The following is a 115,343-nucleotide window of genomic DNA, read 5'->3' as shown; positions in this document are numbered from 1 at the left end:
GAAACCATGTTGGGGCGAATCGCCAGCCCGGAAGATGTGGCAAATGTGGTGGCTTTTCTCTGTTCTGATTTTGCTCGTCACATTACCGGAGAAGTAATCAAGGTCGATGGAGGCCAGTACATCTAGCAAAGGAAGAATCATGGCAAGAGTGGGAGTGGTCGGGATCGGACACGGGGTTTTCGGGCGGCGCAGCGATGCTTCCGCTCAGGAACTCGCCTTTGAGGCCTTTCGTCTCGCCCTGGCTGACGCTGAGTTGGGAGTCGATGATATCGAAGCCTCGATGATTGCTGCGGTTCCCGAGTACCACAAACAGCGATCGATCGGGGGAGTGATCCAGGAATACCTCGGCCTGAACCCGAAGCCCACCTGCTTGCACGAGGTGGCTTGTGCTTCAGGGTCGGCGGCGATTCGAAGTGCCTGGATGTCGATTCAATCCGGCCTTCATGATCTTGTAGCGGTAATCGGCTGCCAGAAAATGACCGAGCTGGAAACCGCCGAGATTCTCGCGCTGATGGGTCGTGTCGGCGATGTGCAATGGGAATCCGTCTTCGGCAGCACCTTCCCGGGCTACTACGCTCTCTTTGCGCAAAGACATATGCACGAATTCGGGACAAGAAGCGAACAGCTTGCCCAGATTGCGGTGAAAAACCATCACTACGGATCGCTGAACGAGAAGGCTCTCTTCCGTAAGGAAATTACCGTGGAGAGAGCTCTGGCCAGTGAGCCGGTGGCTTCCCCGCTTCGGGTCTTCGACTGTTGTGCAAATGCCGATGGCGCAGCCTGCCTGATTCTGGCTTCAGAGAAAAAGGCAAAGGCAATCTCGAAAAAACCGGTCTGGCTGGACGGCATGGGTTGTGCCACCGACAGCATGTCGGTTCTCCGTCGGGAAAAACTCACCGGACTTCCCTCGGCCACCGAGGCTTCAAGACAGGCGCACGCGATGGCGGGCAGCACCCCTTCCCAGGTGCGGGTGGCGGAAGTGCACGACTGTTTTACGATCGCGGAACTCATGGCCTATGAGGATCTGGGCTTCTGCGAGAAGGGTGAGGGTGGTGCTTTCATTGAAGATCGCCAGAGCTGGATCGGCGGCTCCACTCCGGTCAACGTTGACGGAGGTCTCAAGGCCAAGGGTCATCCCATTGGAACCACGGGAGTCTCGATGGCTTGCGAGATCGTCAGCCAGCTTCGGGGGGAGAGCGGGGATCGCCAGGTTCCCGATGCAGATCTTGGACTCACGCACAATGTTGGCGGCATAGGACAGTACTGCTTCGTCAACCTCTTCAGGAGGGACTGATGTTTGAATGGTTCGGAAGAGTCAGCTTCTGCCCCCACACAAAGGTTGGCGGCTTTACCCGGCACTTGAGGGAGGGGCGCATCATGGCCTCTCGCTGCAAGAGCTGCGGACAGGAATCCTATCCTCCCCGGGCGGACTGCCCGGACTGCATGGGGGATGAGTTCGAGTACTTCGAGATCAGTGGAGAGGGAACTCTCCTGAGCTTTACTCGCATCGAAGCAGCCCCCGCCGGTTTTGAGAAGCTGGCTCCTTTTGTCATTGGAGTTGTGGAATTGAAAGAGGTAGGCCGGCTTCTGGCCTGCTTCGGGGAGAGTGTTTCTGAAGAGGAAATCCGGATCGGGATGAGCCTGCAAGTTGTCCCGCGTATTCTCGATGAAGTGGAAGAAATCCGGGTTTACTACAGCCTGGAAGAAGCCGGTAGTTCCTGGCAAAAGACAAACATGTACTGAGGGAAGGAAGAGAATGCTGAGCTGTGAAATCCGCGACCGCGTGGCCTATCTCGAGTTGGACCACCCTCCGGTGAACATTCTGAGCCAGTCCCTGATGGACAAGCTGGCCGACACTCTTGAAACGCTGGCAAGCGACGACTCGCTTGTGGCCCTATTGATTCGCGGAAAAGGGAAGGCTTTCAGCGCGGGTGCCGATATCGGGGAGCATGAACCGGAGCGGGCGGCAGGAATGATCTCTTCCTTTTCCCGCCTCTTTCGGAACCTTGATTCCCTCGAGATCCCTGTTCTGATGACGGTTCACGGGGCAGCCCTGGGCGCCGGATTCGAGTTGGCCATGATGGCCGACCTTCTTCTTGCCAGTGAATCAGCCACCTTCGGGCAGCCGGAGATCCGCCTTGGATTCTTTGCGCCCATCGGCGTAGTGGAGTTACCAGCTCTTGTGGGGCGGGCCAGGGCTATGGAAATCACCTGCTCGGGGAAGACCTACGCTGCGGAAGAACTTCGCGGGATGGGTTTTCCTCTTCGGGTGCTTGGCGAGTCAGAACTGGAAGAAGAGACAGAGAAGGTCTTGAAGGATTTCCGCAGGGCCAGCTCTCTTGTTATGCGCCTGAATGTTCGCACCCTCAAGAAACTTCGGGGAAGGCCTTTCAGGGAAAGCCTCGCCGAGGCGGAACGAGTGTTTCTGGAAGAACTGATGAGTGCGGAAGACCCGCGTGAAGGAATAGCCGCCTTCTATGAAAAGCGGCGACCGGAATGGAAGAACCGCTAAGAAAAGGAAAGCAATGAGAATCGTCGTAGTTGGCGCGGGAGCCCTGGGAGGGCTCGTGGGCGCACAAATGAGCGAGGCCGGGGAGGATATTACCCTTCTTGAGATCAATGAGTCCCGGGCCCGGCTCTTGGGCGGGGACGGTTTATATCTTTCGGAGGGCAACAAGGGCGAGCGTTGCATTCGCATGAAGGTGGTGACCTCTCTGGAGGGAGAAGCTCCCGCGGATCTGGTTTTTGTCGCCGTCAAGAGCTACCAGACGGAAGCGGCCGTTCGCGGAGCCCTTTCCGTAATCGGGCCGGACACCTATGTGCTTTCCATGCAAAACGGAATCGGCAACACCGAGAAGATGTCGGAGATCCTGAATCCGGAGCGCGTTCTCTGTGGCGTCACCTATCACAGTATCCAGCATGTTGGACCCAATCGCCTTCGCTACCGTGTGGGAATCAAGCCGATCCAGATTGCTCCTCACAAGGGTGACATCACTCCCGCCATCGAGAGGATCGGAGAGGTTTTCAACAATGCGGGACTGGACACCAATGTCGTGGAGAGAATCGACGATGTGATCTGGCAGAAACTGCTTCACAATGCGGTGGTAAATCCGGTTTCGGCACTTACGGGGCTTACCTGCCGCGAGATGCTCGACGATGAGGATCTTCAGGGGTTCATGAGGCAGCTCTGCATGGAAATCATTGAAGTGATGCGTGCCCGCGGGGTTCCCATTGTAGACGAGGAAGATCCCTACCGTCCGGTGATCGGTTCACAAAAGGCTTTGGGAAAGAATCGCCCTTCCATGTGGCAGGATCTTTCGCGGTCAAGCTGTACGGAAGTGGACGCAATCAACGGGGCCATCGTCGACGAAGCTCTCCGCCTGGGTTTGGATACGCCCCTGAACTTTGGTCTTGTGCGCTTTATCCATTCCCGTGAAAAGCAGAAGATTCTCCGGAAGCAGGAGATAGCCGCCACTCTGAAGGCCACGGCAGAAAAGACCGGCAAGCGAGTGGAGAAGCCGCTTCCTCGGGTTCATTTGCGTCCGACGCAGATGGCCCCGGAAGGGGGAATGCCTTCCGGTCGCCTTGGACTGGAGACCGCTCCCCGTCTGAAGGAACTTCTTCGGGGCTACTATCAGGACCTGCAGGCTGCGAGCAATGACCCGGATCGACTGGTCGCCTGTTCTTCGGGAACCGGGCCGGTGGAGATTCTTCGTGCTCTGGGAATGACTCCCTACTTTCCGGAAAACCATTCCGCCCTGATCGGCGCCAGCCGCCAGTCAGGAAGCTACATTCCCCATGCGCAGGCGGAGGGCTTCTCGCAGTTTGCCAGTTCCGCCATGACCTGTGACATCGGGGCCATGATGATTGGCGACAGTCCCCTGGTGAAGCTCTACGGAATCGCGGGGCCGCCAAAGCCGGACATCGTGGTTTACAACACGAACTACGGACACAGTCTGATCCGCTGGTTTGAATACTATGGCGGGCACTACAATGTGCCGGTCTTCGGCCTTCACCCGCCCGCAGCACTCGGGGATGTAGATTTCATTGATGTGGGGGCAGCGGCCCAGCAGATGACTCGTCTTGTGGGTCAACTTGAGCAGTCCACGGGCCGTCGTATGGACATGGATCGTCTGTCGGAAGTGGTGCACTGGTCTTCACAGGCTTCCAGACTGTGGGGTGAAATCCTTGACCTCGCAGAAAATGTCCCTTCTCCCCTGACCTATTTCGACACCCTGATCCATCTGGCTCCCATGGTCTTGATGCGCGGGACTCCCGAGGCCGTCGAGTACTATGAAATCCTCAAGGCGGAACTTGAAAACCGTGTTGCAGGGAATGTGGCGGCGGTTCCCGGGGAGAGGTTCCGCTTCTACTGGGAGGGCCCACCGGTCTGGTGTGCCCTGCGCCCCCTTTCCGAACTCTTCATGACTCACGGCGCTGTCATCGTCGGCTCTACCTATTGTGACATTTTCGCGCTCGACGGTTTTGATGCGAAGAACCCCCTGGAAAGTATGGCGAGAACCTATACGAGCATTTTTCCCAACCGGTCCAATGACTTCAAACAGGAGAAGCTCAGTTCAAGGCTTCGCCGTTACGGAGTGGATGCGGTAATCCATCACGAGGGCAGGACTTCGCCGGAACACAGCAATGTGCGTTACGGGCTTGCGAAGAGTCTTCAGCGGGCGACCGGAATCCCCTCCATTGTTCTGGAGGCAGACACACACGACCTTCGCCTCTTTTCCATGAACCGGGTGATGAGCAAGCTGGGGGAGTTTATCGAAATGCAGGGCGCACCCATTGCAAGTACGGAGGGACAGACCCATGAGTGATGTCTTGAAAGCCGTGGCAGGGCTGGATGTGGGGACGGAATGCGTAAAGTCGGTCATCCTGGGAGAAGACCGGCAGGTGCTCGGAAGAGCGGTTGTACAGACCCGGGGATATTTTCAGGAGAGAATCCGCGAGGTCTTCGACCTGGCTCTCGACGATGCAGGGCTTCAGGAGGAAGACCTGAGCCGGGTCTGTGCCACCGGCTTCGGTGCCAACCTGGTTCCTTCTGCGGAAATCTACTCCAGCGAGTCTACCTGCCACGCAAGGGCGGCCTCCCGCTATTTTCCCGGGGAAATGACAGTCGTCAACATCGGGGGTCACGAACCAAGAGTGATCAAGGTGAATGAGGAATCTCGCGCCGTCGAGATTTCCGCCCTGCGTCAATGCGGTGTGGGAATCGGCACCTTTCTGATGTATGCCGCCCGTCACCTGGATGTTCATCCCACCCAGTTACAGGAACTCGCCTCCAGTGCGGATTTGCACGCCCATGTGGGAAGCTACTGTTCGGTCTTTGCGGGCGCGGAGCTTCTCGAAAGATTGCGGGAAGGGGCCAGTCGCGAGGAAGTGGCCCTGGGCAGTATTCACTCGGTGGCAGAACGGGTGGCCGAGATGTCGAGCTTCGACACCAGGATTCGCGTGAGCGGAGGGGTCGCCGAGTATTTTCCCGGCGTGATGAAGTCCCTTTCCCTGATTACTGGACAGGAAGTGGAGGGGGTTCCGGAGCCGATTATGGCCGGCGCCCTGGGTGCTGCGCTGAAGGCATGGGAGGGAGAATTATGAGCATTGATGCAAGGGCCTGGTACATGGTGGCTCCCGGAGAGCCCTGCGAGGAAAGAGCCCTGAACCTTTCTTCCTGCCCGCCGGGAGAAGCGACCGTTCAGGTTGCGGGCTGCGGGGTCTGCCACACGGACATTTCCTTCCTCTACCACAATGTCCCCACGAGAGGGGAACTGCCCCTGGCCCTGGGCCACGAGATCAGCGGAACCGTGATTGAGGTGGGAGAAGGCGTTGACGAGAGCCTGCTACATCGCCCCGTTCTGATTCCGGCTGTCCTGCCCTGTGGAACCTGCGAACTCTGCCGTTCGGGTAGACGCAGGATCTGCCGAAACCAGGTGATGCCCGGCAATGACCGGCAGGGTGGTTTTGCGAGCCACATTCAGGTTCCCGCGCTCTATCTCTGCCCCGTGGAGGACGCGCTTCTCAAGAAGCACGAACTCTGGGAACTCTCCGTGGTGGCCGATGCGATTTCCACGCCCTTCCAGGCAGTCAAGAACTCCGGTCTGAAGGCGGGAGAACTGGCCATCGTCATTGGTGCCGGGGGGATCGGGATTCATGCCGTGCAGGTTGCTGCCGCCTGTGGCGCCCTTGTCATCGCCCTGGACATTGATGCGGACAAGCTGGAGACCGCTCTCGCTCACGGAGCGTCCGGGGGAATCGATGTTTCCGGGCTCTCTTCGAAGGAAATCCGGGCGGCGGTGAAGGAAAAGGCGAAAACACTCCATGCTCCTCCTTATTGCTGGAAGATTCTGGAAACCAGCGGCTCGGGGCCGGGGCAGGAGACCGCTCTCGCCCTACTGGGCTTCGGGGCCTGGCTCGGAATCGTCGGTTTTACCATGAAGAAACTGGAGTTCATGCCAAGCAAACTGATGGCCTTTGATGCCACCATTGAGGGGAATTGGGGCTCGGATCCGACGATCTATCCTGAAGTGCTGGAATGGCTTAGGGACGGCAGACTGAAAGTGTCTCCCTTTGTTGAGCGACACCCCCTGGAAGACCTGAACCCGGTGCTTCAGGCCGCCCGCGACGGAAAGCTGCAGAAGCGGGCGGTCATGACCCCCTGACAGAGCTTAGACCTTGCAATCGGGAGAGAAAACCCGGATAATTGATCGAACGTTCGTTCTATTCCATTGGAGAGGCCGTGCCTGACAAGATCGCTCGAGACTGCGAAGAACTCTTCCTCGATTTTGACTTCGATTATGTCCATAAATGGAAGGAAGCAGAAAAGGGGCGCAGGGTTATGGGCTATCTGCCCATCTATATCCCCCGCCCCCTGATTCATGGAGCGGGCTTTCTGCCGGTGGGCGTGATGGGCGGCGGCGACCGCGTGGAGATCATCAAGGGGGACGCCTATTTTCAATCCTACATCTGCCACCTTCCCCGCAGCTTTGTGGAACTGGCGATCGAAGGCAAGTTTGCTGATTTCGACGGCTTCCTCTTTCCCTCGATCTGCGATGTAATTCGCAACCTGTCGGGAATGTGGAAGATGCTCTTTCCCGATGTCTATGCGAAGTACCTGGATCTGCCGCAGAATTTCGACCCCTCATTGGGCGGTTCCTTTTACCGCCGCGAACTCGAGAAGCTCCTTCGGGATCTTGAGGAAATCAGCGGCAAGAAGGTGTCCAGCGAGGATCTCCTGAAGAGCATTCGTCTTTACAATCGCAACGCCGAAGCGATCGAGGAACTGGACCGTCTTCGCAGGGAAAAACCCTGGGAGTATCCGGCCTCGGAGGTTTATGCCGTTGTGAGAGCCGGCATGGTTCTGGAGGTTGGAGAACACACGGAGATGATCGGGCGTTACCGACGGGCCGTGGAAGAGGCTCATCGCCCCTTCAAGGACGGGAGCCGGGTCGTGGTGTCCGGGGCCTTTTGCGAACAACCTCCCCCGGACCTGATTCGCAGTCTGGAACTCGCCGGCTGCATGATCGTCGCGGACGATTTCCTTCTCGGGAGCCGATGGCACACCGGGCCTCTCCCGGAAGAGGGAGACCCGCTCGACATTCTCAGTGATGCCTATCTTTCCCTGAGTACCTACTCGAGCAGCCGCTATGACCCGCTCTGCGACAAGAGAGCGCACCTGATTCAGGAGGTTCGCAATTGTGGTGCCGATGGAGTCATCCACTGCGCGCCCAGTTTCTGCGATCCCTCACTTCTGGATCTTCCCCTGATTCAGGAAGCACTTGATAAGGCCAAAATCCCTTCGGCGCATTTCAAGTATGCGGAAAACACCGGCCAGTTTCAGGCGATTCGGGAACAGGCGGGCACCTTTGCCGATTCCCTGATGCTATGGAGTGAGAAATGAGCGAACACGCGGTTCAAAAAGAAGAGAGCATGGTCAAGCAAAAGACGATGATCGCTGACCATTTCGAGAAACTGTCCCGGGCCAGGGAAGAGAATCAAAAGGTGGTGTACACCTTTGTCCCCGGAAATCTGACAGAACTGATTCTGGCCTTCGATCTCTTGCCCGTGCACCCGGAGATCAACGCCCTTCAGTCAGGAATGAGGAAAGTTTCCGGCGACTATATTCGCGAAGCAGAACGCTTTGGCCACTCCGAAGATGTTTGCACCTATGTGAAGTGCGATGTGGGAATGCTGATGAAGGGCAACATCGGGCCCACGGGAAAACCTCTACCCGAGCCCGACCTGCTTCTCCTCTCCTACACGGGCTGTTTTACTTTCATGAAGTGGTTCGAAATCCTGAAGAGTCATTACGACTGTCCCGTGGTGATGATCCAGGTTCCCTATCAGGGAGACGGTCGAATTGAAGAGGACATGACGAATTACGTTGCCGACCAGATTCGCGATGAACTGGTTCCCGCGTTGGAAAAACTGTCCGGCAAAAAGCTCGACGAGGATCGTCTTTCAGAACTTCTCGAACGATCGTGCCTTGCGGAGGAAGATCTGGTTTGGAGCCTGGAGTCTGCGCGCCACAAGCCATCGCCGATCGACGCCTACTTCGGGGGCGTCTACTACATCGGGCCAATCTTTACGGCCTTTCGGGGGACGGAAGATTGCGTGGAGTACTACCGACTCCTTCGCGGAGAAATAGAGGGGCGCATCGCCGCCGGTCTCGGGCCGGTAACCCCGGAGGGTGTCCTTCAGGAAGAGAAGTACCGTGTGGTGGTCGAAGGCCCGCCCAACTGGACGAGTTTCCGCGAGTTCTGGAAGATGTTCTACGATGAAGGGGCGGTCGTGGTCGCTTCCACCTACACCAAGGTGGGTGGCACCTACGATCGCGGGTTCCGGCACGATCCTCTTCGCCCCATGGAGAGTCTTGCGGACTATTGTCTGGGCTGTTACACGAATCTGAATCTGCCGGACCGGGCGAAGATGCTGGCCGACTATGTGAATGACTACGAAGCCGACGGCTTTCTGATCAACTCGATCAAGAGTTGCAATTCTTTCTCCGCAGGCCAGCTTCTGATCCTGCGCGAAGTGGAAAACCTGTCAGGAAAACCCGGGGCCTTTATCGAATCCGACCTTGTGGACCCCCGCTACTTTTCGGGAGCCAACATCAAGAATCGCCTCGAAAGCTATTTTCAGATGATCGACCTGAAACGCCAGGAGAAGGTCTCGTGAAGTGTGCGATCGGCATTGACCTCGGATCCACCACCACCAAGGCGATCATCCTCAGTGAGGAAGGGCAGATTGTCGGCCGCGGATTAACAAACAGTCGCAGTGACTATACGGTTGCCGCTCGCATTGCCCAGGGAGAGGCCTACACCAATGCACGCTTCCAGTTGCTGGGCAGCGTACTTCACGCAGAGGCAGATTCGGGGACTTCCGGGTTCCTGAAGCGCCTGCACGCACGATTTCGTTTTGAGCAGATCCATGAACACTATCGCAGCCTGAGGGAACTCTGCCTGACGGAATTGTCTGAACGGGATCCCGGGGAAGAAGCCCGGGAAACTGCCGCAGAGATCTTCGCAAACATGGACCGAAAACTGGGCGAGCACATTGAGAGTTTCGGCGATGACGAAAGCCTCTTCTTCCGCGATGTTGCCGGGAGCCTGTACATGAGAGAAGCGGAAGAGGTTTGTCGAAAAAGGCATACCTCCTTCGACTCCTTTGTCGGTCTATACGACAAGGCCATTCTTCTTGTGGAGAATCAGCTTCTGGACCAGTCCTTTCGCGACTGCGCCGAAGCGGCCCTGTCGGCGGTAATTGAAGAGGGGCAGGACGAAGCATCGTTCAGTGAGGCCATCGCCGAGGTTTCCGAAGTCGAGTTTGATGTCCTGGCCACCATTGGAACCGGTTACGGACGACTGACTCTTCCCTTTGAGAAGGAACAGATATCCTCGGAAATCCTCTGCCATGGCCTTGGTGCGCACTTCATGTTCCCCGGAACCCGCACCGTGCTGGATATCGGGGGACAGGACATGAAGGCGATTCAGGTCGATGAAAACGGTATCGTGGATTCCTTTCAGATGAACGACCGTTGCGCCGCGGGAACGGGTCGTTATCTGGGTTACATCGCCGACGAGTTGAACCTCGGCCTGCACCAGCTCGGCCCCATGGCCTCCCAATCGAGCCGCCCCACGAAGATCTCCAGTACCTGCACGGTGTTCGCAGGAACCGAATTTCGGGAGAAGCTGGCTCTTGGCCACCGCAGGGAGGACATTCTGGCCGGCCTTCACCGTGCCATCATTCTTCGAGCCATGTCGCTATTGGCGCGTTCCGGCGGAATCCGGCAAGAGTTCACCTTCACCGGGGGCGTTGCCAAGAACGAGGCAGCGGTTGCCGAACTTCGGAAACTGGTTCACGAGAACTACGGAGAGGACATCGTCCTGAACATTCACAGCGACTCCATTTACACCGGAGCCGTGGGGGCCGCACTCTTTGCGCTACGGCAGTCCCGATCCAAAGGAGAGGCGGCATGAGCCTGACGGCGGGAATTGATGTCGGAACCAGTGCGGTAAAGGTGGCCCTTTTCCGCACGGACGGTGAGCCGAAGTCCCTGGCCCTTGAGGTCGAGAAGATCCGTCGCCGCGACATCAAGGATGTGGTGGATTCGGTCTTTTCAAGAAGCCTCAGGAGTGCCGGGCTTGAGCGGGAGGATCTGGACTACATTGCCACCACCGGCGACGGCGATCCCGTGGATTTCAAGACAGGACACTTCTATGGAATGACCACTCATGCACGAGGCGCACTTTATCTTCTGAACTGTTGCCGCTCCGTGCTGGATGCAGGAGCGCTGCACGGGCGAGTCATGAGAATTGACGAACACTCCCGGGTTCTCCAGTACGCGATGACGAGCCAGTGCGCTTCGGGAAGCGGGCAGTTTCTGGAGAACATCAGTCGCTATCTCGGAGTGGGAATCGATGAGGTGGGAACCCTGTCCTGCAAGGGAACACAGCCGGAACTGGTCAGTGGTATTTGTGCCGTTCTTGCAGAAACCGATGTGATCAACATGGTTTCCCGGGGAATCAGTACCGAGAACATTCTCAAGGGGATCCATATTTCCATGGCCAACCGTTTCGTGAAACTTCTTCGCCGCGTGGATGCGGAGTATCCGGTGGCCATCACCGGAGGGCTGGCCCGGGATACCGGTTTTACCCTGGCCCTTGAAGAGCGCCTAAAGGAAGAGGGAGTGGACGCGGAAATCCTCTGCCACCCGGACTCCATTTATGCTGGCGCAATCGGTGCCGCACTCTGGGGTGCATTTCGTCATGGCAAGCTCCAAAGCCGCGGGGTGGCTTCGACCTAGGCTTCCGGCTTGCCCAGCACTTCCTCGAAGAGTTCCTCGTCCATTGCGTGACCCTCTGCGAGCAACTGGCGATAACGCACGAAGTCAATCGTGTCGCGCCCGGTCAGTTTCTTCGTATTGAAGGCCGTAAAGCCAAGGAAAGCCTCCCCGGACATGTTGGCGGCCAGCCAGTGCCGGTTCGGTAACTTGCTCTGATCCCAGAAGAACTTCTTCTTGGCGCGGATCCCGTCAATGGACTTGATCAGGCACCCGGGAAAGAGGTTCGTGAAACGCCAGACGATGGAATTGACTTCGTCATCGAGCAGAGAGAGGTCGATTGTACCACTCTTGAGGAGCGCCTTGGCCTCTGCGGCCTCTTCGCCGCTTTTCATTTCCCCGAAAACCACTTCACCGCCATCGACATAGCGATCCGTAATCACCAGAGGATTTCGCAGGAACTCCCCGTCGACTTTCAGGGCCGGCAGGGCTTTTGTGATCAGGCCCTTCTGTTGCATCTTGTAGGAACTCCACATCTCGCAGGAAACGCAGTTCCAGATGGCATTTTCCGCCGTGAGCATCCAGGGGAGGAAATCCGTGGATCCGCCATCGGGGGCGGATCCATGTTTTGGTCCCGCCTGGCCGAAGATTGCAAGATCCGAAGACACCGTCAGGTCACAGGCCATGCCGATTTCCTGTCCCCCCGCAATTCTCATCCCGTTGACCCGGCAGATCGTGGGTTTCTTGCAGTTGAGAATGGCATCGACCATGGCATTAAAGAGATCCATGTAATCGCCATACTCGGCGGGGCGCTGGCTGTAGTATTCGGCGTACTCCTGTGTATTTCCGCCAGTGCAGAAGGCACGATCACCTACGGCCGTGAAAATCGCGGCCACAACGCTGCGATCCCGGGAAGCCTCCTGGAAGCCGGCGATGACTCCCTTGACCATCTCGCTTGTATAGGAATTGAACTGCCGGGGATTGTTCAGAATGATCCAGGCGGTGTACAGACCCTCTACAGCCTTTCCCTCAGAATCCAGCACCGGTCGTCGCTCGTAAATGGTGCATGGGGGCTCAGTCCCGTGGTGTTCTGCTCCGAAGAGAGCGTGACTTTTCAGTTCCTTGTCCCGTGGTAACCAGTCGAGTGACATCGGAGCCTCCTTGGATGCGTCGCAGTCTATCTTGAGAGAGGAGTCGAGTCAATCCTGTGCAAGCGCGGCGCCCTCCTCCCCTGCGGGATGCTTCTGCGGCGGGTAGCCCACGCCCTTTTCTTGAGGGCGCCAGGACTGCAAACATCAATATGACAGTGGTTTGCAGACTTGCCACGGGCCAAGGGAACTTCGCAATCATCGCGAGTGCCACGGACGGCAGATCCTCCTTGCCCCTTACCCTGAATGCCCTTAGGCTGTCCCGGTTCGCAAAATCAATCCTGGAGGTATCCATGAGCGGATTCCGACTCGTCCCCGCCTTGCCGGCAATGCTTCTTGCATCGTCAGCCCGGGCGCGGGAGGGTGTCGGCTGGGGTCTTCGTGACGAGAACCTGAACGCACTAATGCTCTTCCTTGTGTTCTCGACGGTGATTCTGGTCAGCATCCAAATGGCCCGAGGGGGAAGAAAACTCTACATCCGGCGCATTGCCGGACTAAATGCCGTGGAAGAGGCCATCGGTCGTGCTACCGAGCTTGGCAAGAAGGTGCTCTTTGTCCCCGGAATCGGTTCGGTGGGTGAGGTTCAGACCTTGTCCGCACTGGCGGTTCTCAAGCATGTGGCAAAGCACACGGCTGAATACGGAACTCCGCTGGAAGTGCCGAACAAGGATCCCCTGACCTACGCGGCTGCCCGCGAAACGGTCAAGGAAGCCTATCTGGAAGCCGGCCGCCCGGACCTCTTCAATGAAGAGGTGGTCAACTATGTGACCTACGACCAGTTTGCCTTTACGGCGGCGGTCACGGGCAAGATGGTGCGTGAAAAGCCGGCCGCGAACTTCCTGGTGGGTTCCTTCTTTGCCGAAAGTCTGCTTCTGGCGGAAGCCGGGCAGAGTACCGGCGCGATCCAGATTGCGGGAACCGCCGAAGTGGCACAGTTGCCCTTCTTTGTGACCACCTGCGACTACACCCTGATCGGCGAAGAACTCTACGCCGCCAGCGCCTATCTCTCCCGGGAGCCGGTGATCATGGGTTGCATCAAGGGGCAGGACATCGTGAAGAGCCTCTTGCTTGCATGGATCGTCATTGGAATCCTCTGGGCCACCTTTACAGGAAGCCCTCTCTTTCATGACCTTCTCCGGCCTATCGGGCGATAGGGGGGTGACGCATGCTGAAAAAGCAATTTCCGATTTTACTGACATTTCTGGCCGGGCTCCTTCCGATCCTGTCCTTCTTTTTCACCACACCCCAGGATGGCCTGAAAATCGCCACCGACACTCTGGAACAGTGGATGCTGATCATTGCCGGCTTTGCACTACTTCTGGGAATCGTGAATGTCTTCCAGATGAACCTGAAGAAGATCTCGAACAAGTCGAAAGGCTGGGTGAATGCCACCTGGCTTCTGCTGGCTCTGGTGGTGTCGGCGGTCTTTGGCCTGGCGGATGCTTTCAACGGCAGCATCTTCGGAATTGACGGAGAGGCGGGATATCGCTGGATTGTCGAGGCGATCTTTATGCCCCTGCAGGCAACGATGTTCAGTCTCCTGGCTTTCTATGTTGCATCGGCGGCCTTCCGCGCCTTCCGGGTTCGCAATGTGGATGCTGCCATTCTGTTGGGCGCCGCCATGATCATCATGCTCGGAGTGAATCCCCTCACCCAGGGAGGCCTTCCCTTCCTGAGCGACTGGACGAACTGGATCATGAACGTTCCCAACGCCGCCGCACAGCGAGGCATCATTATAGGAGCGGCCCTGGGCGCCGCCTCCATGGCGCTTCGCATTCTTCTCGGCATTGAACGCAGCCACCTTGGCCTGCAGAAAGGAGAGTAGCCATGCGTTTTCTTGAAAACATCATGAAGCTCGACCGTCGCTGGATCTACCTCCTGGTCGGGATAGCAGCCATTTTGCCGTTTCTCTTTCCCCTGAACCTTCCGGTTCGGGTTTCGGAAGCTTCCCAAAAGCTCTTCGACCGCGTGGAGTCGATGAATCCCGGCGAGGTGATTCTGGTCTCCTTTGACTACGGCCCTTCCACCGCACCGGAAAACGACCCCATGGCCGACGCCCTGATTCGCCATGCGCTTCAGAGGGACCTTCGCATTGTGGCCCTGGCTCTTTATCCGATTGGCGGGGTGAATGAGGGTCTCGAGGAATTGGAGCGTTGCGTGGGTCCTCTGGATCCGAAAAACGGGGTACTGGAAAGCGCCCACTTTCCTGGCAAGTTCTATGGAAAGGATTTTATCTATCTGGGCTACAAGGACGGTGGCCTGGCGACCATGAAGCAGATGAACGAGAACATCCACGAAGTCTTCCCTACGGACTACTATGGAACTCCGCTCGACGAGTACGAGCTGATGAGGGAAGTTCATGGCTATGGGGATCTGAACTTCGCCTTCAGCGTGGCAACGGGGATTATCGGCGAGTGGTGGGCGAATCTCGTAAACGCGCAGTTCGGGCTTCCCGTGGCGGTGGGTTGTACGGCGGTGAGTGCGCCCAAGTATTTTGCCTACTACCGGGCCGGACAGATGTTTGCCCTTCTCGGAGGTCTCAAGGGCGCCGCGGAATATGAAACCCTGGTGCGAGAGAATTACGAGAAGCTCGACAAGCTGACCACGGCCGAGGTTTTCTACGCAGGAAAAGGCTCCGATGTTCAGTCGGTGGTCTATACGATCATTACCATCTTCATTGTTCTGGGGAACATTGCCTTCCTCGCGGAACGCCGCAGAAAGGGAGGTGCATGATGGCTGGAATCCTTGAGATCTGGGTAGGTGCTTTCTGCACGCTGGCGATTTTCAGCTTCCTCTATAAGGACAACCCGGTTTTCCGTTTTGCGGAAAGCATTTTTGCGGGAGTCAGTCTTGGTTACTATGTGGGCCTGACTTTCGGACAGACCTTCATGCCGAACCTGATCCAGCCGCTCTTTGCGCCCGCAGAAGGGGTGTCGAGAAACTGGATCCTGCTGATTCCCATGTTTCTGGGGATCATTCTCTACACCCGCTACATCCCGAAGATTGCCTGGGTGAGCCGATTCGCCCTGGCGATCTATGTGGGCTACTACACGGGAATCGACTTTATGCAGAGACTACAGGGAGAGGTTCTCCCTCAGTCGGCAGACACGATCGTTTCTCTGGCCTCGGGCTGGGACATGGGGGTCATCGCCGGACTTTCCACTCTGGTAATGGTTATTGGAGTGATCTCGGTGCTCGTCTACTTCTTCTTCTCGGCCGAGCACAAGGGAGTGCTTGGCGGGGCCAGTCGACTGGGAATCTGGTTCCTGATGGTTTCCTTCGGTGCCGCCTTCGGCTACACGATCATGGGCCGGATTTCGATCCTGATTGGAAGGGTCGTCTTCCTTCTGGGAGAGTGGCTGAAAATCGGATGATGATGGCTTGAGCAAAAAGCCCCCTGCCTCATGGGCGGGGGGCTTTTCATTGGGGACATGCAATGGCAAAGAAACTTCTTCGGCTTCTGATTCTTCTCTTGCTGCTCGAATGTCTTTGGGTGGCGGCCACTGTCTGGCGGGAGGTCTTCTCCTGGCCCCGGGCAGATCTCCGCTCCCTCCCGGAGTTTACGGATGAACGCGCAAAAGAACTTCGACGCCACCTGAATGCCGCTCACCTGTCACTGGTTGCCGATATCCCCGATGTCCCGGACGAGGCGACCCTGGACTCCCTTCTCGCGTCCGGTGTTCTGAAAACCATCGACTCGGAGATCATCGGGCTTCGCAGGGTTTCCTATCCTTTTCTACGCCTTTCTGCGATTGCCGAGGCAGAGCGAATCGCAGAACGCTTTTCCCGGCGACTTGCCGACATCGGCATTTCCGACGGAAAGCTACTGGTCTCCTCCGCGCTTCGAACGAGTGGTTTTCAAAAGGAATTGCAAAAGGAAAATGTCAATGCCACCCGAAGAAGCACCCATACCACCGGTCTTGCCTTCGATTTGCACTACGAACGCTATGGGCCTGAAACGGCAAGCGGGGAGCCATGGCTACCCTGGAGAAAGTGGTTCTGGAACGAGGTGGAGCGCAGAAGGGCTCCCGGGAAGGCGAGAAAAATGAAGGGCCTGCTCGCCGAGATTCTGGCAGACGAGCAGGCCCGGGGTCGCGCTCTCGTGATTTACGAGCGGGAGCAACCGGTCTTTCATGTGACCGTTGCGCCCTAGGTCTTTGACCAGATCCCCATGACAAAGCCCACCGGGTCTTCGATCATGGCGTAGTAGCCGTACTCACCATCGTGAATGGCGGTCTTGCCCTGCCGGGTCTTTCCTCCGAATTCTCCGGCCCTTGCGCGACAGGTCTCGATGTCCTCGACCTGAATGTAGAGATTGACGGCACATTCCCCTATCGAGTCCTTCTTTTCAATTCCCCCGCCAACACTCTCTGTTTCAAAAACCGTGTAATTCTCATCCGAGGGGAAGAACTTCCAGGCGAAGAGGTCTCCGTAGAACTTGGAGCTTGCTTCCAGATCCGTGCTGGGGATCTCGAAATAACATAGCGTGTGGTTAGGATTCATGTTTCCTCCTTGAAAGAAAAAGGCCCGACCATTCGGCCGGGCCTTGATGCGATCATCGCAGGAGCACAAGGCTCTTCTGGTCCACCTTCCCGGCAGATTCAAGCCGGTAGAAGTACACTCCGCTCGACACAGAGTGACCCCGGGAGTCGCGACCATCCCAGAAGAGTTGATGCTCACCGGAAACAAACTGTCCCCGGGACAGGGTGCGAACCAGACGTCCCGAGAGGTCGAAGATCTGGAGTTCAGCGGGGCCTGACTGAGCCAGACTGAAGCGGAGGCTGGCCGGTCCTTCCGAGGGACGGAAGGGATTCGGCTGGCTCTGAAGCAGGTTCAGGGGCTGCTGCCAGTTGTTCTCCCCGGGCGCGGCCGTCAGGTTTTCCATCAGGACCTCGATTGCGAAGTCATCGACGCCGCCTTCCACCAGACCGCCATTGTTCAGGTCACAGGCGACAAAGCGGAATTGCACCTGGTCGGTCAGGGGATCGAGATAGCTGGAAATGTCCACCATGACCCGATTCCAGCTATTGGCGTTCCCGGTCTCCGTGTCCACGCGTTGCCAGTTGACACCGTCTCCCGTCAGATCCACGGCCCACTCGTCATCCGTGGAGAAACCGTCCTCTGCATACCAGCGCCAGTAGCTGGCGAAGGCCATGGAGTATTCGCTGAGGGAGAGAAGCGGGCTGTAGAGCGTTGTGCAGCCACCATCGACATCATTGTCTCCGGGCGCGCCACCCGCGCTTCCATTGTCCGTGACGAAGCAGTAAATGCCCGGCGCGGGTGTGTGGTCGTCGGAAGGAGCCATAGGTGCACCGTTATAGGTAGTTCCATTGGGGTCCGCCCATTCCCACTCACCGGAGCTCAGGCTACCGTCGGAGCTGACGCTCCAGCTTCCGGCCCCCGCCTCAAGGTCGTCGCTGAGAAGGGTGTTCGTGATGTAGAAGCTGTGATGCTCCACGGGAGCCGCCGGCGGGTCCACGCTCAAGAGACCGAGGCCGTCTTCTGCCTGGATGTAGTAATCCACCTGGGAGTAGATTGCCGCCCCGGGGATCTCGGCGGAGTAGGTCCCCGCGCCGCTCATGATCACTTCTGTCCAGCTTCCGTGGTTCACGCGATAGAAGAGGCTCACGGAGGACACCGTGCTGTAGTCCATTGCACTGGCACTCACGGTGTAAGGGCCGCTTGTGTCGTTGGTAAAACCAACCTGGGTCACATTGCTGATCGCAGGACCGGCATTGTCCTGAAGGTCAAAATCCACCACGGAGACTTCCCCGGACTCCAGGGTGACCATGCGGGATTCGTCGGAAAAACCGTTCAGACTGGCTCTGGCAATGTAGGTGTCGGCCCCCGCCATTCCGGAATAGAAACCGGCATCATCGGTCAACCAGGCGAAGGTGGTTTCCTCCAACTGAACGATCGCGCCGGGAAGCGGCACATCGCCCCAGCTTTCGTTGGTGACATACCCTTCAATCTCACCGAATCCGGACATGGAGTTCAGCACGGCCTCATAGGCATCCACCATTCCCCAACCGGAAGTGTTGTCCTCGCCGGCCGAATTCTGGTCGCGGGCAGTCTGCATGAGGATGAGCTTGACCGTATCCACATCCAGATTCGGGTTGGCACTACGCATCAGGGCCACCACGCCGGAGAGATGGGGTCCGGACATGGAGGTTCCACTCATGTAGGTGTAGCCGCCGCCGGGATAGGTGGAATAGACATCCACTCCGGGGCCAACGATTTCCGGCTTGATCTTCAGATCCGGAGTCACATTGCAGCCCGTGGGACCGCGGCTGGAAAAGGAGGCCATGTTGTAGGGGAAAGTGTTGTCATTGGTGGCGTCCACGGCGCCCACGGAGAAGGAACTGAACTCCGTGCTGGCGCGGTCGGCAGGGGAGCGAAGCGAAGTTCCACTCGGGCCCTCGTTTCCAGCGGACCAGACACTGACCACGCCCGCCGCTTCTGCAGCATCAATGGCCGCCCACCAGCGGCTGTCACAGTCCTGGTAGCCGCCGCCGAAGCCCTCGTTGATTCCCCAGGAGTTCTGCACAACATCGGGAACATCATCGGTCGTGCCGGGATCTCCGTCCGGATCAGCGAACCACTGGAAGGCCGCGATGACATCGTTGTCGAAAGCACTTCCCACACCCTGGTCGATGGCATTGCAGGCAATCCATTCCGCATCGGGAGCGCAGCCAACCGTGTCTGCTGCCGCCCCACACATGGTTCCCACTGTATGGGTTCCGTGTCCGTAACCGTCGCTCGGGAAAGCGCCGCCAGCTCCAATTACATCCAGCCAGCATTCACTGGCAGGGGCATGGGTTCCGCGGTAGCGGCTGGAAAGGGCCGGGTGATTTCCATCGACGCCAGTGTCGAGGCTGGCAATAAGCGCACCTTCGCCCGTGATTCCGAGGTTGTACCAGACTTCCGGTACGCGACAGGCCTCAATGCCCGGAGGGGTTCCGCGATGCGGCTGATCCGACTCCATGCCTGGTTCCACCGGAACAACGCTCACTGGGTCAATCAGATTGACCGTGAAGTTAGCCTCCACCCAGCTGACATCGGGCCGCGAAGCGATTTCACGGATCGCATCGGGACTTCCTTCAATCACCAGAAGATTGGCGATCCAGTAGCTCGTATATCCCAGAATCTCACCGCTACGATCGGGGCTATCGAGCCACTGCAGCAGACTTCTCTGGCTGGAAGAAGCATCCTGAAGCGCAATGATTACTTCCCGGTGTCTTCGAGCCATCGTGGCTCTTTCCCGCTTCAACTGCTCGTTCATCTCGGCTATGGGGGCCTGCTCCTCCATCATGACAATGACACTGAGGGTTTCATCGGCCGCAGTGGCATCCAGTTGGAGTTGCAGTCCGGGATGGAATTCTCCCGCCAGCGCCGGAACCATGAGCAGGGCGAGCAGAAGAATGGGGGTGAAAAAACTCCGGGCAAAGGTCATCAGGCTCTCCTTTGGGTGGGTAAGGGAGGGCGGCACCGGATTAACCCTGAAGATCGTTGGGGTTCAAGGGGATCCGTGGAGTGGTCTGCGCGCCCTTTCTCAGCCTTAAGTATAGCAGATTCAATAAGCTGAACTCAAAGCCTGAATGGGATTTCATGCCTGAAGGGGCGCCAGTTCCGCAAATGCGTGGACTTGGCCTTGAAATGCGTGGAGATTGGGCACCCGATAGCCGGACAGGAGAGCCTCTTCGATGGCTTCCCGAGGTCTTTTGGGGCGCAGTCCCGGGCTTTCCATCAGGAGAAAATCGGCAGGAGACCCGGGAGCCAGAACTCCGCAATCCCGGAAATCCAGGCTTCTTGCGCCAGCAAGAGTGGCCATGTGCAGAATCTCCTCCGGTTCCAGATCCGGGTGGGCGCGATAGGCCAGGGTGCAGGTTTCAGGCATGTTCAGGCTCGGGGAACTGGCCAGAGAGTCCGTTCCCAGGGCCACCGGGATTCCGCCATCGAGAAGTCGTCGAAGCGGATGGGGATCTTTGCCTTCGTGGAACCAGGCCACGGAGCCGGGACAGTAGACGACCGTGGCGCCTGCCTTGAGAAGGGCGGCATCGTCTTCTTCCCGGAGCCAGGTGCCGTGAACGAATTGAAGAGCCGAGTCGCCGGGTCGCTCTGCGAGCCAGGCCGCAAGGCTCCGGGGCTCTTCGGGATCCCAGGGTCGACCTACGCTCTTCCAGCCCAGTCTCTTTTGAAACTCGGCAAAGGGACCGCTTCCTTCCAGCATGTACTCTTCCTCAAAACAGGTCTCGGCTCCATGCGTGGAGAAGGGAAGTCCCCGGTCCAGACAGAACTCGTAGAGATCCCGATGCGTGGAGTAGGGCGCGTGGGCACTGTAGGCCGGGAAGAAGTCCGGGCCTTCCTCCAGTGGCCTGCGGGCCCGGGCTGCTTCGAGACCCCGCGGCCCCCAGCCGAGGAACTCCTGATAGGCTCTTACGCGAAGGGGTTGCTCGCAGCTTTGATGGGCGGCCTTGGCACCAGTTTCTCCCTCGACGCTGAGGATGTCCCCGATCGTGGTGCAGCCACCCCGGATGCACTCCCTGCGCCCTGCCCGAGTGGATAGCTCGAACTCCCGGTTTCCCCAGGTCTGTTTCGCGCGAAGCCCGGCAATCCATTCCGTGAAATCCCGGGACGGCGACTGCAGTCCCCGGAAGTAGCTCAGCTCCAGGTGCGCGTGAGCATTCACCAGGCCGGGGATCAGGCTTGCATCGGGAAACTCGAACACCCGATCCGCTTTCAGGGAGACACCCTCGGATGCGGGAGCAACTTCCAGAATGTGGCCATCGCGAAAGAGAAGTAGTCCATCCCGGATCGGAGGACCGCTGACGGGAAAAAGAAAGCCGGCTCGAATGAGACAGCTTTCCCCGGGTTCCGGTTTCAAGAGCAGGGACATTTCAAAGAGCCGGTGCCGCCACGGCACGAGGCGCAGCGCCCAGGTTTTCCAGCATTGCGGAGACGCTGGCACGAAGCGGCGCGAGATGGTCTTCCTGGCAGAGTCGGTGGAAGAGTCGAAGGCCTTCCAGGCGCGGAAGATCCAGTTCAAAGTGGATCCTTTCGCCGAGATAGTCCCTCACTTCCTGCAGGGGCAGTCCCATGGAAAGAGCGGCTTCTTCGCAGATCGTATCCATGGCCTTTTGTCCTGCAAGGAAGCTGTCCTGCAGAATCTCCTGAAGTTCCGGGTTCCCGGAACGCAGTGCCCAGACCGCGTAGACAAAGGGATGATGGAAGGTCTTCTGCCACCAGTCCCCGAGATCGACATCGAAAGGAAGCTCCCCCGCCTCGGCTTTCATGGCCGTATCTCCAATAAGAAGGCCCGCATCCACGGAATCCCCCGTGGGCCCCCGAAGAGGGTCTTCCGGATTCGGCTCGTAGATGTGGAAATCCGGGGTAACCTGATAGCTTCTTTCCAGAAGAAGGCGCAACATGGCCACGCTACTTCTGCTTCCCTGGTCCACATACACGGTGTTCAGTTCGGAGAGAGGTTTCTTCGAGAGAAGACGGATGCTGTCCGCCGGGCCTTCACTGGCAATGCAGAGTCCGGGCACAATCTCCTCGCCGACTCCCCGAAAAAGCTCCACGCTGGGAATCAGCGCCGCATCCAGTTCACCGTGGCGCAGCTTGTCCGCAAGAGCGCTGGGGCTGTCGTAGACGAGCGTATGCTCACCGCATTCCCCGGTCTCCAGCCCGCGGATCAGGGGCTTTGTGTTCAGAAAGGAAATTGCGCCGATTTTGAAACTTGCCATGGGAACCTCATCTCTCTGCCTTTGAACAGTAGGACAAGTGCTGAAACCACGCAATCATTCTTGAGTTCCCCGGGAAAATCAGTGAAGGAAAATATCCAGTGCCCCGCCGGCAAAAAGCACCAGTCCCACCAGGCTGTTCAGGCGAAAGAAGGCCAGATCAATGTGACTGAGATCTCCGCCGCGAACCAGGTGGTGTTCCTTTGCAAGAAGAAGGGCCGATAGCACCAGAGCCAGATAGAAGGGAAGGCCCATGTGATGGCGAATGCCAAAGAGCAAGAGGGCCAGCATCATCAGAAAGTGCAGTTGGCCGGCAATGCGAAGGGCCTGATAGTCGCCCAGAGTTTCGCTGAGAGAGCGCAGTCCCGCCCGCTTGTCAAAGTCCGTGTCCTGACAGGCGTAGATGATGTCGAATCCGGCGACCCAGAGCAGGACAGCGAGTGAGAGCCACCAGGGCGCTCCTCCGAATTCCCCATGAACCGCGATCCAGGCACCAATCGGTGCAATGGCCAGAGAAAGTCCCAACACAAAGTGGCTTCCCGGGAAGAAGCGTTTCGTGTGGGAGTAGAAGAGAACGATGAAGAGAGCCAGGGGGCTGAGCCAGCCGGCCAAGGGGTTCAGCGCAAAGGCGGCGACGACAAAGAGCGCAGCACTGGCCAGCACAAACCCTCCTACCCAACTGGGAGTCAGTAGACCAGCCGGGATGGCTCTCATGGCGGTGCGAGGGTTTTGGGCATCAAGATCCCTGTCTGCCAGGCGGTTGTAGGCCATGGCGGCGGATCGGGCGGCGACCATGCAGAGCAGAACCAGAAAGAGAATCCTCCAGCCAGGAAAACCGGGAGGCGTGGAGTTGCGGCTGGCCAACATCATTGCCAGCAGGGCAAAGGGGAGGGCGAAGAGCGTGTGCGCGAACTTGATCATCTCCAGCACGAGGGCAAGTTTGCGGAGAAAGACCCTCATTCTTCCCCCCAGCGAGGTGCGACACGGATGTCAATGTCCAGATGATCCAGAATCCTCTGGACCAGAAAATCCAGAAGGTCCCCGAGAGACTTCGGACGCTGGTAGAAACCCGGAGAAGCGGGGAGGATCACGGCGCCGGCGCGGCGCAGGCGGAGCATGTTTTCCAGATGAATGTCACTGAGCGGGGTTTCCCGGGTGACCAGAATCAGGGGCCGGTTTTCTTTCAGGCAGACATCGGCTGAGCGGGTGATCAGGGTGTCGCTGACCCCCGAGGCAATGCGCCCCAGGGTGCCAGTGGAGCAGGGAAGAACCAGCATGGGCAGCATTCGCCCGCTTCCGCTGGCCGCCGCCGCCTGAAAGTCCCGGGGTCCATGCCGTCGCAGAAGTGGCCCTCCGTCTATGGCCTCTCCCAGACAATGCCCTTCTGCCGGGGAAGCTCCGTAGATAGCAGACAGGGATTCGTCAAAGGAAGATCCGCTCTCGGCAAGGCAAAGCTCGTCCACCGTCTCGCTGAGCATGAGCTCCACGCCGATCCTGTGCTCGTGGAGACACTCCAGCAGGCGAAAGGCATAGGGAGTCGCAGAGGCTCCGGTCATCGCCAGGATGATGCGCTCTGCCACTATTCGCTCCTCACGGGTTTCCACGTTTCTTCCGCTTTGCTCAGCAGGGGATTGATCACGGCACTGCCTCCGAGCATGCGGTGTTTTTCCACGGAACGAAAGTTTTCAGGAACCCGGAGCGAGACATACTGAAGGAGTGCGGGCAGTTCGGGCGCCACGATCCGGATTATTGCATCACCGGGAAGCTCTGCCGTGCGACGAAGATGCAGCGTGTTGATGAGAAGCCCGTCGCCCTTCCTTGCAGGGACAATCGTCTGGGCCATTCCATCAAGAGCGTCGCCAATCGCAATTTTACTGTACTCGGGAAGTTCGTCCTTCAGAAGAAGCAATCCCTCGGGAAGCTCCACCCGGTATTCCAGGGCATTGATCGGGCCTTCCCCTCGCAAACTCCCGTTCCACATCACCAGGTAGACGGTGAGAGTGTCGGACTTGAGTTCGGAAAGGGTGCTGTCGGTTCCCCCCTCATCGAAGTAGGCACCGAGAACTACCTCCGCTTCTCCGTCTTCCCAGAGGGTGACGGCCGGATTGGCCAAAGCAAGCAGGGGGAGAAACAGAATCAGGCATGTCATCGTTCTCATGACTCTCTCCTGGAGATGCCCGCATCTTCCATGCGAGACAGGGTTTCTCGGGGAGCGCGCACATGGTAGAGCGCTCCATGTTCATCATAGCTCACATTCAGAACTTCGCTGTCCCGGTAAATCATCGAGGCCAGTTTTTCCTGTCCAACGGGAACACGAAGAACCGCATCCTCGTAGTTTTCCCGCCTTCGTTCCAGAATCGCGAAACGCAGTTCGTCGAGCCCCCGGTTTTCCAGGGCACTGACAACAATACTTCCCGGCCAGTGTCTTTCCGCCCAGCGTTCCATTCCTGTTTCCGCTTCGTCGGCCTTGTTGAAGACCCGTAGGGCAGAGGCGGGATCGACATCCATTTCCCCGAGCACCTCGTCGACGGCCTCAATCTGCCGGGACAAAACCGGGCTGGACAGATCGGCGACATGAAGAAGAAGGTCCGCTGTCTTCAGTTCGGACAGGGTAGCCTTGAAGCTCTCGATCAGGTGGTGTGGCAGTTTGCGGATAAAGCCGATCGTGTCCGTGAGCAGAACTTCGCTGTCCTCGTCAAGCTTCAGTCGGCGCGTTGTTGCGTCGAGGGTTGCAAAGAGTGCGTCTTCAATGAAAACATCACTCCCGGTCATCGCCCGCATGATGGTGCTTTTCCCGACATTCGTGTATCCCACAAGGGCCACCGTGAAGGAATTTTCCCGCCGACGCCCCGCCTTGGTTTCGCTGACCCGGTGCAGGTGTTCCAGTTCGTCGCGAAGCCGGGAGACTTTTTCGGACAAGCGCCGGCGATCCACTTCCAACTGGGTTTCTCCGGGCCCCCGGGAGCCGATTCCTCCGGCCTGCCGACCAAGGTGTTCCCACATCCGTCGCAGTCGGGGGCGAAGGTACTCCAACTGTGCCAGTTCCACCTGCAGGTGAGCCTGACGACTTCTCGCCCGCTTGGCGAAGATGTCGAGAATCAGTTCCGTGCGGTCGGCGACATTGATTCCGGTGAAGGTCTCGATGTTCCGGGCCTGGATGGGGCTGAGGTCGTGGTCGAAGAGAATGAGATTCACTTCCCTCTCTTCGCAAAGTTCCTTCAGTTCCTCCAGTTTACCCCGGCCAATAAAGGTGGAAACATCCGGGGCTCGCCGACTCTGGATCATGGAGCCCAGCACCTTGGCCCCTGCGGTAGAAGCCAGCATGGCCAGCTCCCGAAGATTGTCTTCTTCCTCTTCCCTCTCCTGACCACTCAGGACAGAGCCCACCAGAATGGCTCTCTCCCTGGAGGGATGGTTTCCGGGATAAAAAAAGTCGTCCTTGCTCATTTGCTGCGTGCCTTCCCGCGAAGAGGAACCTCGAGCCGGGTCGGGTAATTGGTCAGGTTTTCAAGTCCCGCATCCGTCACCAGGGCGACATCCTCAATGCGGATTCCCAGTTTCCGCTCCGGGTAATAAACCCCGGGTTCAATCGTGATGACCTCGCCGCTGACAAGTGGCTCATCTCCCCGGATAAAGGGATCTTCGTGAACCTCCAGGCCCAGGCCGTGCCCGAGTCCGTGACAGAAGCCCACCTGGGTTCCGGGATGGCTGTGAAGGGTCTCATAGCCCTTTTCTTCCAGGAAGTTTTGCACCCTGCGATGAAGCAGGCGGAAGGAAATCCCCGGTTCCCAGGCTTCAAAACCCAGAACCGCAGCCTGCCGGACATCCTCGTAGGCCTTTTTCTGTGCGGCACTCGCCTTGCCGGGGACAAAGGTGCGGGACATGTCGAAGTAATAGCCGCTTCGGGGGTCCTTCGGAAAGATATCGCAGACAATCGGAAGCCCGGTTTTGACCTTCCGGGAGTTGGTCCCGGAGTTGTGGGGAACGCCCCCTTCCTCGCCTTGGGCCACAATGCTGCCATAGATATTGACCAGGCCGCGTCGGGCCAGCGCCAAATTGACTTCCTGTTTCAAGTCACCGATTGTAAGCGCCTCGCCTCGTGCGGTATAGAGAGTCCGTCTGTGGGCATGGCAGCGGGAGATCGCCCTCTGAAGCGAATCAAAGGCTTCCCGGGTTCCCACTCCGGCCTCGCGGATCTTTTCGACCTCTTCCTCGCTCTTGACTCTGCGAGCCTCGCGAAGAAGCGGGACAGACTCGGAAACCAGAACACAGCCCTGTTTCTTGAGCTCTCGTTTCAGGGTTCCCAGCCAGGCCGTGTCTTCCAGTCCCGTTGCCCCGTAAAGAGCCACCCGCCCCTTTGCCCTCACCTTGCGAAGGAGCCAGGAAAGCAGGGCCACTTTCGGGTTTTTCGATTGTGCCAGCTTGCTTGCGGGGGTCTTCGAGCGGGGAATCCAGTCCAGTCCGCTCTCCTTTGCCCCATCTCGCTCCATGTCGCCAACAATGAGAAGCTTCTTGCCTCCCCGCTTCCAGACCAGCATGGCGGCTTCAAACTTGTGCCCGCCGCAAAGGTACCAGAAACCCGGATGCTCATCCGAATTGCCCGTGAGAAGCAGAACATCGACATTCCGTTCTTTCATTAGTGCGTCGATGCGACCTTGCATTGCCTTGTTCATAGAAACCTCGGGGATCAGGGTAGATAGGGTAAACTACCGCTCCGGGGACAGAAACTCAACGGTGGATTGACTTCACCCTCTCAATTCCTATACTACAGGCGTCTGTCCCATTCCGATCCCCCAAAACCGAAGATCGGTTATCAAGGAGGAAAGAGCGTGCCGAAGAAGACCCTTCTGGCCCTGACGGCGATATTACTGTTGCTGGCCTGCGGAGAAAAAGAGGGGCCCGTCAGCCCGGATACGACTGCCCCGCAGGTAGCGATCTCCAATCTCGTTAACAATAACATTCTGGGTACTTCGTTTCTGATTAAGGTGGATGCCACGGACAATGAAGGGGTGGAGCGGGTCTCCTTTTATGTAGACGAACTCAAGATCGGCGAAGACAACAGTGAGGAAGAGGGCTGGTCTTTTCTCTGGCATCTTGGCTACTGGGCCAATGAGCTTGATGCGGTAACCCTGAGCCTCAGTGTTGTGGCAGAAGATGCTTCCGGGAATAGCAAAACCTCCGGGAGTGTTCCCGTGATTCTGCTTCCCGATGCCTGCATCGCTCCCACTCCGAGCGGACCGACCGACGGCTACTTTGTCGACAACACCCGGGTGGCCTGTGACTGGGAACCGCTTCCCGACGCTCTGGTTTACCAGATTCAGATTGCCGACAGCGATGACTTCTCCAATATCCTGATCGACCTCAGTGTCCCGGAGTCCGAACTGCCCGCGGAGGGCTTGGCTGCGGAGTCCTTCTACTACTGGAGGGTGCGCGGACAGAATGTCCATGAACTCTGGAGCTCCTGGAGCAATTTCTGGAGTTTCATGCCCCGGGATATTCCCCTGCTTTCTCCCGACTCCCCGGAGTCTGTGCTGGAGAACATGGCACTGGGTATTGAGTGGAAGGTTCTTAGTGGCTATGAAGACAGCCTTCACGAGGACTTCCTCTTTATTCCCAATTTTGAGGACAAGGAAGAGGCTCGTGACCAAGGCAAGTATGGTTTCTTCAACGACTTTACCAAGACCCGTGCGAGCGATCTGGTCTTTACACTGAACGACGAGTCAGTGTCCACCGTCTTTGACTTCAGCTTTGATGCCGAAGCCCTGTCCCTTGATGAAGAAGCGGGAACGGCGGAACTCAGTCGTGTTGACTACACAATCACTGTGAACTGGGGAAGCAGCACCCAGGTGTATGTCGGCTGGGCCTCCGCGGACTTCCTTCGCGAAGACGGCAACTGGAGTATTCTGGAGTGGAGCGAAGCGGGAAGCGTCTACAACTTTGAGGACATCCGTTTCGGAATTCTCTGGCTGGAGCTTTCCAACTACTAGCTCAGGCTCCGATGTGTTTTTCGGCCGCGGCCAGCGCTCTTGCGTGAACTGCGGCCGCTTCTATTTCCAGGACTTCCGCTTTCCCGGCGATTTCCGAACAGAAGTCACGGTCGCTAATGTCGGCCAGATTGATCTTTACATTCAGGTGAGCGCCGCGCAGACCCGCATAAGCCATCAGCGCCCCCACGCCCGAGTCACTGGCACTGTTCACGTTTCCATGCTCAGCCGTGTATTCGCAGAAGCGAAGGGCCTCAAGACAGAGTTCCATGACCGATAGCGGAACCTGGGTTGCCCCCTTGGTGGCTTCCTGAATCGCTTCCTCGCGTGCGGCGATTTCTTCCTCCGACTTCCTGGGAAGCTTGAAGGCTGCCATCACCTGGTGGAAGGCGTCCGTGTCTTCGTCGACCTTCTTTTCCAGTGTCTCACGAAGCAGATCCGCTTCCTTGCAACGGTCGGCCATCGTGCCTTCCACGGCGGCGTACTTCTTGCCGCGGGTAAGACGGGACACCATGGCAGTCAGGCCAGCGGCCAGAGACCCGGCCAGCGCAGCGACACTTCCTCCGCCGGGGGCGGGGCTGCTCGAAGCGAGGACTTCATTGAACTCATTGGCTCCCAAACCCATCAAGGGTCCGGGAGGTGCAGGGGGAAGAGCCTTGGGAGAGACCGTTCCTTTTTCCAGCATGACCTCAATGACATTTTCTTCGAGGCGGAAAGGGTAGAGCTGGCCAAGGCCGAGATAGTCCACGGCCAGTTCCATCTGCTTCCACTCGCCTTCCGGAAGAGGTTTTCCAGTATCCTCGCAGTGAAAGTGGGCGGCCTCCAGGAGCGCTCTTTTGGGAACTACGCCCACAATCTCACTTCCGGTTACTTCAAGGCCTTCCTGTTTGGCCGCTTGCCGCTTCACTTCTTCAAAGGCTGTGTGCAGACTCACCTTGGTGAAGTCCAGGAGGTTCATGCTGACCTGGGCCGTGTTGGCGTCGTACATCATGCCGGCAGCCTGGGTGGTGGGAAGAGTGCCGGGAACCTTGATTGCAATTCCCTGCTCATCCCGCACGATTTCCCGGTTCTCGTCGCGCTTGGCGCGGCCGCTTTCACGAATATCGAGAGCAATGGTGTGAGCCTTGCGCTTGACCTTGGTGTTCAGGTTGATGTTGTAGGCAACGAGAAACTGTCGGGCGCCCGTGACGGTCACGCCGCTCTTCGGAAGAAAAACCTGTGGTCCATAGTCGGGCGCAAAGTCGGGGTCTTTCATTTTCTCTTCGAGTGCTTCGTATTGTCCCTTGCGGATATCGGGCATGCGCACCCGGTCGGGGCGTTGCGCACTTTTTGCATAAAGGTAGATGGGCAGGCCGAGTTCCTCGCCGAGACGCTTGCCCAGGCGGTGGCTCAGTTCCACGCAGTCTTCAAAGCTGGCGTTTTCCACGGGAATAAAGGGGACCACATCGGCCGCTCCCTGTCGGGGATGTTCCCCCGTCTGCCGACTCATGTCGATCAACTCCACGCCCTTCTTCACACACTGGAAGGCTGCTTCCAGCACCGCATCCGGTTCTCCGACCAAGGTGTAAACCGTTCGGTTGAAATCGGGCCCGGCATCAACATCCAGCAAGGTCGCTCCCTCGCAATCGCGAATGGACTGGGCGATTCCCTGGATGATACTGCGACTTCTTCCCTCACTGAAGTTGGGAACGCACTCGATGATCTTTCGGCTCATGGGTTCTCCTTTTCCTGCCCAGAAGTTCGGGCAGAATCCACAGAGGCGCAAGCCCCCGTTTCATTCAGGTCTTCCAGAATGCGATCCAGAACCCAGTGGACGGCTTTCGGGCTTCGCAAAAGGTTTGCACCCCAGTTCCAGTCCGGGTGGGTCAGGTCTTTCACCTCGGTTTCACAGGAAATGGAATCCCCGCAAAGGCTGCGAAAATGAAGGACTCTTTCGGTCGCGATAATTCCGTCATTGGGGGTTCCCTCCCACCATGCGCCGGCCAGTGGAGACCGGTAATGGTCGCCGGCCAGAACATGCCATTTCACGCGGGGGCTCGGGGGGTTCTTGCGGTTGAAGGAAGCGATTCCCGATGGCGTGCACCAGCCCTTCAGGTTCACTCCGTGGAGGACTCTCACCCCGCCACTGGGCGTTCCCAGCATGAAGACCTGTCTCACGGCATCCGGATGCAGGGTGACAAAGCGCCGGGCGGCCAGCCCTCCCATGCTGTGGGCGACCAGGTGCAGGTTCCGGTAGGGAATGTTTTGTGCGGCAAGAAAGCTCTCGATCTCTTCGATCACGCCATCCAGATTCTCGTCCAGGCTGCCCATAAAGCGATCCATTCCCGGAACGATATAAAACTCGCAATGCGGGGGTAGGCGAAGGGACGACTGCCGATAGTACTCCTGAAAGTCCCGGACAAGGCCGTTCCAGCCATGGAGAAAGAGAACCGTGTGGGTGTTTTCGGGGAGGCGATCGTTCTCAATGGGCGGCAGCCCCGAAGGCACTTGCTCTACGGGAGCACAGGAGAGGATTGCAAAAGTCATGAGCAAAGAGAGAACTGAAAACCGCATGTCCCCCTTGATAAACCCTGGGCGATGGCAAATCAAGAGGATCCTGTTCCTTTGGCTCTGTCGATTGCCCGGCCGCCCTGTGTTTTTTCGAACACTGGAGGAGCGCAAAGAAAGCTCTCTCCCTTTTGAGGCATCCTGTCCCCCCGGCAAGAAAAGAACCGTACTCACGGTCTTGCCCCGCCCCTGCAATCACAGGTAAACTTATGAGGACTATTGCCTTGACCGTTCCCTCAGCACCGAAAGAGAAGTGGAATGCGCCGACTTGCTGTACTGCTTTTGATTGTCCTCGGTCTGTCGGCCTGTGATTGCCCTGAGGCCCCGATCGTCTACCCTTGGGGAATTTGGTACCTGAGTACCGATGAGTCCCTTCTTCCCAGAATTGAATCCCTCGCCGAACTGGCCGATACTCTTGAGACCTATGGCCTTGCCCTGGAGAGGATCGAAGGGCTCGAATATCGCTTCGGCTTTCGCCCGAACCAGTACGACAGCCTGACCATTCCCACGACCAACTGGATCAACCGGATGTCGGCCAACAAGGCCGCCTATCTCCATGACATTCATGTCGAGGAACCCACGGCGGACAGCCTTCTTTTGCTCACCCATGCGGGGCTTCAGGACGACTCTCTTCAGATTGAACTTCTGCAAAGCCGCCAGGAGCTGGAGGACCTTCTTCAAATCGATGTGCGCAGTTTTTCCATTCCCAATGAAGCTCACGACATGAGAACCCTTCATGCCATCCGGAATGCGGGCTACCATGCCGCCCGCACCGGGAACGTGAATTACGAACCCTGGGGCGCCTTTCTTTTGGGAAGGCCGGACGATCCGATCTGGAACAATGAGGGCTGGGAGCATCTTTCCATCTTCGAGCTTTCCCGAAACCTGACGGCCAGCGAAATCCAGAGCCTGGCTCTCGACGAGGTGGATGACTGGCTGGCCGAATCCGGTCGCCTGGAACACTGGAAAGAGGAGAATCTCTGGGTTCACCTCTATACGCGTACGGATAACTCGGAATACACCTCCACCCAGATTCTGGACGGGGATCATCTGGCGGCGCTCATGGATGCGCTTCTTGCCGATGGCGATGTCTGGATCGCTTCCATGGGCGAGGTCAGTGAGTATGTGAGAAGCAATCATGTACCGATTCTTCCAGACAGTCTTCGCTGGGATGCGGTCAACTGGGGCGAGCAGCCCTGGAATGGAAAAGCCTGCGTCTTCACTTTTTCGACCGATGACGGCTACCGCTCAAACCACCTGGAGTACACCCCCAACATGGTTTCGCGGGGACTGAGCTACACCTGTTTCCTGAATCCCCGGCGCATTGGGGTTTCAGGCGACTACCTCAACACGGATGACATTCAGGCCATGGTGGAACAGGGGATTGAGATCGGCAGCAGGGGTTTGAATTACCGCTACCTGCTTCCCGATTCCGCGGGCTGGATCCATGATGCGAGCGGAAACGGGGACATGGGATTCGAGATTCGAAGCGAAGGCAGCGCCAAGGTCTTTCAACTCTTGCCACGGGAGCCGGAAGAATGAAGAAAGCCGCGCTGTTTCTTGTCCTCCTGTCTCTCTTTTCCTGTGTGGAGAGACCCCTTCCGGAAGTTCCCCTTCTTCTCGACTACTACCCCTCCAGTGCCCTCGACCGGATTCCCGTGAACATCAAGCCCTGGCTGCTCTTCAGCGAGCCTATGGATTCGTCCAGCGTCTGCTCCTCGATCACTCTGTCAGGGAGCTGGCAACTGGATTTCGAATGGGAGGATACGCGCCTTCGCATTCTTCCGCAGAATCCCCTGTCCTGGAATCTGGACTATGAGTTGAGCCTGTCAGGCGGGAGAAGCCGCGAAGGAGTTTCCCTGGAAGAAGAGTGGAGCCTCGATTTTCACACCAGTCGGGACTCGGTGTACTATGTCCTGCTTGGTGAGTGGTATCTCACAAAGCGTGACCACCTGAGTCCACGAATCGAGACACTCGCGGAGTTGCGCGACACTCTCATCGCCTATGGAGTGGCGATGGACACCCTGAGCGGCCACGCTTTTCGGCTGGGCTTCAATGGCGACGACTACGAGGACTGGATCGCCGAGAAGAGCGTGAACAGCGCCGGGTGTCTCCGCGAGGACAGCGTGGTTCTGGGCCTCGAGGCCGACACGCTCTTTACCCATGGAGGGCTGTCCCAGGATTCACTGGGTGTGGAGATTCTGGAAAACGCAGATCTCATTGAAAGCATCACCGGAGAGGAAGTCCAGGTGCTGGCCTTTCCCAACCATCATCACACACGGAACACCCTGCACTATCTGCGGGACCAGGGCTATCTGGCTGCGCGCAATGGCACGCCCGGTTATGAGCCATGGGCCTCTTTCCTGCTTTGGGACGAAGAGGATCGGGATGATCCCTGGATTCGGAGTTGGGAGAGGGTCTCGCTTTTCGAGATGCCCCTGACCTTCTTCTGCTCGACCATCCAGGCCATGGATCCTTCGGAAATCGCTGACTGGCTCCAGGAGGAAGAGCAACTTCCGCGCTGGAAAGAAAACCGAACATGGATCCAGTTCTACACTCACACGGACGACCCCGAGCAAACCGGAACCCCGATTCTGGACGCGGAGCATCTGGAGGCACTCATGGATGCCCTGATCGCTGACGGGGATGTCTGGATCGCCCCCCTGGGAGAGGTGGCCGAGTTTGTGCGCAGCACCCACATCCCGGAGGACGCAGAAGAGTTGATCTGGGTCTCCGATGACCCTTCGCCCCAGCCATGGGATGGCCACTCCTGCGCCTTTACTTTTTCAACCGACGACGGGTTTCGAGCGAACATCGAGCCCTATGCCCTGATCTTTTCCGAGCGGGGAATTGCCTATACCAGCTTCCTCAATGGCTCCAAGATTCTCGACGGGGACGCAGGCAGTGAAAAATACATGGGATCTGTCGAGGTTCAGGCTATGGTGGATCTGGGAATGGAACTGGGAAGCCACAGCCTGAACCACCGCTCCCTGATTCCCAATCTGGCTTCCAGTATTCGCGACCTGAACGGAGACACGGGGAAGAGCGTGTACATCTACATTGAGCCCTACCGCTATCGATACCGTCGGGTTCTTCAACTCTGGCAGGAAAAACCAACGAGCGTTCCATGAAACTGATCAGTTTTGGCCCCCGATACCGGGAGCGCCCCGGCCTGATGCTGGATGCCGGTATTCTGGATCTCTCTTCCGCCTTGCCGGGTTCTCCCCTGAGTTGGCGGGAGATTCTGGATGCCGGGAGGCTGGAAGAAGCGCTGGCGATCCTGCCTGACAAGCTTCTGGATCCCGGGGAGTTTCGTTTGGCGCCTCCCATTCCCGACCCCGGCAAGATCATATGCCTCGGCCTGAACTACCGGGATCACGCAGAAGAACAGAATCGACCGATTCCGGAAAAGCCACTGCTGTTTCCGAAGATGCCGAGCGCCCTGATTGGGCAAGGGGAAAGCGTGGAGCTTCCCGAGGATGAACCGGAAGTGGACTACGAGGTGGAACTGGCCTTTATCATTTCCAGACGCGCGCGCAGGGTTCGGGCTTCCGAGGCCGGACACTACATTCTGGGTTATACGATTCTCAACGATGTCACCGGCCGGAAGGCCCAGCGCACTGAACGCCAGTGGCTCCGCGCCAAGGGTTTTGAGACCTTTGCTCCCTGTGGGCCCTGGATCGTGACTCCCGAGGAGATTCCCGATCCCCACAATCTTGACCTGGAGTGCCGGGTCAATGGCGAGCTTCGTCAAAAGAGCAACACTTCGCAGTTGATCTTCCGAATCGACTATCTGGTCGAGTATCTTTCCCGCTCCATGACCCTGGAGCCCGGCGATATTGTCAGCACAGGAACTCCCGGCGGCGTGGGCGTCTTCCGAAACCCTCCGGTTTTCCTTCGCTCCGGCGATACCATGCGCCTTGAGATCGAGGGCATTGGAGTTCTGGAAAACCGGATCGCATAAAAATGGGAGGGCCCGAAGGACCTCCCATGCTTTCTAAGCCAAGAGTTCTATACTAGGGAGTTGTTCAGGGTTCATAAGCATCATCCGCGTGATCCTCGGGCTTCCATTTGTGCGCCGTGAGGGTATCGTGGAAAAGTGTGTTCGGCCGCAACTTTCTCGACCAGTAGAGGAAAGGTGTATCGAGGGCGGCAATCAGGATCTTCAGGATCCAGGTAAAGAGGATGGCCTCTCCGATGGGGAGGACCCCGGCAAAGGCAATGAAGTAGAAGACCCCCGTGTCAACGGCCTGACTGATCCAGGTGGAGCCATTGTTGCGGAGCCAGAGATGCCGGTCGCCGGTGAGTGAGCGAATTTTGTGGTAGAGCCAGACATCCAGATGCTGGGCGGTCAGGAAGGCCGCGAAGCTTCCCAGGACGATCCGTGGCAGAAAGCCGAAGAGTTCCGCCATGTGCGGGTGTGCCACATCGAAATCCAGCGGCGTGTAGCGAAGCATGACCTGGGTGGTGACCAGAAAGAAGAGTCCGCCGACGAATCCGATCCGCACGGCTCGCCTCGCCTCCTTTGCCCCCCAGTGTTCAGAGAGAAGGTCGGTTGCCAGATAGAGACTTGCATAGAGGACATTGCCACCGGTGGCCGCCAGCCCGAAGAGGCTTATCTGTTTTACGACGACCAGGTTCATCATGACCGTGGCCATGGCCATGTAGCTGACCAGCCAGACCCGCCCCAGGCGGAAGCAGGCGAGAACCAGAGCGAGCGTGCCCAGGGTCTGCAGGATGTAGATCAAACCGTTACTCATCCGGCTTCCTTTCTTTCAGCCATTGGAGGGCTCCCTCAAGATCCTCAAAGTCTCCCTCAATCTGCGCCTCATAGGCTTCCTTGAGCACTTTTCCCATTTCCAGTCCCGGAGTGAATCCCTGTTCCAGAAGATGGCGTCCCAGAAGGAGAGGTTCCGCAGCCTGTTCCTGCACCTTCAGGTCTTCTGCAATATCCAGCAACCATTTTCCTGCGGGAAAATCCAGCTCCAGAGCGTCCTCTGTACTTCGTCCGTAGTGATCCGCCCGTGCAATCTCCAGAAGCTCCTTGATATTGACCAGAAGGGCCAGTCGGCGGATCGCCCCCGGCCCGACTTTCTTGCGAGCCTGATAGAGTTGCATGGGACGAAGGTGAAGCAGGGTGAAGCGTTCCACGCTTTCAATCAGCTCCTTCGAATTGCAGATCCTCTCCATGAATTGCCGGGCCAGCGGGGCTCCGCTCTCGCAGTGCCCGGGGCTGACGATCCTTCCGTCTTCGCGGGGAAAGGTGGTGGATGGCTTGCCCAGGTCATGGCAGAGCGCCCCGAACATCAGGGCGAGATCATGGAAACGCTCACCATTTCGGGACTCCACGGCCGCGTCCACTGTCATGAGCGTGTGAACCCAGACATCACCTTCCGGGTGCCAGTGTGGGTCCTGGGGGCATCCGACCAGAGCGAGAAGCTCCGGGTGGTAGTCGAGGATGCCGGCCTCTTCTGCGACCCTCCATCCACGACTGGGCCGCTTGGACAAAAGCATCAGTTTTGCGAACTCTTCAAAAACGCGCTCGGGCGCGAGTTCCGAGAGATCCATCCTGCGGCAAAGCTCCAGAGTTTCCGGGACAGCCTCCATGTCGAAGCGAGCGGCAAACTGCATGAGCCGGTAGACGCGAAGGGGGTCTTCCTCAAAAGCGGGCCCCACATGGCGAAGGATTCCGGCCTTCAGGTCATCCTGCCCGCCGAAGTAGTCCCGGATTTCTCCGCTGAGAACATCGCGGAGCATGGCATTGATCGTGAAGTCCCGGCGCGAGCAGGCTTCCTCCTGGCTGATTCCGGGATCCAGATCCACGACAAATCCCCGATGCCCGCGACCTTCCCGGTTTTCCCGTCGGGGAAGGGAGAAGTCCACTTCCACGCCCTCCGCTGAACGGAACTTCAGGACACCAAAACTCCGTCCTACAGCATGAACCTTCCCGAACTTTTCCAGGCAGGTTTCCAGTTCATCCAGAGAGAGACCGTAAACCTCGATGTCAAAATCCAGAGGATCGCGACCCAGAAGCAGGTCTCGAACACAGCCGCCCGCAAACCAGGCTCTCCCGCCCAGTTCGGCAATGGACTCTGCGATTCGCTCGTGCATCAATGGGTCTCCAGCAGTTTCAGGCATTCCCCGATTCCCGCCTCCAGTTGCGCATCCCGGTTCTTTCGCGCCTCTTCCGGCACGGCCGGCACATAAATGTCCGGGTGAACTGGTCCGTTCTCCAGGTTTTCCCCGCTCAGTCGATACCAGCCGGTTCCCGGTACCCGGAAGGAAGTACCGTCAATCAGTGGCACATTGTGGGTTCCGATGACCGCACCAAAAGTAGGCATGCCGATGACCGTGCCCAGTTCAAGAGCCTTGAAGCCCATGGGAAAGATCTCACCGTCACTGTAGCTGCGCTCATTGATCAGGAGCACGATCGGGCCGTCCCAGCGGCGCATGGCATCGAAGGTGGGTTCGGTGTCATCACGGCCCCTGGAGTAGCCATAGGCTTTTCGGGAGAGGAAGGTCAGCACCTGATCGTGGATGTGACCACCGTTGTTGAAGCGGATGTCGAGAATCAGCCCCTCCTTGCCCCGGGCCTTGCTGTAGATGTCCTCAATGAAGCGGTTCCAGTTTCCGTCCCCCATAGCACTCATGTAGACATAAGCCAGTCTTCCCCCTGAGTGCTTGTCCACGAAGGCCCGGTTTCTCTTCACCCAGTCTTCGTGCATCAGGGAGCGCATCTTCCAGGTGGAAACCGGAGTTACGGTTACGATGCGGGACTTTCTCAAGGCGAGAGGTCGTGAGGAAACCCGGAGGTCGATTTCCTTGCCGGAAGTCCGGTTCAGATATTCCCAATGGCTCCCTTCTTCTCCGATGTCCCTTCCGTCGATGGACAGGATCACTTCCCCTTCCTCAATGCGACTGCCTTCCCGGTCGAGAGGGCCGTGGGGAATGATACGATCCACCAGAATCCCCGGGCCTTTCCAGGAATCGTCGGGCAGGAAACCGAGTTCTCCGCTTCGGTCCCTTCCCTCTCCGCTTCGGGGCCCTCCCCATGCACCCAGATGACTGGCGTTCAACTCGCCGATCATCTTGCGAAGAACATCGTTGAAGTCTTCGGTCATGACGGCCGCCGCGGCCATTGGCTCATACCTCTTCCGGATTTCCGGCCAGTTACGCCCATGAAAGTTCTCATCGTAGAAACCATCATCGAGAAGTCTCCAGGCCTCCCCGAATTTCTGGAGCCTCCGCATCCGCTCGTTCAGACTGAACTCCACGGAAAAGGAAAGAGGCTTCGGCTTTCCTCCCTCGGAGTCAAGTTCCTGGATCCTTCCTCCCGACAGATAGCGCAGGGTCTCGCTGTCTTCGCCCCAGAGAATGTGTGCGGGAGAGCTTCCTCCACTGCTCAGGCGTCGGAGATTGTCCCCATCCCAGTCAATGGCCCAGAGATCGGCACCTTCCACGCCCTCAATTCTCAGGGCATACTTTTCTCCATCGGGGCTGAGGTCATAATCCCAATACCAGCCCCGGGTGGTAGCGACAGTGACCGTGCGCTGCTGATAATCCTCTTCGTCAAAGTCCACAAGCACATCAGGAGTTTCCTCCAGATCCTCGAGGGCCTTCTTTTCCCGCTCCCTTTCCTTCTCGGACTTCTCGGCTTCCTCACGAGTGAGCCAGAGGTGTTTGATGTGATAAACTCCGTCGCGGCTTCGGCTGGCCCAGCTGAGACGCTTTCCGTCGGAACTCCAGAGCGGGTGAAAGTCATCGTTCGGGTGGCTGGACACATTCCAGCGTTTTCCCGAGTCCCGTTCAAGGACGAAGATGTCCTCATCCGCCCCGAGGGTCGTCACACTGTAGGCCACAAAGCGGGAATCAGGTGACCAGGAGCTGTGCAGCACGCCGCTGCGATCGTTCAGCAACTCCTCCCCGCTTCCATCGGGGTTCATGGTCCAGAGAAATCCCGTGTCCCTGCGGTAGAGGATCTTCTCGCCGTCGGGACTCAACTGGGGCTTTCTTTCGTTTTCCGGCGAATCGCTCAGGGCTTTCAGTTTCCGGTGGCGAGCCTTGCCGAGGCTCTTTTCCCCTTCCTCTGCACTCTCGACGAGAAAGAGGTCGTCGTTGCCATTTCGGTCGCTGACAAAGACCAGGGACTCATTGTCGAGCCAGAGAGGATCTTTTTCCCGGGCATCTGTTTCGCTAATGCGGATTGGCTCCAGGATCTCTCCGTCCTCCAGTTCCGCGACATAGAGTTCCCCTTCCACAATGAAGGCGATTTCCGTTTCTTCGGGGGAGAGGGCAAAGCCGGTGGCGCCGCTTCCCTTCTTGCTCCAGCGCTGTTCATTGCGTTTCAGGTCACCGGCCACCTGGATATTCAGTCGGCGGGTCTTGCCGCTCTCGACTTCCAGGGTCCAGAGTGTCCCTTCGCTTTCATAGCAGGCAAGACTGGCATCAGCACTGAGAGTGAGAAACTGCATGCCGTCTCCCTTGAGGGAGCTAAGGGCGTAGGGCTCGCCCCAGGCTGCCACGGATCCTTCTTCGAAGCGAAGTTCCTGCCGCCAGAGGTTCACCACTGCATCTTCCCTTTCACTCAGGAAGAACAGGGATTTCCCGTCTTCGCTCCAGTGGGGATGGTCGTCCTTGCCCTCCCAGGAGACGATGTGAAAGCTGGGGCCGCCATTGACCGCTCGTATCCAGAGGTCACGGCTCGCCCATCCGCGGTAGTTCTTTCTCCACCAGTTCGTGTACCCGCGTACATAGGCGATCCATTGCCCGTCGGGGCTGACCGCAGCATGAAAGGCCTCGTCTGCGATGACTTCCCCGGGACGGCCTCCTTCGGCGGAGATTTCCATCAGGTGGCTCCAGCGATTGCGGCGATTGCTGCTGAAGAGGAGCTTCTTGCCGTCGGCACTCCAGCCGCTGATTTCATCGCTTCCGCTGTGGTAGGTAAGCCTGCGGGGTTCCCGTGTCGCGAGATCCATGACGAAGATGTCCTCGTTCCCGTGGCGGCGGCTCACGAAGGCCAACTGCCTTCCATCGGGACTCCAGCAGGGATATGCGTCGTGGGCATCATGGGCACTCAGTCTTTCGGCAGAACCTCCTTCGCTTGGCACAATCCAGAGATCGCCTCGCCAGTCAAAGGCCACGAGACTTCCGTCCGGGCTGAGGTCGGGATGGCGGGGAAAGTCGGCCTCCATGGCAAACACCGTCGCAGCAAAAACCAGAAGTAGGCAAATAGAGCGGAACATATTCTCTCCAGAGGATGGGGACTCTGGCAGACTAGCCTTCCCTGCTAATGGAATCAAGAAGGACTCCTGTCTCCGTCATTGACTCTCTTCGGGCAAGCCCCTAAGCTCCCGGATCACGAAAGTCCCGGATCCGGAAAAGAGGAATCACCATGATCATCATCCTGAAGAAGGATGCGAGCAAAGAGCAGGCAGAGGAGCTTCTTGGGATCATCGAGAAGCACGGACTCAAGCCGCTCTACATGCCGGGAACCGAGCGTACCGTTTTGGGAGCTCTCGGAGATGAGCGGGTTCTGGGAACCCTGTCTCTGGAAGCCATTCCCTTTGTCGAGCGGGTTCTTCCCATTCTCAGCCCCTACAAGATTGCAAGCCGCGACCTGCAGGCCCACGACACGGTGGTCCAGGTGGGGGAGGTTCCGATCGGCCCGGGCTACTTTACCGTCATCGCCGGGCCCTGCGCCGTGGAGAGCGAGGAGCAGATTGTCGAATCGGCCCGCAAGGTGAAAGAGGGAGGAGCGCGCATTCTTCGGGGAGGAGCCTACAAGCCCCGCTCCAGCCCTTACACATTTCAGGGTCTGGAGGAAGAAGGACTGCGCCTTCTCGCCCTTGCTTCCCGGGAAACCGGCCTGCCCGTAGTGACCGAGATTATCGATGTTCACGACATTGAAATCGTTTCCCGCCACGCAGACATGCTGCAGGTCGGCGCACGCAACATGCAGAACTTCCGCCTGCTTCGGGAGCTGGGAAAGAGCGACAAGCCGGTTCTGCTGAAGCGGGGCATGAGTGCCAGCTACGAGGATTTCCTGATGAGCGCCGAGTATATTCTCAGCGAGGGAAACCCGAATGTGGTTCTCTGTGAGCGCGGGATCAAGACCTTTGTCACAGGAACCCGCAACACCCTGGACCTCAATGCCATTCCCTACCTGAAAGGGAAAACCCATCTGCCGATCATCGTCGATCCCAGTCATGGAACCGGAATCCGCGACCTGGTCGCTCCCATGTCCAAGGCTTCCCTGGCGGTGGGCGCTGACGGCCTGATTGTGGAAGTCCACCCGCAACCCGACCAGGCCCTGAGCGATGGCAAACAGTCACTCTTCCCCGATCAGTTCGGGCGATTGATGGAACAGCTTCACAGGTACGCGGAACTGGAGGGGCGGGTTTTCCCGTGAGTTTCGTCGAGCCCGGCAAGGCGCGGAGCCTGGTAAAAGTTCGCCCGGGAGCCATCGACCCCCTGCGGCTATTCAGCCACCTGTCCTCCGGCGGCAATCGTCCCCACTCCTTTCTTCTGGAGAGCGCAGAAGTGCATCAGGGAAATGCGGAGCGAAGCATTGCCTGCGCTGCCCCCTGTCTGAAAATCTCCGGCCGGGGTCTTCAATGGGAAATGGAGGCTTTTCACCGCACGGGCGGGAAGATCCTCAAGGCCCTGCCCTCCCGGCTGGGCTTCAGTGAAACTCTGGAACTGGAAGACGGGGAAAACGGACCTCTGCGACTTTCCGGGCGACTGCCCCGTCCGCGGGCGGGGCTGGAAGAGCGTGACCGTCTTCGGGAACCGGGACCCATGGATCTTCTTCGTTCCGTTCACGGGCTTCTGGAGGCAGATTCCCCGACCGGATTTCCCTCCGGCGGGCTCTTCGGAGCTTTCTCCTATGATTTCGTTTCCACCTTTGAGGAGCTTCCCGACGAGCAGGACGATCCTCATCCGGTGGATGACTACACTTTCTATTTCAGCAACCATCTCTTTCTGATCGACCATCTGAGGGATCGCAGTATTTTCGTGGCAACGGCTCTGGGTTTGGAAGACCCGGAAGAGGAGTACGCCGTGGCCCAGGAGCATTTGCGTCACTATGAACAGGCGGCCGAAGAGGCCGGGGACTTGCCGGCTCTGGAAGAAGCTCTGGAGCTTTTGCCAGAAGAAGTGCAGACGGATCTCGACGATGAGGCTTTTGCCGGGGAAGTTAGCCGACTCAAGGAACACATTCTCGCAGGAGATGTTTTCCAGATTGTTCCCAGTCGCAGTTTTGAGGCTCCTCTCCGGGAGGCGCCTCTTCAGGTTTACCGCCGCCTCCGCGAACTGAACCCCAGTCCCTACATGTTCTACTTCCGCTTTGAGGAATCGAGCCTGATCGGAGCCAGTCCGGAGACAGCCCTCCAGGTGGACCGAGAGAGGCGGGTCTGGATTCGACCCATTGCGGGAACGCGACCCCGCGGACTTCTGGAAGGTCGTCTGGACCGGGGTCTTGATGCCCGCTACGAAGCGGAACTGAAACTCGACGGCAAGGAACTGGCAGAACATGTCATGCTTGTGGATCTGGCCCGAAACGACATCGCCCGCGTGAGCCAGTCGGGAAGCCGTGCCGTGGAGCGTCTTTTCAGTGTCGAGAAATACAGCCATGTGCAGCATCTGGTCAGCGAGGTGTCCGGGGAACTGCGCGAGGGTCTGGATCCGCTTCATGCCTATCTGGCCACGATGAACATGGGAACCCTGACAGGGGCTCCCAAGGTGGAGGCCATGCGGCTTCTTCGCCAATGCGAGAAGACCCGCCGCGGATTTTACGGAGGAGCCGTGGGCTACTGGCTGCTCGATGGAGAATTCGATACGGCCATCGTCATTCGCTCCCTGCTTCTCTTCGGTGACCGTGCCCTGACCCGCGCGGGAGCCGGAGTGGTCTTCGACTCCATTCCCGAAAGGGAAGCGGAGGAAACCACGGCCAAGGCCCGGGCCCCGCTGGCGGCCCTGGGTCTGGGGAGGGGAAAATGAAAATCCTCTTTATCGACAACTTCGATTCCTTTTCCTGGAACCTTGTTGACGAGTTTGAAAAGCGCGATGCCGAAGTGCGGGTCTATCGTAATGACATCGGCATGGGGTCGCTGCGCGAAATTGTCAGTTCCTGGTCTCCCGACCTTCTCGTGATTTCTCCCGGTCCCTCCACTCCCTCGCGGGCGGGAATCTGTCTGGAAGCAGTCCGCGAGTGCTCCGGATCCATTCCGGTCTTTGGCGTTTGTCTGGGGCACCAGGTAATCGTGGAAGCCTTTGGAGGAGTTGTCGGTCGTGCGCCCCTGCCGGTTCACGGCAAGGCCAGCCTGATCGAACACGATGGCGAGGGTCTCTTTGAGGGAATGGAGAGTCCACTTTCCGTGGGCCGATATCACAGCCTGGTGGGAAGCGAGATTCCCGACTGTCTGGAAGTGAGCGCCCGCTTCGGCGATCTGGTCATGGCCTTGCGTCATCGGGAGCATTCGACCTGGGGCGTTCAATTTCATCCCGAAAGCATCCTCAGTCCCGGGGGCGGCCCGCTGATTGACCGGGTGCTGGAATTGGCGAAGCGATGAAAGAGATTCTGGAGAAACTCTATTGTGGCGAGACCCTCGACTTTGAGGAAAGTCGCCAGTTGATTTGTCACTTCATGAAGGGCGAGGAGCCGGATGCGGTGATCGCCGCCGCCCTTGTGGCCCTGAAGGTTCGGGGGGAGACGCCCGAAGAAATAGCAGGCGCGGCCCGCGCGCTTCAGGAGGCGGCCCTTCCGGTTCGGTCATCACAGCGTCCCTTGATAGACACCTGTGGAACCGGCGGCGACGGGTTTCACAGCATCAACCTCTCGACGGCCGCTGCCCTGGTTCTTGCCGCTTCCGGTCTTGCGGTGGCCAAGCATGGAAACCGTGCGGTTTCGAGCAAGTCGGGCAGCGCCGATGTTCTGGAGGCTTTGGGAGTCAAGCTGGACCTTGAGCCCGCTTCCAATGAGAGCCTGCTCGAAGAATGCGGCATCTGTTTTCTTTTTGCTCCCCGCTACCACCGTGCGATGAAGCATGTTATGCCTGCGCGACAGGCCTTGTCCAGCCGCACGCTTTTCAATCTCATCGGTCCCCTGAGCAATCCCGCCCGCCCGACGCATCAGATTCTGGGTGTCTATCGGGAGGATCTCATAAAGCCCATGGCACTCGCTTTGCGGGAACTGGGCCTGGAGCGGGCCTGCGTGGTTCACGGCTCGGGCATGGATGAACTGGCTCTGCACGGGCCTTCGAAACTACTCTGGCTTGAAGATGGCGCCTTCCGCGAAGAGGAACTCGATCCCCGGGAACTGGGGATTTCCCCGGCAGAACCGGAAGCCCTTCGCGGAGGAGATGCCGAAGAGAATGCCGGGATCCTGCGGGAGCTTCTTGCGGGTGACCGGAAAGGTCCGATGCAGGATGCCGTGGCGCTGAACGCGGCTGCGGGAATGATCCTGGCGGGTCTGTTTTCTTCCTGGGCGGAGGCTCTGGAAGGGGCCCGGGAGATTCTCGCCAGTGGACAGGCCCTGAAGACGCTGGAAGACTGGGCCACTGCGAGCGAGGCTCTGCCTTGAGCAGCGTTCTGGATCGGATCCTCGCCCGCAAGCGAGAAGAGGTGGCCGAAGGCCGTCGAAGCAGCGAGGGCTTTGGCGACTTGGAGCCTTCGGACCGGGATTTCCGGGCGGCTCTGGCCGCACCGGGGCGCCGTTTCATTCTGGAGGTCAAGAAGGCCAGTCCGTCCCGGGGGGCGATTCGCCCTGACCTGGTTCTCGAGGAACTTCTTGCTCTCTACGACCTCCACGCCGACTGCGTGAGCGTCCTGACCGATGAAGAGTTTTTCGGGGGAAGTCCCGGCGATTTGAAAGAGGCGCGTCGCCTTTGCCGTCGTCCCCTTCTTCGCAAGGACTTCATGGTGGATGTCTGGCAGATTGAGGAGTCGCGGCATCTTGGAGCCGATGCGGTTCTGCTGATCGCCGCCGCTCTCGGCGATGGTGAGTTGCGGGACTTCAGCGCACGCGCACGCGAACTGGAGATGGATGTTCTCTTCGAGGTTCACGATGAAGAGGAACTTCGCCGGGTGCTCGACTGCGGCGCCGATCTCGTCGGGATCAACAACCGGAACCTCGTGGATCTCTCCATCGACCTCCAGACGACTTCCCGCCTGCGCTCCCTTCTCCCCGACGATGTTCTCTGCGTTTCCGAGTCGGGGATCAATGAGCGAAAAGACCTGCAGTCCCTGCCCGCAGATGCCTTTCTCATCGGCTCCAGTATTCTAGCTTCGGAGGATCTGGACCGGAAGATCAAGGAACTGGTCTACGGCCCGGTGAAGGTCTGCGGCATTACACGCCGTGCGGATGCCCAGGCAGCGCTGGATCTCGGAGCCACCTGGCTGGGCTTTCTCTTTCACCCCCCCAGCCCGAGATCGGTGACGGTGGAGCAGGCCCGGGAAATCTGTCGTGCCTTGCCAGGGCGCAAGGTCGGGGTCTTTGTCGATCAGAACCCGGACGAGATTCTTTCCATTGTCCATCAATGTGACCTGCACGGGGTTCAGTTGCACGGGAACTATGACTCCGAAGCCGTTCGCTATCTGGAAACCCGTTTGCAGGGGGTCTTTCTCGTAGAGGTCTTCTCCGCGGAAAGCCTTGGCTCTTTCGAGGAATCTCGTGCAGACTACCAGCTGCTGGATGCCGCCCCGCAGGGTGAAGGCGGCCTGGGCGAGAGTTTCGACTGGGCCCGATTGCAGGGGCGGGATCTTTCGACGGTATTTCTTGCAGGCGGGATTCACCCCGCAAATGCGCTGGAAGCGCAGGCCACCGGGGTTTACGCACTGGATCTTTCCAGCGGCCTGGAGTCGGAGCCGGGGATCAAGGATCCCACAAGGCTCGCCGCCTTGTTTGACAAACTTCGAGCGGGACAAGAGGAGTCTTCATGAAAAGGGACGGTCGCTTCGGGCCCTACGGCGGATTCTATGTGCCGGAGATTCTCATGCCCGCTCTCGAGGAACTGGAAGAAGCTTGGCTGAGTGCCCGGCGCGATTCCGCATTCCGCAAGGAACTTCGCCTCCTGCTCGATCGCTATGCCGGGCGTCCCACACCGATCACCGCCTGCGACAACCTGAGCCGCAAGGTCGGCTGGCCCATCGTTCTCAAGCGGGAAGATCTTCTTCATGGCGGTGCGCACAAGACGAACCAGGTACTCGGGCAGGCGCTCCTGGCCCGTCGCATGGGGAAGAAACGCCTGATCGCAGAAACCGGGGCCGGACAGCACGGCGTGGCAACCGCCATGATGGGTGCGCTCTTTCAGATGAAGACCCGCATCTACATGGGCGCGGTCGATGTCGAGCGGCAGTCGCTCAATGTCTTTCGTATGCGCCTGATGGGTGCCGAGCTGATTCCCGTGGAAAATGGGAGTGCCACGCTGAAGGATGCCATCAATGAGGCCCTTCGCGACTGGGCCACGAATCTCGACGACACCCACTACCTTCTCGGAACCGCCGCCGGCCCGCACCCCTTTCCTTCCATGGTCGCAGACTTTCAGGATGTCATCGGACGGGAGGCGAAGCGGCAGTTCCGCAAGGACTATGGCAAGGATCCGAAGGCCGTGCTGGCCTGCGTTGGTGGGGGCAGCAATGCCATCGGTCTCTTTCGCGCCTTCCTCAATACAAAGTCGGAACTCTATGGCGTGGAGGCGGCGGGTCGAGGGCTGTCCAGCGGCGAGCACGGGGCAACGCTGGGCAAGGGTTGCCCCGGCATCCTCCATGGATCGAGGAGCTACCTGCTTCAGGATCGCCACGGACAGGTGAGAGAAACCCACAGCGTCAGCGCCGGGCTGGATTACCCGGGCGTGGGCCCGGAACACTCCTGGCTTCGCGACACAGGGCGGGTTCAGTATCACTCGGCGACGGACAGGGAAGCCCTGAAGGCCTTCCATCTTCTGAGCGAGTGCGAAGGCATTGTACCCGCTCTTGAAAGTGCTCACGCTCTGGCAGAAGCCCTGAGTCTTGCCCGTCGCTATCGTCGCGAGAATCGTCGGGGCGCTCCCATTCTGGTCGGACTGTCAGGCCGCGGCGACAAGGACATGGAAACAGCCCGCCTTCACTTTCCCGAACTGGAAGGGGAAAGTTGATGGACCCTTACGCTGCCACCTTCCGGGAACTTAGCAGAAAAAACGAGGGTGCCTTTGTACCCTTCACCGTACTCGGTGATCCGGACCCGGAGAGTAGCCTGGAAGTTCTGCGCGCCTTTGCCGAGGGGGGCGCAGACATGCTGGAGCTGGGGATTCCCTTTAGTGATCCTGTGGCCGATGGGCCGGTCATTCAGGCCGCAGACCTTCGCGCCCTCGAGACAGGATGCACGCCGGTTTCTGCCCTGAATATTGTGAAAGAATTTCGTCGTGACTATCCGGCGATTCCGGTGGGGCTCTTGATCTACGCGAACCTGGCCCACGAGCGAGGCCTGAGACGCTTCTACCGGGATGCGGCTTCTGCCGGGGTGGACAGCATTCTTGTAGCCGATGTTCCCCTGGAAGAATCTTCGCCCTTTGCCTGGGCAGCGGAACTGTCCGGGATTGCCGACATCAGGATGGTCACCCCTCTTTCCGGTGACGCTCGCATTGCCCGGATCTGTCGAGCGGGCGGACCTTTTCTTTATGTAGTGAGCCGCCGGGGAGTCACGGGGCGTGATTCCGCGCTGTCCTCATCAGCGGGCCCTCTGCTTCGAAAACTGAAGAAATCCGGAGGGCCGCCCAGCCTTCTGGGCTTTGGAATCGGAAAACCCTCCCAGGTGCGTGAAGCTCTCGCAGCAGGTGCAGACGGAGCCATCAGTGGTTCGGCCATGGTGGAAATCATTGCCCGCCATGCCCGGGGTCGCCCTTTGCGAAAGTCGGAACGCCGGGCCATGGCCGAAGAGTTACGCGAATTTACGGCGCAGATGAAACGAGCGACGAAGAAGCGATAAGGAGAGGAATGAGTCAGGAAAAAACCCCCTCAAGCCTGAGCCCCCTGGCCTACGAGCCGGGAGCCGGCGAGCGCTATGAGCCCGTGATCCCCGCAAGCCAGAGTCCCACCGAACTGACCTTGCGAGCAGTGATCATCGGGATCCTTCTCGGGGCGCTTTTCGGAGCGGCCAATGCCTATCTTGGCCTGAAGGTCGGACTGACCGTATCGGCCTCCATTCCTGCTGCCGTGATCGCCGCTTTTTTCTTTCGCGTGGCCAAGGGCAGCACACTGCTGGAAAGCAACATGGTGCAGACCGTCGGCTCTGCCGGTGAATCCGTGGCGGCCGGTGTGATCTTTACCATTCCCGCCTTCTTCCTCTGGATGCAGACCGATCCCTCCGCCGATCCCGGTCGCCTGAAGATCTTCATTCTGGCTCTCTTCGGGGGCCTGCTCGGGGTTCTCTTCATGATTCCGCTTCGGCGCTACCTCATCGTAAAAGAACACGGGCACCTGCCCTATCCCGAAGGCACGGCCTGCGCTGAAGTGCTGGTTTCCAACCAGAAGGGATCGAGCAAGGCGGCCCTGCTCTTTCAGGGTCTGGGTCTGGGCATGTTCTACCAGATCCTCATGCACGACAAACTCTTTGGCTTCTGGAAACAGGATCCTTCGCACAACATCCGCGAGCGCTATCACATTGGGAGCGAAGTGGGGCCGGAACTGCTGGGTGTCGGCTACATCGTGGGCCCGCGCATTGCGGGGCTGATGCTGGGTGGCGCGGTTCTCGGGGTGCTGGTTCTCGTTCCCGTGATCTCCTGGTTCCGCGAACTGGGAGGGATGCCCTTCATGGGCCCCGAAGAGATTCGCGGAAACTATGTAAAGCTCATCGGCGCGGGCGCGGTGGCTTTTGGCGGTATCATTTCCCTGGTTCGCGGCCTGCCGACCATTGTCCGGAGCTTTGGAGCCGGGCTCAAGGGTTTCGGTTCAGCAAGCGAGGGCGAGGAAGTTCCCCGTACACAGCGTGACCTGCCGCTCAAGGGCGTGGGCATTGCCGCTGCCGTGATCATTCTGGCTCTCTGGTTTCTGCCCGATTCCATTATGCCGGTGAACCTGGCTGGCGCGATCTCGATGGTCGTCTTCGCTTTTATTTTTGTCACCGTCTCCAGCCGTGTGGTGGGACTTGTCGGGGGAAGTTCTCTTCCTGTAAGCGGAATGACGATTGCCACGCTTCTGGGCACGGCGGCTCTCTTTGTCGCTCTCGGATACACGGGCACGGCGGCCAAGTATGCCGTGCTCAGCGTGGGCGCGGTCGTTTGCATCGCCGCCTCCATTGCGGGCGATACGAGTCAGGACCTGAAGACCGGTTTTCTGCTGGGTGCCACTCCCCGTCACCAGCAGATCGGGGAGTTCGTAGGCGTGATCACCAGTGCCCTGGTGATGGCCCTGGTGATCTACCTCTTTCGGGCTGACATCGTCAGCGGCGCGCTGAAAGCTCCCCAGGCCAATCTGATGCGCACGATCATCGACAGCGTAATCAGTCGCGATGTCCCCTGGGATCTTCTGATTGCAGGTGGTTTTGCGGCAGTTGTGGTGGAACTGCTGGGCATGAACTCTCTGGCCTTTGCCGTGGGGCTCTACCTTCCCATTGAACTTTCTGTTCCGGTTTTCCTCGGTGGATCTATTCGTTGGTGGACAGAAAGGAAGTTTGAGGGCGATGATCGCAATGTTCGCAGGGAGCGCGGGGTTCTCTATTCAAGCGGACTGATTGCGGGTGCTGCCATGGTGGGATTGCTGGCCATGATTCTGGTGGCCATTGCGACCCGACTCCGCTTTCTGGATGTCGCCCTGCAGTGGATGCAGAACCTGACGGAGGGCATGGGACATGCTTGGCCCTTCCTGCCCTTCGCCGTTCTGGTGTTCTTCCTGTGGCAGTTCTCACACGGGAGAATTCGCAAGGAGGCCTGATGCTCTGGAAGCTTTTTCTGGCCTTTCTGAAAATCGGCACCGTCGGTTTTGGTTCCGGCCCTGCCATGCTGGTGCTGATTGAGAAGGAAATGGCTGCCCGGGATCTAATGACAGGCCCCGAGTTCACCGATGCCGTGGCTGTGGGCATGGGTCTCCCGGGTCCGATCGCAACCAAGATGAGCCTCTACTGTGGCTATACCGTGGCCGGGGTTCCCGGCGCACTGGTATCGACGCTGGCCATGCTGATTCCCAGCAGTATTGCCATTCTGGTTCTGGCGAAACTCATGGACCAGTTTCGGGGCGCACCGAAACTGGAGGCGATTCTGCGTGCCATGAGGCCGGTGGTCGTGGCGATCTTTCTCTTCATGGCTTTTGGGTCCTCGCGTGGCATTCGCCCGGGCTGGGACGCGATACTTTTGGGGGTGGTGGCTCTTGCCCTTCTCCTCCTGAGAGTCGATCCTGTATGGGTCATTCTCGGCGCCCTGGTCTTTGGACTACTGTTTTACTAAAGGAAGCATCATGCAGAAACTGGACTTCATGGCGTCCCTTCGCGGGGGATGGAACATCTTCAACCGCAGCCCCTGGACTCTTTTCGGCGGCGCGCTTCTGGCGGGAGTTCTTTCCCTGACCATCGTTCTCGCTCCCCTGATGACCGCGGGCTTTGTGGGAATGATTCTGAAACAGGCGCGAGGCGGAAATGCGGAGATGAGTGATCTCTTTGCCTTCCTGTCGGTTCAGGAATGGCTTCGTTTCTTTCTGGGAACCCTGCTCGCCCTGGCCGTCTACCTTCCCGTCTTTCTTCTCAACTTTGCGAATGCGGGTCTCGGCTCCGTGGCCGGCATTCTTGCGGGAGCGATTCTTCTGGTCTACTTCCCGCGCATGGTCGATCGCAATGAAGATGGTCTGTCGGCTCTTCGGGAAGGCTTTTCGCTCTTCAAGAAGGAATACCTGGCGACCACGCTTCTTTCCCTTTTCTTTGCAGCAGTGTCGATGATCGTTTTCCAGTTTATCCCGGTGGCCGTCATTCTGACGGCGCCGATCACGCAGTCCATTGCCGTGGCCGCCTACCTCCAGACCTGCGACGACGAGGTCGAGGTCATTGAGGCCGGAGATGCTTGAGGACAAGAGCCTGGTCGTCATGCTCCATGTGCCGGCCAGTCCCGGTCTGCCCGGGCATCCGGGCATGGAGGAGGCTTGCCGCCGGGTTCGAGAGGAGGCCGCTCTCTGCCGGGATGCAGGAGCCAATGCGCTTCTTCTGGAAAACATGCACGACTTCCCCTGTATCCGCGAAGAGGAGATGGGCCCGGAGATTCCGGCCTATCTGACGCTTCTTGCCCGCGAAGTGCGACGGGAGTGCCCGGACCTTCCTCTGGGAATCCAGGTTCTCTTCGCCGCAAGTCGAGTTGCCCTGTCGGTAGCAAAAGCGGTGGGGCTGGATTTTGTTCGCGCCGAAGGCTGGCTCTACGCGCATGTCAGCGACAAGGGACTGCTTGATGCCCAGGCCGGCGGACTCTTCCGATATCGCCGGGAAATCGGGGCCGAGTCCGTGGCGATCTTCACCGACATTCAGAAGAAGCACGCCAGTCATGCCCTGACCTCGGATCTGGGAATCGCCGAGCAGGCGGCTCTCCTGGAACTTCACAAGAGCGATGGCGCGATCGTCACCGGATCGGTGACCGGCGATGCGCCAAAGGTGGAGGATCTAAAAGCAGTGAGAGGGTCCACGGACCTGCCCCTGCTGATTGGTAGCGGCATCACGGCCGGGAACTTCGAAGACTACTTTCCACTTGCCGATGCTTTCATTGTCGGTTCTTTCCTGAAAGAGAGAGGACGCTGGGATGCGCCGCTGGAGCCTGCCCGTCTTGAGGCGCTATCGAAACTGCGAGAGAGACTGACATAAAAAAACCGGCCCCCGAAGAGGCCGGTTCTGCGCAGCAATTCCCCACACTACTGCAGTAACACCATTCGATGGGAGAGGCTTCGGTCTCCGGTATGGAGCTTGGCGAAGTAGACGCCGCTAGCCATTGCCCGTCCATTGTTGTCGCGTCCGTCCCAGCTTCTTTCCTGGGGTCCGGCTGGAAGGCTGCCGTTCTCCAGAGTTTTCAGCAGGCGGCCGCCTACATCATAGACTTCCAGCAAGACAGGGCCGGCCTTGTCGAGCTCGAAGCGGATCGTGGTCTTCGGGTTGAAGGGGTTCGGGTAGTTGCCCGCAAGACGCGTTGCCGGGGGTGTGTCTCCGGCGCCGGTTCCACTGAGATCGTTCACCGCGTTGTAGGCGTTGACCCTCTTGCCGATCGGATGGTCATAGTTGACATAGTCGCCGGTGTCGCTGAGGTGAGCATCCATCTGGTCGGAGTCCATGTAGGGATTGATCGAACGAACCATGCCCGCAACTCCCGCCACGATGGGGCAGGCCATGCTGGTTCCATCGCAGTACATGTAGGGATTGATTCCGTCATAGCCGTACATGAGCATGAAGAGGAGTTCGGTCAGGAAGTCCCATTGGTAGTTGCTCTGCACGCAACTCCAGATCTGCTCTCCCGGCGCGGCGATATCCACCCAGGTTCCGTAGGTGGAGAAAGAAGCACGCTGGTTGCTGCTGTTTGTTGCACCCACGGAGATCACATGGTTGCAGGCTCCGGGGTACATCATCTGGCTGTCGCCATTGTTCCCGGCCGCGGCCACGCAGACGATGTCTTCAGCGTCCGCCATGTCGATCAGTTCCTGCATGAAGGCGGCCATTCCTCCCTGGTCGGGCCCTCCGAAGCTCATGGAGATGACATCCGGTTTGGTCTCGACGACATAGAGGAAGGAATTGGTGATCGCCACATCGGTCATGCCGACATTGGATTCGACCATCTTCACGCCCATGATGGAACAGTCCCAGCCGGTTCCGGCAATACCGGTTCCATTGCTGGTGGTGGCACTGGCACAGCCAGCGCAATGGGTTCCATGGAAACCGACATCGATGCCTCCCTCAAGGTAGGGCACCGGGCTGGGGTCCTTGTCGTTGTCACCGGCGTCCCAGCCATTGTAGTCGTCCACATAGCCATTGCCGTCGTCGTCTTGACCGTTGTTGGGGATTTCACCGGGGTTCTGCCACATGTTGCCCGCCAAATCCTCGTGTCCCACATCCACGCCCGTGTCCAGAATAGCAATCACGGAAGCACTGCTTCCCTGACAGACATCCCAGGCTTGCTGCAGGTGAATGCCGGCACTGCCGCTGGTCACGGCCCACTGGCTGGAGGTCATCGGGTCATTGGGCATGGTCAGGGTCTTCAGGGAGAATCGTTCGGCTACTGCGGCAAAGGCACCGGTGGCCTGAAGATCGCGTCGGGCGTTTTCAGCACTGAAGTTCGCCAGATCACTTTCGAGAATCAGGAAACGACGATCACTTTCGTTCAGGGCTCCGTCCTTGCGAGCCATGTATTCGTAATGGAAGAGGCCGTGGCTTTCCAGCACCGCAGAAAGGCCCGCATCCCGGGCAGAAAAACTGCCATCGCTGTCGAGGCTCAGGATATCAGGGTTGTCGAGTACTGCGAGAAGGGTGTTGTCAGCCGCAATACCGGGGGAAATCGTGACGAGAAGAATCAGGAGAATGAAACGTCGCATCAGGGAACCTTCCTTGGATTGTGGAAAACCGCTTGAGGAGGTGAAGCAATTATAGCACGCCCTCTTGGGGAAAGAAAAGGGATTCGGGGGAAGGATGGGGAGCTATCCGCCGCGACGAGCGTGGAAAGCAGTGGCGATGCCTCCGCTGAACTCGTGGTTCCGGATTTCCACGAAGCCGGTCTTTCGAAGAAGTTCGGCAAAGGTCTCGCGATCCACAAAGTCGCCCACGCTGCGGGGCAGGTAGCGGTAGGCTTCGCTCTTGCCGGAAACAAGGGCGCCGATTCGGGGGAGGATGTGCTGAAAGTAAAAGCGGAAGATCTTTTCGATGAAGGCGTTTCGGGAAGGAAAAAACTCCAGGACCAGAATTTCTCCTCCCGGCCGCAGGATGCGACACATTTCCTGAAGCCCTGCCCCCAGGTTTTCGAAATTACGAACCCCGAAGGCGGCCATGCAGGCGTCGAAGCTTTGATCGTGAAGAGGGAGCTTCAGGGCATCGGCCACGGCAAAGGCCATCAGGGACTTATCCCCGGAGAGTTTTGACTGCCCCTTCTCGCACATCTTTCGCACAAAGTCGGTGGCGAAGATGCGGACATCCGGTCTCTCCCGAATAAGTGCCAGCGAGAGGTCGCCCGTTCCGGCGGCCACATCCAGCACCTTCTGCACTTCGGGGGAGAAAAGTCGCACGGCCTTTCGCCGCCAACGCAGATCCTGTCCTGCACTGAGCAGCCGGTTCAGCCGGTCGTAACCAGGAGTGATCTCCGAAAACATGCCGCGGACGGCTTCCCGTTTCCCCGGGCTGTCTCCGGTGGGAACCGTCTTCACTTCTTCTCCAGAGAGATGCCCAGGCGATCCCAGATCTCGTCAACGCGTGCCTTCACTTCGGGACTCATTTCCAGAACATCGGGCCATTCACGCTCGAAGCCCTCTTCCGGCCACTTGCGAGTTGCATCGATTCCCATCTTGCCACCGAAGCCCATCTTGTCGGTGGCGTGATCGAGCACATCCATGATGCCTTCTGCAAAGACGGTGTCGCGTTTCGGATCAATGTTGGCCGTGACCCGCCAGAAGACTTCCGCCGGGTTCTGCACATTGACATCCTCGTCCACCACGATGACCACCTTCGTGAACATCAACTGCCCGGTTCCCCAAAGGCTGGACATGATCTTGCGTGCGTGCCCGGGGTAACGCTTGCGGATGGAGACGATGGCCACATTGTGAAAGACCCCTTCCACGGGCAGGTGCATGTCGACGATCTCGGGGAACTGCAATTTGACGAGAGGAAGGAAGATTCTCTCGGTGGCCAGTCCCATGGGCCCGTCTTCCTGGATCGGGGGGCCCACGACGATACTCGGATAGACCGGATCCTTCCGGTGCGTGATGGCTGTTACATGAAGAACCGGATAGTCGTCGGCCAGAGAGTAGTAGCCGGTGTGATCTCCGAAGGGACCCTCCAGACGACGCTCGCCGGGTTCCACATAGCCTTCGATGACATACTCGGCTTCGGCCGGCACTTCCAGGTCCACCGTTTTTGCTTTCACCATTTCTATCGGACGATCAGCAAGGAAGCCGGCCAGCATGACCTCATCCACCCCTTCGGGCAGGGGTGCGCTGGCCGCGTAGATCATGGCCGGATGTCCGCCGAGCACGACGGCCACCTCCACTCGTTCTCCTCGCGATTCCGCTTCCCGATGATGCTGGGCGCCAACCTTGTGCATCTGCCAGTGCATGCCGCAGCTATGGGAATCGAAAATCTGAACGCGGTACATGCCGACATTGCGGATTCCGGTATCGGGGTCTTTGGTGAAAACCTGGGTCTGCGTGATGTAGCGTCCCCCGTCGTCCGGCCAGCAGAGCTGCGCGGGAAGCAAGTCCAGATCCGCATCCTCTCCGAGAAGAATGGCATCCTGACAGGGAGCCTTCTTTACCGTTTTCGGGAGAACCCGGGCAATGGAGGCCAGCTTGCCGAGCGCACGAAATCGCTCCCGCCAGTCGCCCGGAGGAGCCATTTTGGCGGCTTCCCCGACTCGCTCGGCGACCTCCTCCAGGGTTCCTGAACCCAGAGCCCAGGCCATGCGATCCTCGGTTCCGAAGAGATTGATCAGGAGGGGAGTTTCGAAACCCTCGACATTCTCAAAGAGAAGAGCCGGGCCGCCGGCCTTCACCGTCCGGTCGCAGATTTCCGTGATCTCGAGATCCCGGCTCACACTTTCGCGAATGCGAATGAGTTCGCCCCGGGACTCCAGAAAGTCCATGTAGTCGCGCAGGTTTTGGTATTTGAACATGGAATAGAACTAACACGGTCTCCCGGAGGGGGCAAGAGAGGGCTCTGGAAAAGCAGCATCTCTCCCGCTTTTCCTTGCCCGATTTTCCTGCTGCTCCTAGTCTTTGGAAAGCGTTCAGGAGGAAGCATGCGATTTTCTGAAAACAGATCCCAGGTGTTCCTGATTTTGCTGGGTATTTCCCTGCTCCTGTTTTTTCCCATCCTGAACAATGAATTCTGGACGGTGGAGGAGTACGAATATCTGGAGAAGAGTCTCGACCTTTCCGGCTCGGAAGAGGTTTACCACACCACCGGCGATGCTCACCGCCTGGTGAACTTTTTTCACAGGATCGAGTACCAGTTATTTGGTGACATTCCGACCGGCTACTACCTTCTGAACATCGTCCTTCATGCGATCAACGCTTTCCTGCTCTATCTCCTGATTCTCATGACACTACGAGACTCCGGTATTTCCCTGCTTGCAGCGGTGCTCTTTGTCTTTGCCGTGGGGAACTACGGGAAGGAAGTCATGTACGCGGCCGGGGTCAGTGCCCTGCTCATGAAGACCATCTTTCTGGGCACGGTCATGGCCTACATTTCCAATGAAATCCATAGCCGCGGCAAGGTGCTGAGTCTCCGCTACCTCTTGACCCTTGTGCTCTTTGCCGTCGCCATGGTGAACCTCTTTGCCTCTCTTTCGATCATGGGGATTGTCTTTTTCTACAATCTCTTCTTCCGCAAGGAACGCGAGCGTCGTCTCTTTTCCCCGCCCCTGATTCTTCTCTTTGCGCTGGGCCTTGCGATTACCCTCTTCCAGCTCCCGGACTATCTGCGTTTCACGGCGTCCTATCCGGAGGGCTGGGGTCTGGGTTTCTTCTTCGGGAACTTTTTCGTGAACATTCCCCGCTTCCTGATTCACATGGTCTTTCCCATGCACATTACGGGTCTGGTGCAGGAAGGCGGGCTTGTGGAGATGGTATTCCAGCTTCGCTTCTGGATCCGCCCCCTGCTCGGTTTTATCATCTTCAGCTACGCGGTCTATGGCTTTGTGTTCGGGAACAAGAACCTGCGTTTCTTCATCGCCTGGACTTTTATCTCCATTCTGCCGGTCTGCCTGCGCTACTTTCCCGGCGACTGGCTGGATATCAAGTTTCTCTACCTGGCCTCTGCCGGCTTTTGCCTGATTCTGGCCACGGGCACGATGAAGATGTTTCGGGTTCTCAGGGGGCGCGGGTGGAGGATGTTCCTTCCCTTCCTGATCCCCCTGATGTTCAGCATGCTTTCGGTGGGAATCGTCTATCAACTCGACCGTGCCTATGAAGAGCGTGCCAGAACTCCGCAGATTCGCGCCATGAAGTTTCAGTACCTGAAGATGAAGCGAGAAGCAATAAAGGCCAAAGAGGCCATAGAGTAGCTTACCAGGCGGCCTTGATCTCGCTCCAGCTGCTGGCCTCGGAGTCGGGCTCAGGGGCGATGCTGAATGTCAGTTCCCCGCTTGCTTGATGCGGAGCGTTGCCGAAGCCATCGCCTTCGAGAGTCCAGAGGATTTGCGACGGCCCAACCGACAGGCCTGCGTCGGCCCGGACTTCCACGAGAAACTCTCCCCCTTCGCCGCCCATGATTTCCCCGTAGCCGCCATTGCTGTCGCTGAAGATGGCTTCGGTGTCGCCGGTTCCGCTACTACTGAACTCCCAGGGAAAGGAAGCCTGGCTTTCGTTCCAGGCCATTGCGGTGATTGTCATTCCCGCTTCGAAGCGAAAGCGGACTTCGCGGATCCACTCCTCGTCCTGACTTCCATTGAGAACAAGAAAGGAGAAGGTGGCGGTCTCCCCGGGAGCCAGACGCGCCGGGTGAGGTTCAAGCAGTTCCACGGAACTGTCTTCGATGCTTCGGTCTGCGAGCGCGCTTGCACTGAATACGAGGCAGGCAAGGAAGAGGGTTTTCATGGGCGGAGCCTAGCTCCCGGGAGAGGGAGAGTCAAACAGAGAGAGGGGAAAGCGCGCGTGGCACTCTGCCGTTCCCTGTCACTGCAAGAGCACCAGCTTCTGTGTCTCGCTCTTTCCGGCTGCCTCCATGCGTAGCAGGTAAACTCCACTGGGCAGCCGCCTGCCGGCGTCATCGCGGGCCTGCCAGAGAAGCTCGTGGGTGCCCGCATCGAAGGTCTTGTCGGCGACCTGGGCCTGATGACGACCTGCAATATCAAAAACGGCAAGGCGCATTCGCTGCGGACTGTCCACCGTGAAACGCAGGGTTGTTGCCGGGTTGAAGGGGTTTGGATATGCCTTATTCAATGCGGTTACAAGAGGTGTCGCCTCCACTTGCAGAGTCTCACTGCGCATCAGGATCCAGTCACTGCCCTCTTCGCGAGAATAGAGCCGGTAGTGGAAACTCCCACCGGCCTGAAGCGCAAGGGAGCAGTCGTTCGCCTCAAAGATGCCCGGAGCGGTCTCCTGATAGGCGACATTGTAACTACCCGCTTCTGTGCTTGCTTCCAAACGAAACTCGGCGGGGTCGCTGAAGTGGGAAGTTTCCCAATGCGCATTGATACAACCCGCAGAAGGGGACAGGGCAAAGCTGGAGAGGAAGACGGGGGTGCTATCGTCATCGCATTGGCGAAGGACGATCTGCAGGCCGGAGTAACGGTCAGCGACATAGGCGTAGTTTCCTGCTACGGCAACGCCAAAGGCAGTGTCCGGCGTATCAACGCTACCGATGATAAGAGGTGCAGCAGGATCAGAGACATCAACGATCTGCAGGCCGGAGTAACCATCAGCGACATAGGCGTAGTTGCCCGAGACGGCAACGCTCCGGGCAGTGCCCGGCGTATCGACACTGCCTTCAATATGCGCAAACTCGCTGTAATCCAGGCAGTCTTGAGCGACGCCGGGAGCGACCGTGAGTAAGGAACAGGATGCTGGCGACGATGAAGAGCTTGTTCATGGCACTCCCTTTGGAATCGGGCAAAGGCACATTATATCCTGATGTTATCGCGATAATACCATTACCCTTATTGCAAAATCAAGGGAGTTCCGCCCGACTTGTCATATACAAGCCCTTTCACTTCCCCACAGGCATACGCCCCCTTGGCGCCCTGATCGAGACAAGACTGACGACCACAAAACTCAAACTGTCCAAATCGACGATTCCTGTATCTTCAAAAACCGGCGCCCCCCTCCAAACCACAAAAAAACCCCGCCCATAAGGACGGGGTCACAAAACACAATCTCCAGCAAACTACTTGCTCAGCTTGTCCACTTCCTTGCAGGTCTTCCGGACTGCGTTGACCGAGCGGCGGAAGGCAGCTCTTTCATCGGGCGCCATCTTGACCTTGACGATCTCCTCGATGCCGTTTTTCCCGAGAATCACGGGAACGCCAATGAAGAGACCCTTCACATTGTACTCACCGCGAAGAAGTGCGGCAGCGGCCATGATCTTCCGCTTGTCGAAGATGATGGCTTCCAGCATTTCCAGCGCCGACCAGGCCGGGCTCACAAAGGCGGAGCCACTTCCGAGAAGCCCCACAACCTCGCCACCGGCCTTCCGGGTGCGGGTTTCGATTTCCAGAAGCTTCTTGGCGGAAATAAACTGTTCGACGGGAAGCCCTGCGATGCGGCAGGTGCTGCGAACAGGAACCATCGTGTCGCCGTGCCCGCCGAGAACCATGGCCTCCACATTTTCCACCGAGACATTCGCCTCATCGGCGACAAAGTAACGATAGCGAGCCGAATCAAGAACGCCGGCCATGCCCATCAGTTTGCCACGGGCGGGTCGCAACTTCTTGTAGAGACGATAGACGATGGCATCCAGAGGATTGGCCACCGAGATGATCGTCGCCTTCGGGCAGTACTTCGCAATGCCGTCTGCCACTGCATCGGTGATCTTCAGGTTTGTGGCGAGAAGTTCCTCGCGGGTCGGGAAGGTGCCGTCCGGTCGAACGGTTCTGGGGACGCCGGCCGTGTTGATGACAAAGTCGGCTCCCCGAAGGGCACTGAAGTTTTTTGACGCGGAAAAACGCGCATCACTCCTGATGACCGGAGAGCCTTCGGCAACATCCAGACACTTGCCCTTCGCAAGATCGGGCGGCTTGACATCCACCAGACCCACTTCACGGGCGAGACCACGCGATACGATTTCAGAGAGGAGAACGCCGCCAATCTGTCCGCCCCCCACGAGTCCGATTTTCTTGACCATCTCACAACTCCTTGTCCGGTTCCCTTGGCATTGAGAATTGAGTCACAATATGACAGTCTCCCCACAGTAATCAAGGGGATTGCGCTCTGTGTCTGGTATCTGTCGACAGAATCGAGTATATTTGCGGCATCCACAGGGGGGATGATGAAGATTCCAAGTACTACCGAGGGCCGGATTGAGAACATGAGCCAGACTGTCTGGGCCCTGGAGAACCTGCACGCTGAGGAAGAGGTTTCCCCTGAGGAAAGACAGAACCTCCTCCGCACTCACTACGAGATCCAGCGACTGAAGGAGGAGAAGCAGGAAATCCCCAAGCGGGATCGCTCCTTTCTCTACCTGCAGAAGAACAGCAAGGATCAGGTTCTTCTCGTGCACGGCGGTCACAGCACTCCCGCCCAGTACATTCGCCTCGGGAAATCCTTGTTCAATGCGGGCATGAGTGTCTATTGCTCCCTGCTGCCCAGTGAGGAATCCGTGGGAGTCCAGCGTGGGGGAGTTCCCTGGCAGTTTTCCCGGGATGCGCTGGAGCTTCGCTACGATATGCTTCGCCTTCTGGGCGATCGCATCCATGTGGTCGGCTCCAGCTTCGGCGCCGTCCTGGCCATGAACCTTGCCCTGAAAAAGCCGGTGCAGAGCCTGGTCCTGCTTTCCCCTCCCCTCAAGCCGCAGCTCAAGGCCGGCGAAGGCACGGCACTGGCACTGGGTCGCCTCTTCCCTTCCCTTTTTGAAAAGATGGTCGCCCGAAGCCCTCACCGTTGGATGTCCGACCGCTATTCCGCGCTTCGCGAAGCCCGCCGCCACCTGTCCGAACTGGATTGCCCCATCCTGGCCGTCCATGCGAAGAACAACATGGAAGTCAGTCCCCAGGGACTTGATGTGATCCGCAAGCGCTCTCGTCACGCGGATTCCCGGGTTCTCTTGCTTGAGGAAGGCGGCCACCAGCTCTTCAAGGGACCTTCGGCGGCCCGGGTCGAGGAAGAGACCCTCACCTTCCTCCAGTCGGTCTCCTAGTTCTTCCCGATTCTTCCTCGTGATTCCCTGACCTTTCTTGCCATGGGAAGATGTCATCTTTTCCCCCAATGGACGCTTTTTCTCCACTTCACTGCCTTCCAGGCGGCCCCAAACCCCTGTCTCCCAAGGCTTCTCTCGCATAAAACGGATGGCACACCCCTTGCTGTTGTGTGGGCAGACGATCCGGAATCTCCCGGAAGTATTAGGAAAGCATCTGTTTCAGTGGATTTCCCCCCGCTGAACCGAATTGCAACAGTAAGGAAACGGATATGGCTGAGTGGAACAGTACTGACTACTCCAACGTCTACACGGGCGGCGAAGAGCGTGCATCGGAAGTCATGACTTCTCTGGAAGCGGCCGACTATCTGAAGATGCATGTGAAAACCGTCTGCCGCCTTGCCAAAGAGGGCAAGATTCCGGCGAAGAAGGTCGGCAGTGAATGGCGCTTCCTCAAGGGCGTGCTTGATCGCTGGCTGGCCATGGAGATTCTGTCCTAGGACAAAGTCCCCTGGGAACTCCGGTTCCCGAATCCTCCTGATCTAGGTGTATTGAGAGCAGGAAAACCGCCTCGTGCGGTTTTCCTGTTTCTATTCCCCTCCCCTCCGCGCTAGAGTGCGGAAGGAGGTTGTCGTGCGTACCTGGATCATCCTGCTTCTTGTTTCCCTGCCTCTTCTGGCTCAGGAGAACCTGGTCCTTCCCGTGGAGAGCCCTCTCTATGGCGACCTCGAACAGTTGCGCGCTCTCGGTGCCTGGAAGGGAAGCCTGGAGGCGCGTCCCATCAGCCGCGATGCCTTTCTCCGCGCCTTGGCTTCGGCGGAAGGCTACTACGAAAACAGGGCTCCCTCCCTGCGCCTCCAGCGACTTCGACGCCAGGCTCGTCTCTGGAAACAGGAAGAGGAACTTCACAAGGGAGACTTCTCCCGCTTTCCCTCTTCCCGCTGGGAAACCTACCTCGGCCTGCAAGCCATCGGCGGGAAGAGTGACTTCCTGCTTCCCTTACAACTCGATCGGCGCACTCATCGCAATCGCGCATTCTTCCTGGGCTTCCAGAGCAGAATCGGAAAACACCTTGCCGCAGAGTGGCGGCTGAGCGGTGACTACAGCTCCCGCACGCCCCAAAGCTGCGAAGCGGGATGGTATGATCACCTTCCCCCCAATCTTCGGGACGCCTTTACGGATCTCAGCGCAAGAAATGACCGGGCGGTTCTGTCCCTTGGTCTTGGGCGTGCGAGCCTGCGCATCGGGCGGGAGCATCGACACTGGGGAACGGGCCGCCATGGAACACTCTTCCTGAGCGAGAACCCCTATCCCCTTGACGGCATCTCCTTCCGTTTTGAGACCCGCTACCTGTCCGGGGTTTCCCTTTTCGCGCAGACGCTTCGAGGCGATGACCCTCCGCCTCTTGATGGCTCCGATCTTCCTCCTGCCCTTCCCGGGGAAGCCTTCATGGCCGCCCACCGTTTCGGCATTCATCCTCCCGGTCCCCTGAGTTTCGGGATCTACGAAGCGGTTGTCTGGGGAGGACGGGGACTGGACCTCGGCTACCTGAACCCCGTCGGCTTTCTTGTGGCCATGACCCAGGACATCTTTGACCGCTCCGGAAGTGATGACAAAAAAGTGCTGGGGCTGGACGCACGACTCGACCTTCCGCCCTTCACTCTCTACGGCGAGTTTCTTCTGGACCGCCTCGTGGTGCTGGACTCTGCGCTGGGAGAAAAACCCGCCGCCTCCACCTTCGGCCTGCTCGGAGGACTCTGTTGGGCTGATCCGCTGGGCTTGCCGGGTGCTCGCCTGGATCTGGAATACGCGCACCTGGATCCGCAGCTCTACTTCCATCCCGATTCGGACCGTCGGCGATTTCTGCTCACCGAAGGCGAGCTTATCGGCCACTGGATCGAACCCAATGCCGACAACCTCCGCATCCACCTGGAAATCCCCCGCACCATGGGCGACCTGGGCTTTGGCTATGAACGACTTCGCCGGGGATTCGTGGATGGTCTTTCGGGGAAGGATGCGGGATTCTTCGGACTTCTGAAGGAAGACAAGCAATGGATCACGGGTGAAGTGGCGAGCGAGTCCCTCTTTTCCCTTTCCTGGTCTATGAGGAATCTGAAACTCGGCCATCTGGATTGCGGCGCTTCTTTCATTCTGGCCCGTGTTGTTCGCGAGGGTCCGACCGCGAAATCAGGCTGGCAGATGGAGCTTCGGCTGCGCGGAATCTGGCGGAAGCTCTTTCTGTCTAACTAAAGCCCCCTTCTTTCCAAATCTCCGATCTGTTATACTTTAGGGGCTTCCCCGGCTTGGGGACTAAGCTCGGCATCCCAATTTTCAAGGAGAAACCATGAAGCGCATCTTGTCGGCAATTCTGGTGGCGGGACTCTTTGTCAGTCTTCCTGCATATGCCATCGACATCATTGACCTGCATCAGAATGATGCCTCCGGCGTTCCCACCATGCTTGGCCAGACCGTGACGGTCACCGGCGTTGTGACGGTTCCGAAGATGGTATTCAGCGACTACAGCCTGGAGATCTACATTCAGGATGCAACGGCGGGAATAAACATCTATGTCAGTTCTGCTATCGATGACTACGAGGCCGCCCTGGGCGACAGCCTGACGGTCACGGCTCCCGTAGCCCACTACCAGGGTTTGACGGAACTGGGAACCGCTTCTGCCGATGTCACGATCGTCAATCATGGCCCCGCGTCGGTGATTCCAGATCCCATGGTCATTACCTGTGCGGAGATGAATGCGAGCTACCTTGCCGACAACACGGAGCCGAACGAGAGCCGCCTGATCCGCATCAATGGCGTGACGATCGACAGTGGCACCTGGCCCACGGTTCCCAGTTCGAGCAACAGCTTTATTGACATTGACGATGGAACAGGAATCGGACTCCTGTTTATCGACAAGGACTGCGAAGTGAACGGCAGTCCTGCGCCCACTGGCAGTTTTGATGTCATCGGTATCCTGAAGCAGTACGACAGCAGCTCTCCCCACACCGATGGCTACGAGATCCTGCCCCGCTATATCGGCGATGTGGTCGTGGACATTCCCGGCCCGCCGATTCTCGGTTTTCCGCTGGTTCGCAATGTCACCCAGACTTCCGTGGACATTCTCTTTGAAACCCTCGATCCCGGCTCCAGTGAAGTCGAGTACGGACTCGATGACAGCTACGGCAATACGGCCGGGGATGCCGGAGCTTCAGAGACCGACCATCTGGTTCCCCTGAGCGGCCTGACTCCGGGAACTCTCTATCACTTTCGGGTGAAGAGTACCGATTCCAGTGGAACCAACTACAGCGACGACCGGGTACTCGTGACCGCCAGCGCAATTCCCGGGCAGATTCACATTGCCATGAGCAACTCTGCCGACCACAGCTATGCCGACGGTGAGAATGTGGCGGAGAACCAGAACATCTCCCAGATCGTGTCCGACCTGATTGGCATGGCAACGGTCTCCGTCGATGCGGCGATGTACAGCTTCAGCACCACCAATGTGAGGGACGCGCTCATCGACGCCCACCAGCGGGGCTGTCAGGTTCGCATTATCATCGATGCAAACAACTCCTCGTCCTATGCGGACCAGTGCGCTGCCTATGGCATTCCCTACATCCGAAGCACCTTCGCCGGCAACCACGGCGCTGACGAGAACTATGGCTACATGCACAACAAGTTCATCGTGATCGATGGCTTCGATGTGGATACGGGAAACAACTGGGTCTGGGCGGGAAGCGCCAACCTGAGTTACTCCGGCGATGGCGACACGAACAACACCTTCCGCATCCAGGACTATGGTCTCTCCCAGGCCTACACCCTGGAGTTTGACGAGATGTGGGGGAACCATGGCCCCGGCCCGAACCCCTGGTACTCAAAGATGGGTTCCAACAAGATCGACAACACTCCCCACGAGTTCATGATCAACGGAATCCGCATTGAGCAGTACATGAGCCCGACGGACCAGGTTCGCTATCATATTCAGCAGACCATTGGCTCGGCAGACCATTCGGTCTACTTCTGCATCTACGCCTTCACGGACTATCACATCACCGATGCAATGAAGAACCGTCGCTATGACATTCCGGAACTGGAGATTCGTGGCGTCTTTGACGAGGGTCAGAACTGTTCTACGGGAAGTCAGTACTACGACATGATCGGAGATCCCTGCGCGGATCCCTATGCCTGGGACACTCCGGCTGATGTCTGGCTGGACACATTCCTGCCTTCCTCCAACCTGCTTCACCACAAGTACCTCGTCGTGGATGCGAACTGGGAGAACTCCGATCCCATGGTTCTTGCGGGAAGCCACAACTGGAGCTTCTCGGCTGAAACCAAGAATGATGAAAACACGGTGATCTTCCACGATGTGGGGATCTCGAACCTCTACCTGCAGGAATTCGCGGATCGTTACCACGAGTCCGGCGGCACAGGCCCTCTGGGCGAGGTGGATGTCGGTGTCGAGGAACACGATGATGTTTCCGGGCGCCTGCTCTCGCGGGTTAACGGATATCCCAATCCCTTCAACCCCTTCACCAATATCACCTTCACAACGAAGAAGATGGCTCCCATTGATGTTCGGGTCTTTGATGCGACCGGGCGCCTGGTTCGTGTTCTGGCCGAAGATCAAAACATGGAGGCGGGATATCACATCCTCGGATGGGACGGGAAAAATGATGCGGGCAAGGCACAGCCCAGCGGAGTCTATTTCGCCCGGGTAAGTGGACAGGTTCCCGGCGATGGAAGCCTGGAAACTGGTCAGGTCAAACTGGTCCTTGTCCAGTAATACAAGGAAAGCGCAGCAAGGCGGGGACCATTTGGTCCCCGTTTTTTTGTGCTATACTTCCCGTGAAGCAGGGAGGTGATGATGTTTCGACAGTTCTCCCTTTGCCTGATGGTTTTGATTGCCTCTTCGGCCGCAGAGATGCCGGAGCCGGAGACCTTGCGGCCCCCGGATCTTCCGCCCTTTCGCGGGGACACTTTGTTCTTCTTTGCCGCTGAGGGCCCCGGTGCGCAGGGAATGCCCGGCGTGGGGGAGCGAGGTTATCATTTCAACGGTCAAAACCCTGCGGGCTGGTTTGGTCGGGAAGGCCTGGACCAGAGCCGGGACTGGCATGTTGCGGCAAGCTCTCTCTGTGCCGGGCATGGAACCGACATGAGCGAAGCTCTTCCTTTCGATCCCCTGGACTTCGACAATGACTACGCACTCTGGTGCGGTCGGGAAGGCCCTCCCTGGTGGGGGAATCCGATCGGCTACGGTAACAACTGGGAGCAGGGTCTCAAGGTGAACTGGGGATGGGCGATACCGGGAGCTGTTTCCATCGACTTTGCCTATGCGGGAAGCATCGAGGGAGATGTCTGGGATACCTTTCGCGTGGAAGTGGACAGCCTGGGCGTGTGGAAGACGGTCTACTTCAACAATGAAACGGCCGAAGAGGAACTGCTGAACATCCATCTGGAACTCGATGCCGCCGACTTCGGGGGTGAGATCCGGCAATTCCGTTTCTGGTTTTCCTCCGACGGAGCCTGGAGCGACGAAGACGGGCTTTTTCAAAGCGACATCGGGGCGGTCTGGATTGACAATCTGGCGGTTTACGATGGTCTGATCCCGGTTCTTCAGGATGACTTTGAGGACGGGCTTCTCGACTCCACGATCTATGAACACCAGAATGACTGGACCGGCGAGAGCCTGGTTCAGTTGCGCGAAGGCGTGGAAGTGGTCAATCCCTGCTGGACGAACGAGACGAGCGTCTGGACTTTCTATGACCCGGAGACCACGGAGCCGGGTTACCCGGACGGAGTGATTCCCTATGGACCGCCCTGGGCCCGCTTGACCCTGGAGAGCCCCGCCCTGGAAGTGGATCAGTACGGAAATCCCCTGCACCTGGTCTACGGCGAAAGTCCGCCCCTGATGCTTCACTACGATGCCTATCTGGATTTTCCTCTCAGTTCCCTGCTCTTCCTGGGCCGTGCCTTCTCTGGCCGTCCAGCAGGAGAGGACTACTACGGACCCTGGGTGATTGACGACACGATTCTCTACTTCGACAATCCCGATTGCCACGAGGTGGTGCAGTGGTGCGAGGGCATTCCCTATGACAGTGCCTTCGACACAGAAATCAGCGGCGTTCGGGTGCAACTCTTTGTGGTGGACATGTGCCGCTACTGGTGCGAAGACTCGGACAATCCTCCTCCGCATACGATCGGGGCCCTGGTCGACAACCTCTGGCTCTTTTGCGATGATCCCTGGACCCCTGTTGTCGAGGAAGTGCCGCCCCTTCGTCTTCACGAACCACATCCCAATCCCTTCAATCCTCAAACGGAGATCCGCTTTGAACTCTCAAAGCCCGGGCAGCTGGATCTTCGGGTTTACGACGAGCAGGGCCGCCACCTTCGGGTTCTGGAGTCCGGGCTGTTTCCCTCCGGCCCGGGTCGCACTGTCTGGGATGGCCGCGATGATCGGGGACAGCCCTTGCCAAGCGGCGTCTATTTTGTTCGAATGGAGTCTCAGGGTAGCAAGGAAAGCTGCAAGGCGGTTCTGATTCGATAGGAACGGAATGCTCTTCGATTTCTTCTTGCGCCTGGGTCTTCTCCTGGCCCGGGCGATTCCATTTTCCGCAATGGCCCGCCTCTGTGCAGGGCTGGGTCGGCTGGCAGGGCTTTTGTCTCCCGCAAGAAAGACGGTTCGAGAGAACCTGCTTCTTTTGGGCGATGAGCGCGCGAGGGTTTCATCCGTCTTTGCCTCCTATGGTCGCTACTGGGGCGAACTGCTCTCCCTGGCAGCTCGTCCTTCAAGGCTTGCCGCTTTGCAATTCCATGTGACGGGTCTCGAGCATCTGCATCGCGCCCAGAATGATGGCCCGCTTTGCATTCTGTCTGCACATCTTGGCAACTGGGATCTTCTGGCTTTCTGGATGGCCCGGGAACTGGGAGAGTTCACGGTGGCCGTCGAGGAGCTTCGCCCCGCGCGCCTGTTCCGCCTTTTTCGGAGGATCCGCGAAAGGGGAGGATTGCGGGTAATTGCCGCCGGTGGCGGAGGCTTGTCGCTTTTTCGAAGCCTGAAGGAGGGGCATCCCACGGGGCTGGTCGCCGACCGGGTTTTTGGAGCAGGGAAACAGCAAGTTCCCTTTTTTCAAGGGCATAGAAATTTCCCAAGCGCGGGGATCGACCTGGCTCATCGCGCCGGGGCCACCCTGCTTCCCATCTTCCTTGTGCGTGAAGCTCACGGATATGCTATAACTATCCACTCTCCGCTGCCCGAGGGTGGCGATTCCATGGAAGCTTGGGCCGGGATTCTGGAAGAAGAACTGCGGGCCGCAGCCGATCAGTACTGCCTACTTTACCCGCTGATCGAGTCGAAGGAAACAAAGGAAGAAACCGCGTGAAGATTGGGATGCTCAGTGAGTTTTACTACCCCCAGCCCGGGGGGATCAGCGAGCATCTGCGTGCCCTTTCGCGGCAACTTCGCCTGCGCGGTCACGAGGTTCAAATTCTCACCAGCAATATTCGCGGCAATGTGGTCGAAAGGGATCCCGGCATCCGCCGCTTGGGCCGCAGTCTTGCGGTTCCCTACAATGGAAGTCTTTCAAGAATTTCTCTGGGCTGGAGGCTGTCACGCCACTTCGACCGCCTTCTGGAAGAAGAGCAGTTTGACCTGGTCCATATCCACAATCCCTATATGCCGACACTTCCCCTGCTGGCCCTTTCGCGGGCGAAGTGTCCCCTGGTTGGCACCTTCCACAGCAACTTTTCCATGGATCCCCTGATCTGGCTCTTTCAGCGACCCCTGCGTCGTCTGCTGGCGCGTCAAAAAGCCGGGATTGCCGTCAGCGAAGCGGCCCGCCTCGCAGCGGAGCCGCTCTGCCCCGGAGAGCATCCGATCATTCCCAATGGCGTGGACTTTTCGTTTTTTGAGGAAATCGCCCGACAGGGGGGAGACAGTTTTTCGGGTCTGGATTCTTCGAAGAAGAAGATTCTATTCGTCGGTGCAACGGTTCGCCGCAAGGGATTGCCTTACCTACTCAAGGCCTTTGAGCGGCTTCGCCAGGACCGGGATGATCTGGAGCTGATCGTTGTGGGGGATGGCCCGGACCGCCGCAGGATCCAGCGAAAGATTCCCCAGCAACTGCGAGATGACATTCACTTCGTCGGCTTCGTGCCGAGAGGGAAGCTGGCCGAGTACTATGCCAGCGCCGACATCTTCTGTGCACCCAGTCTGGGGCAGGAGAGTTTCGGCATGGTCCTTCTGGAGGCCATGGCTGCCGGACTCCCTGTCGTGGGTTTTGACATCGAGGGTTACCGCGATGTGGTCAGCCATGAACGCGACGGGTTGCTTGTTCCTCCCCGCGATGAATTGGCTCTGGCCGAAGCTCTGGATCGTTTGCTTGCTACTCCGGAGGAGTGCATTCGCTTTGGGCGAGCCGGCCAGCTCAAGGCGGAGAGCATGGACTGGAGCCGGATCGCAGAGCGAGTAGAATCGGTCTACTACGAAGTGCTGGGCCTGTCTCTTCACCAGGAAGAGCTTCCCTTTGAATCTCGGGCCAAAAGCGTCGGGTCTTCCTAGCTAGCCTCCCGTCTTCTGTTTGGCTTGTGCCTCTGAGAATGTATCTGGTCTTTTTCTGTTAGTCGGATTTACCCGGCAGTTGCTGGCCAGGAATTCATGGCTCAAGAATTGGCTGGAGCCAAGTACAATAAAACAGCTACATTCTCCCAGCTGCCAGGTTGGTGGCACTTCGAAATTCATGTTCTGACTTTTGATCTATGTGCAAGGAGTGACTCAATGGTTGAGAAGGTATTTGCAATTGTAATTGCCTGGGCTGTTGCCGGTCTGGCGAACTGGTATGCTGGCGGATCACGCATGGAAGTATTGGGCTTGGGGCTGATCCTGCTCCCAGTTTCGCTGAATATCGTATCGCCAGTGAGCGGTCCAGTCATTGCAATCTCAGTGATCGTCGGACTGTCTTTGTTTATCATTGCCAACAAGAGGCGATGCTCGAGAAGCCACTGATTCCGGTTTCAGTGGGGTGATGAACGCAGGCTCCTCATGAGCAAGCGGTGGATTGTGGCGAGGCGGCCCCTAAAAAGGCCGAACCGCCGCCAGCCGGAAGTAATCCACTGGGCCAGACTCCCAATCCCCCAGATCCCAGGCTTGCCCGTAACTTGGAAAGAGAAGAGTCTGTCCGGCGAATCTCCAGGGAAGGCGGATTTCCCAGCCGGCCCCCCTCCAGTTATCCGTATCTCCCTCACCTCCCACTCCTGCTTCCTCCAGAAAGAGAAGTCCCGTCATGCCTCCCGGCGAGAAGCCGAAGGCGGAAAGGGGAAGGGGCGGCAAAAGGGGAGCCTGAAGCTCCAGGCTCGCAAGAGCGGCCCATCGTCCGGGAACGCTCTTCTTCAGCCCTCGGGGATTGAAGTTGTCCGGATAGAATTGAATCTCGTGGAGCAGGTCCATTTCTCCCCCGGAGCGAGGGAAAATGCCGGGGTCAGCAGACAGCCCCACGAAATCCTGCGCCGGCACTTCCCCCGACAGAAGCGAGGCCGCCCGGACTCGTCCGAAGAGTTGCCCAAAGGGAAGTTTCTGTACCTTCCAGCCGTCGAGGTCCAGTCGCAGGTAGTCGAAGTCGCTGCCCAGTGCCTTGTCTGAGAATCGCAGGGAAGAGCGCAGGGCATGGCCCGCACGGGCGTGCCCCCACTTCGTCGAAATCGGCGGTGTCTTCGAATAAACCCAGGAGAGGGCAAGCTGCTTCTCCCGGTAATTCACTTCCGGCTCCGGAAGAAGACTGTCTTCCGGATCCCAGGAGTCGTGCTGGCTGAAGTCGCTCACTTCGATGCGCTCGTCCCGGAACTCCAGTTTCAGTTCGTGATTGGCATAGAGGTGCTCTCCGAAGTTCATCGGGTAGCGACACCACAGGTGGAAGCCGTCCCGCAAATCGCAGAGAAGTGCGTTGTTGTAGTAACGGTTTCCCCAGCGGCTGTTCTTCCAGAGTTCAAAACCAAGAAATCCCGGCCGGAACATCCTTTCCATTTGAACCCAGGCTCCGCGGGCGGTGTAGTTCCCGTCATCCATTCCCGTGTCCAGGGCCAGAATCCATCGTTGCCGATGAGCGGCATCCATCCAGATGCTAAAGAGACCGGCTCCCTGAAAGTCGAGGGCCGGAAGCGGGTAAGTGGCAAAGTGCCGCAGGTGTCGCCAGGAGCTGTAGGGCTTTGCCTCACTGAGCGAGGGAATCCGGTCATAGTCGATGGGCGGGACAGGGTTCGGAGGCTCTCGAAGAGTCCAGGAGCGGTAGCGAGCGGCAAGGGCGGGGCGGGTTTGCTGCACTCGACGGTTCAGGGAAATCTTGCGAAGCCTCAGCGTGTCCATGCTGTTCATGGCTCCGGCGACCAGGGAGTTTCCGCCGGGGAGAAGGTCGCTGGCCCAGAGGGCTTCGCCCGTGTCCGTCATGCACTCGACCCCGGACTCGTTTCCATCAGCAGGAACCGTGTAGAGGTTTGGAATCCACTCACTGCGATGCCCGGTGAAGTAGATCCGCTCGCCGTCTTCGCTCCAAAGGGGACGCAGGTCCTTGCCCGGGTGATCGGTGAGCCGGTGCAGCGTGGAATCCGGAAGACTCCAGATCCCGATGTTCACGCCCACTTCCGCCTCAAAGAGGGAAAAGGCTATGCGATCTCCCTCCGGACTGAAAGCGGGAGAGAGGAGGCGGGTTTCGTGGGGGAAGTCCGTGAGCGCCCGGACATTCTTTCCCTCAGGTGAACAGAGATAAAGGTTGCTCCGGTTTCCATCGTTGCCGACAAAGGCGATGGAAGCTCCATCGGGAGACCAGGCGGGGTGCTGAGCGCGTCTTGCGGAACTGATCCAGTGACTCTTTCCACTTTCCAGATCAGCCACCTTCAGATCGGGCAGGATTCCGCCATGGGCAACCCGGTGTTTCTTCTCATAGACGAGTTTCTTTGCGTCCGGGCTGAAGGCGAAGTCCAGACCTATCCAGCCGTCGTCGATCTTTCTGCGGGTTTTCGTACTGTCATTGGCGATAACAAAGAGGGACTTGCCTTCCTTTTGGGAAGCCCTGCCAAGAACTGCCATTCTGGAACTGTCTGCAGAGAATACCAGAGCATCGAGCATGGTCAGGGGAGCAGGATAGCTCTCCCCGATTTCGTCGATTGCCTCTTTCTGCCCGAAGGAGGCATAGGTCCAGGCGCTGGCCGCACGGCGCCACTCCTCTTCGAAGTCCTCCAGACTGATCCCCGCAGCTTTCCTGAACCCTTTGCCAAAGCTGGCCAGGCCCAGCCGATTGCGGTGCTTGATCGCTTTCAGCAGGACGCTGTCCCCATAAGTTTCCGCAAGGTAGCGAACCCGACTGAAGCCGCTGTTGTGCGGGTCGAGCTTCTCGATACGGTTTGCAAGAACCTTTTGGCGAACCTTCAGATCGCTTCGGTAACTGTCCCATGGCTCGGTTTCGTACTCGGCCATTCCCTCGACCACCCAGGCCGGGGTTCCAAGCAGAGAGATCATGCCCGTCCAGTCCCCTGCCGCTTCAAACCAGGCATCATGCTGAAACTCGTGGGCAAGGAGCATCCTCATCCAGCGTGCATTGCCGGCCTCCCAGGTGATGTAGTCGTTCACATTTACCCAGAGGAACATTTTCCCGGGCAGGGCAAAGCCGTTGACGATTTCATCTTCATCGCTGAGGACGATGCAGGTCTTTTGAGAAAGAGACTCCATCTCGAGTCCCGCGAGGATGGGACCGTAGACCTGCTCGGCCACGCTTGCAGCCTCCAGGGCTACGGATTCGAGATGCTCGGGATAGACAAAGAGAAAGTGCTCGCTCTCGCGTTCCAGCCATCGAAACTCGGGATGGCTGCGTCCCGTGCCCATGCCCAGTTCCTGGGCCGTGGCAAGGGAGGGAGAAAGAAGCAAGAGGAGGGTGAGGAGAAATCTCATACCGCTCCCTTTCGGGAATCAGTCTTCACATCGCCAGGGAATGAGGGAATGTACATCCCTGCTTCCGGTCTCGCTGTCGGGGCCATGTCCCCCGACGAGGTAGATCCGCTCGCCAATCGCGTGCGCGCTGGCGCCGCTCCGCGCTACCGGGAGACGGGGCCCCTCGTGCCACTGATCGGTATCCAGATCAAAAATCTCCACCGAGTCGAGTACTTGCCCCGAGGATCCTCTTCCCCCGAGAAGGTAGATGTGTCGCCCGTGGAGAACGATTGCTGCATCGAAACGGGGCGTGAGAAGATCGGGGCTTCCGATCCAGCGGCCGTCAAAGGGGCTGTACTCGGCAACTTCGGAGACCAGAGAGGCATCCTCGATTCCTCCCATGGTCCAGATCTTCCCGTCGGCCAGCAGGGAACTCATGCGGCTTCGGGGAGTGCGGATGAAGCTTCCGAGATCGCGGTTCCAGTTGCCGCTTGCTGGGTCGAAGACCAGCGTGGTGTCATTCACGCTTCCTGCGACACTGCCGCCAAAGAGGGCGATCTTCCCTTCCTGCCCGCTGGCGAAACTCTCGCTCATGGAGAAACCGATCTTGGCCATGTCCATCTCTCCGAATTCGGAGGCGGGAGCCCAGGTGTCGCTGAGCGGGTCGTAGGCCTCGGCTCCCCGGAAGACGCTTCCATCCGGAAGGTAGCCGCCGATGACATAGATCTTGTCCCCAATGGTCTCAGCCCGGCAAAGCCAGCGGGCCGTGGGCATATTGGCTCCGGCGGCCCAGGTGTCGCTGAGCGGGTCGTAGATTTCCGTACTGTAGTAGGTGATCGTCGAGTCGCTGTAGATGTTCAGGCTTCTTCCGCCGAAGACATAGATCCTGTCATCCCAGGTGACCGAGGCATGAGCCCAACGCCCATCGGTCATCGGGCTAAAGGCGAAGGTGCTGTCGGTTTCCACCCACTCCGGCTCGAGACCCACCACCAGATCGACGACCTCTTCGACCACATGATAATCGTTGTCGCTGGCGCCAAAGGCCAGGGGACGCATGCCTGGGCCTTCGGGCCGATGAGTGGCTTCCAGCGTGGCCGTGTCCGAGTAGGACTCAAAGAGGTCGGGGCTTCCGTTATTATCCAGATCCCACCAGACCGAGGAGCCGGCGTCATCGATCACTGTGCCGCTGAGAAAGAGCGTATCTCCGCAGGCGATCTGGGAGGGAGCTGTGATGCTAAGGAGGGGAAGCTGATCGGTGATCAGCACTTCGCTAGTTCTGCGGTAGAGCTGATTTGTGTCCGTGGTGACCTGCAGTGTGGCCACATAGGAGCCGGGGTTTCCGTAGGAGGTGTAAATCTCCAGGGTGTCGATTCCCCAGCCATTGTTCATGACGACGCGATCAAAGATGCCATCGGAATTGAAGTCCCAGGAGAAGCGGGCCACCTCATCCGGGTCGCCAAGATAGACGCTCAGAAAGAGCAGGGAATCATTCACGGTTCCACCCAGGGAAGCCGGTGTCCAGACATGGGTTTCCGGTTCCACGACCCGGTTTTCACAGGAGGTGAGAAAGAAGAGAGACAGAATGATCATCAGTGCAGAAGCAGATTTGAGCGTCATGCAGAGTACCTCTTTTTCAAGGCAGACAGGGTAACCCGAGCGGGGGAGCAAAACAAGCCCTTCTCCGACTCAATCATGGACAGAATAGGGCGCTTCTGTCGGTGGCGAAGACAGTTTCCGTCGCCGTGATCCTGATGCGCCGCGAACTGACTTGGCCTGGAACTTGAAAGTGTCAGCCGCAGGGGAGAATGAAGGACCGATCAACACCGAAGTCGCCAAGAGATCTGAACAAGAGTCGGACTGGAGAGACGGAATTCGTTTCCACTGCGGGAACCGGTGGACAAGGCTTCTGGGGCGAGGGGAGAAAAGGGAGGCTTTCCTCGCTGGCACGGACGGACGGGCTGAGATTGGCCGGAAAACGGGAGATTCGAAGAGGGAGACCGGTTCGCCGGTTTCGATGATTCCGGGTCAGGCTTTTCCCGAAACTCCGATCCACCGGTTCCCTATTTCTCTTCCTCTTCCACAGAGCTGATCAGCTTCTGGACCAGCAGCTTGCGAAGTTCGGTAATTTCCAGATCCTGTTGAATCTGGCCGTTTTCACAAAGACTCACCTTCCGGCTCTCTTCGCTGACCACGATCACCAGAGCATCGGAGACCTCACTGATCCCGAGCGCGGCTCGGTGGCGGGTTCCCAGTTTTTCGATTCTGCCGGTTTCCGAAAGAGGCAGAATCACCCGGGCGGCCACCGCCTGATCGCCGCGGAGAATCACGGCCCCGTCATGCAGGGGAGAGGGTGGCGTGAAGATGGTCTCGATCAACTCTGCCGATACTCTTGCATCAAGAGCCACCCCGTTCTCGGCATAATTCCGGAGCCCGGTTTCCCGTTCCAGAATGATGAGCGCTCCCAGGCCGGAGCGTTTCAGGTCGCCGGTGGCGCGAAGGATTTCCTGCAGATAGCCTTGATCGCTGTCCACCTTCAGAAACCGGGCTACTATTCGATTGCGTCCCAACTGTGCGAGAGCCGATCGAAGCTCATGCTGGAAAAGAACGATGAAGGCGATTACCCAGACCGTCAAGAACCTCTCGATCACCCAACTGAAGGTGTCCAGACCAATCAGGCTGGCGATGTAACCGGCCATGAAGATGACAATGAAGCCGTTAAGCATCATTTCGGCGCGGGTCTTTCTCACCACAATGAAAAGGCGGTAAATGAGAAAGGACATGATGAGGATGTCGAGAAGGTTGATGAGGATAAGCACGACCAGTTTCATGCTGTGGTCTCCTTCCCGCTAGAGAGGGGATTGCTGGCTCGGCAAAGCGGGTTCCAGGCATTCAGAAAACGGGCACTCTCGCGAACATCATGCACCCGCAAAACCTGTACTTCGCACTCTGCCGCCTTCGCCAGAGCGGCCAGACTTCCCTCCAGGCGTCTTTCCGGATCTTCTTCCTTCATGAGGGCACCCAGAAAACTCTTTCTGCTTGCACCGATCAGAAGGGGGAAACCGAGAGAGTGAAACTCACCCAGCCTCCGGAGGAGTTCCGTGTTGTCCTCCAAACGCTTTCCGAAGCCAAGGCCGGGGTCGACCAGAATCTTGCCCGGGTCAATGCCGACCTTTTCTGCTTCCACAACCCGATCTTCCAGAAAACGGTAGACCTCGTCCAGACAATCCTCATAGCCGGGCGCAGTTTGCATGGTTTCAGGGCTGCCCTGCATGTGCATGAGAACCACAGCCACGCCGCTTTCCGCCACAAGAGCGGCCATGCGGGGGTCGGCGAGGGCGGAGATGTCGTTGAGCATCACGGCGCCTTCTGCAATGGCAGCTTCTGCGACTTCGACCTTCCGCGTGTCGATGGAGATCAGTGCCCCGGCCTCTTTGCGGAGTGAGCGAATCACCGGAAGCACTCTTCTGATTTCCTCTTCCGCGCTGATCTCTTCGGCACCCGGGCGACTGGACTCCCCTCCGATGTCCAGAATGCTTGCTCCTTCGGCGAGCATCTGCCTGCCTCTGTCGAAGGCCACCTGAGGGTCTTCAAAGTTTCCCCCGTCGGAAAAGCTGTCCGGAGTGCAGTTGAGAACACCCATGAGCAGAGGCGATTCCCCGAATGCCAGACTTCCTTCCGGAAGCGAGATTTCCCAGGAGCTTCGGCGAAGAGTGTCCAGCAGGGAAACGACGGAGTCCGCCAGAGCTTTCAGGCCGAAGGGTTGGCGGGCCAATTTCCGGGGAAGCTCCCGCAAGGTGTTTTCATTGGCGATCAAATGGACGGACACTCGCTCGGGGCGGCCCAGAATCACTTCCCGGTGATTCGAGCATTCTCCGCCGAGGGCGAGCATTTCCTGCTTCAGGATATTGGCTGCCGGGGCCTTGATGTCGTCCAGGCGAATGACCAGGGCATCGGCCTTCCGATGCATATAGGCCGCTCCCGCAGTGTCTGCGCCGGAGGAGCGGAGAAGCTGGGCGAGTTCCTGTCCCCTTGCCCGGATTTCGCGCGGGGAGTTCATCAACCCTCGTCGTCGAAAAGGTCCAGCGAAGGGCCGGGTTTTTTGCCGTCCGTCTTGCCGTCCGGGGGGGCTTCTTCCCCGGATTCCGGATCCCCATCGGAGAGGGGATCTTCCTTTTCCTCGCCTTCCAGTTGGTCGGCCATTTCCAGAACGGCATCCACCTTTTCCGTGGTGCTCATGGCCATGTCGCGCTCCACGCGCCGACTCTCCTCCAGAGCTTCCCGGTCGAAGGGCGCGAGTTCCTCGCCCTCCAACAGTGCGCGGGCTTCCTCGCCGCTAAGGGTTTCCCTTTCCAGAAGCGCTTCGACGAGTCGATGCAATCCTTCCTCATTCTCCGAGAGGATTTGCGCGCACCGTGCCTCGCAGCTTTCCACGAGCTTGCGAACCTCTTCGTCAATCACCTGGGCTGTGTGCTCACTGAAGTTGCGAGACTGGCTGAAGGACCTTCCCAGGAAAACCGTGTCCTGGTTTTCACCGTAAGAGATGGGACCGAGAGGGTCGCTCATACCCCACTGCGTGATCATCTGGCGAGCCACCTGGGTGATATGACGAATGTCACCCGAGGCGCCATTGGTCATCTGCTTGAAGATGAGTTTCTCGGCGCAAAGTCCGCCCAGAGCCATGGTGATGTTGTCGAGCAGGTAGTCCTTGTCACGCAGGAAGGTGCTGTCTTCCTTCGGAAGGAAGTAGGTCACACCTTCGGCGCTTCCGCGAGCGATGATCGTCACCTTGTGCAGGGTTTCTGCGCGGGGGAGCATCATCCCGGCAATGGCGTGCCCGGCCTCGTGGTAGGCGATGATGCGCCGGGTCTCCTCCTGGATGACACGGCTCTTTCGCTCCGGACCGAGAAGAACCTTGTCCTTGGCGTCTTCCATGTCGCTCATGTAGACACGGTCATGGTTACGTCTTGCGGCCAGCAGCGCGCCTTCATTGACAATGTTCGCCAGGTCTGCGCCGCTGAGTCCCGGCGTGCTCTTGGCCAGCACCTCTACATCGACATCTTCTGCGAGAAGCGGGATTTTGCGAAGGTGAACCTTCAGGATTCCTTCGCGCCCCTTTACATCGGGCATATCCACGACGACCTGCCGGTCAAAGCGACCGGGGCGAAGAAGAGCGGGGTCGAGTACATCGGGCCGGTTGGTCGCGGCCAGCAGAATCACACCTTCACTGGTATCGAAGCCGTCCATCTCGACCAGAAGCTGGTTCAGGGTCTGTTCTCTCTCATCATGTCCGCCTCCGAGTCCGGCACCGCGCTGACGGCCCACGGCATCCAGTTCGTCCACGAAGATGATGCAGGGTGCATTCTTCTTGCCCTGCTCAAAGAGGTCGCGCACGCGGCTGGCACCTACGCCCACAAACATCTCCACGAAGTCCGAACCACTCATCTGGAAAAAGGGAACGCGGGCTTCGCCGGCCACAGCCTTGGCGAGCAAGGTCTTGCCGGTTCCGGGAGGGCCGACCAGAAGAACTCCCCGGGGAATGCGGGCGCCCATTTTCTGGAACTTCTTCGGGTCGCTGAGGAACTCCACGATTTCCAGCAGTTCGACCTTTGCCTCTTCCACTCCGGCGACATCCTCAAAGGTGATGACCGGTTTGTCGCCTCCCACCAGCTTGGCGCGGCTCTTCCCAAAGCTGAAGGCGCGATTGCTTCCTCCCTGCATCTGTCGGATAAAGAAGAACCAGAGAAGGATCAGAAGCAGGATAGGTCCCCAGGCCAGGAGCATCGTGCCCCAGCGGAAACCCGGCTCGCGGGTTTCGATCTGGATGGGCATTTCATCACTGCTGTGCAGGCGAATGGTTTCCAGAAGATCCGGAGAGTCGAAGGGAAGAGTCAGCCGGAAGTTCTTCGTTTCAATGGGATCCTTGCCCTTGCGCTCGAGGTCAATCGACTCCCGGAAACTGCCCCGGATCCGGCTTCCGTCAAAAAGCACGGACTGGAGGTTGTCCCTCTCCAACTGTTTCATGAAGGCAGAATAGGAAACCGGATATTCCGACCCTCGGCCGACGGAGGAAAACTGGTAGGCCAGGATCATCAGAATTACCATGATGAACCAGAAACCGAGAGTTCTCGTGGGGCGGGGAACGCCTCCCTTGGGCCCTTGTCCTTTGTTGGGTTCGCTCATTTTACTCCTGAGGAAATCAGATCAGACTCGGGTCCAGGACCGCGAGAAAAGGCAGGTTCCGGTACAGCTGATTGTAGTCCAGGCCGTAACCCACCACGAATTCGTTGCTGATGGAAAAGCCGACCCGCTCGACCACTACATCCACCTTTCGGGCCTCCACCTTGTCGAGAAGGCTGACGACCTCAAGGCTTGCGGGCTTTCGCATTTCGAGATGCCTGCGCATGTACTGGAGAGTAAGACCCGAATCCACAATGTCTTCCACAAGAATCACATGGCGGTCTTCGATGTCCTGATGCAGGTCCTCCAGAATGCGAACCGTCCCCGAGGATTCGGTTCCCTCATAGCTCTTCACGATCATGAAGTCGATCTCGTGCGGAATCTGCAGGGCGCGGGTCAGGTCGGCCATGAAGACATAGGAACCCTTGAGGATGCCGACCAGTAGAGGGCGCTTGCCCTCATAGTCCCGGGCCAGTTCCTCTCCCATCTCCTGAACTTTCTCCCGGAGTTGGTCTTCGGTGATCAGAACGCGCGCAAACCTGTACCCGGAGTGAGTCATGACAGCTACCGCCTGAGGCATCGGGGCTCCTTGTGATAGGTCTTCTCATATTAGGGAGAAGCGGGCTTCCAGTCCAGACAAAGGGAGGATTTTGTCTCTTCATTCACGGATGATTTCTCACTTCGTCCCAGTCCACTAACCCAGAGGAGCCGGTCTTCGGCATCCAGAAGGACAATCGTGCGGCTTCGAAGTTCCCTGGCCAGCTTCCGGTCCATGAGAAAGTCCGAGAGTTTCCGGTGTCCATGGAAACCGAGAGGCTGAACCTTCATTTGCGGCAGAGGGTTCATCAGGCGTAGTGGCCAGCTCAGGTTGCCGGAATCAAGGACCAGGGACAGGTGATCCCCGGGAAGTTCGGCCCTACCTGCTTCTTCCCGGACATGAAGCTTCCAGTTTCCCAGTTCCAGACTCCCCTCCCGAGGGACCTTCAGGCCTTCTTCGGGGAGTTCGCCAAGGGGGATGGCGGCCTCCGGCTCGCAGGCGAGAAAGATCTCATCGGCCGTGAACTTCGCTTCCAGTTTCCCGGGCAGTTCCAGTGTGCGACCCGTGAAGTCACTGCGGTTGGACTCGAGAAGCCTCTCAATCGCCTCGTCGCTGCTTTCCCCCAGCTCTCCCAGTTCACGGGCCAGAAGCCAGGCCGAGAGGGCTTCGGGAGCGGAGGCCAGTGTTCGTCGATCGAGAACCCGACCCTTCCCCAGGCTCCGGATCTTCGGCCCGCGCCCGGCCTCAAGTTCTGCATCCAGGAAGCGGACGATTCTTTCGGCCTGCCGAGCGGTTCGTTGGGCCGGTTTCAGTGGATCCACCCCGGTTTCCTCCTGCAGGAAGGGCAGAATCCGTCGCCGGAGCAGGTTTCTTCGCAGGGCGATGTCCTCGTTTGCAGGATCCTCCAGCCAGCTTCGGCCGCTTTCGCGCAGATAGTCCCGTAGTTCATCGCGCTTGAAAGGAAGCAGGGGGCGGTGGAGGGTGACTTTTTCGGAGAGCTTTCTGGATCCAGGCAAGGTGGCCAGTCCACGAAAACCGCTGCCCCGAAGGAACCAGAGCCAGAGGCTCTCCGCACGATCTTCGCCATGATGACCGGTGAGGACAAAACGAATCCCCCGCTCTTCCGCAGCCTTCCGCAGGAAACGGTAGCGGGCCTCACGGGACTCCGCCTCACGGTTTCCCTTGCCGGGGAGCTCCAGTTTTGCGGACAGGAAGTCCGCACGCAGATCCTCGGCCAGAGCGCGAACGAAGTCGGCCTCGGCAGCAGAGCCCTCTCTCCATCCGTGATCCAGATGGCAGAGTGTCAGCTTGGGATAGCCCGCCTCATGGAGCAAGCAGGCCAGAGCCACCGAATCTCCGCCTCCCGAGCAGGCCAGAAGCAGGGTTTCCTCTTTCGGAAGATTCGGATGAAAGCGTTTCAGCAGGGAGTAAGCCATAGGCCAGACTGGCACGGCTCTTCGGGATTGGCAAGAGCGGGGAGCTTTTTCTTGCCTGACTTGTCACGCGGAGTCATGATCCGCCCATGAAAATCTATACGAAGAATGGCGACAAGGGCGAAACCGGACTGAGCGACGGGATGCGTGTGGCCAAGGATGACCTTCGGGTGGAAGCCTATGGAACGGTCGATGAGTTGAACGCCACGATCGGGGAGGCTCGCAGCCTGGAAATGGAAGATTCGCTGGGTGAGATCCTCTTGCGAATCCAGGGAGATCTGTTTGCCCTGGGCAGTGAGCTTGCGTCTTCGGACTCTGACAAGGCTCCCGCACGCCTGGATCCTCATGCCGTCCTTGCTCTGGAGAGCTGGATTGATTTGGCCCAGGCGGAACTCCCACCCCTTCGCAATTTCATCCTGCCGGGAGGATCGCCGGCCGCCTGCGTACTGCATCGAGCGAGGACGCAGTGCCGAAGGGCAGAGCGCCGCGTGGTGAGCCTGTCCCGGGAAGCAAAAACGGACGGGACTTCCCTAGTCTACCTGAACCGACTCTCCGACCTTCTCTTCGTAGCCGCAAGGCTTTCCAATGAAATAAGCGGGACGAAGGAAGACCCCTGGACTCCCTGAGCAATGGAGGATGATGAAAGGCTTTTTTGAAGACGGAAGCTTCGATGGATACAGCGTTCTGGTCACCGGCGGAGGAACGGGTCTGGGTCTGGAGACCTCCCGCCTCTTTGCCCGGCTCGGTGCAAAGGTGGCGATTGTCAGCCGCAGTGAAGAGCATCATTCGGACTTTCTGGGCGAGGCGGAGCGTGAAGGCTGGACAGCTGCGGCTCATGTCATGGATGTTCGTGAACCGGATCGCGTGAACGAGGTCTTTGCCGCGGTAGCCGCAGACTTCGGGGGTCTGGACATTCTTGTCAACAATGCCGCCGGCAACTTCATCCGCCCGAGCATGGATCTCCCCCCGAAGGGCTGGAAGGCCGTAATCGACATCGCACTTTCCGGGGTCTTCTACTGTTCACAGGCCGCCGGTCGCATCATGCGCGAGCAGGACCGGATGAGCAGCATCGTCAACATCATCGCACCCTATGCCGAGACCGGCGCGCCGGGGGTGGTTCATTCGGTGACGGCAAAGGCCGGAGTTCTTGCCATGACGAAGACCCTGGGCGCTGAGTGGGCAGGCTACGGCATCCGGGTCAATGCGGTCTCACCCGGAGCCTTCGAGTCCGAGGGAGCCGGCTCCCGGCTTTGGCCCTCTGAGGAAATCCACGAGGCCATCCGCCGCCAGGTTCCCATGAAGCGTTTTGCGAGCGCAGAGGAAATCGCCCGCGCCGTGGTGATGGTGGCCTCTCCCCAGGCCGACTACATGACCGGCGCCAGCCTCACGATTGATGGAGGCATGTGGCTGGGTCGCGGGCTGCATGGCGACCTGGATCCTTCGAAGCTCAAGCGGAAGGCTTAGCGGGGGGAGTTGGCCTCTTTGTCAGATTTGCCCATGTAGTGTGCGGTGGGCCCTTGCTTCTGTAAACTTCGTGTACGCAGCAGCTTAGGGAGTATTTAGGAGTTTTTTCGGGTTTTGGGCGACGGAAATCCGTAGATCAACGGTTTCTTGGAGGTACATTAAATGAAGAAGTTCATTTTGACTCTGACTTCGCCTGTTCTGGTCGGTCACCGTCACAAGAGTAGTCTCAGCGCCTGGAGCAACTCCTCGGAGTACGAAGCGGGGTCTACGGTATTCATCACTCTGGACGGTGGAAGCCATCTGGAGTCGACAACGCCGGTGACCATTCATGTCACCGCGCCGACCTCGGTTCCGGAAGGGCCGGGGCCTCTGGTTTCCGCCTGGAGTGTCATCAAGTCACACTACTGATTTCGAAAGCCCTTCTTGCTTGCTCAATGGATGCCGGTCTTTTGACCGGCCTTTTCTTTGGCAGGGAGAAGTGGAGGTCTGGCTACGCCCTCTTGACTCCCCGGGGACAGAGCGTTACTTTCTGCCCCATGAATTGGCGGCTTAGCTCAGCTGGTTAGAGCATCGGAATCATAATCCGAGTGTCCGGGGTTCGAGTCCCTGAGCCGCTACCGGATTTGGCGCAAGCCAGCGATTGGAATAGTCGCTGGCTTTTTCTTTGTTCCCCCTGATCGAGCGACATCGACGATTGATCGGACAATAGACCATAAAGCACCGCTACTGGGGCACTTACCACCACAGTTTGAATCGGAGATCATGGCGTGATATAATTGTCAATAAATAACCAGTTAGATCCACCTGTGCTGAACCGGAGTTAGTGAAAGGGTGGTAGGGGTGGAGATGCGAAGCTCAAACCAGGAGGTTTCGGAATGCGCTTCTGTGCTGCGTCCATGATAACCTTACCCCTGGCGACGGTCTTCTTGATCGCCCTGCCTGCGGTGGCGTCCGCATCGCATGATGCGTTGCCTCTGCGGGGTCGAGTCCACCCGGGTGGAGTGCCGTCTCTCTGCTGAATGCGCCAGGTGAACTTTCACGAGCTAAGGGCTATCGCTGCGGGTGTAATCTGCAGTATAATTATGTCACAATAATGATGATATAATTTACGGCGAATGGCGTTTAACTGCAGTAGCACCTGACGCGGCTCTCTGCATACAGTTCGCCCCTATCAAAGGATCTGAAGGAGGCTTTCCATGCCCAAGCGGCTCAAATTCCAAAACCCCGTGGCGAGGAGCATTCCGCTCCTGACCATGATCGCCACTCTCCTGCTGCCCGCTTCGGTCGGCGCTGCCTGGACCGAAGGCGATGACCGCATCCTCAGTCTGGACGAAGCCATGGTCGAACTCGGTGGCGATCGTTCCGTCAGCCTGCGCAGCAGTCTCCCCGGCGACACTCCCATCGTCCTCATGGACGGAGACGGGAATTCGATTCAAGGTAGCAAGGCCCTCGCGGTCGCTCTCGTACAGAGCGGACTCTCGTTGCGCGCGGACGGTGACATCGTGAGCAGCCATGCCTTCACGGAACGCGAACGAGCGGAACGGCGACGCTATCCGCAGTTCTCCATCGCTCCGTCCGCTCGCGCCGACGACGCGATCAACGCGGGGGGCGCGGTGCTCTACGGCAAGACCTATGCGCCGCCCTTCCGCATTGAAGTGATCCAGGGCGAGATCCGCCTCAATCAGGTGACCATCTATCCCGCGCCGGGGCCTTCCGCGGCCGCGCCCAAAGCGACAGCCGCTCAGATCGAAGCGCACCAGCGCAACGAGGCCCTGTTCGCAGCCTACGATGCTGAGAAAAACGCACGCGGCGCCCAGGCCGCTCGCGAGGCCGTGAGCGCAGGCATCGCGAGCGACTCGCGCTTTCAGTCTTCTCGCTGGCTAGATGACGGTTCCCTGACCGTCGTGATGCCGGATGGGACCGAAGAGACCTTCCGTTTCGACGTCGAGCAGCGTGAGCCGGATGCCAACAACGACAGCGTCATGGCCGAACATCTGAAATCCCTGGCCGACGATCTGCGAGCTGCCCTGGAGAGAGATTACACAGTGGTAGCGGGCGCAAGCTACGTGACGACAACCTCGAGCATGGACGCCGGCAGTCTTCGCCGCCGCGTCGATGAGATCCTGTACTCGGCCGAACCGGAGGCGCTCAAACTGGCGCGCCTGCATGTAATCACAGGCCACCGCGAAGCGGCCGCCGACCTACTCTACCTGCGTTAGGAAAGGGGGAAGACAATGAAAACGATGCGAACTCTAAGCGCGCTGCTTCTGCTCACCGTAGTCCTCTTGGCGGGGAATATGGGCGAGGCTCTGGCCGGCGCGAATGAAACGCCGGGCAGGGGTTTCAAGCCCCATTGCTTCGGCTCCTACTCCACCAACCTCTTCGAGTTTGGCGGAACCGATATCGGCATCTTCAAGACCTATGTGACGGGGTTACAGCACTACGCCCAGGGCGCCGCCTACTCCGACGCGACCTTGGATCTGACTTCCGGCGGGGCAGGCATCTCCAACTTCTTCACGTTCTGCACGGACAAGAAACACGACGTGATGCTCGTGACCGCCCACGGTATCAACGCCCCCGCGACGCTGATCGAGCAGTACATCAAGACGCCGGCGGGTCTCGCCGCGCGCGATTCCGTTTTCACTTACTGGAACGGTATCCTTGCGGCCGGTTCCATCCAGAAAGGCAACTGGGCCGGCTACTACTCCATCGATGCAACCCAGGCGTTCTACACGAACTACTTCCAGACACCCCAGGCCTTTGCATGGTGGGCCACCTGCTGGTCGAGCCTGCTCAGCATGACGGCCTCCACCGAAGCCCGATGCTATCTCGGCTACAACCAGGTAGTCGCAAGCAGCAAGTGCTACTGCGACGAGCGGGACATTCTAAAGAAGATGAACGGGTTCAGCGGCCAGGCGTTACGGCCGCTCGGGCCCGCCTACGCGGGCATCAACGGCCGCTGTACACCCGGCGGCGCGAACCTGATCGCTCAGGGCAAACTGAACACGACCCTGTCACCCTCTGTCACAGGCAACGCTCCCCAACATATCGTCTGCGAGTTTACTCCCGGATTCGTCTCCTTCGACACGAGCCTGGACGTCACCCGGCCCCCCAGCTCAGTGGTGGTCGCAAGTGGCGACGGCTTGCTCATCAACCATCAATGGATAGGCGACGACTTCATCATTTTCGACGTTCTTCCCCTCGTCCCCACTCCGTTCATCGTATATAACGTCATCGAGAACATGGCGCGGAGCAAGGCGAACATCGCGCGCCTGGACGGCAATACGGACCCACCTGTCAATGCTCTCGGCCCCAACCGCGACGACTACGTCTGGTATACCTTTTGCCCCTCCGGCGTTCCTTCCCTCAATGTTCTCGATCCTATTTGCGTCGTCCCCGTGATCTCCGGGGATTCCGTCACGGTCGTGACGCCCGTGGGCAACAACTCTCTCGATCAGAATCTGACCGTGACCATGACCCTGGAAGATGAACTCGGCTGGTACAATGGGGGTCCCCTCGTCCTGAACATCCCGGCCGGCGAGGCCCTAATCCCCGAGTGGGAACTTTACGTTCCCCCGATGCTGCCTTCAGAAGTCACAAATCCCATTTTCATATTTGCGGAGGCTTCTGATAGTATTTTGGGGTTTGCGACAGAGGAATTAGTGGTGCGGCCTTCTGTCGGAGCGACTTTCGCCAGTTCTGCCTATGGCCATCCTTTAGAAGTCCAGCCTACCCCGCTGGACATCCGCATAGAGAATTTCACCGAGAGCACCCTCAATTTCGAGAACGTCATCTATGAATCCGACAGCGGCGCTGGCTGGCAGGTCTTCCCCGAGGACCCGGAGTTTGCGACGATCGGGCCGCGTGAAGTTTTCTACGACCAGATCTACTTCATGCCCCCGGAGGGGGCGCTCCCCGGCGACAGCGCGCCTCTGGTTTTCTCCGCAGAGATCAACGGCAATCCCACTCAAATTCAGGTGGGCGAACTCAAAGTCGGCGTTCCGATCGAAATAGTAGTCCTTGAGCTGGTGGGATTCGTGCCGGGCAACTCCTCAGCCAGTATGACCTTTAGTCTCACCAACAATACTACTTCGATTGGTCTGTTTGATTTGAATGTGGAGGCGAACAACAGCCTCGGACTGCCCACAGATGTGCTCGTTCCGCCATTCATCGAAGCGGGGGAGACGGTAGCGTGTAGTCTCTTCGTCGCTATTCCGAACGATCCTGAGCTTGTCGGATTAACCGGCACGATCGATCTGAACTTCATTGATTGCTGCGGTTTTAATTTTGAGGAATCTCTCAACTTCATCATCTCCCCGGCTGTGGAAATCATACCCCTCTTCCTGGAGGTTTCATTTCCCCTGATCACGGGCGGTTCCCAGGCAGAGTCCTTCCCTCTGCCCTGCACATTAGTGAACCGATCCGAAGTGGACCTGGTGTGCCATTTGGAGACGGACTCCCCGGAAGTTCCGCTCGTGCCGATCGAGATCGTGGAATTAGTCCTGATCTCCGAGACGCCTTTTGAGGTCCCTCTCCGGGCTATTTTGCCCGTGAACACGGCGCCTGGGAGATATCAGGCGGAAATCCGCGTATCTTCGAACGATGAGGGTCCCCGGGGAATCGGGGATACAACCTTCGAGTTCGAGATCGAGGTTTCCAATCCCGTCGTCGTGGATATGCACTCGCGCGGCGCAGCGGGTGAGGCAGGCGAGACCGTGATCGTCGGTGCAACGATCCACAACCTACGAGAGGATGCGCCCATGAGTGGCGCCTATGAGTGGTCCGATGAGCGTGACTGGCTACTCGGTGATCTGATCGGTAGCTATAACCTGCCTCCGGGCGGAAGTGACTCTCTTGTGGTCGAACTGCTGTTACCATTGAATTTCTCGGCGGCAGCCGACTCCGATTCGGTCACCCTGCGTGCGGACATGGTCTACGACTCGGGAAGCACCTCTGAGAGCTGGGCTTCCATCCGGGTGATTGTCCTCGCGGATAGCCTCACCTCGGTGCCCGAAGATGGAGTCCCCACCCTTGAGCGACTCGAATCGGTCTATCCGAATCCCTTCAATCCCCAAACGAGGATTCTCTTCCATCTGGTCGAGGCGGGCAGGATTGAAATTGCAGTCGTGGATATTGAGGGTCGCAGAATCCGGGTTCTTGAGAAGGGGGAACGGGAGGCTGGCTCCCATGAGATCGAATGGGACGGGCGGGACGGCGACGGGAGGACCGTTGCCAGCGGTGTCTATTTCGTGGTGCTGACAACGCGAGATGGCCGCCACAGCTCGAAAGCAATCCTCCTGAAGTAGTATGGAACGGCAGTTGTCAAGCTGAGATGAGCCCCGGATCCGGGTTTCGGTCTGGGGAAAGGAAATATTTTGACCTTCGCCCGCACTTTCACCTTGCTTCTGTCCCTGACCACGATTGCCTTTGCCTACGACAGCGAATGGCCCCCCCTTAAGGATCCCGACGCCAGCGACCCCACGCCTGCTCCGGGTCTTGAGATGGGGCACATCGCAATCACGATTCCGACCGAGTTCGGAGCCTGGTTCCAGCACATACACATCAACGACTGGGGTGAGTTTCCTCTCGGCGTGGCTTTTGGCGACCTCGAGGGTGCTGACGAACAGCAGGATCTGGATCTTGTCCTCTACATGCGCGACGAGATTGTACTCTGCGCACGCCTCGATGTGGACTTCCAGACCGAGACCGGCGTGCTCACGCCGCTCTGGTGCTGGAAGGTGCCGGGCGCCCCGGCCGACCCACCCTCCGCTTCTCACACAGGCAATTTCGCCACCAATCCCGTGATCTGGGATCTGAATAGCGACGGTGAGTGCGAGGTAATCCTGGTGGCGCCCAAGCAACTCGACGGCGGTGACTGGGGCCGGGCGATCTACGTGCTGAAGAGCGACCCCGACGGGGTGCCCGGCGATTTCAGCGTGCCGCCGCCGATGATACTGGCCGAGAGTCCCGCAGGAACCTACAGTCAGACCTCGGAGGTGCTCGACCGCATTGGAATCTGCAAGGTCCGGGACGGGGACTCGCCCAGAAACATCGTTTCCAACGACCACAGTGGCGTCTCGCTGAGCATCTGGTCCCTTGCATCCAACGGCCAGGGCGGTTCATATCTGGATATGCTGCATCGCGTCGAATGGTCGCCTCCCAAGACCCACGAGTACAACTGGCTGGACGTCGACGGCGATGGTTTCGACGAGTTTTTCTGGGACGGCATTCTGGACTTCGTGGATGCCGGTCCCGACAGTGCCGAGCCCTCCAACCCCGACGACCCACTGGCCGGTGTCTGGCGCTGGCGCAGTGGCATCGGTGAGAACTGGAACCATCAAGACCAGATGTTCGGCTTCGATTTCGATCCCGACCACCCCGGCCTGGAGATTGTCAGTCTGCCGGAATTTGACTGGATCGACCTCGATGGCATCCCGCGCCGCGCCGTGGACACGCTTTGGGACCTAGACGGCAACATCCTGCGCGAGAACGCAGACTGCCCCCACCACCATCTCCAGGCCGCCTACTGTGGCAACTGGACCGAGAGCCGCGACGGCTTCGAGATCATCTTCGTTCCAAAGAGTTTCAGCGCTCCCACCGTAGGTGGCGGCGAGACATGGCTGGCCGGTGCCTTCTCCGTGGACATCCAGCAGGAGGAACTGACCCTCGATGGTGCCTATTGGAAGGTGGCCGATCTGGGTTATCCCGGCAATCACCCCAAGCGCGCCAGTGGCCCCGCGAAGGAGATGGCTCCCATCGACTGGGATGGAGACCGCAACCGCGACGAGATCCTCAACGAGTGCTGGGAGTGTTTCTACATCTGGAGAATGGGCGAGAAAGGCGATTGGGGCGAACAGCCTCCATCCGGCATGCCAGACGAGCAGGAAGTCCAGAATCCATGGACCGAGGAGGGCTACGAGGTCTGGTGGGATTTCTACCAGGGTTACAATGGCAATGAGGTAGATAGCAAGGGCTGGAATCACGGTGGAGCCGGTCTCTACACCCATTACTTCGAGAAACTGGGCGAGGCCTATCCCGGCCACGCTAGCTATATCCTGACCGCCTATGATGCCGGGAAAGACTACCGCGAGGAGGCGCTCGCCGTCACGCCGCTGGCGGTGAACGTCTACTTCAACCGCAGACCAATTCCCGCCGGGCATCAGGCAGCGTCGCCCAATACGGATCCGGACTATCGCCTGTTCCGCATGGCCGGCATGAACTGGCCGTATGCTTACGCGCCCTCGGACATCACCGGAGTGGACGACAGCACGCCATCGGCGCCGACAGTCGCCCGACTGCACCCGAACCACCCGAACCCGTTCAACCCCCAGACCACACTGCAGTTCACGCTCACCGAAGCGATCGAGATCCGGCTGGCGGTCTACGACCTGCGCGGGCGGTTCCTAGCCCTTCTGGCGACCGGGCCCTGGGGTGCTGGCACCCATGCGATCACCTGGGACGCTTGCAATGCTCAGGGACGGGAGATGGCGTCGGGGGTCTACCAGGCGCGCTTGACCGCAGGTGGTGTCGTGGAGAGTCAGAAGCTGGTGCTCGTGCGTTGATTCTGCGCCTTCGATCCCCCGATCAGCCTGTGTCCGTTGAGGACTGTAAGAGGCTTCCGGCATGGAAGATGCAGCCGAGTATCCAGTGTTGCCCATAAATGTCGGCAGATCCTGTATAATTAAGAATCGCAGATCGAAGGGGGATTCATGGTAACACGAATCACCATAATACTGTCCATAATGGCGATCTCCTGCCTCGCCCAGCCGCTGCGCCACGGAGCAGGCGGTGCGGGCTGGCTGCATGCAGGTGCCTTCCATCCCGTCGATTCGGACGTTCTGGTCATAGGACTGGACGTTTCCGGCATATGCCGCAGCGATGATTCAGGCACAAACTGGTATCCCTGGAACGAAGGGCTCGCCAACATTCACGAGGCGCAAAGCAACTACATCGAGGACCTGATCGGCGTCGATGCGGAGGGCTGGACGGGTTTCTATGCGGCCACGCGAGGAGGGCTCTTCAGAGCGCGGGAGGACGGTGCCTGGGAGTGGCTCACACCGCCTCCGGATTTCACCTTCGATTCCGAATTGTTCTACAGGCCAGATGTCATCTCCTTCGCCAGCCTGGATGTGAACCTCGAGTTTGACCGGCTCGTAGCAGGTGCGGGCAGGTTCCGCTGGGGCAAGACAGAGGAGTTCGAGAGCTATCCAGGCCTGGCCGACAGCCTCTTTCTGCCCTGGAGCGGAGGACCTGCGGATCAGTGGAGCGTGTGGAGCCTGGATCCCTCCGATCCCGCGCCCCTACCCTCGCCTCTGGGCGACTGCCGCTTCGGATGTGCGCGCGACGTGGCCTGCAGGAAGCTCGACGGCGTAGATCATGTTGCCGTCGCCACACCGGAGGGAATCTTCCTCTACGACGGTTCGGTATGGATGAGCATCGCCGACATGCTCTATTCAGATTATGGTCTGGATTGCTGGAACCTTCGCATGACCCGTCGCGGCAGCCTATACGCAGCCATGGTACGCATGCCGGGAGCGGCTGCGCCGAGCGGACTCTACCGGATCGCGGACCTCCGAGAAAATCTTGTCTGGGAATGGCTGGGCGACGGCACGCCTCTGGAACCCGACGGCTTCACGATGGCGCAGACGGGATCGCAGAGCAGCCAGGCCTTCGCTTATCTGGGAGTCGTCGAAGGCGAGGGGGGCGCAGAGGATATCCTCTATCTGGCCGCGCGTGACGGTCTCGACAGGCGGGGAGGTCTCTATCGTGCCGAATTTTCGCCCGACGAACCCGGCTCTGACTGCACATGGATGCACAAGGTCTGGAGGGAGTCCGACGAGGCCTTCTGGCAGGCCGATGCCGCAGGCGCCTTGTCGCCCCTGGATCCGGGCTGGCTGACGCTCTGGAAGGGGAACATCCTTTTCCCGCCGGAGATCGCCCCCTCCAATCCCGACCGTTTGTTGCTGAGCATCCAGGGCAGGCTGCATCTGAGTGAGAACGGCGGCCACGCCTGGCGGCAGTGCTACTCGGAGGTCAATGGCGACTGGGCGGAAAGCCTCGGCTATGACGAACTGGTCACGCAGGCGATCGGCTTCCTCGATGACGGTCGTGCAGTGCTGGGTAATGCCGATCTCGGTGCCCTGATCAGTCGCGACTCCTCACTGGACGGCTGGAAGTGGTTCTATCCCCTGGTGGACCGCGACACGACGCATGAGACCGATGCCGCCTACAATCGTGAGGTAGCAGAAATCGTCGTGCGCCCGGACTGGCTCGGCCAGGGCGAGGACGGCCTGTTCATTCTCTGTACCGACATCACTCACCATGGTGCGCCGAGCAAGATCATGCGCGCCTGGCCCGGAGAGAGCGAGAACTGGATCAACCTTACGCGCGATCTCGAGACCGAGAACAAGTTCATTCCGACCTTCTGTTTCGCCGGCGACAGCGTGATCTTCGCGCCCTATCTCGAATCGTCGGGTCCCTGGGGACCCGGATCCACCCTCGCGGCCACGGGTCTTCTACGCGGACGCTACGAGGGAGGCAACTGGAGCTGGGAGACCGTGAACTCCGGTCTGGGGCTTGGCTACGGCTGGAATGCGCTCGGCAGTTGCGTCCTGCATCACGAGGCGAGCGGGCGGATCTTTCTCTCGAGCGAACTGCTCAAGACCCCCCAGGGAGACGGGCCCGGTGGTATCTACATGCTTGACTCGCCCGAAGCAGACCAGTGGCAACTCGTCTTCGGTGTGACTGGCGACTGGAAGAACTTCCAGTCCCTTGCGCAGTCCGCCGATGGCACGCGCCTCTATGCGGGAACCCGCGGGCTGCAGGGCATGGGCTATGGGGGCGTGTTGCGCTGCGAGGATCCGGTGGGCGCGCCCGAGGACTGGCAGGTCATCGCCAACGGGGACAGTCCTTCCTTCGGCTTCGAGCTGCCCTTCTTCGGGATCGGCTGGTCAGAGATGGACGCGAACCGCAAGCTGACCGACATTCAGGCCCTGGCCGTCGATCCCCTCAATGCGGATATCGTCTTCGCCTCACAGAATTCTTCGCGCTTCCAGATTAGCGAAGGACTGTGGGTCTTCAACCTGGCCGGGGATCAAGGCTGGAGCAGACTGAACTACGGCACGCCCATAGCCCAACTCGGTGCGCAGGCACTTGAGTTCAGCCCCCTTGATCCCGTCCGGCTCGGCATCGGCACTGCTGGGATGCAGTTCTGGACGCTGCGGACCGATTCCCTGGGTGGATCCACGGGAGCGGGGACTTCCGGCGGATGGAATGGCCTTCACCTGCTTGCGGCGACCTGGAAGGGCACGCGCGCCGACATCCGCTACACCCTCGCGGCACCCGCGCCGGTCGAACTCGGGATCTACGACGTTCGCGGGAGGCTCGTCATCCGAAGGAGGGTCCCGCGGGCCGGCACCGGCGAGAACAGTCTGGCCTGGTTCGGCAGGGACGAGCGCGGCGAGCGGATGACCTCCGGAATCTACCTGCTCCGCCTGAGCGCGGCCGGCGCGGCAGCCAGCGGGAAGCTTCTGCTTTTGAGATAGAATCGCGACCGGCCCGACGAACCGGTCTACATGCCGCCGGCGAGCCACCGGCGACTCCGGTATCCGGCAAGGCCCGGGGCTCACTTCCTCCGCTTGCAGGCTTCCGACAGGAGCCGCAGCGCAAAGCGGATCCTCATACGCCAGACTGACTACAAGAGAGCGTCGATAATCGCATTCAGCGTGGCACTGGGCCGCATGGCTCTTTCTGCAAGCCCTGCGTCCGGCTGGAAGTAGCCACCGATGTCCTGGGCCTGCCCCTGTGCGGAGAGAAGCTCCGAAGCAATGAGCTCTTCCTGTCTTGTGAGTTCTTCGGACACTTTGAGGAAACGACCTTTCAGTTCGGCATCCTCATCCTGTGCGGCCAGAGCCTGCGCCCAGTAGAGAGCGAGATAGAAGGAGCTTCCCCGGTTGTCCAGTTCCTGGACCTTGCGGGACGGAGTTTTTTCCATTTCCAGGTAAGTGCCAATCGCCTGATCCAGCGTGGAGGCCAGAACTCCTGCCTTCCCGTTTCCGCGCCTTGCGATCAACTCAAGAGAGGGAACGAGAGCGCAGTACTCCCCCAGGGAGTCCCAGCGCAGGTGGCCTTCTGAGAGGAACTGCTGAACGTGTTTGGGGGCAGAGCCTCCGGCACCGGTTTCAAAGAGACCGCCTCCCTTGAGCAGGGGCACAATCGAAAGCATGCGGGCACTGGTTCCGAGTTCCAGAATGGGAAACAGATCGGTGAGGTAGTCACGAAGCACATTTCCGGTCACGGCAATCGTGTTTTCCCCGCGGCGGATTCGCTCCAGGCTGAAGCGCATGGCATCCTTGGGACTCAGGATGTGGATTTCCAGGCCCTCCGTGTCATGCTCGGGCAGATAGGTCTTTAGCTTCCGGATGAGTTCAGCATCGTGGCCCCGGGCTTCATCCAGCCAGAAGACTGCGGGAGTCTGCGAATCCCTTGCACGGCGAACCGCCAGTTTCACCCAGTCGCGAATCGACTCGTCCCGGGTCTGGCACATGCGGAAGATGTCGCCACTTTCCATGGCCTGCTCCAGGACCACTTCGCCCTGCTCATCCATCACGCGGAAGTGTCCATCAGCGGGAGCCTCAAAGGTCTTGTCGTGGGAGCCGTACTCTTCGGCTTTCTTTGCCATGAGTCCGACATTGGACACGCTTCCCATCGTGGACGGATCGAATTGGCCATTCCGCTGAGCGTCCTCGATGATTTCCTGATACATGGTCGCATAGCAACGATCGGGGATCAGGGCCAGGGTGTCCTGAAGCTCGTCAGCCCTGTTCCACATCTTCCCGCCATCGCGAACAACATTGGGCATGGAGGCATCAATGATGATGTTGTTGGGAACATGAAGATTCGTAATGCCCTTGCGTGAATCCACCATGGCAAGCGGCGGGCGAGTCTGGTAGACCGCTTCGATATCTTTCTCGATAGCTTCCCTGCGTTCTTCGGGGAGCTTTTGAATCTTCTCGAAGAGATCGGCCAGCCCATTGTTCAGGTTTACTCCCGCCTCTTCGAGGGCGTCAGCGTGTTTTGCCAAGGCTTCCTGATAATAGACCGACACGCAATGGCCAAACATGATCGGGTCGGAGACTTTCATCATGGTGGCCTTCAGGTGCAGGGACAGAAGAAGTCCCTCCTCCCTGGCAGCTTCCATCTCTTCGGCAAAATAGGCTCTCAGGGCGGCGACATTCATCGTGGAGCTGTCGATCACTTCACCGTCAAGCAGGTTCAGGTCTTCCCGAACCGTGCTGCTCTTGCCTTCCTTGTCTGTATAGAGAATGCTGCAGCGGCAATCGCCGACTAGCGTGTGGGACTTTTCGGAGGCGAAGAAATCCTTTTCCTTCATGTGACCTACGCGCGATTTCGAACCGGACTCCGGCCAGTCCTTCATCATGCGATGAGGGTTCTTCTGGGCAAACTTTTTCACGGAAATCGCCGCACGACGATCGGAGTTGCCTTCCCGAAGCACGGGATTGACGGCAGAACCGAGAACCCGCGAGAAACGCTCTCTCAGTTCCCGGTCTTCTTCGCTGTGAACCTCTTCCGGATAGTCGGGAATGTCGTAGCCATGGCTCTGCAATTCCCGGATGGCATCCTGCAACTGGGGAACCGTTGCACTGATGTTCGGGAGCTTGACGATGTTGGCCTCGTCGCTCTGGGTCAGTTTCCCGAGCTCCGCCAGATCATCCGGCACCTGCTGTTCTTCCGGGAGCCTTTCGGGGAAGAGAGCGCAGATCCTTCCGGCGAGCGAGATATTGCGGGTCTCTATCTCGATTCCCGTGCCCTGGGTAAAGGCACGCAGAAGGGGCAGAAGGGAGAAGCTGGCCAGGGCCGGAGCCTCATCGACAATGGTCCACATGATTTTCGAACTTGCCATGAGTGCTCCTCTACAGTGGGATTCTCCCTGAAAAAGAGGTTTTTCCCCTGATTTGCAAGCCTTACCCACGGGAAATCCGCATCTGCGGCCCATTTCGCCGCGGAAACTACTGGGCCTGTCTGGGTGGAGAGACACGGAGGCATGTGAAGCTTTGATAAGCCAAGCCCTACTGAAGGAGCATCATTCGCCGAACCATGACCTGCCCCCGATGTTCAATGCGATAGAGGTAGAGTCCGGAAGAGAGAGCGTCCGGGCGATAGTCAATCTCGTGGGCTCCGGCTTCGCGGAACTCATCGAGAATGACATCGACCCTGCGCCCCCGCACATCCATCAAGTCAATGCGAACCTGTCCCCGCTCGGCAATGCGAAAGTGGATCGAGGTTTCCGGGTTGAAGGGATTCGGAAAGTTCCGGGAAAGAAGCGGGCCCGGCAGGGAGTCGGCCTCCGTCGCGGTTCCCGATAGATGGATGAGTTGAACGCCATCGGGGTCGTTGCTCTCAATCAGAATGTCCGTATCGTAGGCACCCTCTTCCTGGGGCTCAAAGCCGAATCCGAGCACCTGCTTTTCTCCCGGCAATAGCGTGAAAGGCGTGCTGAGTTCGGGTTCCTCGTTCATGTCGATGTCCAGTCCCCGCAGGGAGAAGAACTCACCCGGATCGCTCAGGGACAGGATTTCCAGGGGATCGGCTCCCGTGTTGATGAGGGAAATCGGGAAACTGGCGCTGTAGCCTGCCTTGACCTCACCGAAATCATAGCCGGAGGTGGAAACCGTCAGGTTGACCTTCTCGGGCAAAAAGCCCTCCTCGAGCGTGTGGCTTGCAATGAGATTTCCGTTCGGGTCATAGGCCTCAAGAAGAACGGACTCGTCGCCATTGACCGTGACTTTTCCATAGTGTTCGTCGAAGTTCCCCTGCCAGATGTGCTGGCCTTCTCCGCTCCAGGTGAAGATACCGAAGACTTCCTGGTAGGCGACGACCATGGAGTTGGTTCTGTCGAGCCCGCCCGCCATGATTTCGGGGATCAGGGAGTTCTCTCCCTTGTCGATGGCAACCGTATGGGAGTCCCCGGTGATGAAGATCACATTCTCCACCTGATTCTCCACGATTCCATCGACAAGCCGCTCGGCGACAGAGGGAAAGCCGCTCCCGCCGTCGGATGCTTCAATGGCAACCGTAGCGGCCGAGTAGGAACCGATCGGTGTGTCCACCGGATCGAAACGGGGGTCGCCCTGAAAGCTGGCCGCCAGTTCCAGAACAGCCCGGTTGCCCGGGTTCCAGGTCATCGTGGAAACCAGAAACTTCCAGGTGGCCTCTGAACTGGCGAGCGCATCCAGGAGCCAGTTCATCTGGGTCTCTCCGAGAAGGCGATGCGATTCATCCGGATCGAAGCGGATCTTGACGGAGGGATCTTCCAACCATTCCTCATGGTAGCGGAATCCATTGCTGTTGGGATCTCGTTGCGTGCGAGTGTCGAGCATGAAGAACTCGGCATTTCCATATCGGAAGCTGTGGAAGACCCCTTCTTCCGGATTGGGCAGAGGGTAGCCCGGGAAGCAGTCCAGGTAGCCCTGAAGGCTGTTGAACTTCTCGGAATAGGAACCGTCGGAGTTGTTGTGCGTGTAGTCGTGGTCATCGTAGACATAGGCAAGGGGCAGGGTGTCGAAGATTTCATTCATGGGATAGTCGGGGTCGTAGCGGGTCTTGTAACTCTCCGTAACGCGCCCCGGGACCTGGTGGAAGTAGGGAGGGAAACCGTGATCCACTTCCCAGGCATAGTCGGGATAGGTCCAGTCTCCCAGGTGGACGAAAAAGTCCAGATCGGCTGCGTCCACTTCGGCCCAGATCCTGCCGTCATTGGAGGCGCCATCCGTGACATTCTGTTGCCCGCTGCCGAAGCCGAAGGAAAAAGACTCCGGCACGCTTCCCGGCTCCGGGAAACTTCGGAAGCTGCCCAGAGTTTCCGTCGCTTCTCCATCGAGAATGGCACGATAGGAGTACAGAACCCCCGCTTCGAGACCCGACACATCCACAATGCCGAAGTAGTCTTCGCTCCAGGATGTCGTGACCTCCGTGGAGACAATGGCGAGAGAGTAGTCGTCAATCACCGGACTGAGTTCGAAGTGGAAAGTACTGGAGTTGTCTGTGCGGATCACGATTCGAGCGGACTCGTGAGTGACCGCACCGACTACGGGACCATGAGTAATGGCAGCTTGCGCAAGGAGTGGCAGGAGCAAGAGAACGAGAGAGAGTTTCATGAATCCTCCAGGAGGGGAAATCATCACCGCCGCAGTGTAACACAGGAAGGCGCGGGAACCAGAAAAAGCCAAGTGCATTTCTTCCTGTCGCCTGTGCTATACTATGAAAACACTCGGGGCCAACCATGACAAGAATTCTGACAATCCTGCTTTCCCTGTCGCTTTGCGTCGGGCTCACCTTGGCTTCGACTGTGATCGAGGACTTTGAGTCGGGTTCCGTCATTCTCGAAAGCTATCCCGGGCAGGATCAGGCGCCTTCTTCCTGGGAGCTCACGACGCTGAACACCTGGGACAACTCCGACTACGCGCTTCGCATCTTCGGCAACAGCTGGAAACAGCAGATGATCCCGCCTTTCTCCCTACAGGATTCGATGACCCTTCAGCTTGCCGTCTATGTGGAAGGCATCGGCGAGATGCAGGCCATCGGTATTGGGGACGGCAGCCGGGAGCTTCTCTACACGGTTTCAGGAGACCAACTTCCCCAGGCCAGCAAATGGTGGACGGTGTATCAGGGGGCATTTTCTCCCTATGAATGGAAGACCTACCTCCTTCCCGTCGGGGAGGACTGGAGGGCGACCTGGGGAGAGGGTGGAGCCACGATCGACCGTCTCTTCTACATCAACGACGACGATGCAGGGCCGAGTGGAGCCACGGTCTTCGATGCGATTCTGGATGTGAGTGCAGATCTGCCGGTGGCACCGGTGGCGGAAATCCAGCGATTGATCAGGCACAGCCAGCGGGTTTCCCCCAATCGTGTTCGACTGGGGATCCAGTTTCTCGGACTGGTCAGCGATCCGGACTCGGAGTCTCATGATTTTGCCTGGGATTTCGGGGACGGGACTTTCAGCAGCGAGCAAAACCCCTGGCACGAGTTCACCGTGGAAGCGGGGCATCCCTATACGGTGACTCTGGAGGTTTTTGACCCGGAGGGGCTGTCGGGAGTAGACAGTTGCAAGGTGGCCGTGGACTCCGGTGAGGGAGACCTTCCGCTTACGGTGAACTTTGTGGGAGACATCATGACGGGGCGTTCCTATGAAAGTCCCGGCGGCATTATCGACACTCATGGGATCGAGGCTCTCTTTGCGCCCACGATGCCCATCTTCGGGGATGCCGCGGACCTCAGTGTCTGCAACCTGGAAGTTTCCTACACGGATCAGGGATCCCCGCATCCGACCAAGAGCGTGGTTTTTCGAAGCAGGCCGGAGAACATTGAGGGGGTTGTCTACGCGGGTGTCGATCTTGCGAATCTTGGCAACAACCACATCATCGACTACGGGGAAGCGGGAATGCTGCAGACCCAGGCTCTGCTGGATTCGGTGGGGATTCCCTGGGTGGGAGCGGGCACAGATGACTATTTCGCCCTTCGACCGAAGATCCTCGGGAGAAAGGGTCTCTCTCTCGCCTTTCTTTCCATGTGCAACCGCGATGGGCGTCTTTGGAACTACCAGCCTTTTCTCGATGCGGGACGAAGCAAACCCGGTTTCGGTTCTCTGATTCCCAAGAACCTGGAGAAGGCGCTCGAAGAGAGTCGACCGGTGGCGGATCTGAGCATCCTTCAGCTACACAGTGGGAGTGAGTATGAGACGGCCCCCCCGGATCGAGCGGGGCACTTTCATGGCAAGCCGCCGATTGAGGTCAGTGTTATTCACGAAGACGATGAGCCCTTCCACTTTCGCGTGGAGCCGAGCGAGGGAGATCGCGCGCTTCGACGTATGGCGATCGACATGGGCGCAGATGCAGTGATCAACCATCACCCTCATGTTCTTCAGGGTTTCGAGAGCTATCAGGGGAAACTGATTGCCCACAGTCTCGGCAACTTCATCTTCGACCTCTACTACCCCGAGACCATGCCGACCATGGTCTTGACCATGGAAATTGCTGCGGAGGGAATCGTGGGATATCGTTTCACGCCCTCCTGGATTGATGACTGGATTCCCCAGCCTGTTACGGGGAACCTGGCTCGCGAAATTCGGGATCGTCTGGCGGATTATTCCCGGGACATGGGCGTTCTGGTTTCTCCCCTTCCCGGTTCCGTGGAGGGTCGCATCCACCTGAATCCTGATGAGGTGAACAGCACGGTGTTCCCGGCGACAGTGACCACCACCTTGCAAGAGCAGGGAACTTACTATCAGAGCCCGCCTCTGGAACTTCCCGGCGAGGGTTGCCTTTCAAGGCTGGTTTCCGTGGAAGGTCTTTCACAGTGGGAGGTCTCCTGGGGGCGGGAGATTCTCTGGCATGGAGGATTTGAAGAGGAAGGGGCCAGCTTCTGGGATGACAACACGGCCGACGAGTGGCTTGACGACACCGAGTCCTGGAAGGGTCAGCGCTCTCTGGCGCTTCGCCGGGAGTCCGGCGCAGGGTCCTCGGTGGGAACGGACCTTGAGAAGCACCTTCCCTGCGATCCTGAAAAGCGACACAGCGCGCGCGGCTTCCTGAAGGCCCAGAATGCCGATGGCGCGAAAATGATGTTCCGCTTCTACGAGGGTCGTTACTCCTCTTCGCCACTGAGCAGCACGGATCTGGCGCTTCCCCTTTCGGGGGATTCGGACTGGCAGGAGCAATTCCGTGAACTTGCAACTCCTGTCAATGCGAGCTATTTCGAAATGCGATGTCACCTGGAAGAAGCGACTTCAGGCATTGCTCGCGCATGGTTTGACGAACTGGCCTGCATCGAATGGGAGCCCTGGCAGCCGGGCCCTCTTGCTCTGGAAATCCCGGCTCCGAACAACTATCGCTATCTTCAGATTCGCTCGTCTTCAGCACCGTCCGGTTCGGTGGTGCTCCATTTTGAGGAAACCCTCTTTGGCTCGCCCTTTACTTCTAGCCTTCCCCCGGAACTGCCTGCTCGAGCAACCCTGCTCGCGCCCTGGCCGAATCCCTTCAATCCGCAAACCCGCCTGCGCCTGAAAATCCCAGAAGGCGGGGGCCGGGTCGACTTGTCCATCCACGATGTCCGCGGGCGGAGGATCCTGGATCTTCACCAGGGAACCCTGGAAGGTGGAAGCCATGACTTCCTCTGGACGGGCAGGGACAAGAGCGGCCGCAGGCTTCCCAGCGGAATCTATCTTGCCCGCCTGAAGACCGAATCGGGAGATCTGCAGTCCCGGAAACTGGTTCTTCTCAAGTAGTCGTCTTCTTTATATCCACCGAAGCTCCAAACAGACGGTAGATGGCCGGCAGCACAAGCAGGGTAAGAACATTTGCAGAGAGAACCCCTCCGATGACTACCGTTGCCAGGGGTCGCTGGATTTCCGCTCCAATTCCGGTGTTCAGGGCCATGGGGACAAAACCCAGAGCCGCCACCAGGGTCGTCATGAGGATCGGGCGCAGGCGCATGAGAGCGCTTTGCTCGATGGCCGTTTCAAGATCCACCCCTTCATCCAGCAATCGTCTTATGGTGGACACCAAGACCAGTCCGGCCAGCATGGCCACTCCCGATACGGCTACAAATCCGACACCGGCGGAAACGGTAAAGGGCATCCCGCGCAGCAGGAGAGAAACAAGTCCTCCCAAAGCGGCAAAAGGAGCGCCGGTGAAAATGATGAGAGAATCGCGCAGGGACTTCGTGCTGCTGTAGAGCAGGAAGAAGACAAGAAGAAGCGCTAGTGGGACGACGAACATGAGTCGCAACCTTGCGCGCTCCATGTGTTCGAATTGTCCGGCAAAGCTGACATGATAGCCTTGGGGCAGGGTGATCTCTTCTGCGATTTGCTCTCGGGCTTCCTCAACGAAACTCCCGACATCCCGTCCCCGAACATTGCACTGAACCACAATGCGCCGGCGCTGCCATTCCCGCGTGATGGTGGACGGACCTTCGATCTGTCGAATGTCCGCCAGTTGAGAGAGAGGAATCTGTCCGCCGGTTTCCGTGGAGACGAGAATCTGTCGAACGGCATCCGGTTTGCTTCGGTATTTCCCGGGCAAGCGGAGGACAAGATCAAAGCGCCTTTGGTCCTCTCGCACTTGCCCCACGACCACTCCGCCGATGGCTTCTACATAGGCAAGGACCTGCTCTGCGGACACACCATGGCGTGCGATAGCGTCCTGCTTTACCTGAATCTGGAGCACAGGCTGCCCCGTGATCTGCTCCACATAAAGGTCTGCACTTCCTTCAATACCGTCGATAATCGCACCCACCTGGATGGCGATATTTCTGAGTTGATCCAGATCGTCCCCGAAGATCTTGACTCCGATGTCTGTTCGGATACCGGCAACCATTTCATTCATCCGCAACTCGATGGGCTGGGTGAACACGAGTCTCATGCCGGGCAGCTTTGATAACTCTTCGCTCATCAGGTCGACAAGTTCATCCTGACTTCCTGCTTGCGTCCACTCTCTTCGGGGAGTGAGTGAAATGTAGATGTCCGTGAGTTCAACACCCATCGGATCAGTTGCCACCTCGGCCGTTCCGGTGCGGGACCAGACATGACTCACTTCGTCCGGATACTGTTCCAGAATCACTTTCTCAATCTGGCTGCCATAGCGAATCGATTCTTCGAGGGAAATCCCGGAGAGCCGCACTGCATTGATGACAATGTCGCCTTCGGAGAGTCGCGGTATGAACTCCGAACCGATAAAGGGAATGAGTGTGGCACTGACAGCAAGAAGGACCAAGGCTCCTGCAATCACCGACTTGCGCCGACGAAGGGAAAATGCCACGAGCGGTGCATAGAGACGCTTTGCTTCCCTTGCGAACCAGTTTTCCCGTTCTTTGCTTTTTACCTTTAGTAGCAGGCTTGCAAGAACCGGCATCAGCGTGAGCGAAAGAATGAGGGATCCGGCCAGCGCAAAGAGCAGGGTCAGGGCCATCGGGCGGAAGAGCTTCCCCTCGATTCCTTCCAGGGTCAGCACCGGAAGAAAGACCGTTGCGATGATGAGTTCCCCGTACATCGTGGGCTTCCGCACTTCGATGGCCGCATCGCGTACGGTATCGAGAACCGATGCTCGCCGGTCGGAGGAGGCAAGGCGACGCACGCTGTTCTCCACCATGATGACGGAACTGTCAACAATGAGTCCGAAGTCGATGGCCCCAAGGCTCATGAGACTTCCGGCCACCCCGAAGCGCATCATGCCCTGCGCAGCGAAGAGCATCGACAGGGGAATTGCAGAGGCCACGATGAGTCCCGCCCGGAAATTGCCCAGGAAGGCAAAGAGAACGGCAATGACAAGAATCGCCCCTTCCAGCAGGTTTTCGCGCACGGTGTCCAGCACCTGGTCCACAAGCTTTGAACGCTCATAGAGAGAGTTCAGCTCTACGCCTTCGGGCAGGGATTGCCTGATTTTCTCCATACGTTCACGAAGAAGGGAGGACATCTCGTGGCTGTTTTCCCCCATCAGCATGAAACCAAGGCCCAGAACGATTTCGCCCTCCCCATTGGCCGTGGCGGCGCCTCGGCGGATTTCGTGCCCCTCGCGAACTTCCCCGATATCCCGGATGTGAATAGGAATACCATCGTGGGTGGCGACAAGGATCTTCCCGATTTCTTCCAGATTTGTCGTGAGACTGATGCCCTGCACGACATGAAGTTCTCCGGCTCTTACCAGATATCCGCCGCCAACATTCAGGTTGTTTGATTCAAGAGCCTGAAGCACTTCCTCCAAAGTGAACTTGTACTTCACCAGCAGAGCCGGGTCAGCGAGTACCTGATACTGCTTCTTTTCGCCACCCCAGGTGTTGACCTCGGCAACGCCGGGCACCGAACGGAGCTGGGGTTTGACCACCCAGTCGTGGAGCGTAGTAAGTTCCCGCAGGGAATGCTCCGTGCTTCTTAGGGAGTAGTGGTAGATCTCTCCAAGCCCGGTTGCCACGGGACCCATTTCCGGACGGGATATTTCCTCGGGAAGCTCCACGGACTGTAAACGCTCCATGATGAGCTGTCGGGCGAAGTAGACGTCCGTATCATCATCAAATGTCACGGTGATCTGGGACAGCCCGAACTTCGAAATGGAGCGAACACCCTCCAGGCCCGACAGTCCGGCGATTGCCTGCTCTACCACAATCGTGATCTGTTGCTCGATCTCAAGCGGCGAAAGTGCCGGGGCGCTTGTGTTGACCTGAACCTGAACAGGTGTCGTGTCGGGAAATGCGTCCAGCGGAAGACGAAGCAGTGTGGCGACTCCTGCGATCAGCATGACAAGCGTAAGCGCAATGACCAGAATACGGTTCTTGAGGGACCAGCTAATGATTGCATTCAACATGAGGTCCTCCCTTAAGAGCCCGGGTCAATTTCACAGCAACCCGCTCCAATGTTACCCTTGAGAATCTCGGTCTTGAGAAGAAAGCTGCCCTGTGTCACGACATCCTCTCCTTCTTTCACGCCGGACAGCACCTCATAGACATTGCCGGTGGCAACTCCCAGGTGAACCTTGCGTGGCTCAAACTCCGTGTCGGAGTTCCTCACAAAGACAATGTTGCAGCAGCCCTCCCATTGCACCGAGTCCTCCGGGACCAACAGTGCGGACTCCCGGTGGCGAAGTGTGATCCTCGCCCGGGCAAACATGTTTGCGCGGAGCAGCCTCCGGCTGTTGTCGAATTCGGCACGAGCGAGAAGTGTCCTCGTCCCGGGATTGACTTGAGAGCTTACCCATTGGATGTTTCCGGCAAAGGCTTCTCCGGGAAGCCCCTCCACCTGAAGCAGAACGGGCTGTCCCTCTCTGATTTCACGCAGGTCCGATTCATGGATGTCGATAAAGGCCCACATGCGGGACAGGTCGGCGATTGCAAAGAGTGACCTTGCGGGATCCACAAGCTCCCCGATCGTTGCATCCCGGTTTACGACAACTCCGGCAAAGGGAGCCGTGACCGTGTAGCGTGCGCTTGTATCACTGTTCTCTGGAAGTGTTTCGACCGCTTCCGAAGAAAGACCGTAGCTCAGCAGGGTTTGCTCCGCCTGCGATTGCTCGATTCGACTCTCCGCAAGGCGAGTTTCCGCCTCCAGCAGTTCCTTTGCCGTGGAGACCCCGCGCTCGAGAAGTTTTTTCACCTGTGAGTAGTTCCGTTGCCAGAGTGCGACAGAGGCCAGAGCTTGAAGGTATGCGGCCTTGGCGGCTCCAAGGTGCGTAGACGTGATGCTGAGAAGCGCGTCTCCCTCTTTCACGGTGTCCCCCGGATTTCTGTGGACTTCACTGACGATGCCGGGCACCTGTGCTGAAATCTGTGCATAGCGGTTTTCGTTGTAGGCGACTTCCGCGTTGCAGTGCAGGGTCTTGCTGATACTCTGCGACTCAACGCTGCTGAACTCGAGGCCGGCCTGTTTGGCGATCTCTGCATTGTCAAACCGAATGAGCTTGTCCTGCGTCCTGCAGTACACCGTAGGCGGCTGCTGGCTTCGGGAGGCGGGTTCCCATTCGGAAGTACTGCCCGTGTCGGTGGGCCCGGGCAGATCTCCGTCGCTCGAGAGGCCACAGAGGTCGCACTGGCTTTCCGGGCGATTGTGCTCCTCGCACCAGTCACCCACGGACTTGAAGGCCGGGATCATGGCGGGGTTACAGAGATGACAGAATGCCTCCGGAACATCGTGTTCCTTACAGAAACCCAGAATCTGGACAAGGCTCGGGTCACAATAGGGACACTGGGCTTCTGCAATCTGGTGTTCCTCGCAAAATGCGACTCCGGCTCTTCGGTCAGAGTCCCCTTCTTTCGTGTGACTGGATCCGCAAGACAGTGAGCCAAAGAGAAGCAGGGGCAAGAGAAGGGCAAAGGTGGCGAGTGTCCTATTCATGGAGAAACCCACTTTCATTGGAAGGACCTGAGGGAAGGAGGCTTTGTAATTCTGCCCCGGCAAGGAGGAGGTCCTTTCGGAGTTCGAGAGTTTTCAGTCGGGTGCTTGCGAGAGTGTTCTGGGCGTCAATGAGTTCCAGAAAAGGAAGGTGGCCGATCCGGTAGCCTTCCTGCGCCTGGACCAAGCCACGCTCTGCAGCGGGGAGGATTCGGTCTTCGATTGCATGCAACTGAGCTTGCAGATTTTTCTGTCGCTTGCGGGCAACTTCAAGAGAGGCCAGAAGTTCGTTCCGAAGGATGAGAGCACGATTGCGGGTTTGCTCCAGCAAGGCGGCCGCTTCGGCAATCTTCCACTGGTTACGGTTGAAGAGAGGCAGAGGCAAGGATATCCCGAATTCCAGAAAGTTCTCCTCCGATGCGTGGTTTCTCTCCAGTGCCGCAGAAAGCTCAAGATCTGGAATGCGAGCGGCTCTGGCTTGCCGGAGAGAAGCTTCTGCCGCATCGACATCTCTTTGTGCAGAGCGAAAGCCGGGATGCTGCTTCGGGAACTCGCCCGTTGCGGTTTCCTGACCGAACCTCGTGTCGGAAGCGAAGTCACCCGACAGGCGGTCGAGCGGGATGCGGATTCCGCCGAGAAGAGCGCCCAGTTCTGCCGAGGATCGCAAGGCATCCTCCTGCATCTGCTGTTGCGCCACTTCCAGTTCATAGACCTCCAGAAGAGCGCGGGTCACCTGAGACTCCGGGGCCGCCCGGGACTCGAAGCGGGTTCTGGCGATTTTGAGGGTGCTGTTTGCGATCAGAAGGAGATCCTCAAAGAGCTGGCCGGTTTCCCGAAAATAGAGTTGCTCCGCCCAGAGATCGTGGATATCTCGCAGGATCTCTCTTCGTGTGCTGTCGTAGGTGTAAGAGGCGGCATCCCGGGAAGCGCGAGCGGACTCCAGCGCCGCTTTTCGACGAGCGCCGAGGATCAGTGGCAGCGAGAGCGACAACTTTTCCTTTCGACTCTCCGGATCGCTTTCCGAAAGCTCTCCCAGCTCATAGCCCAAACCGGGATTGGGAAAGAGCCCGGCTTGGCCGACATGGGCACTTCGGCGCCGAACCTCACATTTTGCCGCAGCAAGTGTCGGGTTGGACAGGTCCGCGAGTCGAAACAGATCTTCGAGCAGGATCTGCTCCTTCCCGAGAATCGATTGTATTTCCCTCTCCTCTTGTTCCGGTGATGGCTCTGCCAATGCTGCAGAGAGCAGGGGAAAAAGGAGAATAGTCAAAATGAGAATCCGCGCCATGCAAATTCCTCCATAAGCCAGGGTTCCAGCAGAAGCACCCTGCTGAGAATTGGATTCGGGACTGAATTCGGGTTTAGGCGCGGGGAGGGTGGAAAATGTCTCCAGGGCGGGAAGACCGGTTGATTTCGTTGTCCTGCGGGGCTGCGGAACCGGCGGAATCCAGAGGTAAATCTGGAAGCAGGGAAGTGCTACGCAGGAAAACAGACCCCGCGCAACAGGGCAGGAAACAGCTCAAACAGCCATCCGGACAGTCATCATGGGTCGGGAGATCGGGAGCCCGCTCTTCTGGAAGCGCAACGCTGCCAAGCCCGTGGTCACAACAGTGACTTTCCTCGGGACCTGCAAGCAGACCGCTGACAGCATCCACGGGCAGGGAGGCCAGCGCCAGTACGAGGGCTGCCGGAAGGAACAGGGCCAGGGTCTTTCGCTTCGAGAGATTCATGATCCTCTTTGGAATTCTTGCAGGATGGTTATTAAAGATAGCACAGGGAGATCCCCGGAACAAGTTGGTAGTGCTTCTGAGAATGTACCTGCCTTCTCCCAAAGCTACTGACAGAAGAGACCGGACCTGGATCGAAGGATTTTCTCAAGATCTGTGGCGGCCTCTCTGTGCCGACCCGCCAGTGAACGCATTCATACTTGATCTTTTAGTCTTTAATCGCTAGGCTTTCAGTATATTCTCACTTTTACGGTGAGTCCTTTCCTCTCACCCAGCAGGGAGGCTCCTTATGGCGACTCTTCAGGAAATCCTGATGGAAAAGATCCCCCCCTACCGGGATCGCACTCGGCAACTGATTCGGGAGCATGGCGACAGCGTCATTTCCGAAGTGACCGTCAAGCAGGCCTACGGCGGCATGCGAGGGGTCAAGGGCATGATCTGCGACACCTCCGTGGTCAATGCAGACACGGGGCTGATCGTCCGCGGCTTTCCCCTGCTCGAGATCAAGGACCTTTGGCCCGAAGAAATCTTCTTCCTCCTTCTCACCGGAGAAAAACCGGACATAGAGGCAAAGGCGGCCCTGCAGCGGGAGTTCGACCGCCGAAGCCAGGTTCCCGAGTATGTCTGGAACACACTTCGCGCCATGCCCAAGGACACCAGTCCCATGTGTATGCTCGCGACCGGCATTCTGATCATGGATCGCGAGAGTGTTTTCCGGAATTGGTACGAGAAAGGCATGAAGCGTGAGGACTACTGGCTGGCCATGCTCGGGGATGCCCTGAACATTCTGGCCAAACTGCCGGTCATTGCTGCGGGGATCTATCGGATTCGTTACAACCACGGTAGCGTGATGCACTGGACTCACGGGCTGGACTATGCTGCGAACTTCTCGAACATGCTGGGGGTTGCCGACCCGGCCGGGAACTTCGCGAAGCTCATGCGTCTCTACCTGAACTTCCATGCCGACCACGAGGGCGGGAATGTTTCCGCAAACACCTGCCATACTGTGGGTTCCGCCTTGTCGGATGCCTATTATGCGGTGTCTGCAGGCTTGAACGGACTGGCTGGACCCCTGCACGGGTTGGCGAACCAGGGATGCATCGCCTGGACTCTCCAGATCATGGATCGTTTCGGTGGTGTTCCCAGCGAAGAGGGACTGCGTGAGTTTACCCTGGAAACCCTTCGTAGCGGAAGGGTGGTTCCCGGCTATGGGCATGCAGTCCTGAGGGTTACCGATCCCCGCTTCACCGGTTTCCACGAGTTCGGCATGCAGTACATGCCAGAAGATCCGGTCTTCCAGACGGTGGATCGTGTCTTCAATGTGGTGCCGAAGGTTCTCGGTGAGTATTCCGAGGAAAGGGTGGCCGCGGGCAAGAACCCGATTGCGAACTGCTGGCCCAATGTGGACGCAGTTTCCGGTGCTCTCATGTACCATTACGGGATTCACGAGTTTGAGTACTACACGGTTCTCTTCTCGGTCTCGCGGGTAATGGGGATGCTCAGCCAGCTGATTCTCAACCGTGCCCTGGGTACGCCGATCACGCGTCCCAAGTCGGTTTCCACCGAGTGGGTGGAGGGTCAGATGGCGAAAGCCGCAAGCAAGGCCTGATTCAGGGTTTATAGAAAAGGCGGCCCATTTCGGGGCCGCCTTTTTCATGCACGGCGCTTCTTCGACTAGTAGCGGGAGCGGAATTCTTTGGGGCCCGGGAACCCGAACTCGGGAATAGCTTTACAATTCCTGGTCTGGGACAAAAAAACCCGCCCCCGAGGGGGGCGGGCCAGGAGAGAAAACTCCGGAAACTACTTCAGATCCTTGTTTCTCAGCAAGGGTACATCCTTACGGGCAATCGTCGGGTGACTGATAATGCCAAAGTCCGGGTAGATCCAGCATTCATTTTCCGGAACGTTCCCGCTCTGGATTTCCACCAGGGCTCCTGTATCGGCAAGCCAGAGGCCGGTGAAGAGATCGTAGTCATGTCCACCGTCCCAGCCGGATTCCCCGAAGTTGAAGTGGATGAGACCACTTTCCTCAAGAACCACGGAGAACTGGTTGCTGTATTCATAATCTTCGTCATCGTAGGTCGGGCAATCCCAGTAGAAGGTGGCCTTGCCTTCCTCGAGAAGGTAGCCGAAGCCAGTGCCTTCACTGGGGTCCAGGTCATCCAGAAGGGCAAAGACGAAGCTGCCTGAGCCGTATCCTTCGAGAAAACCCCCGACCGAATCATAGTCGCCGTAGGCCAGAATCTCTTCCCCTTCATTCATCAACTGGATGTAGCCATTGGAGCCGACGCTGAAGTGAGTGAAGCTCTGCCCGTCAATCTCAAAGGTGAAGCCCAGGGCTTCGCCCGTGTCATTGTTAGCCTCGCCACTTTCGCAGTCGTCACAGTCCTCGGCCCAGTCGAGGTCCATCCAGACATCCAGTTCCACAAAGCCGCAGTCGCTTCCCACATCTTCATAGCCACAGACCACGAGGTCACGGTATTCCACGGTCACCTGAGGCGGGTCGTTGAAGTCGCGAACCTTGAATTTCACTTCGTAGACACCGGGCTCGGCGTACTCATGAAGCTCGTAGATGGGCTGGTTGGAATTGAAAATGCTGTGTTCTCCGTCGCCCCAGTTGATGCGGACGCGCAGGACATCATTGACATAGTTGTAATAGGTTGCTGACACCAGTCCCGTGCATCCGCCGGGAACCGTGGTTTCTACCTGAAGGCTGGCGATGATGGGCGCAGGGGCCTCGTCGCGAACCGTCGGGTCAATGGTGACCGGGTAGACGCGGGCGGGATCGTTCATCCACTCCGCGGGGATGCGGGTGCTCAGGAGAAGCTGTCCGGCGGCAAGGAATTCAATGTGGTACTCGGACCAGGCGTAATCCTCCCGGTTTACATCCCAGGCCGCGGAGGCGGGAATGTGGAAGATCTCGCGGCCGGCGGCATCCCGGAGGCTGATCCATGCAGGGGTGTTGGTGTGCTTGCCGATTTCGACTTCGCCGTCCTGAGTCCAGATCTGGAGACCGGGCTCAAAGTTCAGGACCTCCACGACCTCAAGATGGCTTGCTCCTCCGAGATCCATGGGCTGGTCGATGAGCAGATTGTGCTGCAGCATTCCCGGCTCGCTACGGAAGTTCAGGTGAGTTCCCACACCGAAGAGGTTGTGGAATTCGGTCTCTTCTTCATTCGTCAGGATGGTCTTCGGCTGAATGGACTGGTCTCCAAACTGAAGAGCCACCGGGGAGAAGTTCATCCAGTAGGGTTCCCGGTTCAGTTCCACCAGGGGGGCACCCGCGCTGGCGCTGATCGTGGAAGTCATGTCGCCCAGGGGAAGGCCCATCGGCACATAGGAAACTGCCTCGGGCTCAACACTCGTCTGGCTACAGCCCAGGAAGCCCAGAAGCAGGGCGGCCAAGGCCAGGGGAGCAAAGATGCGTCGCTTAAGTCTCATGTCAGATCTTCTCCTGTAGATGTTTGTTCGCAACAGAAATGCCTACCTTCCAGTAAGATCTGGGCACCCCGACACCGTTCTGAAGATCCGTGGATATTATCAGAAAGCAAGGGGGAACTCAAGACATCCCGAAGATTGCCCACAATGTCCTACAAAACCGGACAAAAGGAACCTAAATACTTGTCTTGGTGCTATTTAGGGCTATTTGCCTTTTTCTCGATCTTGGCCCAGGAGTCACGGAGTCCCACGGTCCGGTTGAACACCATTTGATCACTGCTGCTATCTATTGAATCAACAACGAAATAGCCCTGCCTCATGAACTGGACAGCTTCTCCGGGTTCCGCATCCCCCAGGGAGGGTTCGAGGCGACAGTCCCGAAGCAGTTTCAGGGATTCCGGGTTGAGGTCCTCGTGGAAGTCCCCCCCGGAGCCCGGCTCGATAGCAGAAAAAAGATGGTCGTAGAGCCGTACTTCTGCTTTCAGGGAGTCCTCAATGCTCACCCAATGCAGGGTTCCCCGCACCTTTCGCCCATCGGGAGACTCTCCGCCGCGACTCTCGGGGTCATAGCGGCAGAGCAGCTCCACGATCTCCCCGGATTCGTCGCGCAGCACTTCTTCGCAGGTGACGAAGTAGGCACCCTTCAGGCGAACTTCCTTTCCCGGGGCCAGGCGGAACCACTTCTTCGGTGCCTCCTCCCGGAAATCCTCTCTTTCCACAAAGAGCTCCCGGCGGAAAGGGACTTCCCGGCTTCCGGCTTCGGGATCCCCCGGGTTGTTCTCCACGGGAAGCATCTCAACCTTGTCTTCGGGGTAGTTCGTGATCGTGAGTTTCAGGGGGTTCAACACCGCCATGCGGCGCGGAGCCTTGCGGTTGAGATCCTCCCGCACGCAGAACTCGAGCAGGGCCATGTCTACGAGACTGTCGGACTTGGCCACGCCGATGCGTTCGCAAAACTCTGCGATGGCCTCCGGCGTGTAGCCGCGGCGACGCATGCCGCTGATTGTCGGCATGCGGGGATCGTCCCAGGACTCCACAATTCCCTCTTCCACGATTTGACGCAGCTTTCGCTTGCTCATCATCGTGTAGGCCAGGTTCAGTCTTGCAAACTCGATCTGCTGGGGATGAAAGACATCGAGGGAGTCGAGATACCAGTCATAGAGCGGCCGGTGGGTTTCAAACTCCAGAGTGCAGACCGACTGCGTGATTCCTTCAATGGAATCCTCCAGGCCGTGCGCCCAGTCGTACATGGGATAAATGCACCAGTCCTTGCCTGTTCGATGATGTTCGGCATGACGAATGCGGTAGATCAGGGGATCGCGCATGAGCATGTTCGGGTGCGCCATGTCGATTTTCGCGCGCAGCACCTTCTCGCCGTCGGCAAACTCGCCTGCACGCATCCGGGTAAAGAGATCCCGGTTTTCCTCCACACTTCGCTCACGCCAGGGGCTGTTCGCGCCGGGGCTGGTCACTGTGCCGCGGGTTTTGCGGATCTCTTCGCCGTTCTGGTCGTCTACATAGGCCTTGCCCGCTTCTATCAGTTGAAGCGCATAGTCGTACATCTGGTTGAAATAGTCGGAAGCAAAATACAGACGCTCGCCGAAGTCGGCGCCCAGCCATTTTACATCCTCGATGACGGAATCAACGAAGACCTGCTCTTCCATTTCCGGGTTCGTGTCGTCGAAGCGCAAATTGAAGAGGCCGTCGTAGCGCTGGGCCAGACCGTAGTTCAGAAGGATGCTCTTGGCGTGACCAATGTGCAGGCAGCCGTTCGGCTCCGGGGGAAAACGGGTGTGAACCCTGGCATCATATCGGCCGCTGCGATTGTGTTCGTCGATGATGTCCGTGATGAAGTTCCCGCGGATTTCCTTCTCTTCACACATTCGACACATCCCTTCCCTCGATGCTCGAGCGGATTTCATCGTGACGGATTTCCCCACCCTCATGCGCGGTGATGGAAAGAAGCAATGCCAGGGCAAGAGAGAGAAAGAGCAGAGCCCGGCGAAGGAGTTTCGAGGGCCCCGCATCCCCGGAGAATTGCCGCAGGGCAACCGTGCTCAGAAGTCCCGTGAGTACCATGCTGGCAAAGGCCAACTGCCCCAGCAGGGCGTGTTCGTCGGCAATCTCCCGGCTCGGTTCCATGAAGGTCTTGAGCAGTTCAAGGGCCCGCGGGCCGGAAGCAAAGACGAGTACTCCGAGAAGGCAGCCGACAAGGAGAGTCCAGGCGGCCGTACGAAAGTGCGTGTCCGAGCGACGGATCATCGAAACCAGAAACAGCACGGTGGCAAAGAGCGCCGCCGACAGGGGTAGATGAGCGAGCATCAGATGAAGCTGGGCGGCGTTCATTTCTTTCCCGTCTGGATGGCATCCGAGGGGTCGATGCCCTGGTCCACCTGTTCATAGTCCAGTTCGCTTCCCCCCATGCTGTGGGGGATGAGATAGACGCTCATCATCACCAGCGTGGCTACGATCACGATGATGCGATTGAAGAGATCTTTCGCCCGGGGCTTTGTGCCGATGAAGGCGGCGGCCACGACCCAACTCAGCCACATGATGAGCATCTTGTTGTCTGTCCAGTCCCCGCCAAAAGGCCAGCCGGTCCAGTAATCCCCGAAAGCGTATTTTTGGACGATGGGACCGAGTACCATGCCGCCTGCGGTCATGCCGATCAGGGCCGTCCAGCTCCAGATTCGCATGCCGCTGGGCGCAAACATGGCGGCCAGGGCTGCGCGCATGCCGATCAGCACGGCAAAGAACATCATCAGGATGTGGGGCAGGAGAATACTGGTGGGCACATGATCCTTGAAACGGATCACGACATTGTCTTCGCCCAGGCCCGGGATTTCGACGCTTTCATTCGACGAGCCGTAAAGCTCGATGCGGTACTCCAGTTTCCCGGCCGCAGGCTGTGCGGGAAGAAGCCCCACAAGAGACGGCTCTTCCGGCTTTGAAGCCTGCCCGCGAAAGAGGTCGATCAGGAACTCAAGGAGGTTTCGGCGATGCTTTGCCATCTCGTGAGAAAGAGGGACTTCGATGAACGCGTCCCTGGTTCGAAAGCGCTTCCAGTAGAGGCTTCCCCCGACATCGGTTCCGGGGTCGGGCAGGACAACCTTGGCCGCCCCGTTTGTGAGGATAGACCAGTCGCTGCGAATCAGTCGGTACTCGTGAACCTTGCCATCCAGCTCAAAACTTCCCTGTCGGGGATAGGTCGGTCCCGTGCTCTTCTGGTAAACCACCGAGGCCAGCATGAGAACGACGGCCAGAACCCAGAGCAGGGAACGGAGCCAGAGGGCTTCCTTGGGATATTTGTGCATTCATCACTCCTTGATCACAGCAGGGTAGCCACAGAAGCTTCAGAAATCCAGAAGGAATCCCTCTTGCCGGTGGCGCTTTTTTTCAGCTCGATCCATAATGGCGCATGCGCTCGACCCTGTATAACGACCTTCTTCTTCTGCTCGCCGCTGCGGTTTGGGGCTTTGCCTTCGTCGCCCAGCGACTGGGCATGGAGCATCTGGGTCCCTTTACCTTCAACGGAATCCGCTTTGCGATCGGAGCTCTGGCCCTTCTTCCCTTTCACTTGCTTCTGCGAAGAAAGAGTCCGGCGGCCACCCTGCCGGCCTTTCCGGCTCGCGGACTGATTCTGGGTCTTGTTCTTTTTGCGGGAGCCTCTCTTCAGCAGGTGGGAATCGTGACGAGCACGGCGGGCAAGGCCGGCTTCATCACGGGGCTCTATGTCGTGATCGTAGCCCTGCTCGGTCGATTCTTCGGGCGAAAGACCGCTCGCTCCACCTGGCTCGGGGTAGTTCTGGCCCTGCCCGGACTTTATCTGCTCAGCGTTCGCGGTTCCCTGAACCTTGCCTCCGGCGACGCACTGATCTTTTTCGGAGCCTGGTTCTGGGCGCTTCATGTCCTTCTGATTGGAAAGTGGTCCTCGGCTTCCTCGGTTCTCGGTCTGGCCATTGTGCAGTATGCAAGCGTCTCCGTTCTGAGTTTCGGCGTGGCAGTGACTCGTGAATCCCTGCAAGTTGCTTCGATTCTCGCGGCTCTTGGTCCCCTTCTCTATGCGGGGCTTCTTTCGACCGCCCTGGCCTACACCCTTCAGTTGCTGGCGCAACGCAAGGCTCCTCCGGCCCATGCGGCGGTTCTCCTCAGTCTGGAGGCGGTCTTCGCAGTGATCGGGGGGATCTGGCTTCTCGGAGAAACTCTGGATGCTCGCGCGATCCTCGGTTCTGCCCTGATGATGACGGGAATGCTGGCCAGCCAGTTGGGACAGAGGGAAGCTTGATTTCATAAGAAGAATCCCGGTTGAAGCTGAGTTTCTACAATAAGCTTGATTTCTGTGGTCTTATCGGATAGCATCCGTCTGCATCGTTTTATAATAGGCATTGCTACTCTTCTCCAAAGGAGCAAGTCATGCGTAATGTCGGGTTCGTGATCATCTCCCTGCTATTTCTGGCGGTAAGTTACTCAAACGCGCAGGACTGCCTGGATTACAGCGAGTTTGCGCAAATTGAAGGCAGCGTCGATACGCCGAGCTATGCCTTTGGCGTTGCCCTCGCAGGCAACTACGCCTATGTCGCTGATTACTTCTCCGGCCTGCAGATCGTTGATGTCTCCGACCCTGCTACGCCTCTTATCACCGGCAGCGTCGATACGCCGGGCATTGCCCAAGGCGTTGCCCTCTCAGGCAACTACGCCTATGTCGCTGACTTCAACTCCGGCCTGCAGATCGTTGATGTTTCCGATCCTGCGGCACCTGTCATCACCGGCAGCGTCGATACGCCGGGCGAGGCCTATGGCGTTGCCATCTCGGGCAACTACGCCTATGTCGCTGATTACTTCTCCGGCCTGCAGATCGTTGATATCTCTGATCCTGCTGCACCTGTCATCACCGGCAGCGTCGATACGCCAGGCGAGGCCTATGGCGTTGCCCTCGCAGGCAACTACGCCTATGTCGCTGATTACTTCTCCGGCCTGCAGATCGTTGATGTTTCCGATCCTGCGGCAGGTGTCATCACCGGCAGCGTCGATACGCCGGGCGCGGCCCGGGCCGGCGCCGGGTCGGGCCCGTCGGCGTG

The 115,343-nt window shown here is 58.4% G+C and carries 89 protein-coding genes, 1 tRNA gene and 1 pseudogene (1 of these 91 running past the window's edge); 52 read left to right on the top strand and 39 right to left on the bottom strand.

Features of this window, described 5'->3' with window-relative positions:
• The 11 genes in view from fabG to bcrD are tightly spaced (at most 41 nt apart) and all read left to right on the top strand, a layout consistent with a single transcriptional unit that may run on beyond the window.
• On the top strand, positions 1-126 hold the 3' end of the coding sequence (gene fabG / locus QGH30_05765) for a 3-oxoacyl-ACP reductase FabG (protein ID MDP7021842.1). The gene continues 624 nt to the left of window position 1, outside the view; 126 of the gene's 750 nt are visible here — the last part of the coding sequence; its start codon lies beyond the left edge, outside the window; it ends in the stop codon at positions 124-126.
• Between the two features lie 13 nt (positions 127-139).
• Entirely contained in the window at positions 140-1,294 is a 1,155-nt protein-coding gene (locus QGH30_05760; protein MDP7021841.1) for a thiolase domain-containing protein, read from the top strand.
• Positions 1,294-1,743, top strand: coding sequence for a Zn-ribbon domain-containing OB-fold protein (locus QGH30_05755; protein ID MDP7021840.1), 450 nt, complete (start codon positions 1,294-1,296; stop codon positions 1,741-1,743). Before QGH30_05760 ends, QGH30_05755 begins: the two co-directional genes overlap by 1 nt.
• A 13-nt stretch (positions 1,744-1,756) precedes the next feature.
• Positions 1,757-2,512: an enoyl-CoA hydratase/isomerase family protein gene (locus QGH30_05750; protein ID MDP7021839.1), complete on the top strand. Its 756-nt coding sequence runs from the start codon at positions 1,757-1,759 to the stop codon at positions 2,510-2,512.
• 13 nt (positions 2,513-2,525) lie between these two features.
• Positions 2,526-4,829 (top strand): 2-dehydropantoate 2-reductase, encoded by a 2,304-nt coding sequence (locus tag QGH30_05745; GenBank protein MDP7021838.1) that lies wholly within the window; start codon positions 2,526-2,528, stop codon positions 4,827-4,829.
• A complete protein-coding gene (locus QGH30_05740; protein MDP7021837.1) occupies positions 4,822-5,607 on the top strand; it encodes an acyl-CoA dehydratase activase in 786 nt (261 codons plus the stop codon). Before QGH30_05745 ends, QGH30_05740 begins: the two co-directional genes overlap by 8 nt.
• Entirely contained in the window at positions 5,604-6,668 is a 1,065-nt protein-coding gene (had, locus tag QGH30_05735; GenBank protein ID MDP7021836.1) for a 6-hydroxycyclohex-1-ene-1-carbonyl-CoA dehydrogenase, read from the top strand. Before QGH30_05740 ends, had begins: the two co-directional genes overlap by 4 nt.
• Positions 6,669-6,709: 41 nt before the next feature.
• A complete protein-coding gene (gene bcrC / locus QGH30_05730) occupies positions 6,710-7,906 on the top strand; it encodes a benzoyl-CoA reductase subunit C (GenBank protein MDP7021835.1) in 1,197 nt (398 codons plus the stop codon).
• Complete coding sequence (bcrB, locus tag QGH30_05725; protein MDP7021834.1) at positions 7,903-9,183, top strand: benzoyl-CoA reductase subunit B; 1,281 nt, start codon at positions 7,903-7,905, stop codon at positions 9,181-9,183. Before bcrC ends, bcrB begins: the two co-directional genes overlap by 4 nt.
• A complete protein-coding gene (locus QGH30_05720) occupies positions 9,180-10,484 on the top strand; it encodes a BadF/BadG/BcrA/BcrD ATPase family protein (protein ID MDP7021833.1) in 1,305 nt (434 codons plus the stop codon). Before bcrB ends, QGH30_05720 begins: the two co-directional genes overlap by 4 nt.
• A complete protein-coding gene (bcrD, locus tag QGH30_05715) occupies positions 10,481-11,311 on the top strand; it encodes a benzoyl-CoA reductase subunit D (GenBank protein ID MDP7021832.1) in 831 nt (276 codons plus the stop codon). The genes QGH30_05720 and bcrD overlap by 4 nt, the downstream gene beginning before the upstream one ends.
• Here the strand turns inward: bcrD and oah are convergent.
• A complete protein-coding gene (oah, locus tag QGH30_05710) occupies positions 11,308-12,438 on the bottom strand; it encodes a 6-oxocyclohex-1-ene-1-carbonyl-CoA hydratase (protein ID MDP7021831.1) in 1,131 nt (376 codons plus the stop codon). The genes bcrD and oah overlap by 4 nt on opposite strands.
• Positions 12,439-12,728: 290 nt before the next feature.
• Between oah and QGH30_05705 the strand changes: the two genes are divergently transcribed.
• The 5 genes from QGH30_05705 to QGH30_05685 all read left to right on the top strand — a co-directional run bounded on the left by QGH30_05705 (position 12,729) and on the right by QGH30_05685 (position 16,588).
• Positions 12,729-13,589, top strand: coding sequence for a hypothetical protein (locus tag QGH30_05705; GenBank protein ID MDP7021830.1), 861 nt, complete (start codon positions 12,729-12,731; stop codon positions 13,587-13,589).
• Between the two features lie 11 nt (positions 13,590-13,600).
• Positions 13,601-14,260 (top strand): hypothetical protein, encoded by a 660-nt coding sequence (locus QGH30_05700; GenBank protein ID MDP7021829.1) that lies wholly within the window; start codon positions 13,601-13,603, stop codon positions 14,258-14,260.
• A 2-nt stretch (positions 14,261-14,262) separates the two neighbouring features.
• Positions 14,263-15,168 carry a hypothetical protein gene (locus tag QGH30_05695; GenBank protein ID MDP7021828.1) on the top strand — a complete coding sequence of 302 codons (906 nt, stop codon included), beginning with the start codon at positions 14,263-14,265 and terminating at the stop codon, positions 15,166-15,168.
• Positions 15,168-15,809, top strand: a complete 642-nt coding sequence (locus tag QGH30_05690; protein MDP7021827.1) for a hypothetical protein — start codon at positions 15,168-15,170, stop codon at positions 15,807-15,809. Before QGH30_05695 ends, QGH30_05690 begins: the two co-directional genes overlap by 1 nt.
• Before the next feature lie 62 nt (positions 15,810-15,871).
• Positions 15,872-16,588, top strand: a complete 717-nt coding sequence (locus tag QGH30_05685) for a DUF5715 family protein (protein ID MDP7021826.1) — start codon at positions 15,872-15,874, stop codon at positions 16,586-16,588.
• On the opposite strand, the gene QGH30_05680 is transcribed toward QGH30_05685, so the two are convergent.
• The 9 genes from QGH30_05680 to QGH30_05640 all read right to left on the bottom strand — a co-directional run bounded on the left by QGH30_05680 (position 16,585) and on the right by QGH30_05640 (position 26,851).
• A complete protein-coding gene (locus QGH30_05680) occupies positions 16,585-16,938 on the bottom strand; it encodes a hypothetical protein (protein ID MDP7021825.1) in 354 nt (117 codons plus the stop codon). The two genes, QGH30_05685 and QGH30_05680, sit on opposite strands and share 4 nt — an antisense overlap.
• A gap of 52 nt (positions 16,939-16,990) precedes the next feature.
• On the bottom strand, positions 16,991-19,888 hold the full coding sequence (locus QGH30_05675) for a S8 family serine peptidase (protein MDP7021824.1): 2,898 nt from the start codon (positions 19,886-19,888) through the stop codon (positions 16,991-16,993).
• Between the two features lie 153 nt (positions 19,889-20,041).
• Positions 20,042-21,331, bottom strand: a complete 1,290-nt coding sequence (locus QGH30_05670) for an amidohydrolase family protein (protein ID MDP7021823.1) — start codon at positions 21,329-21,331, stop codon at positions 20,042-20,044.
• Between the two features lies 1 nt (position 21,332).
• Positions 21,333-22,181: a menaquinone biosynthesis protein gene (locus tag QGH30_05665; GenBank protein MDP7021822.1), complete on the bottom strand. Its 849-nt coding sequence runs from the start codon at positions 22,179-22,181 to the stop codon at positions 21,333-21,335.
• Positions 22,182-22,259: 78 nt separating this feature from the next.
• On the bottom strand, positions 22,260-23,138 hold the full coding sequence (locus QGH30_05660) for a UbiA-like polyprenyltransferase (protein MDP7021821.1): 879 nt from the start codon (positions 23,136-23,138) through the stop codon (positions 22,260-22,262).
• Positions 23,135-23,761 carry a UbiX family flavin prenyltransferase gene (locus QGH30_05655; protein MDP7021820.1) on the bottom strand — a complete coding sequence of 209 codons (627 nt, stop codon included), beginning with the start codon at positions 23,759-23,761 and terminating at the stop codon, positions 23,135-23,137. Before QGH30_05655 ends, QGH30_05660 begins: the two co-directional genes overlap by 4 nt.
• Positions 23,758-24,336: a hypothetical protein gene (locus QGH30_05650; protein MDP7021819.1), complete on the bottom strand. Its 579-nt coding sequence runs from the start codon at positions 24,334-24,336 to the stop codon at positions 23,758-23,760. Before QGH30_05650 ends, QGH30_05655 begins: the two co-directional genes overlap by 4 nt.
• A complete protein-coding gene (gene hflX, locus QGH30_05645) occupies positions 24,333-25,625 on the bottom strand; it encodes a GTPase HflX (protein ID MDP7021818.1) in 1,293 nt (430 codons plus the stop codon). The genes QGH30_05650 and hflX overlap by 4 nt, the downstream gene beginning before the upstream one ends.
• A complete protein-coding gene (locus QGH30_05640; protein ID MDP7021817.1) occupies positions 25,622-26,851 on the bottom strand; it encodes a Xaa-Pro peptidase family protein in 1,230 nt (409 codons plus the stop codon). The genes hflX and QGH30_05640 overlap by 4 nt, the downstream gene beginning before the upstream one ends.
• Before the next feature lie 156 nt (positions 26,852-27,007).
• Between QGH30_05640 and QGH30_05635 the strand changes: the two genes are divergently transcribed.
• Positions 27,008-28,165 (top strand): Ig-like domain-containing protein, encoded by a 1,158-nt coding sequence (locus tag QGH30_05635; protein ID MDP7021816.1) that lies wholly within the window; start codon positions 27,008-27,010, stop codon positions 28,163-28,165.
• Between the two features lies 1 nt (position 28,166).
• On the opposite strand, the gene ftcD is transcribed toward QGH30_05635, so the two are convergent.
• Positions 28,167-29,876, bottom strand: a complete 1,710-nt coding sequence (gene ftcD / locus QGH30_05630) for a glutamate formimidoyltransferase (protein ID MDP7021815.1) — start codon at positions 29,874-29,876, stop codon at positions 28,167-28,169.
• Positions 29,873-30,688, bottom strand: a complete 816-nt coding sequence (locus QGH30_05625) for an alpha/beta hydrolase (GenBank protein ID MDP7021814.1) — start codon at positions 30,686-30,688, stop codon at positions 29,873-29,875. The genes ftcD and QGH30_05625 overlap by 4 nt, the downstream gene beginning before the upstream one ends.
• Before the next feature lie 279 nt (positions 30,689-30,967).
• On the opposite strand from QGH30_05625, the gene QGH30_05620 reads away from it, so the two are divergent.
• Genes QGH30_05620 through QGH30_05610 form a run of 3 tightly spaced genes read left to right on the top strand, consistent with a single transcriptional unit; the run spans position 30,968 to position 34,673 of the window.
• The gene (locus tag QGH30_05620) at positions 30,968-32,251 is read left to right on the top strand and encodes a hypothetical protein (GenBank protein ID MDP7021813.1); all 1,284 of its coding nucleotides are present in this window, start codon (positions 30,968-30,970) and stop codon (positions 32,249-32,251) included.
• Positions 32,248-33,840 carry a polysaccharide deacetylase family protein gene (locus QGH30_05615; GenBank protein ID MDP7021812.1) on the top strand — a complete coding sequence of 531 codons (1,593 nt, stop codon included), beginning with the start codon at positions 32,248-32,250 and terminating at the stop codon, positions 33,838-33,840. The genes QGH30_05620 and QGH30_05615 overlap by 4 nt, the downstream gene beginning before the upstream one ends.
• The gene (locus QGH30_05610) at positions 33,837-34,673 is read left to right on the top strand and encodes a fumarylacetoacetate hydrolase family protein (protein MDP7021811.1); all 837 of its coding nucleotides are present in this window, start codon (positions 33,837-33,839) and stop codon (positions 34,671-34,673) included. Before QGH30_05615 ends, QGH30_05610 begins: the two co-directional genes overlap by 4 nt.
• Positions 34,674-34,737: 64 nt before the next feature.
• On the opposite strand, the gene QGH30_05605 is transcribed toward QGH30_05610, so the two are convergent.
• Genes QGH30_05605 through QGH30_05595 form a run of 3 tightly spaced genes read right to left on the bottom strand, consistent with a single transcriptional unit; the run spans position 34,738 to position 39,951 of the window.
• A complete protein-coding gene (locus tag QGH30_05605; protein ID MDP7021810.1) occupies positions 34,738-35,469 on the bottom strand; it encodes a queuosine precursor transporter in 732 nt (243 codons plus the stop codon).
• Positions 35,462-36,820, bottom strand: a complete 1,359-nt coding sequence (locus QGH30_05600) for an HD domain-containing protein (protein ID MDP7021809.1) — start codon at positions 36,818-36,820, stop codon at positions 35,462-35,464. Before QGH30_05600 ends, QGH30_05605 begins: the two co-directional genes overlap by 8 nt.
• Complete coding sequence (locus tag QGH30_05595; GenBank protein MDP7021808.1) at positions 36,820-39,951, bottom strand: S41 family peptidase; 3,132 nt, start codon at positions 39,949-39,951, stop codon at positions 36,820-36,822. The genes QGH30_05600 and QGH30_05595 overlap by 1 nt, the downstream gene beginning before the upstream one ends.
• A gap of 149 nt (positions 39,952-40,100) precedes the next feature.
• Between QGH30_05595 and aroF the strand changes: the two genes are divergently transcribed.
• Genes aroF through QGH30_05540 form a run of 11 tightly spaced genes read left to right on the top strand, consistent with a single transcriptional unit; the run spans position 40,101 to position 51,512 of the window.
• Complete coding sequence (gene aroF, locus QGH30_05590) at positions 40,101-41,117, top strand: 3-deoxy-7-phosphoheptulonate synthase (protein ID MDP7021807.1); 1,017 nt, start codon at positions 40,101-40,103, stop codon at positions 41,115-41,117.
• The gene (locus tag QGH30_05585) at positions 41,114-42,706 is read left to right on the top strand and encodes an anthranilate synthase component 1 (GenBank protein ID MDP7021806.1); all 1,593 of its coding nucleotides are present in this window, start codon (positions 41,114-41,116) and stop codon (positions 42,704-42,706) included. The genes aroF and QGH30_05585 overlap by 4 nt, the downstream gene beginning before the upstream one ends.
• Positions 42,703-43,278 (top strand): aminodeoxychorismate/anthranilate synthase component II, encoded by a 576-nt coding sequence (locus tag QGH30_05580; GenBank protein ID MDP7021805.1) that lies wholly within the window; start codon positions 42,703-42,705, stop codon positions 43,276-43,278. The genes QGH30_05585 and QGH30_05580 overlap by 4 nt, the downstream gene beginning before the upstream one ends.
• Entirely contained in the window at positions 43,275-44,288 is a 1,014-nt protein-coding gene (gene trpD, locus QGH30_05575) for an anthranilate phosphoribosyltransferase (protein ID MDP7021804.1), read from the top strand. The genes QGH30_05580 and trpD overlap by 4 nt, the downstream gene beginning before the upstream one ends.
• Entirely contained in the window at positions 44,285-45,646 is a 1,362-nt protein-coding gene (gene trpCF, locus QGH30_05570; GenBank protein ID MDP7021803.1) for a bifunctional indole-3-glycerol-phosphate synthase TrpC/phosphoribosylanthranilate isomerase TrpF, read from the top strand. The genes trpD and trpCF overlap by 4 nt, the downstream gene beginning before the upstream one ends.
• Positions 45,643-46,839, top strand: coding sequence for a tryptophan synthase subunit beta (trpB, locus tag QGH30_05565; protein MDP7021802.1), 1,197 nt, complete (start codon positions 45,643-45,645; stop codon positions 46,837-46,839). The genes trpCF and trpB overlap by 4 nt, the downstream gene beginning before the upstream one ends.
• Positions 46,839-47,669, top strand: coding sequence for a tryptophan synthase subunit alpha (gene trpA, locus QGH30_05560; protein MDP7021801.1), 831 nt, complete (start codon positions 46,839-46,841; stop codon positions 47,667-47,669). Before trpB ends, trpA begins: the two co-directional genes overlap by 1 nt.
• Positions 47,670-47,677: 8 nt before the next feature.
• Entirely contained in the window at positions 47,678-49,612 is a 1,935-nt protein-coding gene (locus QGH30_05555; protein ID MDP7021800.1) for an oligopeptide transporter, OPT family, read from the top strand.
• Entirely contained in the window at positions 49,612-50,121 is a 510-nt protein-coding gene (locus tag QGH30_05550) for a chromate transporter (GenBank protein ID MDP7021799.1), read from the top strand. Before QGH30_05555 ends, QGH30_05550 begins: the two co-directional genes overlap by 1 nt.
• Positions 50,122-50,131: 10 nt before the next feature.
• A complete protein-coding gene (locus QGH30_05545) occupies positions 50,132-50,731 on the top strand; it encodes a hypothetical protein (GenBank protein ID MDP7021798.1) in 600 nt (199 codons plus the stop codon).
• Entirely contained in the window at positions 50,724-51,512 is a 789-nt protein-coding gene (locus tag QGH30_05540) for a BtpA/SgcQ family protein (GenBank protein ID MDP7021797.1), read from the top strand. Before QGH30_05545 ends, QGH30_05540 begins: the two co-directional genes overlap by 8 nt.
• Before the next feature lie 47 nt (positions 51,513-51,559).
• Here the strand turns inward: QGH30_05540 and QGH30_05535 are convergent, their stop codons facing one another.
• From QGH30_05535 to QGH30_05525, 3 genes are all read right to left on the bottom strand, one after another.
• On the bottom strand, positions 51,560-53,224 hold the full coding sequence (locus QGH30_05535; GenBank protein ID MDP7021796.1) for a S8 family serine peptidase: 1,665 nt from the start codon (positions 53,222-53,224) through the stop codon (positions 51,560-51,562).
• 102 nt (positions 53,225-53,326) lie between these two features.
• Positions 53,327-54,046 (bottom strand): ubiquinone/menaquinone biosynthesis methyltransferase, encoded by a 720-nt coding sequence (locus QGH30_05530; protein MDP7021795.1) that lies wholly within the window; start codon positions 54,044-54,046, stop codon positions 53,327-53,329.
• Positions 54,043-55,506 (bottom strand): menaquinone biosynthesis decarboxylase, encoded by a 1,464-nt coding sequence (locus QGH30_05525; GenBank protein MDP7021794.1) that lies wholly within the window; start codon positions 55,504-55,506, stop codon positions 54,043-54,045. The genes QGH30_05530 and QGH30_05525 overlap by 4 nt, the downstream gene beginning before the upstream one ends.
• Positions 55,507-55,632: 126 nt before the next feature.
• Here QGH30_05525 and QGH30_05520 point away from each other — a divergent pair, with 126 nt between their 5' ends.
• Positions 55,633-56,898 carry a hypothetical protein gene (locus tag QGH30_05520; protein ID MDP7021793.1) on the top strand — a complete coding sequence of 422 codons (1,266 nt, stop codon included), beginning with the start codon at positions 55,633-55,635 and terminating at the stop codon, positions 56,896-56,898.
• A gap of 1 nt (position 56,899) precedes the next feature.
• On the opposite strand, the gene QGH30_05515 is transcribed toward QGH30_05520, so the two are convergent.
• From QGH30_05515 to QGH30_05500, 4 genes and pseudogenes are all read right to left on the bottom strand, one after another.
• Entirely contained in the window at positions 56,900-57,430 is a 531-nt protein-coding gene (locus QGH30_05515; GenBank protein ID MDP7021792.1) for a hypothetical protein, read from the bottom strand.
• A 78-nt stretch (positions 57,431-57,508) separates the two neighbouring features.
• Positions 57,509-57,979 carry a T9SS type A sorting domain-containing protein gene (locus tag QGH30_05510; GenBank protein MDP7021791.1) on the bottom strand — a complete coding sequence of 157 codons (471 nt, stop codon included), beginning with the start codon at positions 57,977-57,979 and terminating at the stop codon, positions 57,509-57,511.
• 153 nt (positions 57,980-58,132) lie between these two features.
• Positions 58,133-58,327: pseudogene (locus QGH30_05505) on the bottom strand (hypothetical protein).
• 391 nt (positions 58,328-58,718) lie between these two features.
• A complete protein-coding gene (locus QGH30_05500) occupies positions 58,719-59,675 on the bottom strand; it encodes a malate dehydrogenase (GenBank protein ID MDP7021790.1) in 957 nt (318 codons plus the stop codon).
• Between the two features lie 144 nt (positions 59,676-59,819).
• Between QGH30_05500 and QGH30_05495 the strand changes: the two genes are divergently transcribed.
• From QGH30_05495 to QGH30_05460, 8 genes are all read left to right on the top strand, one after another.
• Entirely contained in the window at positions 59,820-60,686 is an 867-nt protein-coding gene (locus QGH30_05495; GenBank protein MDP7021789.1) for an alpha/beta fold hydrolase, read from the top strand.
• A gap of 338 nt (positions 60,687-61,024) precedes the next feature.
• Positions 61,025-61,183 (top strand): helix-turn-helix domain-containing protein, encoded by a 159-nt coding sequence (locus QGH30_05490; protein ID MDP7021788.1) that lies wholly within the window; start codon positions 61,025-61,027, stop codon positions 61,181-61,183.
• Between the two features lie 133 nt (positions 61,184-61,316).
• Positions 61,317-62,933: a capsule assembly Wzi family protein gene (locus QGH30_05485; protein MDP7021787.1), complete on the top strand. Its 1,617-nt coding sequence runs from the start codon at positions 61,317-61,319 to the stop codon at positions 62,931-62,933.
• 94 nt (positions 62,934-63,027) lie between these two features.
• The gene (locus QGH30_05480) at positions 63,028-65,466 is read left to right on the top strand and encodes a phospholipase D-like domain-containing protein (GenBank protein ID MDP7021786.1); all 2,439 of its coding nucleotides are present in this window, start codon (positions 63,028-63,030) and stop codon (positions 65,464-65,466) included.
• An 81-nt stretch (positions 65,467-65,547) separates the two neighbouring features.
• Positions 65,548-67,227, top strand: coding sequence for a FlgD immunoglobulin-like domain containing protein (locus QGH30_05475; protein ID MDP7021785.1), 1,680 nt, complete (start codon positions 65,548-65,550; stop codon positions 67,225-67,227).
• A gap of 7 nt (positions 67,228-67,234) precedes the next feature.
• Positions 67,235-68,062 carry a hypothetical protein gene (locus QGH30_05470; protein MDP7021784.1) on the top strand — a complete coding sequence of 276 codons (828 nt, stop codon included), beginning with the start codon at positions 67,235-67,237 and terminating at the stop codon, positions 68,060-68,062.
• Positions 68,059-69,240, top strand: coding sequence for a glycosyltransferase family 4 protein (locus tag QGH30_05465; GenBank protein MDP7021783.1), 1,182 nt, complete (start codon positions 68,059-68,061; stop codon positions 69,238-69,240). Before QGH30_05470 ends, QGH30_05465 begins: the two co-directional genes overlap by 4 nt.
• 96 nt (positions 69,241-69,336) lie before the next feature.
• On the top strand, positions 69,337-69,684 hold the full coding sequence (locus QGH30_05460) for a hypothetical protein (protein MDP7021782.1): 348 nt from the start codon (positions 69,337-69,339) through the stop codon (positions 69,682-69,684).
• A 69-nt stretch (positions 69,685-69,753) separates the two neighbouring features.
• Here the strand turns inward: QGH30_05460 and QGH30_05455 are convergent, their stop codons facing one another.
• From QGH30_05455 to tilS, 7 genes are all read right to left on the bottom strand, one after another.
• Positions 69,754-72,615 carry a hypothetical protein gene (locus tag QGH30_05455; GenBank protein MDP7021781.1) on the bottom strand — a complete coding sequence of 954 codons (2,862 nt, stop codon included), beginning with the start codon at positions 72,613-72,615 and terminating at the stop codon, positions 69,754-69,756.
• Between the two features lie 18 nt (positions 72,616-72,633).
• Entirely contained in the window at positions 72,634-74,211 is a 1,578-nt protein-coding gene (locus QGH30_05450) for a kelch repeat-containing protein (protein MDP7021780.1), read from the bottom strand.
• Between the two features lie 443 nt (positions 74,212-74,654).
• A complete protein-coding gene (cdaA, locus tag QGH30_05445) occupies positions 74,655-75,422 on the bottom strand; it encodes a diadenylate cyclase CdaA (protein ID MDP7021779.1) in 768 nt (255 codons plus the stop codon).
• Positions 75,419-76,651: a dihydropteroate synthase gene (gene folP, locus QGH30_05440; protein ID MDP7021778.1), complete on the bottom strand. Its 1,233-nt coding sequence runs from the start codon at positions 76,649-76,651 to the stop codon at positions 75,419-75,421. The genes cdaA and folP overlap by 4 nt, the downstream gene beginning before the upstream one ends.
• Positions 76,651-78,774 carry an ATP-dependent zinc metalloprotease FtsH gene (ftsH, locus tag QGH30_05435; GenBank protein ID MDP7021777.1) on the bottom strand — a complete coding sequence of 708 codons (2,124 nt, stop codon included), beginning with the start codon at positions 78,772-78,774 and terminating at the stop codon, positions 76,651-76,653. The genes folP and ftsH overlap by 1 nt, the downstream gene beginning before the upstream one ends.
• A gap of 16 nt (positions 78,775-78,790) precedes the next feature.
• Positions 78,791-79,351: a hypoxanthine phosphoribosyltransferase gene (gene hpt / locus QGH30_05430; GenBank protein ID MDP7021776.1), complete on the bottom strand. Its 561-nt coding sequence runs from the start codon at positions 79,349-79,351 to the stop codon at positions 78,791-78,793.
• Positions 79,352-79,380: 29 nt separating this feature from the next.
• The gene (gene tilS / locus QGH30_05425; protein ID MDP7021775.1) at positions 79,381-80,745 is read right to left on the bottom strand and encodes a tRNA lysidine(34) synthetase TilS; all 1,365 of its coding nucleotides are present in this window, start codon (positions 80,743-80,745) and stop codon (positions 79,381-79,383) included.
• 86 nt (positions 80,746-80,831) lie between these two features.
• Here tilS and QGH30_05420 point away from each other — a divergent pair, with 86 nt between their 5' ends.
• The 8 genes from QGH30_05420 (at position 80,832) to QGH30_05385 (ending at position 92,750) form a co-directional block, all read left to right on the top strand.
• Positions 80,832-81,368: a cob(I)yrinic acid a,c-diamide adenosyltransferase gene (locus QGH30_05420; protein ID MDP7021774.1), complete on the top strand. Its 537-nt coding sequence runs from the start codon at positions 80,832-80,834 to the stop codon at positions 81,366-81,368.
• A gap of 13 nt (positions 81,369-81,381) precedes the next feature.
• Complete coding sequence (locus QGH30_05415) at positions 81,382-82,206, top strand: SDR family oxidoreductase (GenBank protein MDP7021773.1); 825 nt, start codon at positions 81,382-81,384, stop codon at positions 82,204-82,206.
• A 162-nt stretch (positions 82,207-82,368) separates the two neighbouring features.
• Positions 82,369-82,614, top strand: coding sequence for a hypothetical protein (locus QGH30_05410; GenBank protein ID MDP7021772.1), 246 nt, complete (start codon positions 82,369-82,371; stop codon positions 82,612-82,614).
• Between the two features lie 135 nt (positions 82,615-82,749).
• Positions 82,750-82,823: transfer RNA gene (locus QGH30_05405), tRNA-Met, on the top strand.
• Between the two features lie 579 nt (positions 82,824-83,402).
• Positions 83,403-84,425 carry a hypothetical protein gene (locus QGH30_05400; GenBank protein MDP7021771.1) on the top strand — a complete coding sequence of 341 codons (1,023 nt, stop codon included), beginning with the start codon at positions 83,403-83,405 and terminating at the stop codon, positions 84,423-84,425.
• 15 nt (positions 84,426-84,440) lie between these two features.
• The gene (locus tag QGH30_05395; protein ID MDP7021770.1) at positions 84,441-87,512 is read left to right on the top strand and encodes a FlgD immunoglobulin-like domain containing protein; all 3,072 of its coding nucleotides are present in this window, start codon (positions 84,441-84,443) and stop codon (positions 87,510-87,512) included.
• A 69-nt stretch (positions 87,513-87,581) separates the two neighbouring features.
• The gene (locus QGH30_05390; GenBank protein MDP7021769.1) at positions 87,582-89,768 is read left to right on the top strand and encodes a FlgD immunoglobulin-like domain containing protein; all 2,187 of its coding nucleotides are present in this window, start codon (positions 87,582-87,584) and stop codon (positions 89,766-89,768) included.
• A 180-nt stretch (positions 89,769-89,948) separates the two neighbouring features.
• Positions 89,949-92,750 (top strand): FlgD immunoglobulin-like domain containing protein, encoded by a 2,802-nt coding sequence (locus QGH30_05385; protein MDP7021768.1) that lies wholly within the window; start codon positions 89,949-89,951, stop codon positions 92,748-92,750.
• A 149-nt stretch (positions 92,751-92,899) separates the two neighbouring features.
• On the opposite strand, the gene QGH30_05380 is transcribed toward QGH30_05385, so the two are convergent.
• Together QGH30_05380 and QGH30_05375 are read right to left on the bottom strand one after the other, a co-directional pair.
• Positions 92,900-95,128 carry an NADP-dependent isocitrate dehydrogenase gene (locus QGH30_05380; GenBank protein MDP7021767.1) on the bottom strand — a complete coding sequence of 743 codons (2,229 nt, stop codon included), beginning with the start codon at positions 95,126-95,128 and terminating at the stop codon, positions 92,900-92,902.
• Positions 95,129-95,294: 166 nt separating this feature from the next.
• Positions 95,295-97,382 (bottom strand): alkaline phosphatase D family protein, encoded by a 2,088-nt coding sequence (locus tag QGH30_05375; GenBank protein ID MDP7021766.1) that lies wholly within the window; start codon positions 97,380-97,382, stop codon positions 95,295-95,297.
• A 125-nt stretch (positions 97,383-97,507) separates the two neighbouring features.
• Between QGH30_05375 and QGH30_05370 the strand changes: the two genes are divergently transcribed.
• On the top strand, positions 97,508-100,510 hold the full coding sequence (locus QGH30_05370) for a CapA family protein (protein ID MDP7021765.1): 3,003 nt from the start codon (positions 97,508-97,510) through the stop codon (positions 100,508-100,510).
• Here the strand turns inward: QGH30_05370 and QGH30_05365 are convergent.
• The 4 genes from QGH30_05365 to QGH30_05350 form a co-directional block, all read right to left on the bottom strand.
• The gene (locus QGH30_05365; GenBank protein MDP7021764.1) at positions 100,503-103,580 is read right to left on the bottom strand and encodes a CusA/CzcA family heavy metal efflux RND transporter; all 3,078 of its coding nucleotides are present in this window, start codon (positions 103,578-103,580) and stop codon (positions 100,503-100,505) included. The genes QGH30_05370 and QGH30_05365 overlap by 8 nt on opposite strands.
• 11 nt (positions 103,581-103,591) lie before the next feature.
• A complete protein-coding gene (locus QGH30_05360; GenBank protein ID MDP7021763.1) occupies positions 103,592-105,103 on the bottom strand; it encodes an efflux RND transporter periplasmic adaptor subunit in 1,512 nt (503 codons plus the stop codon).
• On the bottom strand, positions 105,096-106,388 hold the full coding sequence (locus tag QGH30_05355; GenBank protein MDP7021762.1) for a TolC family protein: 1,293 nt from the start codon (positions 106,386-106,388) through the stop codon (positions 105,096-105,098). The genes QGH30_05360 and QGH30_05355 overlap by 8 nt, the downstream gene beginning before the upstream one ends.
• 73 nt (positions 106,389-106,461) lie before the next feature.
• A complete protein-coding gene (locus tag QGH30_05350) occupies positions 106,462-106,830 on the bottom strand; it encodes a hypothetical protein (GenBank protein ID MDP7021761.1) in 369 nt (122 codons plus the stop codon).
• Between the two features lie 286 nt (positions 106,831-107,116).
• Between QGH30_05350 and QGH30_05345 the strand changes: the two genes are divergently transcribed.
• Positions 107,117-108,436, top strand: coding sequence for a citrate (Si)-synthase (locus QGH30_05345; GenBank protein ID MDP7021760.1), 1,320 nt, complete (start codon positions 107,117-107,119; stop codon positions 108,434-108,436).
• A gap of 191 nt (positions 108,437-108,627) precedes the next feature.
• On the opposite strand, the gene QGH30_05340 is transcribed toward QGH30_05345, so the two are convergent.
• From QGH30_05340 to QGH30_05325, 4 genes are all read right to left on the bottom strand, one after another.
• Complete coding sequence (locus tag QGH30_05340) at positions 108,628-110,268, bottom strand: hypothetical protein (GenBank protein MDP7021759.1); 1,641 nt, start codon at positions 110,266-110,268, stop codon at positions 108,628-108,630.
• A 191-nt stretch (positions 110,269-110,459) separates the two neighbouring features.
• Positions 110,460-112,148 carry a glutamine--tRNA ligase/YqeY domain fusion protein gene (locus QGH30_05335; protein MDP7021758.1) on the bottom strand — a complete coding sequence of 563 codons (1,689 nt, stop codon included), beginning with the start codon at positions 112,146-112,148 and terminating at the stop codon, positions 110,460-110,462.
• Positions 112,141-112,611, bottom strand: coding sequence for a hypothetical protein (locus QGH30_05330; GenBank protein MDP7021757.1), 471 nt, complete (start codon positions 112,609-112,611; stop codon positions 112,141-112,143). Before QGH30_05330 ends, QGH30_05335 begins: the two co-directional genes overlap by 8 nt.
• On the bottom strand, positions 112,608-113,579 hold the full coding sequence (locus QGH30_05325) for a hypothetical protein (GenBank protein ID MDP7021756.1): 972 nt from the start codon (positions 113,577-113,579) through the stop codon (positions 112,608-112,610). Before QGH30_05325 ends, QGH30_05330 begins: the two co-directional genes overlap by 4 nt.
• Positions 113,580-113,683: 104 nt before the next feature.
• Between QGH30_05325 and QGH30_05320 the strand changes: the two genes are divergently transcribed.
• Together QGH30_05320 and QGH30_05315 are read left to right on the top strand one after the other, a co-directional pair.
• Positions 113,684-114,550, top strand: coding sequence for a DMT family transporter (locus QGH30_05320; GenBank protein MDP7021755.1), 867 nt, complete (start codon positions 113,684-113,686; stop codon positions 114,548-114,550).
• A gap of 128 nt (positions 114,551-114,678) precedes the next feature.
• The coding region (locus QGH30_05315) for a hypothetical protein (GenBank protein ID MDP7021754.1) at positions 114,679-115,343 on the top strand (665 nt) is incomplete at its 3' end.

Source organism: Candidatus Krumholzibacteriia bacterium (genome assembly GCA_030748535.1).
In the GTDB taxonomy this organism is placed as follows: domain Bacteria; phylum Krumholzibacteriota; class Krumholzibacteriia; order JACNKJ01; family JACNKJ01; genus JASMLU01.
The sequence above is the reverse complement of the archived record's forward strand: the minus strand, read 5'-3'. Positions and strand labels throughout refer to the sequence as shown.

Bases quoted from the DNA above. Each gene is read 5' to 3' on its own strand.
- QGH30_05740 (MDP7021837.1), top strand. From the start codon at position 4,822: ATGAGTGATGTCTTGAAAGCCGTGGCAGGGCTGGATGTGGGGACGGAA.
- QGH30_05690 (MDP7021827.1), top strand. From the start codon at position 15,168: ATGGCTGGAATCCTTGAGATCTGGGTAGGTGCTTTCTGCACGCTGGCG.
- QGH30_05475 (MDP7021785.1), top strand. From the start codon at position 65,548: ATGTTTCGACAGTTCTCCCTTTGCCTGATGGTTTTGATTGCCTCTTCG.
- QGH30_05750 (MDP7021839.1), top strand. From the start codon at position 1,757: ATGCTGAGCTGTGAAATCCGCGACCGCGTGGCCTATCTCGAGTTGGAC.
- QGH30_05625 (MDP7021814.1), bottom strand. From the start codon at position 30,688: ATGACTTTTGCAATCCTCTCCTGTGCTCCCGTAGAGCAAGTGCCTTCG.
- QGH30_05325 (MDP7021756.1), bottom strand. From the start codon at position 113,579: ATGCACAAATATCCCAAGGAAGCCCTCTGGCTCCGTTCCCTGCTCTGG.
- trpB (MDP7021802.1), top strand. From the start codon at position 45,643: ATGAAAAGGGACGGTCGCTTCGGGCCCTACGGCGGATTCTATGTGCCG.
- QGH30_05375 (MDP7021766.1), bottom strand. From the start codon at position 97,382: ATGAAACTCTCTCTCGTTCTCTTGCTCCTGCCACTCCTTGCGCAAGCT.
- had (MDP7021836.1), top strand. From the start codon at position 5,604: ATGAGCATTGATGCAAGGGCCTGGTACATGGTGGCTCCCGGAGAGCCC.
- QGH30_05415 (MDP7021773.1), top strand. From the start codon at position 81,382: ATGAAAGGCTTTTTTGAAGACGGAAGCTTCGATGGATACAGCGTTCTG.
- QGH30_05350 (MDP7021761.1), bottom strand. From the start codon at position 106,830: ATGAATCTCTCGAAGCGAAAGACCCTGGCCCTGTTCCTTCCGGCAGCC.
- QGH30_05555 (MDP7021800.1), top strand. From the start codon at position 47,678: ATGAGTCAGGAAAAAACCCCCTCAAGCCTGAGCCCCCTGGCCTACGAG.
- QGH30_05755 (MDP7021840.1), top strand. From the start codon at position 1,294: ATGTTTGAATGGTTCGGAAGAGTCAGCTTCTGCCCCCACACAAAGGTT.
- QGH30_05490 (MDP7021788.1), top strand. From the start codon at position 61,025: ATGACTTCTCTGGAAGCGGCCGACTATCTGAAGATGCATGTGAAAACC.
- QGH30_05450 (MDP7021780.1), bottom strand. From the start codon at position 74,211: ATGACGCTCAAATCTGCTTCTGCACTGATGATCATTCTGTCTCTCTTC.
- QGH30_05520 (MDP7021793.1), top strand. From the start codon at position 55,633: ATGCGATTTTCTGAAAACAGATCCCAGGTGTTCCTGATTTTGCTGGGT.
- QGH30_05525 (MDP7021794.1), bottom strand. From the start codon at position 55,506: ATGTTCAAATACCAAAACCTGCGCGACTACATGGACTTTCTGGAGTCC.
- QGH30_05675 (MDP7021824.1), bottom strand. From the start codon at position 19,888: ATGACCTTTGCCCGGAGTTTTTTCACCCCCATTCTTCTGCTCGCCCTG.
- QGH30_05745 (MDP7021838.1), top strand. From the start codon at position 2,526: ATGAGAATCGTCGTAGTTGGCGCGGGAGCCCTGGGAGGGCTCGTGGGC.
- QGH30_05360 (MDP7021763.1), bottom strand. From the start codon at position 105,103: ATGAATAGGACACTCGCCACCTTTGCCCTTCTCTTGCCCCTGCTTCTC.
- QGH30_05605 (MDP7021810.1), bottom strand. From the start codon at position 35,469: ATGAGTAACGGTTTGATCTACATCCTGCAGACCCTGGGCACGCTCGCT.
- QGH30_05365 (MDP7021764.1), bottom strand. From the start codon at position 103,580: ATGTTGAATGCAATCATTAGCTGGTCCCTCAAGAACCGTATTCTGGTC.
- QGH30_05600 (MDP7021809.1), bottom strand. From the start codon at position 36,820: ATGCACGAGCGAATCGCAGAGTCCATTGCCGAACTGGGCGGGAGAGCC.
- QGH30_05550 (MDP7021799.1), top strand. From the start codon at position 49,612: ATGCTCTGGAAGCTTTTTCTGGCCTTTCTGAAAATCGGCACCGTCGGT.
- QGH30_05545 (MDP7021798.1), top strand. From the start codon at position 50,132: ATGCAGAAACTGGACTTCATGGCGTCCCTTCGCGGGGGATGGAACATC.
- QGH30_05665 (MDP7021822.1), bottom strand. From the start codon at position 22,181: ATGGCAAGTTTCAAAATCGGCGCAATTTCCTTTCTGAACACAAAGCCC.
- QGH30_05685 (MDP7021826.1), top strand. From the start codon at position 15,872: ATGGCAAAGAAACTTCTTCGGCTTCTGATTCTTCTCTTGCTGCTCGAA.
- QGH30_05615 (MDP7021812.1), top strand. From the start codon at position 32,248: ATGAAGAAAGCCGCGCTGTTTCTTGTCCTCCTGTCTCTCTTTTCCTGT.
- QGH30_05580 (MDP7021805.1), top strand. From the start codon at position 42,703: ATGAAAATCCTCTTTATCGACAACTTCGATTCCTTTTCCTGGAACCTT.
- QGH30_05760 (MDP7021841.1), top strand. From the start codon at position 140: ATGGCAAGAGTGGGAGTGGTCGGGATCGGACACGGGGTTTTCGGGCGG.
- oah (MDP7021831.1), bottom strand. From the start codon at position 12,438: ATGTCACTCGACTGGTTACCACGGGACAAGGAACTGAAAAGTCACGCT.
- QGH30_05620 (MDP7021813.1), top strand. From the start codon at position 30,968: ATGCGCCGACTTGCTGTACTGCTTTTGATTGTCCTCGGTCTGTCGGCC.
- QGH30_05320 (MDP7021755.1), top strand. From the start codon at position 113,684: ATGCGCTCGACCCTGTATAACGACCTTCTTCTTCTGCTCGCCGCTGCG.
- QGH30_05480 (MDP7021786.1), top strand. From the start codon at position 63,028: ATGAAGCGCATCTTGTCGGCAATTCTGGTGGCGGGACTCTTTGTCAGT.
- QGH30_05610 (MDP7021811.1), top strand. From the start codon at position 33,837: ATGAAACTGATCAGTTTTGGCCCCCGATACCGGGAGCGCCCCGGCCTG.
- hflX (MDP7021818.1), bottom strand. From the start codon at position 25,625: ATGAGCAAGGACGACTTTTTTTATCCCGGAAACCATCCCTCCAGGGAG.
- QGH30_05660 (MDP7021821.1), bottom strand. From the start codon at position 23,138: ATGAGGGTCTTTCTCCGCAAACTTGCCCTCGTGCTGGAGATGATCAAG.
- trpA (MDP7021801.1), top strand. From the start codon at position 46,839: ATGGACCCTTACGCTGCCACCTTCCGGGAACTTAGCAGAAAAAACGAG.
- QGH30_05695 (MDP7021828.1), top strand. From the start codon at position 14,263: ATGCGTTTTCTTGAAAACATCATGAAGCTCGACCGTCGCTGGATCTAC.
- tilS (MDP7021775.1), bottom strand. From the start codon at position 80,745: ATGGCTTACTCCCTGCTGAAACGCTTTCATCCGAATCTTCCGAAAGAG.
- QGH30_05395 (MDP7021770.1), top strand. From the start codon at position 84,441: ATGAAAACGATGCGAACTCTAAGCGCGCTGCTTCTGCTCACCGTAGTC.
- QGH30_05370 (MDP7021765.1), top strand. From the start codon at position 97,508: ATGACAAGAATTCTGACAATCCTGCTTTCCCTGTCGCTTTGCGTCGGG.
- QGH30_05460 (MDP7021782.1), top strand. From the start codon at position 69,337: ATGGCTCAAGAATTGGCTGGAGCCAAGTACAATAAAACAGCTACATTC.
- QGH30_05670 (MDP7021823.1), bottom strand. From the start codon at position 21,331: ATGTCCCTGCTCTTGAAACCGGAACCCGGGGAAAGCTGTCTCATTCGA.
- QGH30_05335 (MDP7021758.1), bottom strand. From the start codon at position 112,148: ATGTGTGAAGAGAAGGAAATCCGCGGGAACTTCATCACGGACATCATC.
- QGH30_05535 (MDP7021796.1), bottom strand. From the start codon at position 53,224: ATGCGACGTTTCATTCTCCTGATTCTTCTCGTCACGATTTCCCCCGGT.
- QGH30_05420 (MDP7021774.1), top strand. From the start codon at position 80,832: ATGAAAATCTATACGAAGAATGGCGACAAGGGCGAAACCGGACTGAGC.
- folP (MDP7021778.1), bottom strand. From the start codon at position 76,651: ATGAACTCCCCGCGCGAAATCCGGGCAAGGGGACAGGAACTCGCCCAG.
- QGH30_05705 (MDP7021830.1), top strand. From the start codon at position 12,729: ATGAGCGGATTCCGACTCGTCCCCGCCTTGCCGGCAATGCTTCTTGCA.
- QGH30_05500 (MDP7021790.1), bottom strand. From the start codon at position 59,675: ATGGTCAAGAAAATCGGACTCGTGGGGGGCGGACAGATTGGCGGCGTT.
- QGH30_05595 (MDP7021808.1), bottom strand. From the start codon at position 39,951: ATGTTCCGCTCTATTTGCCTACTTCTGGTTTTTGCTGCGACGGTGTTT.
- ftsH (MDP7021777.1), bottom strand. From the start codon at position 78,774: ATGAGCGAACCCAACAAAGGACAAGGGCCCAAGGGAGGCGTTCCCCGC.
- aroF (MDP7021807.1), top strand. From the start codon at position 40,101: ATGATCATCATCCTGAAGAAGGATGCGAGCAAAGAGCAGGCAGAGGAG.
- QGH30_05345 (MDP7021760.1), top strand. From the start codon at position 107,117: ATGGCGACTCTTCAGGAAATCCTGATGGAAAAGATCCCCCCCTACCGG.
- QGH30_05650 (MDP7021819.1), bottom strand. From the start codon at position 24,336: ATGAGAACGATGACATGCCTGATTCTGTTTCTCCCCCTGCTTGCTTTG.
- QGH30_05455 (MDP7021781.1), bottom strand. From the start codon at position 72,615: ATGAGATTTCTCCTCACCCTCCTCTTGCTTCTTTCTCCCTCCCTTGCC.
- QGH30_05680 (MDP7021825.1), bottom strand. From the start codon at position 16,938: ATGAATCCTAACCACACGCTATGTTATTTCGAGATCCCCAGCACGGAT.
- QGH30_05470 (MDP7021784.1), top strand. From the start codon at position 67,235: ATGCTCTTCGATTTCTTCTTGCGCCTGGGTCTTCTCCTGGCCCGGGCG.
- QGH30_05640 (MDP7021817.1), bottom strand. From the start codon at position 26,851: ATGAACAAGGCAATGCAAGGTCGCATCGACGCACTAATGAAAGAACGG.
- bcrD (MDP7021832.1), top strand. From the start codon at position 10,481: ATGAGCCTGACGGCGGGAATTGATGTCGGAACCAGTGCGGTAAAGGTG.
- bcrB (MDP7021834.1), top strand. From the start codon at position 7,903: ATGAGCGAACACGCGGTTCAAAAAGAAGAGAGCATGGTCAAGCAAAAG.
- trpD (MDP7021804.1), top strand. From the start codon at position 43,275: ATGAAAGAGATTCTGGAGAAACTCTATTGTGGCGAGACCCTCGACTTT.
- hpt (MDP7021776.1), bottom strand. From the start codon at position 79,351: ATGCCTCAGGCGGTAGCTGTCATGACTCACTCCGGGTACAGGTTTGCG.
- QGH30_05380 (MDP7021767.1), bottom strand. From the start codon at position 95,128: ATGGCAAGTTCGAAAATCATGTGGACCATTGTCGATGAGGCTCCGGCC.
- QGH30_05400 (MDP7021771.1), top strand. From the start codon at position 83,403: ATGCCCAAGCGGCTCAAATTCCAAAACCCCGTGGCGAGGAGCATTCCG.
- QGH30_05355 (MDP7021762.1), bottom strand. From the start codon at position 106,388: ATGGCGCGGATTCTCATTTTGACTATTCTCCTTTTTCCCCTGCTCTCT.
- ftcD (MDP7021815.1), bottom strand. From the start codon at position 29,876: ATGAGCCGAAAGATCATCGAGTGCGTTCCCAACTTCAGTGAGGGAAGA.
- QGH30_05515 (MDP7021792.1), bottom strand. From the start codon at position 57,430: ATGAAAACCCTCTTCCTTGCCTGCCTCGTATTCAGTGCAAGCGCGCTC.
- cdaA (MDP7021779.1), bottom strand. From the start codon at position 75,422: ATGAAACTGGTCGTGCTTATCCTCATCAACCTTCTCGACATCCTCATC.
- QGH30_05495 (MDP7021789.1), top strand. From the start codon at position 59,820: ATGAAGATTCCAAGTACTACCGAGGGCCGGATTGAGAACATGAGCCAG.
- QGH30_05330 (MDP7021757.1), bottom strand. From the start codon at position 112,611: ATGAACGCCGCCCAGCTTCATCTGATGCTCGCTCATCTACCCCTGTCG.
- QGH30_05700 (MDP7021829.1), top strand. From the start codon at position 13,601: ATGCTGAAAAAGCAATTTCCGATTTTACTGACATTTCTGGCCGGGCTC.
- QGH30_05540 (MDP7021797.1), top strand. From the start codon at position 50,724: ATGCTTGAGGACAAGAGCCTGGTCGTCATGCTCCATGTGCCGGCCAGT.
- QGH30_05385 (MDP7021768.1), top strand. From the start codon at position 89,949: ATGGCGATCTCCTGCCTCGCCCAGCCGCTGCGCCACGGAGCAGGCGGT.
- QGH30_05340 (MDP7021759.1), bottom strand. From the start codon at position 110,268: ATGAGACTTAAGCGACGCATCTTTGCTCCCCTGGCCTTGGCCGCCCTG.
- QGH30_05410 (MDP7021772.1), top strand. From the start codon at position 82,369: ATGAAGAAGTTCATTTTGACTCTGACTTCGCCTGTTCTGGTCGGTCAC.